This is a genomic window from Oceaniglobus sp. K40-3 (assembly GCF_055808395.1).
Genome location: NZ_CM147868.1, coordinates 1,514,800 through 1,629,334, shown reverse-complemented (window position 1 = coordinate 1,629,334; position 114,535 = coordinate 1,514,800). Strand labels below are relative to the sequence as shown.

Here is a 114,535-nt window from a genome sequence, read left to right as displayed (position 1 = left end):
GCCAGACCTTGGGTAGAGGCGTTGAGCATCACCAGATGTAGGTGTTGCAGCCGGGATTCACTGTAGCGCGGCGGCGATCTGGCGTCGGTGCGGGGCATCGCGGTGTTCAAACAGATAGATACCCTGCCAGCGGCCCAAAACCATGCGCCCGTTGCGCACCGGAATGCTCAGACTGACCGGCAAAAGCGCGGCCTTGATATGGGCCGGCATGTCATCGGGGCCTTCATAGGTATGGGTCAGATAGGCCATCGCGGGATCGGTGGTTGGTGGAACGAGGCGGGCGAAAAACGCCGCCAGATCGGTCTGCACCTCGGGGTCGGCGTTTTCCTGAATAAGCAGGGAACACGACGTATGGCGCACGAACAGGCTCAGAACACCATCGCCCGCCACCCAATCACGCAGTTGATCCGTTAGCTCATACAGGCCCTGCCCGCGCGTCGGAACCTCAAAATCCCCGTGACGGGTGGTCATTGGGTGGGGAACAACGCGGCGTCACACAGGCTGCGCGCGTGGGCGATCGAGATACCGCCTCCGGTGGCGCCGAACGTGGCAAGGCCGGTTCTGCGCGCGGCCGCGCTGGGTGAAAGTGAAAATGAAATACCCTGACCCGCGCGGCGCGGCGGTTCCGAACTGCGATAAAGAGTGGCCGCAGGCGATTGATTCAAAACCTTTTCGGCGTATTCCCCCGCCGCACACCAAAAGGCACGCGCACCGGATTTGCCGTGATAAGCCACGTTGAACCCCTGCCCCTGCGGTTCAACAATCAGATCGTTGGACGCCACAAAAGCAGCGGCAGGGCTGACGGCGAACCCGGCGCAGATAATGGCCGGGGCGACACAGGCGAGAAAACGCATGAAATTTCCTTTCGGTTGCCCATAGGATGGGGTGTCATCGCCCGCAATCAAGCACGCCCGGGGAAATATATCTCGCGATCCTGCTTAGCCGAAAATTTTGTCGCCCTGTTCGTCAATCAGCATTTTCGCTTTTGCAACAGAGGCTTCTGCGGCGGACTCGGCGCTTTCCAATGTATCGGCACGCACCATTTTGTGACTCTTGGTCACGCCTTCAATGTCCTTTTCAATCCGGGCCGCGATGCGCCAGCGCCCGCCCTCATTGATCGGTTCGGCGTGGATGGCAAAGCCGTCGTGAATTTCTGCGGGCGCGGCTGGGGCACTGCTGCTACCGCCACCCCCGAACAATCGTGACCAAAATGACACGGCTGACCTCCTATTGATCCAGGAATGAACGCAGTTTGCGTGACCGGCTGGGGTGTTTCAGTTTGCGCAACGCCTTGGCTTCGATCTGGCGGATGCGCTCGCGGGTCACGCTGAACTGCTGACCGACCTCTTCGAGCGTGTGATCGGTGTTCATGCCAATGCCAAAACGCATGCGCAACACGCGCTCTTCGCGCGGGGTGAGCGAGGCGAGAACCCGGGTCGTGGTTTCCTTCAGGTTTTCCTGAATGGCCGAATCCAGGGGCAGAACCGCGTTCTTGTCTTCGATGAAGTCGCCAAGCTGACTGTCTTCCTCATCCCCGATGGGGGTTTCCAGCGAAATCGGTTCCTTGGCGATTTTCATCACCTTGCGGACCTTTTCCAAAGGCATCTGAAGCTTTTCAGCCAGTTCCTCGGGCGTCGGTTCACGGCCGATTTCATGGAGCATCTGGCGCCCGGTGCGCACCAGTTTGTTGATCGTTTCGATCATATGCACCGGAATACGGATCGTGCGGGCCTGATCGGCAATGGACCGGGTGATCGCCTGACGAGATCCACCAAGTGGCGTAGGTGCTGAATTTATAGCCCCGCCGATATTCGAATTTGTCCACCGCCTTCATCAGGCCGATGTTACCTTCCTGAATAAGATCAAGGAATTGCAAGCCGCGGTTCGTGTACTTTTTCGCGATCGAAATCACCAGACGCAGGTTCGCCTCGACCATTTCCTTTTTGGCCTGACGCGCCTCTTTTTCGCCCTTCTGCACCTGCTGCACGATGCGGCGGAATTCGCTGATGTCGACGCCCACATATTGGCCGACCTGGGCCATTTCGCCGCGCAGTTCATCAACCTTCCCGGACGAACGTTCGATAAATGCCTGCCAGCCCCGGCCCGATTTCTCGGCCATCTTTTCCATCCAGGTCGGGTCGAGCTCGTATCCGCGATAGGCGTCGATGAATTCGCGGCGGTTGATGCGCGCCTGATCGGCCAGTTTCACAAGGCTGGAATCAATCGACATGATCTTGCGGTTGATGCCGTAAAGCTGATCAATCAGCGCCTCGATACGGTTGTTGTGCAGGTGAAGTTCATTCACCAACAACACGATTTCACTGCGTAATTTCTGATATTCGGCTTCGGCGCCTTCGGTGAAACTGTTGTCTTCGTTCAGGGTTGCGGACATCCGCAAATCCTGCATTTCCGACAGTTTGGCGTAATCGTGGGCAATGACCTCAAGCATTTCCAGAACGCGGGGTTTCAGCGCGCTTTCCATTGCCGCAAGCGACATATTGGCCTGTTCGTCGTCGTCGTCATCATCATCGGCCTGGGAAATCGGGTTTCCGTCGGCGTCCAGCTCGGGTTGGTTCGATTCGTCCTTGGCGGGGGCGGGTGTGGCGGTGGCAGTGGCGGCCACATTCAGGGCGCCGGGCACGACGGCCTCATCGTCGTCATCCTCGCCCATGGAGCGGCCAAAGGTGGTTTCAAGATCAATAACGTCGCGCAACAGAATGTCTTCGTTCAACAATTCGTCGCGCCAGATGGTAATCGCCTGAAATGTCAGCGGGCTTTCGCACAGGCCCGCAATCATCGTGTTGCGCCCGGCCTCGATCCGCTTGGCGATGGCGATTTCGCCCTCGCGCGACAACAGTTCGACCGACCCCATTTCGCGCAGATACATGCGCACCGGATCGTCGGTACGGTCCAGCTTTTCGGTTTCCGACGACGACAGAACCATATCGCGGGCCCCTGACGTTGTGGTCAGTTCGGTCGCGCCCTTGTTCTCTTCTTCTTCGGTTTCTTCGTCTTCGATGATGTTGATGCCCATTTCGGACAGCATCGACATCACATCTTCGATCTGTTCCGAAGACACCTGTTCCGGTGGCAGAACCTGATTCAGCTGGTCATAGGTAATATACCCCTTTTCCCGCGCTTCAGCGATCATCTTTTTGACAGCGGCCTGGCTCATGTCCAGACCTTCATTGTCCTGATCGACCTGCTTGTTCCGGTCGTCGGTGTCTTTGGCGGCCATTCGGCACTCCTTCCACGGCGAAAACGATCTCGCGGGTGATGGCGAATCATCCATTGCGAATCACTGATCTCGCAACCCCTGCTTACTCTGCCCTGTTTACCGTTCCCTCACCGAGAGTCACGGCCTTACCCGGTTGTATTGTCTTTGTTGATCTGCGCCAGCAGCGAATCAAAGGCCAGACGTTCGTCCCGGCTGATCTCGCGCGCCATTGGCGCCGATCTCGAATTCTGTCTTGTCTTCGTTTTGCGCCCGCTCGGCCCGGTTGCGCGCTTCGGCGGCCTGACCAAGACGCCAGGTCGTGCCCTCATCTCCGGTTGCCTCTGCGTCACGCACCGCTTCTTCGATCTCGCGGCGCGCCCCACGCCGGGCATGCAGTTTGCTCAGTTCCTCGGCCACGCAGATCGCCGCGACATCGTCGTCACCCGGGCTGCGCACTGCGGGGCAGAGCGTGACATGGCGTGACAGAAGCAGCTTTTCAAGGGGCCCACGGCCAATGGCTTCGCGCATTTTTTCCCCCAAATCGTCAGCATCCATGTGGCGCAACAGCCCGGCGGCAATGCGGGCGTGATCCGGGTCGAGAAACTCCAACCGCTCCAGCGCGTCCTCGAACTGGGCGATCACGGCGGGATGGATCAGCAACACGGCCAGAATGACCGCCTCACGCAGCATCTCATCCATGGTCGAATTGCCCTGCGCCAGTTGCGAGGCCCGGGTTGCGGGCACCGCAACTTCGGGCGTGCCTTTGGGGTGCCAGACCCGCCCGCCGGGCTTGCGCGGGTTGAACAGCGCCCAGCGTTTTTCTTTGATTGCAGCGCCATAGTGGGTGCGGATATGTGGATCGGCGATTTTTCCGATGGCCGCACGCAAGGATTTATCCAGAGCCGCACGCCGTTCGGGGCTGTCGAATGTGCCCCCTTCGGTTTCGCGCTGCCACAGCAGATCAACCATGGGGCGCGCCTGATCCAGCAGCTTTTGCATCGCGCCCGCGCCCCGGGATTTCAACAGATCATCCGGGTCCATCCCCTGAGGCATCAGGCAGAACCGCAGCCCCTTGCCCGCCTCCAGCAGCGGCAACGCCACATCAATCACCCGCATGGCGGCCCGCAGGCCCGCGGTGTCGCCGTCCAGCGCGATCACCGGTTCGTCCGCGATGCGCCACATGAGGCGCAGCTGATCTTCGGTCACGGCGGTGCCGAGGGGGGCGATGGCGGCGGGAAATCCGGCCTCGGACAGGGCAATCACATCCATGTACCCCTCGGCCACGATCAGCGGCTGACCCTTGCCTGCCGCCTCGCGTGCGGGGGCGAAATTGAACAGGCTGCGGCCCTTGTCGAACAGTGGGGTTTCCGGTGAATTCAGATACTTGGCCTTGTCATCCGGGTCCATCGCCCGCCCGCCAAAGGCAATGGCGCGGCCCTGCGCATCGCGAATCGGAAACATGATCCGGTTGCGAAAGGTGTCATAGGGTTTCTTGCCTTGGCGCGACGGTTTCGCCAACCCGCATTCAACGATGAGATCCTCGGAAATACCCTTTGAAATCAGGGCGTCCCACAGGGATTGCCAGCCGGGCGGGGCGAACCCGATCTGCCAACGCTCTTGTGCTGCCGGGTCCAGCCCCCGACCCACCAGATAATCCCGCGCGCCAGTCGCCTGCCCGGTTTTCATTTGCAGGGAATAAAACTGAACCGCTTTCTCCATGACTTCAATAAGTTGGGTGCGTTTATCAGCCTTCTGCTGCGCCTGGGGGTCGCGGGCGGGCATGGGCATTCCGGCTTCACGCGCCAGAATCTCGACCGCTTCCATAAAGCCGACATTTTCGGTGTCTTTCACAAAGGAAATCGCATCGCCCTTGGCGTGGCAGCCAAAGCAATAATAATATCCTTTGCGGTCATCCACATGGAAAGAGGCGCTTTTTTCCTGGTGAAAGGGGCATGGCGCCCACATGTCGCCCTTGCCCTGGTTGGATTTGCGCGCATCCCACATCACCTTGCGCCCGACCACTTGCGAAAGAGAGGTGCGGGTTCTGAGGTCGTCGAGGAATCCGGGGGCAGGCTCATGGGTCTGATATTGGGGCAAATGAGGGAAGTGTCGAGTCTCGAATTGGCGATGCGCCGGAGGTCTGACTTATGGGCACAGTTTGGCACATCTGCGCCCGTGATTTAACCGATTCTTAGGGTTTCTGGTGCTAGGGTTGCTTAACGCGCGGTTTGGAAACACTTATTTCACCCTATTTCGGAGGAACCCGATACTGCTGATTCTGCCAATTCTTCTGTGCCTCTCGGGGGCATTACGAATGTTCCTCTGCGGCGGTTGCCGCCAGGGCGCGATTATAGGCGCGCAGGGCATCGACGTGGAACAACGCGCCCAGAATCTCGGGCGCCTCACCCGCCGCGCCGGTTTTCACCACCGGCAGGAACGGCCAGGGGGTTTCCTCAAACATCGGCAAGGCGGTTTTCAGGGTCGCATTTGCCTCGATCATATGACCCGCCTCGATCGCCTCCCATATTCCGTCATCCGGGGCCGCCCGGGGATCGTCGGGTTTGCGCATGACATTGGCCACCCGGAACATGCCCAGCAAATACGCCTGCGGCCCCTTGGACAGCGCGATATTGTCCCGTTCCAGTTGCGTCATGAAAAACGACCGATCGACCAACCGCGATGCGACGGCGGTGGACGACGACACCGCCACCATAACCGCCAGCCCGGTCTGCCAATCGCCGGTCAATTCAAAAACGATCAGCGTGGTCGATATCGGCCCTCCCAGAACGGCCGCCGCCACAGCCCCCATTCCCGCCAGCGCATAGAGCGTTTCCGACCCGCTCACATGGGGGAAAAACGACGTGGCGATCATGCCATAGGCCAACCCGGTCAACGCCCCGGTCATGAGAGCGGGCGAAAATACGCCCCCCCCATGCGCCCGCCAAAAGTGACGGCCACCGCCACAACCTTGACCACCGCAAACAGGATCGCCTGATACAAAAGCAGATTGCCCGTCAGAGCCAGAGAGGTCGTTTCATACCCCACGCCAATGATGTGCGGAAAGAAAATGGCCAGCGCCCCCAACAGCCCGCCAGCCAACGCAGGCCGCAAGGCCCGATGCAACCCCATGGCAGCTTGCAACCGGTCACCTTGGGTTTCGGCCCAAAAAATCGACCGCATCAACAACACTGCAACAATGCCACAAACCAACCCGAGAATGAGAAAGGCAGGAAGCTCGACATAAAAGGCCAGAACATCATCGCCACCAAGGGTGAATTCGGTCACATCGCCAAAGGACAGCCGGTTGATCACGGTTCCGGCAACCGATGCTATGAAAATGGGCGCAATGGCGTGAAAGGCAAAATGCCGCAGAACCACCTCCAGCGCAAAGATCGCACCTGCGATCGGCGTGTTGAAACTGGCCGAGATGGCCGCCGCCACGGCACACCCCAACAAATCGCGCCCGGTGATCCCATCGGCCTTGATCACCGTGCTGATCCAGGCGGAAATCACCGAGGCAAGGTGCACCACCGGCCCTTCGCGCCCCGACGACCCGCCCGACGACAGGGTGATCAGTGCGGCGAATGCACTGGCCAGCCCGGCACGTTTTTCGACCCGGCCATCGTGCAGGGCGGCGCCCTCGATCACATCGGACACCGCCCGCGCCCGGCCATCATTCGTGAACCGATGGAGAACCAACCCGACAATCAATCCGCCGGCCACCGGGATCAATACAATCCAGTACCACGCAAGGGTCCGCGCAAAACTGTGCAGATGCGCGACATCCTCTGTCCCATAAAGGGTCGCCTGAATCACGTTGATACCGGTGCGAAACCCGAGCGATGCCAAGCCCGCGGCGATGCCTACCAGCAAGGCCAAGACCCAAAACCGCGCCTGCCCTGCCCCGCGATGGCGCACCATTTGCCAACCGCGCGACATACCAGCCGCGGCACGGCGCGCGTATTTGGCCCTCGCGGGTCTTGATGATTGCGCCGGGCGCTCCATGCGCTCCCCCGTTTTCTATGCAGGCGGTTGCTCCTTTCGGGGCACATGCCCGGGCCATGCGGACAGACGGAACACAGCACCGCCCTGACGATTTCAGCGCAGTAGTTAGGGGATCAGGCGCAGGTGGGAAAGTCCGATCTCGCGGTTTCAAACCAATCGGGGCGGTATTTTCAACGAGATCGGCCCGCCTGTGTCCGGGGTTGCGCAAAGGCGCAGCCCGGGGTAGTGCGGCGACCTTTTCGAGGGGATGCGCGATGAACACTCTTGGTATCGATTTCGGAACGTCGAATTCGGCCTGTGGCGTGTTGGTGAACGGACGCCCCCATCTGATTGAGATTGAGCCGGGGGAAAAGACGCTGCCCACCTCGGTGTTTTTCGATTTTGACAATCGCCGCACGCTGTTCGGATCCCAGGCAAACCGCGCATTGATCGACGGCGCCGAAGGGCGGTTCATGCGGGCGCTGAAAAGCGTTCTGGGCACGGCACTGATGCGGGAACGGCGACAAATCCTGAATGAACAGATTGATTTCATTGATATCATCGCCCGTTTTCTGGGGCGCCTCAAGGCCGGAGCAGAAGCAGCGTGCCACGTGGAATTCCCCCATGCCGTGTCCGGGCGACCGGTCCATTTCCACTCGGCCAACCCGGCGCGGGATGCGCAGGCGGAAACGGATTTGCGCGAATGTTACAAGCGGGCCGGATTTCAATCGGTCCGCTTCATGTATGAACCAGAGGCAGCGGCACTGGCCAATGGCGCGGCGGGTGGCGGCCTGGGGTTGATCGTGGACATCGGTGGCGGCACGTCGGATTTCACCCTGTTTCGCGCCGCAAAAACAGGGGTCGAGGTGATCGCCAGCCACGGTGTGCGCATCGGCGGTACCAATTTCGACCGCGCGCTCAGCCTTGATCATGTCATGCCGTTTCTGGGCCATAACGCCTTGATCCGAAACACGTTCGGCAATGGCGCCCTGCCCGCGCCCAATGCATTGTTTCATGATCTGGCGACCTGGGAAAAAATCCCCTTCGTTTACGGCGCCCAAACCCTGCGCGATGTTCGGGCCATGGCACGCCAGGCGGTTGACCCGGTGCCGTTTGCGCGGCTTTTATCGGTGCTGGAAATGGAAACCGGCCACGACATCGCCTTTGCCGTCGAACGGGGCAAGATCGCGGCAAATGCCGGTGACGGGCGAATTGATCTGCGGGTGATCGAGCGTGCTCTTTCAGTGCCGCTGAGCCACGCGAACCTGGCCAGCTCCCTCAACACTTTGGCCGAAGGTATCCGGGCCTGCGCCGCTGAAACCTGCGCCATGGCCGGGGTCACCCCCGCCGCGGTAGAACAGGTGGTGTTCGTCGGCGGGTCGAGCTTGATGGATGTGGTGATCGCGGCGATGACCGACCTGTTTCCCGGCGCCAGTCAAAACCGGTCCGATCCATTCACCGGCGTCGTTGACGGGCTGGCCATCGCTTCGGCGCAACAATCAGGTGCCCCAACTGGCGATTCGCCCTGAAATCGGCATTCTGCCCATTGTACTATCCTGGCGGCTTCGGGCAGCATTGACAGAACACCCCGGCATCCCATTGCCCACAAAACGAGGTCCGCCAGTGCCAGTGCTTTTTGGAAAAACAACAACCCGCCGCGAGATTGCCGCGTTAACCGGCGATCTCCGCGCCTTTGGCGGGGTCCGGCTTATGACGCTGGGCGACGGGGTTGAACGGGGGCAACGGATGCTGGAATTCCGCACCGGGTCGGGGCTGCGGTTTACGGTGATGGTCGACCGGGCCATGGACATTGCCGAGGTCGAACACAAGGGCCGCGCCATCGGCTGGCAAAGCCCCACCGGCTATCCTGCTGGCGGAGCGATCACCCCCGAGGGCGAAGACGGGCTTGGCCTCATGCGGGGGTTTTCCGGTTTTCTGGTGACCTGCGGGCTCGATCACATTCTGGGTGATGAAACGGTCGATGCCCTCAGCTATGATTACCCCCGCCGCGCGCGGGTGCGCCACGGGCTGCACGGGCGCATCTCGCTGCAACCCGCGCGACTGAACGGATATGGCGAAACATGGGAGGGTGACCGCTGTATTCTCTGGGCAGAGGGTGAAGTCCGGCAGGCGGCGAATTTCGCCGAAAACCTGCGCCTGATCCGCCGGATCGAGGCCGATCTGGGCGGTGACGAAATTCGCATCACCGATCGCGTGGTGAATGCCGGCTTTGCTGTCACCCCGCATATGTTCTTTTACCACGTGAACCTTGGCCATCCGGTGCTGGAGGATGGCGCACGGCTGATTGCCCCGATTGCCGATGTCCTTTGGGCCAGCCACGCCGCGCGATACGAGGCCCAGGGTGTCGGATATGACCGCGCCTGCGCGCCCCGCGCCCCGTTCAGCGAACAGGTGTGGGAACACGACATGGCCGCCGATGCCGACGGCGCCGTCGCTGTGGCGCTGGTCAATGACCGGATCGCGCTGGGGCTTCAGATCACCACCCGCAAGGCCGAATTCCCCTGTTGTTATCAATGGCAGAATTTCCACGCCGGGGCCTATGCATTGGGCATCGAACCCTCGACCCACCACGTGACCGGCAACACCGCCGCCCGCGAACGGGGCGAAATGATCTGGCTCGACCCGCAGGAGGAACGGCCCTATCACGCCAGTTTCCGCGTGCTGGATGGCGCCGGAGACATTACAGCGGCCGAGGCGCAGATCACCCGCACCGCAACGCAGCCCGCCGCCCCCTTTCCCCCGCCCTCGGGCCGGTTCCCGCCCCTTACCGGCAAGGGCCGCCGAAAGACGGCCTGATCGGCACCAGACCCCAATCCAAAGGAGAAAAAAATGGCCGAGTGGACAGAAGTTGGAAATTTCGACGACATTGACGAGGAAGACGTGATCCGCTTTGATCATGGCGCGCGAACCTTTGCCGTCTACCGCGATCTTGAGGGCGGCGTCTGGGCAACCGACGGGCTGTGCAGCCACGAACAGGTCCATCTGGCCGACGGCCTGGTGATGGACGAAACCATCGAATGCCCAATGCACAACGGTCGTTTCAATTACCGCACCGGCGCGGCCCTGAGGGCTCCGGCTTGCGTTGATCTTCACACCTATCCCGCCCGCGTCCGTGACGGAAAAATCGAAATCCAAATCTGACATGTCCTGCCGGTTCGCCTGCCGCAGGGCGGGGTGTGATCGGCCACCCGCCCGGCAAGGCGCCAAACTGCGCTCTGGTAAAAATCCGTGATCGGCCTAAACTTGCGGCGTCACTCGTATTTACCGGAGCACGTTTATGTTCAGAACGATTTCAAAGGCCGCCACACTGGCCGCAGGTATGGCCCTTGGTGCAGGTGCCGTGCAGGCCGCGCAATGTGGCAACAATGCAGGCGGGTTTGAACCCTGGAAAGCGGCCTTTGCCGCCGAGGCCCGCGCCCAGGGTGTGGGCCAGCGCGGGCTTCAGGCCTTGTCGGCCGCGCGCTATGCCACCAAGACAATTCACGCCGACCGCAATCAAAAAAGCTTTAAATACAGCCTTGAAAAATTCATGCAGGTGCGCGGCGCCAACACCATCATCGCTCAGGGGCGCAAGCGCAAGGCGCGCAACGCCAACCTGTTCAACGCCCTTGAACAGCGGTTCGGCGTCCCGGCCGGTGTTCTTTTGGCGATTCACGGAATGGAAACCGGTTTCGGCGGATTCATGGGCGACAGCAACGTGGTTTCCGCAATCACCACCCTGGCCTATGATTGCCGCCGCTCGGGGTTTTTCACCCCCCACGCCCTGGCGGCGCTGAAACTGGTGGATAACGGCTCCATGTCCGCCAATGCCATCGGCGCGCGCCACGGTGAACTGGGCCATACCCAGTTTCTGCCCGGCAATGCCCTGCGCTACGGTGTGGATGGCGATGGCAACGGTCGCGTCGATCTGACGAACGTGGTCGATGCCATGGCCTCAACCGCGAATTACCTGCGTCAGAAAGGCTGGCAACCCGGCGGCGGTTATCAGCAAGGCCAGACAAACTTTCGGGTCATTCAAGAGTGGAACGCGGCAGGCGTCTATCAAAAGGCAATCGCGATCATGGCGGCAAAGATCGACGGCTGAACCGGGCGCCAGCGGCCCCGCGTCCGGCGCAGCCGGGCGTGGGGTGATCATGTGGCGCCGGAAGGCGCCTCAATTTGGTCAAACCACTAGAAATCGGTCGGCGCGCCCCCCTCGGCTTTGCGCCGCGCCACGAAATCGGCCAGCTCGTCACGGATCGCTTCATCCATGGGGGGCGGTTCAAAACGCTCGATGATCCGTTTGTAAATATCGTTGGCCCGCTCGTGGGTCCAGACGCCGCCTGACATCTCCCAGGCTTCATAATTGCGCCAATCCGACAGAAACGGCTGATAAAACGCAGTGGTATAGCGATTCTGGGTGTGTTGCAGGCCAAAGAAATGCCCCTCGCCCCCCACATCGGCAATCGCGTCAACGGCGATGTCGTCGGGGGTTGTCGCCGTCAGCATCGGATCGAAATACCGCTGAAACTGCTGCAACATCTCGCAATCCATCACGAATTTTTCGGGGCTGGCAATCAGCCCCCCTTCCAGCCACCCCGCCGCGTGATACACCATATGGGTGCCCGATTGCACCGCCGCCCACAGGCTGTTTGATGTCTCCCACGTCGCCTGCGCGTCGGGCACGTTGGCCGCGCAAACCCCGGATGAACGCAGGGGAAGGCCGTAAAACCGCGCCATCTGCCCGGTCATCTGCGTGGCGCGGATATATTCCGGGGTGCCAAAGGCGGGCGCGCCCGATTTCATATCCACATTGCTGGTGAAGGTGCCAAAGGCACAGGGCGCACCCGGGCGGATATATTGCGCAAGCGCGATGGCGCACAGCCCTTCGGCAAGCGATTGCGCCACCGCCCCCGACAGGGTGACAGGCGCCATGGCCCCCGCCAGCGTGAATGGCGTCACCACCGTCGCCTGCCCCCGCCGCACACACCGCATATAGCCATCGAGCATGGGAAAATCATGCTTCAGGGGCGACGTGGAATTTATGTTGGTAAACATATGCGGGCGCGCCTCGAACTCTGCCTGGCTCAGCCCACCCGCGATGCGCACCATTTCCATCACATCCTCGACCCTCTCACGCCCAAGGGAATAGGCATGGGCCACCTTGTCGGTCAGGGTCAGCGTGTCGAACAGCACATCAAGGTGGCGGATGCTGGGGTGAATATCCACCGGTTCCACCGGATAACCGCCAATAAAATGGATGCAGTTGAAATATTGCGACAAACGCAGCAGATCGGCACAGGTCTGCCGGGTGCCGGGCCGTTTGCCCCCGTCCATATCCCAGAAACCGGGGGGCGACGACACGTTTCCAAACAGCATCTGCCGCCCGCCGATGGTAATCTGGCGATCCGGGTTGCGCGGTGTGATGGTGAATTGCGATGGTGCATGGCGCAGCATGTCCATAACGAAATCGCGGCCCATCCGCACATTGGTGCCACTGATCGTACAGCCCGCCTCGCGCAGGATCTCCACCGCCTCTTCGTTCAGGAATTCGATGCCGATCTCTTCCAGAATCCGCATGGCCCCATCGTGAATCGCCACAACCCCTTCGGGGCGCAGGGGGTCGACCGGGCGGTCGGTGTTGATCGGCGGCGCCCATGGCATCTGTTCAATAACAGAGGGGCCGCGCCGGTCGCTGTGGCCGGCGCGCCCGCCCGCGCGGCGTCTTTTCGGGGTTTGATCGCTCATCGCCAACTCCTCGGTTGGTTCAGTGAACGACAGCCCGGCAACCGCTGCGGTGCCAGTCACGACAGATTGCGTCGTTTTCCTACCCCCGGGCGTCGATCCAGGCCGGCAGTTCACCGATGTCGGTCAGCACGACATCGGCAAGACTGGTTAACGTGGCCAGGTCGCTGGCACAGCGGCTCACCCCGACACAGATCATGCCCGCCGCCCGCCCCGCGACCATATCATGGGCGCTGTCGCCCACCATGGCCACCGCGCCCGGGGGCAGGTGCACTGCCTCGGCAAAGGCCAACAGCGGGCCGGGCTGCGGCTTGCCGCCAAAGCCGCTATCGGCGCCTGAAACGAAATCGAACAACCCCAGAACCCCGGCCGCCGCCAGATGCGCCCGGGCCGGGGCCAGATAATCATTGGTCGCCACCCCCAACCTCAGCCCCCGGTCCCGCAACCCCGACAAAAGCGGCGCCAGCGAGACGATGGACACCTGCGGCACCTCGCCGGCAACCTTGTTGATATGGGTCAACAGCCGGGGGTGATCCCAATCATCAAGATGCGGCAACAGACAATCCGCGATCATTTCAGGGGTGTCGGCAATAACCGGGCTGTGGGGAAAGAACCGCCCTGTTTCAATGTGATAGCCGATAGACTCGGCCAGAGCTTCGGTCAAACCCTCCTGGCCTGCGGTCAGGTCGTGCAGAAACCGGCGGCACCATTCGCCCCACGTGGCATCGAAATCGAACAAGGTTCCGTCCTTGTCGAACAACACGCCCGCAATCGCGCCCACGTTCATGTCCAATGCACCTCTGCCCCGCCCGGCAGGGCCTGTCGCGCACGCAGGGGCGTTTCATAATCAAGGCCCGCATCGTCACAAAACCGCACGACCCAGGCATCGTCCATGGTCAGGAAATCCAGAACCGAGGCAAGGAAACCGGCGTTTGACACGCCGTTGCGCAGATCATCGACCCCGGCGCCGGTGGCCCCCATGAACACCCCCAAAAGATCATCCTGCCCGGCCAGCCAGCCAAGGGCCTGCACGGCAATGGTTTCGGCGGTTTCCTGCTGCATCGCGAATTCCTTAATCCTTTCGAAAGGGTTTCTTAATCATTCTCAGGGAAAGATGTCCAAGACCAGTACAATTCAACCCAAATTGCGGGGAAACATGCCAGGCAGGATTCTCATTGCCGACGATGTGGCAACCAACCGCATCGTTCTCAAGGTCAAACTGGCCGCCGCGCAATACCGGGTCAGCCAGTGTGACACCGCCGTCCGTGCCCGGGCCATGGCGCGGGCCGATGAAACCGACCTGATTATCCTGCCCCCGTCCCTGCCTGACATGGATGGGGCGGCCCTGTGCCGGTTGCTGAAATCCGATCCGGCCACCGCCGCCCTGCCCCTGTTGATGCTGATCGATGAAAATCAGAGCGCGCGCCGTCTGGCCGCGCTGTCGGCTGGCGCGGACGAGGTGCTGTCGATGCCGCTCAGCGAAACGCGCCTGCTGGCCCGGGTGCGCAGCCTGTTGCGCGCCTATGACACCGACCGTGAATTGCACCGCCGCCATCTGACGGCCCACGAAATGGGCTTTGCGGAACCGGCGCCAGTGCTGCATCGGCCCGGCCGCGTGGCGTTGATCGGCGCCACCCCCGAACAGGGGCTGAGCTGGAAAACCGGCTTGCGCGGGCTGACGCCTCATTCGCTCGTGCTGATGAACGGTCGCGAAGCGTTGCAGCTTTCGCACGCCCCGGACAGCCCCGATCTGTTTGTGCTGGCGGCCTGTCGCTCGGGTCATGACGACGGGGTGCGCCTGTTGTCAGAGTTGCGCAGCCGCCCGGCCACCCGGCACGCGGCGATCCTGATGGTTCATCCTGACGATGGCGATGACAGTAAGGCGAACGCCCTTGATATCGGTGCCAATGCCCTGCTGGAAGATGGGTTCGATCCCGCCGAACTGGCCCTGCGGATTGATCGCCACATCCGTCGCAAACGCGACACCGACAGCCTGCGTAATACGGTTGAATCCGGGTTGCGCATGGCCACCATCGACCCGCTGACAGGGCTGTTCAACCGCCGTTATGGCGACCACCACCTTGCCGGGCTGACCGAACAGGCCCAACACAATCAACGCAGCTTTGCCGTTCTGATGATTGATATCGACCGGTTCAAGGTGGTGAACGATACCCATGGCCATGCCACGGGCGATCTGGTGCTCAGGGCCGTGGCGCGCGCGATGCAGGACAATCTGCGCGCGGTCGATCTGATCGTGCGTCATGGGGGCGAAGAATTTGTCGTGGCCCTGCCTGATACCGTGCTGCCCGCCGCGCGCCACGCCGCCGAGCGTCTGTGCCGTCGGATTGCCGCGCTGCCCATTCCCCTTCCGGGTGGCGGGGTGCTGACGGTCACGATCAGTATTGGCCTGGCCATGGGGGGCGCCGATTCCGGGTTGGCCAGCACCCTTTTGGCCCAGGCCGATCAGGCAATGTACGAGGCCAAGGAAGCGGGGCGCAATCAGGTTCGGGTCGCCTCAACGGCGGCCCTGATGAATGTGCCCGCGCGCCCGGCTCAGGGTTTGGGCGGTGTTTTGCGCGGCCCCCTGCGCAGTGACCGGTCAAGCCGGTCGGCATAGGCCGCGCGTTCCTCCGCACTCATCTGTGACAGGCGGCTGATCAACACCTCTTCACCCAGTTTCTGGCGTTCGAACAGCGCCTCGCGCTGCTCGGCCAGCAGGGTGCGCAATGCTTCGGCGTCAAAATCACTGGCCCGCAAGACCGCCAGAACGGCCTCGAACCGGGCGCGCAGCCGGTCGCGATTGGCGCGAAACAACTTGCTGCGCCCGCCCATGGATTTCACAAGCTGGTCGCGGTCACTGCGCGTCAGCGCCATGATGAACGGCGCATTGCCGATGTCGCGCAACGCCTGATCCGGGCCGTCGCGCCGCGAACCGTCCCCGTGGGACCGGCCACCAGACACCATCGCGCCGATCACCGCCCCGGCAATCAGCACGTTCACCGCCAGCGACGCCACCAACAGGATGCGCCCGCCACGCCCCAAACCTTTGCCCGTCACCTGCATCATCGCCTATCCTTCATTGCCCAAGGCCTGAAACCCCGGCATCAAATCACCCAGATCGTATGCCGCGACCGTATCAGTGCCCGCCACGATGCCAAACTCTGACAAGGCCACCGGTTGCGCCACCCCGATCCAGACGCCCAGAACGGCCACGGTTGCCAGCCCCGCCATGGATGGCCAACCGCCCAGCATGGCCCCGAACGCGGCCAGCCAGTTGCGGTTTTCTGTCACCGGCACCGCAGGGTGCGCCGCTTGCGCATCCGCCATGATCCGCGCGAACAGATCATCCGGCAGCGGCGCCGCCCCGGCCCGGGCCTCGGCGAACAGCGCGTCAACGGCGCGGTCATCGGTCATTTGCTTAACCATATCCCAGCTCCTCGCGGCGGGGGGCCAGGTCGGCCGCCAGCGCCCGTTTGCCCCGGGCGGTCAGACTTTCGACCGCCTCGGTGCTGATGTCCATCACATCGGCGATTTCGGGGTTCGCCAACCCTTCGATGTGGCGCAGGACCACCGCCTGACGTTGCCGGTCAGGCAAACGGGCCAGCGCCGCCGTCAATGCCGCCTGCCGCTGCGCGGTTTCAAGGTCCGCCAATGCGCCGGGCCGCTCGTCCGCTGGTTCGCCCGCATCATCCAGCGCGACCGAGCGGCCGGTTTTACGCAGCCGGTCAAGACACAGGTTCGACGCAACACGAAACAGCCATGTCGAAACCTGCGCATCGCCCTGCTGCCAGTCCGGTGCCATTTTCCACAGCCGCAGCATCGCCTCCTGGGTGACATCCTCGGCATCGGCCCGGTCGCCCTTGAGCATCCGGGTGGCAAAGCCCAGAACCCGTGGCCCCAGACGCGCCGTCAGCGACCGCGCCGCCGACAGGTCGCCATTGCCAAAGGCCACCAAAAGGGCGGCGTCAGGATCATTCCGGGGCATCTGCATCGTCAAAAGGGGCTAACCTGCTTTGGCGGTTCGGGCAATCTCTGGTTCAGGGTGCCGGAGGGTTCCCCGGCACCCCCGCTGCATCAATCGTGGTGACGTTTACCGCCGTCGTGCTTGCGCTTGCCGCCACGTTTGTGGGGGCCCTGCTCGGCCATCTTTTTCAGCGCCGCGTTGTATTCCGCCTCGGACACCGCGCCGTCGCCGTCGGTGTCGGCCCGCTGCAACATCCGGCCGCCCATATCGCCACGGGCACCCGGCCCTTTGCCGCGCTTGTGCATTTCCTCCTGGCTCAGCGCGCCGTCACCATCTGCATCCAGCATGTTGATCATCCGCGTGGCCATCTTTTCGGCCCGCTTGGCGGCGCGCGCTTCGCCTTGCGCTTGCAGTTCGGCAGCGGACAGGGTGCCGTTGCCATCGGTATCGACAGCCGCAAAGCGGGCATCGGCCAGTGCCGTCAGATCGGCGCGGTTGATGCTGCCGTTGCCGTCTGCGTCAAGCTCGGCAAAGCTGGGCGGTGCCGGACGGTCGCCCTTGGCCGACGCCGTTGTCGCGGTGAATGCCGATGCACCAATGGCCAAAGCGGCCAAACCACCGATAAATTTTGCCTTGGGGATCATGGGTATCTCCTTTTTGATCGCACCCGAGGGCTGCGCCTGTGCTGCCCTTCTGACCCGGCAAACGGCCCGGTTCGGGTTTTCCGTCGCAGGGCAGATGATTTTTTTGCGACATCGCGACGCAACGACACGTCAACGCCTTTAAGATAACGTGATCATGCGTATATTTGCGCCACAGTTCAGCACCCCACCGAAAGGCGCACCGATGTATGATCAGGCCCATCAGGCGGCCCCGCTCAGTCATGAACCGATGGGCGACCAAGCGCGCCCGCTGCGCCCCGCCCTGCTGCGGGGCTGGCGGCGCCATTGCCCCGGCTGCGGGGCCGGGCCGATGCTCAAGGGGTATCTCAAGGTGCGCGATCACTGCCCCGTGTGTTCGGAATCCCTGCATCATCACCGGGCCGACGACGGGCCGGCCTATCTCACCATCCTGCTGGTGGGCCATATCATGGCACCGTTGATGATCGTCAGCTTCACCATGTTCCGCCCCGAACCGATGATTCTGGCCACCGCATTTACGGTGGGCTGTGTGGCGCTTTCGCTTTATCTTCTGCCCCGACTCAAGGGCGCGATGATCGCGTTCCAATGGGCGCGGCGGATGCACGGATTCTGACCACGCCCTTTCGCGGAAAGGGCCATTGGCCATGACACTGGACAAAACCGCCCTGCGCGATGCCGCCACGCTTATTCTGATACGCGATGCCGCCGGGCCAACGCCCCGGGTTCTGATGGGGCAACGGGGCGCCAAGGCGGCGTTCATGCCCAGTAAATTCGTCTTTCCCGGTGGTGCGGTCGATGCCACGGATGCGGCCATTCCCATGGCCCGGCCCCTGAACGGGTTGTGCCGTGCCCGTCTGGCCCAGGGGGCAGGCCGGGCAGAACCGGCAACCATTGTCGCCGCCGCCATCCGCGAATTATGGGAGGAAACCGGCCTGATTCTGGGGCGCCCGCATCGCTGGCCCGGCACCCCGCCGGAAAACTGGCGCGACTTTGCCGAGACCGGCCATCTGCCCGCCCCCGGTGGGCTGCGGTTCGTGTTTCGCGCGATCACCCCCGGGGCGGCCCCGCCGGTTTGATGCGCGGTTCTTTGTTGCCGATGCGGCGCGGGTTGTCGGCGATCTTGACGATTTCTCGCGCGCCTCGGATGAGCTTTCACATCTGCAATGGATTGCGCTGGACGAGGCGCGCCATCTGGACCTGCCCTTCATCACCGAGGTCGTGCTGGCCGAAGCGGCGGCGCGCCTGCCGTCGCTTGATGCCCCGCCCTCGGTGCCGTTCTTTCAGAACAGTGATGAAGAAAGCCTGTTTCGCCGGTTGGGCCGGGGATCATAACGCCAGAACAAGCACCAGAATCGACAGGCCAAGCAGGGCCATGCCCGCCCCTTCGCGAAACGACAGGCGTTCGCGAAACACCAGCACCGAAGCGGCCAGCGAAAACAGCAGTTCCACCTGCCCCAGCGCATTCACATAGGCGGCGTTTTGCAAGGTGAAGGCCGTGAACCAGCAGAACGACCCGACCATCGACGCCAGCCCGACCAGCCCGGCAATGCGCCACGCGCCCACCACTTTGCGCATCTGCCCCCCTTCGCGCAGGGACAGCCACAGGGCCATCGCCACCGTCTGACAGGCCGTCACTATGGCCAGCGTGAACCCGGCGCGCAAGATCACATCGCCACTGTCCAGCGCCAGCGACGCGCCGCGATACCCAACAGCCGAGAACGCAAAGAACACCCCCGACAACAGCCCCAGCCCCGCCGCCCGGTTGAACAAGCGCCGCCGCCACGGGCCGTTACCCCCGGGCGGGTCAGACAGCAACAGCACCCCAAGAAACCCGATGGCAATGGCCAGCGCGCCCCGGGGCGACACGCCCTCGTCCAGAACGAGGGTTGAAACGATGGCCGTCTGCACCACCTCGGTTTTCTTGAACGTGATGCCGACTGCGAAATTCCGGAGCGAAAACAGCGCGACAACGCACATGGTGGCCAGAATTTGCGCCGCGCCGCCCACCATGGCAAAGGCCCAGAACCGCGCAGAGGTGCCGGGCAACACCTGCCCGCTGGCCGCCGCATAGGCAAGGATCAGCACCGCCACGAGGGGGGCCGAAAACAGGAACCGCGCGAAAGTGGCACCGCCGGTGGACAGGCCGACCGTTTTCAACTGTTTTTGCGCCATGAACCGCAGGGTCTGGGCAAAGGCGGCGGTCAGGGTGATCGGTATCCAGGGGTCCATTGCGCCTTGTGGCACGGGGCCGCGCGCCCCGCTACTGCACTTCTCGCAATATCCGAAAAATGTGCAATCACCCAACGCGTTGAAATCTTGGGTTTCAGGCAGTGTTGGGTGAGTCAGGTTTTTGCGAAAGTGCCTTACGGAGCGGGTGGATAAAGCGGGTGCGCCACCGGATCTTTGCGCCGCCACAGATACCGCGCCGCCACATCGCCGTAGGAGCGATAGACATAGGCATCGTTGCAGGCCTGATACCGCTGCTTTCTGGCCCCGTAACGGGCAGGCAGATGATACCATGCCAGATTGGGGTGCATGTGGTGAACCATATGCAGGTTGTTGTTCAGGAACAGAAACGCCAGCGGCCCGCGGTCTTCGACAATCGCGGTGCGCGCCCGCGAAAGGCTGTGGGCGCGGTGCTCCAGAAAGGTGCGCAGTTTCAACAGCGCCATCCCCCCATAGATCGACAGCCCATAAGCCCACCAGGGCATCGCGCCCCAGCGCCCCAGAACCATGACAACCAGCAGCACCGCCGGAATGTGCCACAGCCACGCCCGCACCACCCTTTGGTCACCGCCCCGCGCCGCCGCCAGATCGGCACGGATGAACGCCACCATCCCCAAAGCCGGCCCAAGGGTCAGCCGCCCGGCCATGGTGTTGTTCACCGCCAAAACCCGCTGCCCCCAGCCGGGCAGGCGCGCCCAGACCGCCGGATCAAGGTAATTGCTTTCCGGGTCGTCATAGGGATCGGTCAACCGCGCATCGTGATGGTGCGCCAGATGGGTATCGCGGAACCGCCCATAAGGCACCAGCAGATCAAGCGCCGGAAATACCAGCGCCGCATTCAACCATGTGTTTCCCGTCGGATGACCGTGAATCGCCTCGTGCCGCAACGACGAATGCAGGGTGATCGACAGCGCCACCAACACCACAGCCAGACTGGGCGACCATGCCGCCACCGATGTAACCCCGAACCCCCATGCCCCATAGCAGAGGATCAATGTAAAAATCGTCGGCCACTCAATGCGTCGCGCCACCCGGCACCTCCTTTTATTATGCTGGCGCAGGCTAGATCAGTTGCGCGGTGCCGGGCAGGTGAAGCTTGGTTAACAAAATACCGCAATCCGTGATATAAATCACCACATGATAGGAATTTACGACAAACGTGACCGTGCCGCCCGGTTCCGCGACCGCCTGACACAGGCCATGGCAACCCGCAGCTTCAGCCAATCGGCATTGGCCCGGCGCACCGGGGTGGATCGTTCGACCATCTCACAGCTTTTGGCGAAGGGCGATCCGCGCCTGCCCAATGCCCAGCTTTTGGCGGAATGCGCGGCGGCGCTGGGGGTGTCGGCGGATTGGCTGTTGGGGCTTTCGGATCATCCCGAAACCGCCGCCGATCTTCTGGCCGCCTCAAGTGCCGTGACCGAGGCCGGGCGCGCCCCCATTGATGAACAGATCTTTGAATGGCACGTTGCGGCAGCGGGCTATAAGATCCGCCATGTGCCTGCCGCCCTGCCCGACATGCTGAAAACCGAAGGATTGATGGCCTGGGAATATGCCCCCCACCTTGGCCGCAGCACCGATCAGGCGATCAGCGCCAGCCGAAACAGGTTGAACTGGATGCGCGCGGCGGGGTCGGATTATGAAATTGCCATGCCCCTGCACGAACTGGCGGCGATGGCCCGGGGCGAAGGGTATTACCAAGACCTGCCCCCGGCCCTGCGACGTGAACAGATCGCCCATTTCGCCGATCTTCACACTCAGCTTTATCCCCGCCTGCGCGTCACCCTGTTTGACGCGCGGCAGGTGTTTTCAGCGCCCCTGACGGTGTTCGGGGCGCAACTGGCCGTGGTGTATCTGGGCCAGCAATATCTGGTGTACCGCGATGGCGCCCGGGTGAGCCGAGCTTTCGCACCATTTCGACAGGTTGGTGCGCGCGGCCCATGTGCAGGACCACGCCTTTCCCGATCATCTGGCCACCCTCGCGGTTTAATGTTCGGGGACATCCCCGATTTCGGCCATCTTGGCGTCCAGTTTTGCCAACAGCGCGGCCCTGACATGTGCATACGCCGGGTCATCGGCCAGGCTGAACAATTCAAGGGGGTCTTTTTCACAATCGAACAGCTCCCACTCGCGATCCTGGCCGCCCTGATTGGTGCCGGGCAGATCATAGCCTTCGTTGTACCAATAGATCAGTTTATAGCGCTGATCGCGGATGCCATAATGGGAATAGGCGTTGTGATCGGGGTCGCGGTGCATCCAATAGCGGTGATAGGCCGTCTGGGGCCAATCCTTGGGCGTCGCGCCCTCAAACAGCCCGCGCACGGATTTCCCTTGCATGTAATTGGGCGTGGTCAGCCCGGCGTAATCCAGAAACGTCGGGGCGAAATCGACGTTGCAAAACAGATCGTCGTTCACGCTGCCCGGCGCAATGGCATCGGGATAGCGCACAAGGAACGGCATCTGAAACGATTCCTCATACATGAACCGTTTGTCGAACCAGCCATGTTCGCCAAGGAAAAACCCCTGATCCGAGGTATAGATCACGATGGTATTATCGGCCTGCCCGGTTTCCTCCAACCAGTCGAGCAAGCGCCCGACGCTTTCATCCACGGACTGGATCGTGCGCAGATAACGCTTGAGATACCGTTGATATTTGAAGTGGGCCAATTCATCCTGGGATGCAAAGGTAAACACCTCGCCGCTGTCACGGTCGATCAGGCGCAGGTCTGACACGTCTTCCGGGTGGGGAATGCGGCGATGGGTTTCGCCCCGCTTTGTGCGCTCGCCCACTTCGCTGCCGCCTTCGGGCTGCACCAGCCCCAGGTCGATATATTTCATGTCGTTGCGAATGCGCATCTTTGCCTCGGCGGCGGCGCGGGCGCGGTTTTTATAATCGTCGTCAAAACTTTCGGGCACTGCAATATCATCGGTATAAAGCCCGCGATTCTTGGGGTGCGGTTCCCATTCCCGGTGCGGCGCCTTGTGGTGACACATGAGGAAAAACGGCTTGTCCCGGTCGGTGCCGTTCAGCCACTCAAGGCTTTTGTCGGTGATGACATCGGTGCAATATCCGGGCGCCTCGATTTCCTGCCCCATCTCGATCATGAAGGGATCGAAATATTCGCCCTGCCCCGGCAGCACCGACCAGAAATCAAACCCGGTGGGTTCATGGGCGCGCCCCTCGCCCAGATGCCATTTGCCGATCAGCGCCGTCTGATACCCGCCGCTGCGCAGGTGCTTGGCCACGTTGGGCAGGCGGTTGTCGATATGGGTGTCCAGCGTGGTAACGGAATTGACGTGGTTATAGGTGCCGGTCAAAATCGCCGCGCGGCTGGGGGTGCAGATCGAATTGGTGACATAGCAATGGTTGGCCCGCATGCCGCCCTGCGCGATCCGGTCAAGGTTGGGGGTGTGGTTGATGCCCGCGCCATAGCAACTGATCGCCTTGGCGGCGTGATCGTCGGCCATAATGAACAGGATATTGGGTTTTTTTGCCATCTGTCTGGTCCTGTCAGTGGGCGGCGCGGGGCAGTGCCGCACCGGTTTCGGGGTCAAAAGCATGCAGGCGGGCCGGATCGAACCGGATGCGCACCTTTGCCCCCGCCTGCGGAAAATCAGTGCCGCCAACACGGGCCAACAGGGGTTGGCCCTGCACGACAAGGTTCAGCAGGGCATCGGCGCCAAGCAGTTCATCCAGCTTTACAGTGCCGTCAAACACCCATGGGTCATCCGGGGCGTCGGGGGGCAGCACCTCGATATGTTCCGGGCGCAGGCCAAGATTGGCGGCCCCGGCCCCCGGCGCAAACCCGGCGGGTGCGGGCAGGGTCAGGTTGGTGTCGGTGATCTGCCATGTGTCCCCCACCCGTGTGGCGGGCATGAAATTCATCGCGGGGCTGCCGATGAACCCGGCAACAAATTCGGTGGCGGGGTTGTCATACACCTCGCGCGGGGTGCCGATTTGCGCGACCACGCCGCCGTTCAGAATGACGATCCGGTCGGCCAATGTCATCGCCTCGACCTGATCGTGGGTCACATAGATGCTGGTCACGCCGATCCTGTCGTGCAGTTCCTGCAATTCCATCCGCATTTTCACCCGCAGCTTGGCGTCAAGATTCGACAGGGGTTCGTCGAACAAAAACACCTCGGGCGTGCGCACGATGGCGCGGCCGATGGCCACACGCTGACGCTGACCACCGGACAGGGCGGCCGGTTTGCGGTGCAGATAATCGGTGAGGCCCAGCATATCGGCCACGTCGTTCACCCGCTTGTCGATCTCGGCCTTGGGCAGGCGCGCCAGTTTCAGCGCCATCGCCATATTGTCGAACACCGATTTATGCGGATACAGCGCATAGTTCTGAAACACCATCGCCACCCCGCGATCCTTTGGGTCGATGTCGTTCACCCGCTTGCCGCCGATCAAAAGATCGCCGGTGGTGATCCCCTCCAACCCTGCGATCATCCGCAGGGTGGTGGATTTGCCACAGCCCGACGGCCCCAGCAGCACCAGAAATTCACCGTCGGCAATTTCAAGGTCAAACTGCTGAACAGCCGTGACATTGCCATAGGATTTACCCAGTTGGTTGAGTGTTACGCTTGCCATATCGTGGCCCTCACTTGCCGGCGCCTGCGGTCAACCCGCCGACGATCTGTTTCTGAAAAATCGCGGTGATGATAAGCACCGGAATGATGGCCAGCACGGTTGCCGTGCTGATCGTTTCCCATGGGAACGCATATTCCCCGGGATAAAGCGAAATCCCCACCGGCGCCGTGCGCATGGCGTTCTGGGTCATCAACACCAGTGACAGCGGAAATTCGTTCCACGAAAAGATGAACACGATCAGACCAGTGGCGACAAAGCCGGGCCATGACAGGGGCAGAACGATGGTGAAAAAGATGCGCAGAAACCCCATGCCATCCATGCGCGCCGCCTCTTCTATCTCGACCGGGAGGGTGGCGAAATAGCTGGCCAGCATCCACACCGAAAACGGCAGGAACAACCCGGCATGGGCCAGGATCAGCCCGGTATAGGTGTTCAGCAGCCCAAGGTGCAGAAAGTTCTGAAACAGTGATGGCAACAGGGACACCGGCGGAAACATCGACACCGCCAGAATACCCACCATCAGCACCCCGGCGAATTTCAGCCCCAGACGCGACAGCGCATAGGCCGACAACCCGCCAAACATCAGCGTGATCACGGTACAGCCAACCCCGACGATGAAGCTGTTGAGGATATAGCGCAGCAATTCGGGCGATCCGGTGATGATCGCGCGGTAGTTTTCCAGCGTAAAGGGATCGGGCCAGTATTGCGGCGGCCAGGCATAGATTCCGGCGGTGTTCTTGAACGAGGTCAGGATCAGCCAGACGATGGGAAAGAACGAAATCACGACCGACAGGGCGACAAGGGCATAAAGCCCGAAACGGGGGCGTTTTTGCATGGGGTCAATCCTTGCTGCGCAGGGCGACGACATAGATCAGGCTCATCGCGAAAATCACGAGAAACTGAACCACGACAACGGCCGCGCCAAAGTTGAAATCAAGGAAATCAAAGATCACCTTATAGGCATAGAGTGACAGGCTTTCCGTGGCGTTTACCGGGCCACCATCGGTCAGGTTGAAGGGCAGTTCAAAGGTGCGCAGGGCATCCATCGACCGGATGATCAGCGCCACAAGGATCGGCCCCTTGAGCAGCGGCAGGGTGATCTGGGTGAATTCCTGCCACTTGCTCATCCCGTCCATGCGCCCTGCCTCGAACAGGTCACGGGGGATGGATTGCAGGCCCGCCAGAATGATCAACGCCATGAAACTGCTGGTTTTCCACACGGCCACCAACACCATTGATCCCATGGCCAGCCATTCATCACCAAGAAAATTGATCGGCCGCTCCGCCAGCCCGCTTTGCAGGGCAACGGCGTTGAACAGCCCGTAATCGGCGTTATACATCCAGCGCCAGATCAGCGTGTTCAGCGCCGTGGGCAATGCCCAGGGAAACAACACCGCAAGCCGCGCCAGCCCCTTGAATTTGAACGTTTCGTTCATCAACAGCGCCAACCCGATGCCAAGGCACAATTCCAGCGGGATCGACAGGGCGGTAAAGGTAAACGTCACCCCCAGCGCGTTCCAGAACCGGTCATCGCCCATCAAGGCGGCGTAATGTTTCAGCCCGACAAACTGATACGGCACAGAGCCGTCAATGCTCGATTGACCAAAGCTCAGAACCACCGATTGGATGATGGGGTAAATCAGGATCAGCGCAATGATCAGGATGGTCGGCGTGACGAATCCGATCCCGGTCAGCGCCGTGCGCTTTTCAAGTGTGATGGCGCGTGACATGCCCACCTCCGATGTTCAGGGAAACGAAATCCGCCCGGCGTCAGGCGCCGGGCGGGCGACCTTGGCGTTACTGCCCCAGGATCGATTTCAGCTCGGCAGCGGCATCGTTCATCGCCTCTTCTGCCGTCTTTTTCTGGTGCAGGGCGTTGGTGATTTCGGTCTGCATCACCTCGGACACCCGGGGGTAAAGATTGCCCGTGTCCGCCGAGGGGCGCACAACGCCAACGGCAAAATCGGCACCGAAATCACGGATCAACGCGGCATCGGCCATCTTTGGGTCATCATAAACATCGGTACGCCCCGGCGCGCGGTTTTCATCCAGCGCCGCTTTCAACTGATTGTCGTAGGATGTGAAATGCGCCACCAGTTTGGCCGCCTCTTCCTTATGCTCGGAATTGGCATTCACCGCCAGCAACCAGCCGCCCAAGGCGGTGGAATGGGCATCCTCGTGGCCCGCGAAATACGGGTTGCGGGTGAAATCGAACTTGCCTTTCACCGGGCTGTCATCGGCGGACAGGGGCGCATAGACGAAATCCTGCACCATCAGGAACACGGCGCGCCCCTGCTGAAACAACGTGCGCGCATCGTCGGGGCGCATGTTCAGGATCGAGATCCGGCGCAATGTGATCTTTGTGCAGCATGTCCACCATGGTCTGGGTTGCCGCAATCGCCTCGGGCGAATTCACCGCGACATTGCCATCACCGTCAAAGAACGTCGCGCCATTGCCATAGGTAAAGGACAGCCAGTTCATGAACAGGCCTTCGATCTTGGCCCACATGGACACAAACCCGTAAAGCTGCGGATTGCCCTCGCCCTCCATCACGGTTTTGGAGGCGGCGATCACCTCTTCCCATGTCTTGGGCACCGCAATGCCGTATTTTTCCAACAGGTCGCTGCGGTAAAACAAGTGGGTGCCGTCCAGATACAAAGGCGCGGCATAAACCTTGCCATCCACCGTCGCCGCCGACAGGAACGACGGGTTATAGGCGGCCATCGTTTCATCATCGATCAGCCCGTTGAGCGGCGCAAGCCAGCCACGCTGGGCAAATTCCCCGGCCCAGATCACATCAATGGCAAAGACATCGGGTGTCGGGCTTTTCGCAGTCAGACCCGTGACATACAGCTTGCGGCTGTCGCCCGGCACATCCGATACCTTGTTCCATTCCACCGATACACCGGGGTTGGCGGCCTCGAAACTTTCGATATTCGGCTCGACCATGCCGCCATATCCGCGCGATCCGATGGACAGCACCATATCCTGTGCCGTCGCGGCAATGGGCGCTGCCACCGCCATGGTTGCGGCCACGGCAACCGCGCCAAGGGTAAATCTCTTCATCATCGTTCCTCCCTATAAAATCCTGCGCGCCTATGCCTGTTGGCTCAGCGCGCCTTTGCCTGTGCCGCCGCTCTCGGCAACGGCCTTCGCCTCCAGAAGCACGGCGCGCACATTGGCGACATGCCCCTCGACATCGCGCAGGGGGTGGCGGCCTCGGCTGCCGTCAAAAGCCCTGCGAATTTTCCATCCGTTCCGTTGACCGCCACGCAATAGCGCCGCACGCCCTTGGCGTTGCCCATCAGATCGAACTGCATATCGGCGTGATCCACGGCGGCGATCCGGCTGCGCGCCTCGCTCCATGGCACCTTGCCGCCGGTGACGCCCACATCGTGAAACGCGCTCACATCCCAGCTCTGTTCGATCCGGTCCGTCGGCAAATGGGCCAATACCATCCGGGTCAGCGAATCCAGCTCATAGGTGCCGCGGATAAACCCGACCCCGGCCCGCAATCGGATTGATTGCTGAGGGTGGGCCTCGGCCACATGCCAGAACAGGTTTTCGCGGCGCAGTGCGATGAATTCCGATGCCACCCAAAGGCGCGCGCTGACGGTGCGGCAGGCATCCAGCATCCGCGCCAGATCGACCCCGCCAACCACGACCCCCTGTTCAAACAGGAACTGCGGCACCAAGCGCCGGTCGTCGTCTTTGCGCAGATATCCCAATCCCTCAAGATCGTGGGTCAGACGGTACACCGTCGAACTGGCCAGGCCCGTCTGCTCGACCAATTGCGCAACCGAAACCCCGGCACCGCGCGCGGCAGACAGATGTTCCAGCAGGGTCAGGATGCGGCTCAGGTTTTCACTCATGGCAACTCTCATTTTTGGGAAACTTATTCCCAACTATGAGATATCGTCAAGCCGAATCCAGATCACAGGTCATATTTCCTCTGCCCGCCCCATGGAAATGGCACGAAAAATCACGTATATATTTGATATTATTCAGATAAATTAAAGGACCGGATTATTTCCGCCCAACAGAACGGCCAATCCCCTCGGGCCGCTCCTGGCCCGCGTGGGCCGCCGCCACCGCCGCGATCCGCGCGGCCACGTCGCCCACAGGCACCACCGGGCGCCGCGATTCCAATGAAACATGCAACAGAAAATGCTCGCCCGTTGCCAACAGATCGCCAGCACGAAACAGCCGGTGAAACAGATGCAACTTGGCCCCCTCGCCGCGCAGACACAGGGTTTCCACCCTGATCCTGTCCCCCGCATGGGCCTCGTTCAGATGGCGGATATGGGTCTCGGCGGTGAAAAAGCTTTTCCCGTCCGCGATGTAATCACTGTCACAGCCGACGATCTCCAGAAACCGGTCGGTGGCATCGCAAAAGGCCTGAAGATAGCGCGCCTCATTCATGTGACCGTTGGGATCAATCCAGTCCAGCGGCACCGCCCGATCAGCCGTAACAAGGGGCGTGTCCAGGACCCCGGCGCCGGGCGATACCCGCCTGTCCCGGGCGTTCAACACGGCACCCGCCCCCCAATCCTGCACCTTCAGCGCGCGCAGCATCGCCACAAGGTTGGTATCGCGAATCCGCTCCAACGCGCGCAGGGGCAAATGGCCGGACTGGGCGTCTGATTGGCTGGCGATCCGTTCGATCAGCGCCTCTGTCAAATCCGGCACATCGGTCAGCTTGGTCCAGGGCAGATGCAGGCAGGGGCCGAATTGCGCAATGAAATGGCGCATCCCCGCCTCGCCCCCGGCAATGCGATAGGTCTCGAACAACCCCATCTGCGCCCACCGCAGGCCAAACCCCATGCGGATCGCCTCGTCGATCTCGGCTGTGGTGGCCACGCCGTCATGGATCAGCCACAGCGCCTCGCGCCATACCGCCTCCAACAGCCGGTCGGCGATATGGCCGTCAATCTCGTGACGCAGGCGCAGGGGCTGCATCCCCAGCGAAGAGAGAAGGGCGCAAGCCCGATCGATAAGCGGCCCCTCCCCCACCACCTCTACCAAAGGCAGCAAATAGACGGGATTAAACGGATGGGCGACGATAATTTCATCAGGCCGAAGGGCACCCTCGCGCAGGTGCGACGGGCGAAACCCGCTGGTGGACGACCCGATGATCGTGCCGGGCGCACAGGCCCCCTGCACCTCGGCCAAAACCCGATGTTTCAACGCCAACTGCTCGGGCACGCTTTCCTGCACCCAATCCGCCCCGGCCACCGCTTCGGCCAGCGAAGAACACAGCGTCACCCTGCCCTCGGGCGGCAGCGCGCCATCCGACAGCCCCGGCAAGGCACGCCGCGCCCCGGCCAGAACCTCATCCAGCTTGCGGCGCGCGTCCGGGTCCGGGTCGAACACCCGCACCTCCCACCCCATCAGCGCAAACCGTGCCGCCCAGCCACCACCAATCACCCCGCCGCCGATCACCGCCGCCACATTGCTCATTGCGCACCATTTCCGACCCGCGCCAGCCTGCTCAGATCATAACCGTTGAAATCCAGAATTTCGCGCGCCGCCGCCAACCTGTCAGGCGGGATCACCGGATCGCGGTTCAAAATCCACCCCGCGCGCCCCGACGGAACCCCCACGACAGCCGTGCGATACCCCTGATCGACCCAAAGCACCCAATAGGGCGCCGACAAAGCGGGCGCACCGTCAAGCCGCACATCAAACCGCCCCGGTCCGATCATCCGGCCCGTGCCCGTGATCCGCGACACCGATCCGCCACCCGCCCCGTGGCGGCAGGTATGCACCACCCCGAACGTGCCGTCAGCACGCAGATCATACTGCATCTGAACCGCGACACAGCCCGATTGCGCCGCAACCGGATACCCCGCCACCGCATACCACGTTCCGGCAAACCGGGCCGGATCGAACAGCACGATCGACGAAAACGGCGCGGCAGCGTTGCGATAGCTGTCAGAGGGGGTCAACGTGGCCGGCCCGGCGCATCCCGCCAGCAGGGCCAGCGCGGCCATCAATCCACGCATAAGGTCGCCGTCTGTCCGCGCCCCATCAGCACCGCATTGCAGCCCAACAAGGGCATCACCGGGGCGCAACTTTGTGATCGCGCCAGACACAGCCCCTCGCATTCAGTGCCCGACGAACAGGTTTTTCCGGCATCCTTTGTGTCCGTATAACACACCATCCGCCCGCCAATCCCGCCCGGCCCCCAGCGCCCGCCGTCCTTGACGCAAGCCGCCTGCGCATGTTCCGCCAACTGCGGATCATAGCCCGCAAGGCTGGTGTCGGCGGGCGCATACCCCGGCAGGTCGGCCGCCGCCGGTTCGGGCGCAGGCTGACAGGCACAAAGCCCCAGCATCAGGATGATGGCAAACCGGATCATGCCCCGCCCCCCGTGGTGGTTTTCCTGACCCGTTCACGCACCGCCTCGGCCACGGCGGCGCCCAGAATGGCATGGGAGTCGCCGCTCAGATGCACCCCGTCCAGCGGGTCCACCGCGACATGGGCCCCGGCATCCACAAACCCCACATTCAGCCGCCCGGCCTCCTGCATCATATGCACGAACAATCCCGCGCCCCGTGCCTCGGCGCCCTCGAACATCCCGGCCAGACAGCCCACTTCGCGCACCACCGGGGGGCAGACGATCAGCACGTCGCGCGCCACGCCGCTGGCCCGCACCGCCTCGGTCAGCCGCCCCACCGACAATGCGATGTCAATGGCCGGTACGTTGAACCGCAGTTTCAGATCGTTGGTCCCCAGCATCAGCACCACCATATCCAGCGGCGCGTGGCTGTGCAGGATCGCGGGCAGCACACTCATCCCATTGCGATAGGCACCCTCGACCGGATCGTCGTGAACCGTGGTGCGCCCCGGCAACCCCTCGACGATCACCTCCCAATTCTGCCCCAGCGCCGCCGCCATCACCTGTGGCCAACGCAGGGCGGCAGGCATCCGCGCGCCCAAACCCCGCTCGGCCATGGGCGGTGTACCGTGGGAATTACTGTCACCATAGACCAACAGGACAGGCATCACATACCCTCCGGGGCGCATTTGACAAGGTTGAACCGCGCGCGCACCTCGTCGGGGCCAATCACCCGCGCGCCCATGCGTTCGACGATGTCCACCGCCCGTTCAACCAACTGCCCGTTGGTGGCTAGAACGCCGCGATCCAGCATCAGGTTATCCTCCAGCCCCACACGCACATTGCCCCCGGCCAGAACGCTGGCCGCGACATAGGGCATCTGGTGACGCCCCAGCCCAAAGGCGGAAAAACTCCATCCATCCGATATGTTATTCACCATCGCCATGAACGTGTTCAGATCATCGGGCGCCCCCCAAGGCACCCCCATGCACAATTGCACCAGCGCCGGAGCGTCAAGAATACCGTCCTCCACCAGTTGTTTGGCATACCACAACTGGCCGCTGTCGAACGCCTCAATCTCGGGCTTTATCCCCAGATCGCGCATCGCACGGCCCATGGCGCGCAACATGCCCGGGGTATTGACCATGACATAATCGGCCTCGGCGAAATTCATCGTTCCGCAATCGAGCGTGCAGATTTCCGGGCGACAGGCCACCAGATGCGCCAGCCGTTCGCCAGCGCCCACCATATCTGTGCCATCCGCCAGCGGCAAAGGCGCCTCGGTCCCGCCGAACACGATGTCGCCGCCCATTCCCGCGGTCAGGTTCAGCACCACATCAACATCGGCGCTGCGAATGCGGTCGGTCACCTCGCGGTAAAGCGCCAGATCGCGCGAGGGCGCGCCCGTTTCGGGATCGCGCACATGACAATGAACAATCGCCGCCCCGGCGCGGACCGCCTCGATTGCGCTGGCCGCGATCTCGGCCGGCGAACGTGGCACATTGAGACTGCGGTCCTGGGTGCTGCCCGATCCGGTGACGGCGCAGGTGATGAACACCTCGCGATTCATCTGCAATGGCATCTCGTCCCCTTCGTTTTGCGCAGGGAACGGCATTTCCCGCGCCCATGCAAGGGCGCGGGCAGTTTTGCCCTGTTCAATAGGGCATCGGGTGGGCCTTGTGCGCCAGGGCAATATCCGTCAGCACCTCGTCAGACAGGGTCACGCCGACCGCATCAAGTGCCGTGTCAAGCTGCGCCAGCGACGTTGCCCCAAAGATCGGAATGGTGCGAAACGGGCGGCTGCGGGCAAAGGCCAGCGCCATATGGACCGGATCAATCCCGTGTTTGTGCGCCACCGCCAGATAGGCATCGACAGCCTCGAACACCCGCGCGGATTTCCGCCCGCCCAGATCAGCGTTCACATCCATGCGCGATCCGGCAGGAATGTTGTTATTTTGATATTTCCCGGTCAAAAGACCGACAGCAAGCGGCGAAAATGCCAGTAAAGTGACATTCTCGTGGTGGCTCATTTCGGCCAGATCACTGTCATATTGGCGGCACAGCAGGGAATATTCGTTCTGCATGGTCGCAATGCGCGGCCCGCCTGTGGCCTTGGCCGCCTCCAGCCATTTCATCGTGCCCCAGGTCGATTCATTGGACAGGCCAAAGGCGCGGATCTTGCCTTCCTTCACCAGCGCGGCAAGGGTTTCCATCACATCGGCCAAATTCGCCTCAACCGCGCCCGTGTCTTGCCCGCTGGGATCAAACCCCCAGATCTGGCGAAAATGAAACGATCCGCGGTTGGGCCAGTGCAGTTGATAAAGATCGACGCAATCGGTTTTCAACCGCCGCAACGACCCGTCAAGGGTGGCGCGCAGGCTGGCACCGCTCACCGGCTGGCCCTCGCGCACAAACCGTTCGTTGAAGCCGCTGCATTTGGTGGCGATCACCACATCATCGCGCCGCCCGCTTTTGGCGATCCAGTCACCGATGATCGTTTCGGTCCGCCCGACCGTTTCCTTTGCGACCGGATTGACCGGATACATCTCGGCGGTATCGATAAAATTGATTCCACGCTCCAGCGCGCGGTCGATCTGGGCGTGGCCATCTTGGGCGCTATTCTGGCTGCCCCAGGTCATCGAGCCGAGGCAGAATTCGGAAACTTTGATATTGGTGGCGCCCAGTGGCAGCATTTTCATATGGATTCTCCTGTGATTGCCAAAGGGATAGCCGCTGAAGCGGCAAAGGCAATATCACGGCGGCATTTTCTGCGCGCCTTCGCTCTATACATCGCGCGCCGTTCGGCGTATGCCCCATTGCTTGGCGCGCATCCGCGCCCCTCCCTGCCCCAACAGATGTGACCGCCGTGATCCAGACCCTTGCCGATGCCCTTGCCCAGCGTGGCTATGACACCCTGACCCAGGTGCAAAAAGCAGTGACCGAACCGGGGCTGGCTGACGCCGACCTTCTGGTCAGTGCCCAGACCGGATCGGGCAAAACCGTGGGTTTTGGCCTGGCCATCGCCCCGACGCTGCTGGACGACACGGGCCGGTTTGGCCCCGCCGCCACGCCGCTGGCCCTGTGCATCGCCCCAACGCGCGAGTTGGCCTTGCAGGTGAAACGCGAATTGCAGTGGCTTTATGCCAATACCGGCGCCGTTGTGGCGTCGTGCGTGGGTGGGATGGACATGCGCGACGAACGCCGCGCGCTGGATCGCGGGGCGCATATCGTGGTGGCCACGCCGGGGCGTCTGCGCGATCACATCATGCGCAATTCCCTGAAAATGGGCAGCATCCGCGCCGTGGTTCTGGATGAAGCCGACGAGATGCTTGATCTCGGGTTTCGCGAGGATCTGGAGTTCATTCTGGGCGAAGCCCCAGAGACGCGCCGCACCCTGATGTTCAGCGCAACGGTGCCACGCGCCATTGCCACACTTGCACAAAACTATCAAAAAGACGCGGTTCGCGTCAGCACAACGGCGGAAAAATCGCAACATTCCGACATTGACTATCGCGCGCTGAGCGTGGCCCAACACGACGCGGAAAACGCCATCGTCAATGTGCTGCGCTATTACGAGGCGCCCAATGCATTGGTGTTCTGCAACACCCGCGCCACGGTGAACCGGCTGACCACGCGGTTTTCCAACCGGGGATTTTCCGTTGTTGCCCTGTCGGGTGAGCTGACCCAGAACGAACGCACCCACGCGCTTCAGGCGATGCGCGACGGGCGCGCGCGGGTGTGCATTGCCACCGATGTGGCGGCGCGCGGGATCGACCTGCCCAATCTGGAGCTGGTGGTCCACGGCGAATTGCCCACCAATTCCGAAACCCTGCTGCACCGTTCGGGGCGCACCGGGCGCGCCGGGCGCAAGGGGGTCAGCGCGCTGATCGTGCCGCATAAACTGCGCAAAAAGGCCGAACGTTTGTTGCAGGGCGCCAAGGTGCGCGCCACATGGGACCAGCCGCCAACGGCGGACGAGGTGCGCGCACGCGATGAAGAACGCCTGCTGGAAGATGCGGTATGGGACGAAGACCCCACCGAGGACGAAGCCGCCTTTGCCAACCGCCTGCTTGACATGCACGGGCCTGAAAAAATCGCCGCGGCCTATCTGCGCCTGTTCGCCAGCCGCCAATCCGCCCCCGAGGATCTGTCCGATCCCGGCACGCCCCCGCCGCCCCGCGCGCCCTTTGGCCCGTCGGTCTGGTTTTCGTTGTCCGTGGGGCGGGCGCAGAACGCCGAGCCGCGCTGGCTGTTGCCGATGCTGTGCAAATCGGGCGGAATTTCGCGCGATGACATCGGCGCGATCCGTATTCAGCAGGGCGAAACCTTTGTGGAAATGCTCGCCAGTTCCGAGGCGGCGTTCCTCAAGGCGATCGGCCCCAACATGATGTTGGAAGGCGGCACCGCGATCAAACGTCTGGCCCAGGCCCCCGATCTGGCCCGTGGTCCCCGCCCCCCGCGAAGAGCGCCCCCGGGAAGACCGCGCACCGCGCCCCCCGCGAGGATCGCCCTGCGCGTGAACAGGCCGCAGCGGCCCCGCGCCCACCCAAAACCCGCTGGCAACCCGACACCCCCGATGCCCCGGCGCCGCGCCCAAAGGAAAAATATCGCGCCGCCGAAACGCCAGCCGCGCCCCCGCGCCGCGCGACAAACCAAAGGGCAAGCCCTTTGCAAAGCGGGCCGCTGAAAGCGTGGGTGCGTCCAAACCGGCCCGCGCCTGGGACAAACCGCGCGGCGACGAACGGCCCAAAGGCGGCAAACCCTTTGGCAAACCCAAGGGCAAACCGGCCCCCCGTGCCGAAGGCGCCCCCGCAGCCAAGCCCAAAGGCGACGCCCGCGATCCATCGAAACGGTTCACCCCGCCTGGCGCAAAACCGGGTGCCAAACCGTTCAAGCCCCGTGGCCCCAAAGGCCCGCGCGGCCCCAACGCCACCCCGCGCCGCAAACCCTGAAAAGATAAAAACCGACAGGATCGGTCGAATACAGCACAGACAACCGGTGCCACGCCGCCAACAGCTCGCCCGGTAACCCGAGGACGTCATGCGCCTGCTGATCTCGTTCGCCGCCCTGTTTCTGTCGGTTATCCTGCTTCAGTTCGGATCGGGCGGCATTGTGCCGCTCGATGCGATTTCGGGCCTCGATCTGGGGTTCAGCCGGGCCGAAGTCGGGGTGCTTGGCTCAGCGCATTTCCTTGGGTTTTTCATTGGCTGTTGGTGGGCGCCGCGCCTGATGGGCAGCATCGGCCATTCGCGGGCCTTTGCCGCCTTTTGCGCCACCGGCACCATCGGCATTCTGGCCCATATGATCGTGGTGCATCCCCTGGCCTGGGCCGGGTTCCGGGTGATGTCGGGGCTGTGTATCGCCGGGTGTTATACGGTGGTTGAAAGCTGGCTTCAGGCCAAGGTCACCAATGAAACCCGGGGCCGCGCCTTTGGCACCTATCGCATGGTCGATATGGGCGGATCGCTGGTGGCGCAGTTGTTCATCGGCGTGCTGGAGCCGGGCAGCTATGTGTCCTACAACCTTTTGGCGCTGCTGTGCTGTGCCGCGCTTTTGCCGCTCACGCTCAGCACCAATCCGCAGCCTGAAACCCCCAAAGCGCCCCGCCTGCGCCCCAAACTGGCCTGGCAGCGATCCCCGCTGGCGGCGGCGGGGGTGGTCGTGTCGGGGCTGACCTCGGCGGCGTTTCGGATGGTCGGGCCGGTTTACGGCGTCGAAGTGGGGCTGAGCACCGATCAGATCGCGCTGTTTCTGGCGGCCTTTGTGCTGGGGGGCGCCCTGTCGCAAATCCCCGCCGGGTGGCTGGCCGATAAATTTGACCGGCGCTGGGTTCTGGTCTTCTTTTCCGCTGCCGGGGTGCTGGCCTGTGGTGCCACCGTCGCCCTGTCCACCCAGGGCACCGGCGCTGTGATGCTGGGGGCGGCGCTGTTCGGGCTGACCACCTTTCCGGTGTATTCGGTATCCGCCGCCCATGCCCATGATTTCGCACAAAGCCACGAAAGGGTCGAACTGTCGGCGGCGTTGATGTTTCTTTATGCCGTGGGCGCCATCGCCTCGCCCTTTGTGGTGTCGGGGCTGATCGAGGGGTACGGGCCACCGGCGATGTTTATCTTTGTCAGCGTGGCCCATGTGCTGTTGATTCTGTTCGGGCTGTCGCGGATGCTGCACCGCCCGGCAGCACGGCGCACGCCCTATGTTTATGCCCCGCGCACCAGTTTTATCATCGGGCGTCTGCTTGGACGGGCCCGAGACCGCTAGCCCTTGGCGCAACCTTGCGCTAAACGGGCGCCCAGACCACCGAAAGGCGCCCCCATGGCACGCATCCTCATCACCTCGGCCATTCCCTATATCAACGGGATCAAACACCTCGGCAATCTGGTAGGCAGCCAACTGCCCGCCGATCTTTACGCCCGCTATATGCGCCAGCGCGGGCATGAGGTGCTGTTTCTGTGCGCCACCGACGAACACGGCACGCCCGCCGAACTGGCCGCCGCCAAGGCAGGCAAGCCGGTGGATGAATTTTGCGCCGAAATGCACGGGGTGCAATCGGACATCGCCGCCGGGTTCCGCCTGTCGTTTGACAAATTCGGCCGCTCGTCCAGCCCGCAAAACCATCGGTTGACCCAGCATTTCGCCGCCCGTCTTGACCAGGCCGGGTTGATTGAGGAACGCGGCGAAAAACAGGTCTATTCCAACGCCGATGGCCGGTTCCTGCCCGATCGTTATATCGAGGGCACCTGCCCCAACTGCGGCTATGACAAGGCGCGGGGCGATCAATGCGAAAACTGCACCAAGCAGTTGGACCCGACCGATCTGATTGATCCGCGCAGCGCGATTTCGGGCTCAACCGATCTTGAGGCGCGCGAAACAAAGCATCTTTACCTCAAACAATCGCAAATGCGCGGCAAGCTGAGCGACTGGATTGATTCCAAGGCCGACTGGCCGATCCTTACCACATCCATTGCCAAGAAATGGTTGAACGATGGTGACGGGTTGCAGGACCGGGGCATCACCCGCGATCTGGATTGGGGCGTGCCGGTGCAAAAGGGCGACGCCCCCTGGCCCGGGATGGAGGGCAAGGTGTTCTATGTCTGGTTCGACGCCCCCATCGAATATATCGCCTGCGCCGCCGAATGGGCCGAAGAACAGGGGCTGGACGACGCGGCATGGCAACGGTGGTGGCGCACCGATCTTGGGGCTGATGATGTGCGCTATGTGCAATTCATGGGCAAGGACAACGTGCCGTTCCACACCCTGTCGTTTCCGACCACGATCATGGGCGCCAATTCGGTTGGCGACGAGACATGGAAACTGGTCGATTACATCAAGGCGTTCAATTACCTGAATTATGACGGCGGGCAGTTTTCCACGTCACAGGGGCGCGGCATTTTCATGGATCAGGCGCTGTCGATCCTGCCTGCCGATTACTGGCGCTGGTGGCTGTTGTCCCATGCCCCCGAAAGTAGCGATGCGGAATTCACCTGGGAAAACTTCCAGTCCAGCATCAACAAGGATCTGGCCGATGTTCTGGGGAATTTCGTCTCGCGCGTCACCAAATTCTGCCGCTCAAAATTCTCCGAGGCAGTGCCCGCGGGCGGCACATATGGCCCTGATGAGGAAAAGCTGATCGCCGATCTGACCACCCGCATCCGCGCCTATGAAGGGTTCATGGAAACCATCGAAGTGCGCAAGGCCGCCGCCGAATTGCGGGCGATCTGGGTTCTGGGCAACGAATATCTGCAACTGACGGCCCCCTGGAGCGCGTTCAAAACCGACCCAGAGCGCGCCGCGGCGGTGATTCGCCTGTCCCTGAACCTGATCCGGGTCTATGCCGTGTTGTCGCGCCCCTTCATTCCCGATGCCGCCGCCGAACTGCTGGCCGCGATGCAGACCGATGACGATAGCTGGCCCAGTGACGTGGCGGGCGCGCTTGGCGCCCTGCCCGTCGGCCATGGGTTTACAGTGCCAGAGGTAACATTCGCCAAGATCACGGACGAGCAGCGCGACGATTGGCAGGTCCGTTTTGCCGGCAAACGAGACTGACGGCAGGCCGGCGAAAGGCCCCGCGCCTTTGATCCGGCTCAAAGCCCCCGGGGCAACAGCGCAACGGGGGCCGGTTCGTCGGGCGCGAAATCCAGCGGCGGACGATCCGAAACTGGCGTCTTGCGCTTGAATTCATAGACCATTTCACCGTCGGTCACCCCACTGGCCATAATCAGGCAGCGGCCCATATGGCGCGCCCCGTCATAAAGATCGACATGACCGCGCACATGGGGGGCATCGGCGGCATCCAGCGCGAATCCCTTGTCCCAATACCGCAGGATCGTTAAGGTTCGCCCCCCAACATCAATCCGCATCCGGCCCTTTTGGCGCGTGGATGTCCTGCGCGCCGCGTCCAGCCCGTCTTTGATGTCTTGTGGCAGATCTTCCAGCATCGGTGCCTCCGGTTCTTGCGACACAGCCCACAGGATGCCCGATCTCAGGCATCCGTCAAGTATTTGTGAGCATCGCCTGAAACTATGGCACCATTGCGTAACAGTTTCGTTAAACCCGGGTCTTTGGGCGCAAAACATGGGGCATTTCCGGGTCATACAGGGCCGAATCGCGAAAATCCTGCACCTCGCCCAGGGCCGGACCAACCAGAATCAGCGCGGTTCGGGTGATTTTTTCGTCCCGCACCTTGGCGCGGATGTCTGACAGGGTGCCGCGCAAAAACATCTCATCCGGCCAGCCAACGCGATAGGCCACAACCACCGGACAATCGGCCCCGTAATGTGGCACCAGCACGCGCTCGATCTCGCGCAGGTTGCGGACCCCAAGGTGGATGGCCAGTGTCGCGCCGGTGCGGGCGAAATTTTCAAGGGTTTCCCCACAGGCATCGAGGTGGATTTCATCGACACCCGGGTCAGCACGATGGATTGCGCCACCTCGGGAATGGTCAACTCCTGCCCCAGCGCGGCGGCAGCGGCGGCATAGGCGGGAACGCCCGGAATGATCTGATAGTCAATACCATCGGCGCGCAACCGGCGGATCTGTTCGGCAATCGCGCCATACAGCGACGGATCGCCGGAATGCACCCGGGCCACATCCTGCCCGCGCCCGTGGGCCGCCACGATTTCGGCGTGGGTATCGTCCAGCGTCATCACCGCCGTATCGCGGACCAGCGCCCCCTCGGGCGCCCCGGCAACAACCTGTTCGGGCACCAGTGACCCGGCATAAAGGCAGACCGGGCAGGCCGCGATCAACCGCTGTGCCTTGAGCGTCAGCAACTCGGGGTCGCCCGGCCCTGCGCCGATAAAATAGACCGTCATTTCCTGTCCTTCTCTATGGTTCGTTGCCCTTGACATGCCACCGTCCAAGGCGGGATTATGCGCCCATGGATACCCCGACAAAACCCGCCTGCTGCACGCCCCCCACCGGTGCGCGCCCCCCGAAACGCCCGATGACTTCACCCCCCGCGCCCGGATGGACCCGGCGCTGCGCGATTGCGTCCCGGTGCCCGGCGGCACGTCGCTGATCGGCACCAACCGGCCGATCATCCTCCCGGACGAGGAATCGCCCCTGCGCCACGCAAAGGTGAAACCGCTGTTCTGGGAACGGGGCACCACCACCAACGCCGCCTTTGCCCGTTTCGTCGCCGCCACCGGATATGTCTCCGAGGCCGAAAGGTTCGGCTGGTCCTTCGTGTTCTGGCTGCATGTGCCCGAAGTTCTGGAACTGACCCAGGGTGTTGACGGGCTGGAGTGGTGGCGCCGGGTGGATGGCGCCTGCTGGGCGCAGCCCACCGGCCCCGACGGCCCCGCCGCCGACCCCGATCACCCGGTCGTTCATATGTCCTGGGCCGATGCCCGCGCCTATGCCAAATGGGCCGGGGGCCGCCTGCCGCGCGAGGCCGAATGGGAACACGCCGCACGCGGGGGCCTTGGTGATGTGCGATACCCCTGGGGCGAGCAGGAACCGAACGACACCGATTTCCTGCCCTGCAACATCTGGCAGGGGGATTTTCCGCGCACCAACACCTGCGCCGATGGCTATGCCACCACCGCCCCCGCCATCAGCTTTGCGCCCAACGGATATGGGTTGCACAACATGGTCGGCAATGTGTGGGAATGGTCGGGCGATCCGTTCCGCCTGCGCAGCCTGAAAAAGACCGCGCGCAATGCCGCGCCCCATGGGCCGCAGAAAATGCTGAAAGGCGGATCGTTCCTGTGTCATGCGTCCTATTGCCATCGCTATCGGATTGCCGCGCGCACGGGCAACACCCCCGACAGCGCCACCACCCACATGGGGTTTCGCGTTGTCTATGACGCACCGCCCGCCTGAGACAGATCACCGTCGATCTTGCGCGCATACCCACGCGGCGTGAACATGCGCGGCCCTTCGCCAAGCTGCGCCAGCCGCGACTGGCTGGACCCCACAAGAACCACGGTCAGCATATCCACCTCATCCACCTGCAATTCATCCAGACGGCGATAACGGATATGTTCCTCGGGGCGGCCAAGGGAGCTGGCCAGCATCACCGGCGTATCGGCCGGGCGGTGTTGGAGCAAAATATCGCGCGCCTCGGCCAACAAGGTGCGGCGGCGCATGGACACCGGGTTATAGAACGCGATCACGAAATCGCCCGTCGCGGCGGCCCGCAACCGGCGCAGAATATCGTCGCGCGGGGTCAGCAAATCAGACAGGGAAATCGCGCAGAAATCATGGCCCAAAGGCGCCCCGGCCCGCGCCGCCGCGCCCTGCAACGCCGAAACCCCGGGTGAACAGACCACCTCAACCCGGCGCGCCGCATCGCTGACGCCGTGCTCCCTGCGATCCAGCAATTCAAACACCAGGGCGCCCATGGCATAAATCCCGGCATCACCCGAGCAAACCAGCGCCACATCGCGCCCCTCGCCTGCCCGCTCCAACGCGTAACGGCAGCGGTCCTCTTCGCCGCCCAGGGGGAAATCCGACCGCTGCTTTCCTGCCGCCAGCGGGCCCAGAAGATCAATATACAACCCATACCCGACCAGCTCGTCGGCCTCGGCCACAAGGCGTGACACCTCGGGCGTGCGCCACGCCGCCTGCCCCGGGCCAATGCCCACAACCGAAAGCCGCCCGCGCGCCCGACCGCGCAACTCGGTGATCGGTTCGGGGGCATTGGCCAGCGCGCAGGTGGCCATAGTGGATTTACGCTTGGGCATCCCCAGAATCGCCTCCGGCCCCGCACCGGCCAATGCCGCGCCCTCGCTCACACCGTGGCACCCCACCTCGGCGAACACGACATGGCTGGGGTGTTCCAGACGCGGCGTCATCTCCTCAAGCTCAGCCGCAGAAAACAGGCGCAAAGGCAGGTTCAGCCGCTTGGCCAATTGCAACACCGCGGGTTCATCGGCCTTCAGATCAAGGGTGCAGATCGCCTTGATCGCCCCCGCCGCCGTTTCAGACTCCTCCAGCATGGCGCGCACCAGTGTTTCCAACTCATCCGGCGGACAGTCGCGCGCGCAACCAACCCCCAGCACATTCAATTGCGGATGAAAGGTCAGCAGATCATCAACCGCGGGCATGGTGGTGACATCAATGGTCACAACATCCTCATCGCCCGGGCTGGCCAAAGGCAGCGCGTTCAGCCAGGTGGCACGGCGCGCCTCATCCCCATCCACATGGGCATGCGCGCCGCTCAGCAACCGTGCCATGGCATCCCTGGCCAGATCGGGATTGGCCAGCACCCAGCCTTCGGGCGGTTCGTCCAGCGCGATCCCCAGCGCCACATCTCCCGCCGTTGTCACCGCCGCCACACCGCCCAGCCCTTCGGCAATGTCACGCGCCAAACGGTTCGCGCCGCGATGCCCGCCGAGCAGGGGCACAACCACGGCGCCATCGTCGGACACCGACACCACTGGCGGCTCGGCCCGCTTGTCAGACAGCAAAGGCGCGACGCCCCGGATCAGAATGCCACTGGCACACACCCCGATAACCGGCACCCCGGCGGCAAACAGATCACGGGCATGGTCCAGCGCATTGTCGAAAAACGCATCCGCCCGTTCCACCCGGCCCTTGCGCCCGTGGACAGGGGCCGAAAGCAGCGCCGCGATGCGTTGCGCCACCGACTCCCCGGAACGGGACAGGCACAGAACGACAGGTTTCACAGCCATGGATCGGCCCCCTTGGTCAGTAGAATCATCGAAAAATAAGGTGCCGCCTCAGGCGCCTCGGACAGCGGGCAAACCACCTCATCGGCCATGGTCGCCCGGGCGACATAAACCGCGCGATCCTCCAACCCCAGATTGGCCAGAACCGCGCGGATCTTGCCCAGATGGCGGCCAACCTTCATGATCGCCACGCTTTCAGCGCCCGCAATCCGGGCACGCAACTCCGGTTCCGGCAAGGGGCCGGGCAGGATCGTCACCCGTTCGTTGCGCGCCGCCAGCGGCATCGCCGCCCGCGCCGCACAGGCAGTGACCGACGTAACCCCCGGCACAACCTCAACCTGAAAACGCGGGGAAAGCCGGGCGTGCAGATACATGAACGAGCCGTAAAAGAACGGATCACCCTCGCACAGACACACCACATCGCGCCCCTGTTCCAACACCGCTGCAATCCGCGCCGCGCCATCGTCATATGCGGCCTGCGCCGGTTCACGGGAAACGCTCATCGGAACGTCGATAATGATTTCCTCAACGCCCGGCACAATCAGATCAGCAGCGATGGAACGCGCAAGACTGTCGCCCCCCGCCAGCGCCGGATAGGCGATTACCGCCGCCCCGCCGATCAGCCGCGCCGCCTTGCGGGTTATCAGATCCGGGTCACCCGGCCCCACGCCGACACCGTACAGAACGCCACTCAAACCACACATTCCTGTGACTTTTTCTGATAAAAATACTCAAATTCCGCGCTATCCACCCAGATCATCGTTTGATCAGGCTCCACTGGGTCACGGGCATCGCCGGACGCCAGCCACGATAGGGACCAACCGGTTCGGCCCGGTGAATCTGCACCTTCACCAATTCGCCCCCGTGGGCCGCGTGCAGCGCCATCAACTGCGCCTCGGATTCCAGCGTCACCGCATTGGCCACCAGCCGCCCGAGGGGTTTCAGGGCCGCCCAGGCCGCGGCGAACACCTCTTCGGTAAACCCACCGCCGATAAAGATCGCATCGGGGGGCGCCAGCCCGGCCAATGCGCCGGGCGCTTCGCCCTCGATCAGTTCCAGGCGGGGCGCGCCAAGGGCCAGCGCGTTTGCGGCGGCCATGGCGCGCCGGTCGGCCCGGGGTTCGATGCCGATGGCGCGGGCGTAACGGGCCGCGCGCATCCATTCCACCGCGACCGAGCCACAGCCGGTGCCAATATCCCACAGCAACGCGCCGCGCATGGGCATCAGTTTGGCCACGGTAACCGCGCGCACCTCTTGCTTGGTCATGGTGCCGTCGTGCTGAAACAGGGCATCGGCCAGCCCCGGCACCCGGGGCAACAGCGCGGCATCGGGGGCCGCGACACATTCCACCGCAAGGGTGTTGAACGCCGGGACGACGTGATCCCAGCTTTCGGCAATACCATCAAAGCGCTGTTCGTTCTCGCCCCCCATGGCCGCCAGCACCGACATCGGGCTTTTGCCAAACCCCCGTTCCGTCAGGAACCGGGCAATTTGCCCGGGGGTTTCGGCCCCCGTGGTCAGGATCAGCAACCGCACATCCGGTTGGATAAAGGCGATCATCTGTTCCACCGGGCGGCCATGCACGGTGAGGGTTTCCACATCCGCCATGGACCAGCCCATCCGCGCCGAGGCGAGCTGAAACGCGCTGATCTGGGGGTGAAAGATGATTTCACTGGGCGCAATGGCCCGCCCGATCCGCGCCCCCACAGAGAACCACAAGGGATCACCGGTGGCCAGCACCACAACCCGGCGCCCGGCATATCCCTTCAACATGTCGATCAGCGCATCAAAGGGCGACGGCCATGAAACACGTTCAGCCGTGACAGAATCGGACAGGCGATGGTGGCGATCCCCGCCAACGATCACCTCGGCCGCCTCAAGGATGGCCTGGGTGGCCGGGGCAAGGCCCGCCATTCCGTCTTCGCCGATGCCGACGATATGCAGCCAGGGGTCTGTCATTGTGATCCTCCCAATGCGTTGACAGCCGCCGCCGCCATGGCCGACCCGCCCCGCCGCCCACGCAGGGTGACGAAATCGCAACCACGCGGATCGGCGGCCAGTTCGGCCTTGCTTTCGGCAGCCCCGACAAAGCCCACGGGAAAGCCGAGGATCAGCGCCGGTTTCGGCCAGCCCTGATCGAGCAGTTCAAGCAGGTGAAACAGCGCCGTCGGCGCATTGCCCACCGCCACCACGGCGCCTTCAATCCGGTCGCGCCAGTGTTCGACCGCCGCCGCCGAGCGGGTATTGGCGATGGATTTGGCACGCTGCGGCACGTCCACGCCGTTCAGCGTGCAGATCACGTCATTGTTCCGGGGCAGAAACCGGCGGATCACCCCCGAGGCGACCATTTCGCAATCGCACAGCACCGGCGCCCCCGCCGCCAGCGCCGCCTGCCCTGCCGCGAAGGCCCCGGGGGAAAAGGCGAGCCTGTCGGCAATTTCCACCATCCCACAGGCATGGATCAGGCGCACCGCCATGCTGTCGATTCCGGGTGGAAACCTGTCAAGCCGCGCCTCGGCCCGCACGGTGGCAAAGCTTTGGGCATAGATGGCAGATGGATCTTTTTCGTAGGGGCGCATGGGACTTTCGATGTTGTGCCGGTGGATGGGTCCGAGCCTCCGGCGGGAGTATTTTGATCAGTAAAAAGAGGCGGTCATGCCTTGGCTGTGCGGCGCGCCGATTCCGGACCGTGGGGATGATCGGCGTGGGGGTATGGGGCATGGTGATGGTGGTCATGATCATGGTGGTGATCGTGATCGCCGTGGTGGTGGTGGTGCTGTGCCTCAAGTCGGCAGAGACCGGTGCAGAAGGTATCGCAAAGCGCGCAATCCTCGACGTTGGAGCCGGGGGCGCTGGCGCCTTGCCCTTCAACGTGATGATGGTGGGATTCCTGCACGGCGCCGACCTCGGATTCGAATCCCAGCACTTCGGCGCGGTATTTGCACATGGCGCAGGTCGGTGGGGGAATATCGGAAAAGGCAGGATGGTTCTGGCGCCCCTCGATCAGGAATCGAAATTACGTCGGCCCCATCGGGCGCGAGGATCTGTGCGCGGTAGGGACAGGCGCCGCAATTGGGAGGCGGTGTCGCACTGGTTTGCTCGATAACCCGCTCTGCGAAGGTTTCCAGCACCTTGGGGTGATCGTTCAGATACCCCGCCTTGATGAACTGGATATCCGGGTGGCGCGCGGCGACTTCATCGGTAAAGCCATAGATCCGGTCGATCAGGATGCCCGCGAACAGGAAATACGGAAAGACGATGATCCGCTTGTAGCCGAGTTTTGCGGCGTGGCTCAGGCAGGGTTCGACCAATGGGAAGGTAACGCCGGAATAGCCCACCTCGACCCAGCCAAAGCCCATGCCTTCGTGCAGGATGCGCGCGATTTTGGCCACGTTGCCATTGGCGTCGGGGTCGGACGCGCCACGCCCTATCACCACAAGGCAGGTATCGTGCAGCGCCACATCGCCATGCTCGCTGTTGGCGCGGTCCAGCGCCTGTTGCACCCGGTCACCGGCGGCGGCGATCATTTTCGGATCCACCCCGAGTTCGCGGCCATATTGCACCGAAACCCCGTGTTTCGCGCCATAGGTGTTCAGCACCGTGGGAATGTCATTCTTGGCATGCATCGCGGCGAACAGCATGCCCGGCACTGCCAGAATCCGGTCACACCCCGCGTTGCGCAACCGGTCAAGCCCGTCGCGAATCACCGGGTTGGCAAATTCAAGATAGCCGTAATCGACCATCCAGTCGTCGGGCAGATAGGCGGGCAATTTTTGCGCCAGCACGGCGAATTCGTCTACCGCCGCCTGACTGCGCGACCCATGGCCGCAGATCATCACGCCGGTTTTCATGCTTCGGCCTCGGTTTCTTCGCTGTCCTCGGACGCGTCCTCGTCAGTCTTGCCCTTCAACCCCGCCCAGAGGCCCAGTGCGATAGCGATGCCAATGGCCGCGCCTGCCACCCAGTGATCATGCCCGGCATATTCGCCCAGATGGCCCACATGGGCCAGGGCCGTACCCGGAATGAGGATAAACAGAAGAATCAGTCGCATGTCGCATCCTTTCACAGCTTTGCGGGCGCGCCGGAAGGGTGCGTCGGGGCAGGCCCCGGCTGACGATGCCATCTGCGTACCCCCGGTTTGGGTCGATCCGCGCATGGCCACCTTTCCGGCCCCGTTTGGGGCGTCGTCCTGCAGGGGTATAGGACGGGCGACCTCTGGCCGCAATGCAGGATGCGGCAGGCGCGGAACACCTGGCGACCTGTGCGCGTTTGCCGAGGTGGCCGTGCCGTGGCGCCACTTTGACGAGGCGGCAGGGTGCGGTATGAAGTGTGAGACAGCAAAACAAGGGGTGCATTGATGGGGCAACTGGTTGACGGGCAGTGGCACGATACATGGTACGATACCAAATCCACCGGCGGCGCCTTCGAGCGGTCGACCGCCAGTTTTCGCAACTGGATCACCGCCGACGGCAGCGCCGGCCCCACGGGCGGGGCCGGGTTCAAGGCCGAAACGGGGCGCTATCACCTTTATGTTTCGCTGGCCTGTCCATGGGCCAACCGTGCGCTGTTTTTTCGCGCCCTGAAGGGGCTGGAGGATTTCATCGGGGTGTCGGTGGTGCATCCTGACATGCTCTGCGATGGGTGGACATTCGACGCGGAGTTTCCGGGGGCCACGGGGGACCGGCTTTATGGAGTGTCCTTTGCGCGCGACATCTATCTCAAGGCGCTGCCCGATACGTCGGGCCGCGTCACCGTTCCGATCCTGTGGGACACCCAGCGTGAAACCGTGGTCAGCAACGAAAGCAGCGAGATCATCCGCATGTTCAACACCGCCTTCGACCACCTGACGGGCAACACCGACGATTTCTGGCCCGAAGAATTGCGCGCGGCCATCGCACCGGTGAACGACCGTATCTATGACACAGTGAACAACGGCGTTTACAAATGCGGATTTGCCACGACCCAGGCGGCCTATGACGCGGCGGTGGTGCCGCTGTTTGACAGCCTCGATTGGCTTGAGGCCCGACTGGCGAACAACCGCTATCTGATGGGGGACCGCATCACCGAGGCCGATTGGCGGCTGTTTTCAACGCTGGTGCGGTTTGATCTGGTCTATCATCTGCACTTCAAATGCAATCGCGCCCGGATTGTGGATTATCCCAACCTCTGGGCCTATACGCGCGAATTGTATCAATGGCCGGGGATCGCCGACACGGTGAATTTCGATCATATCGTGCGGCACTATCATTACAGTCACGACACCATCAATCCGCATCGGATCATTCCGATCAACCCGGTGATCAATTGGCGGGCACCCCACGGGCGGGGCTGACAATCTTTCAATGGCACCCAAAACTCGGCGCCATGACGGACGGGAAAACGATAGGGTAGCGGTATGATGTGTGACCTGCCTGCCCCCGTCACGCTTTATGCCGCCCTGCGATCGCGCGACCCCGCCTATGAGGGGCGTGCCTGGGTGGGGGTGCGCACGACCGGCATCTTTTGCCGCCTCTCCTGCCCCGCGCGCGATCCGAAGTTCGAGAATTGCATCGGTCGCCTCTTGCCTCGAAGCCGGGTATCGCCCCTGCAAGCGATGCAGGCCGCTCACTGCAATTGCCGCCGCTGATCCCATGGTCACCGCGCTGCTGGATGCCTTGCGCGCCGCCCCCGCCCACCGCTGGAGCTCGCGATCTGGTGGCCTTTGGGCATGATCCGTCAGCCGTGCGCCGGGCCTTTCGCCGCCATTTCGGGGTTACGTTTCTTGACATGGCGCGCATGTCGCGAATGCGCGAGGCGTCGGCCAGCCTGGCAAAAGGCGCCCCAGAGGTCGAAGCGCAGTTGGAGGGCGGGGTTCAGTCGGCATCAGGGTTTCGCACTGTCTTTGCCCGGCTGATGGGCCACCCCCGAATGCAGTCACAGGGGACGCGTTTTTGCGCGCCGATTGGATCGCCCCCCCATCGGGCAAATGGTGGTGGTGGCAGACAAGAACGCCGTGCGCCTGTTGGAATTCACCAACCGCCGCGCCCTGCGCAGCGAATTGGCGGCGCTGCAAACGGGGCCGGGGGCCGGATCGGGTTGGGGCGTTTTGCGCCCAGTGACCGGATCACGGTAGAGTTGAGCGGATTTTTCGCCGGTAAGACGGTGGAGTTCACCCCCTCTTGCGCCCATTGGCACCCCGTTTCAGCGCCGGGTGTGGCAGGCGTTGCGCGCCATCCCGCCCGGGCAAACCCGCAGCTATGGCGAATTGGCCGGCGATCTGGGCCGGCCCACCGCCACCCGCGCCGTGGCCCGGGCGAACGGTGCCAACCCCATCGCACTGGTCACTCCCTGCCACCGGGTGATTGGGGCAGACGGGAGCCTGACCGGGTATGGCGGCGGGTTGTGGCGCAAGCAGTGGCCGATTGCCCATGAGGCGAGGTTGGCGTGCAATTCGTGAACGCGGCGGCTGGTGTAAGGTCGGATATGAGTATTTTCATCAGTAAAAAGCGACATCGTTTTGGCTTTTTACTGACCCAAATACTCTCGCCGAAGGCGTTCCGTCAGTCCGCCCATTCCCAGGGCCGGGTGAATTCGCCCAGAACCACCGCGACCTGCGCCCCTTCATCGCGGTTTTCAGTGGTCAGGCGGGCCACGAGGCCGCGTTTCTTATCCTCAATCACCTCTTGCACCCGGGTTGTCAGGCCCGCCTTTTCAAGCGCGCCGTCATAAATGCGGGTGATGGCGCGGCGGCGCAGATCCGGCTTGAACACCTTGCCCACGGCTGTTTTAGGCAATTCATCAAGGATTTCGATATATTTCGGGCAGGCCGCGCGTTCATGTACCGTTTTGCGGGCGTATTCCATCAGGGCCTCAACCGTGCAGTCGGCGCCCGCCACCAGTTCGACATAGGCGCAGGGCAATTCACCGGCAAAGGCGTCGGGTTGACCTATCGCGCCACACATGGCGACGGCATCGTGACCGGCCAGTGCCTCTTCGATCTCGGCGGGGTCGATGTTGTGCCCGCCCCGGATGATCAGATCCTTGGCGCGCCCGGTGATCCAGAGATAACCGTCACCGTCGATCCGACCCAGATCGCCGGTGCGCAGATAGATATCGTGGAAAAACAGATCACGGTTCTTGTCGGCCTCGGTATAGGTGGCACCGGCGAAAACCCCGGGGTTGGCCACGCAGATTTCGCCGACGGTGTCGGCCTCGCAATCCTGCACGCCATCGGGTGTTTTTTTCAGGATTTTCACGTCGCAATAGGGAAACGGAATTCCGACCGAGCCGACTTTCTTGAGCCCATCCACGGGGTTGATCGACACAAGGCATGTCGCCTCGGTCAGGCCATAGCCTTCGCAGACCTTCACGCCGGTCGCCTTTTCGAACCGTTTGAACAATTCGATCGGCAGTGGGGACGAGCCGGAGAATGCCGTCTTGATTGACGACACATCAGCATCGACCGGGCGTTGCATCAACGCCGAAATGGCGGTGGGAACGGTGATGACAAAGGTGATTTTCCAGCGTTCGATCAGCTTCCAGAAATTGTCGAACACGCCATCCCCGCGATAGCCTGCGGGCGTGGGAAACACCACATGCGCCCCTGATGAAATCATAGCCATCAGGATCACATGGCAGGCAAAGACGTGAAACAGGGGCAGCGGGCAGATCACATTGTCCTGCTCACTGAACAACAGCCGGTGCCCGAGCCAGCCGTTGTAAACCATCCCCGACACCTTGTGCTGGGCCACCTTGGGCATTCCGGTGGTGCCACCTGTGTGGAAATAGGCGGCGACGCGATCTTCCTCGGGGTCGTCAAAGGTGAGGTGATCGGCGGGATAGCGGGCCAGTTCGGCGTTGAAACTCAGCACCCGGGCCTGATGCACCGCCGGATTTTTCGGGCGGATAAACGGCACGATCCAGGATTTTGGCGGCGTAAGATAGCGGTTGAGATCAACCTCGAGCACGGTTTTCACGTTCGGGGCCAGCTTCAGCGCCGCGGCTGCCTTGTGCGGCACATCCGTCTTGGGAAACGCCCTGAGCGTGACCAACACCTTCGCCCCGGTTTCGCGCAGGATCGCGGCGATCTGTTCGGCGTCCAGCAGCGGGTTGATCGGGTTCGCGATGCCTGCGATGGTGCCGCCGATCAGGGTCACTGCCGCCTCAAGGCAGTTGGGCAACAGATAGGCCACCACATCGCCCTGCCCCACCCCGAGATCGCGAAACATGTTGGCCGCCTGGGTGGATTGGCGGTGAAAGTCGGTCCAGCTTAAGGTGTCGGCGCGGGCACCCGGGTCTGACAGCAGTTGAAACGTAACCGCGTTGCGCGGGCCGTGGCGGCGGGCCACATCGGCCATGAAACGGTGCATGGTTTTGGGAACGTCACGTTCCGCCCATCGCATTTCATTCTCGATCGCGTCGCGATCCGCATAGCCGGCGTATTGGCCCATGGTAGTGTCCTCCTCCCGGTGGCACGCTTGCTGCGCGCTTATCCTGGTTCGCCCCAAGATGCGGGCAAAGCCGACACAGGGCAAGCGCGGCGTCACAAGGGACGCCGCGTCAGATAGGGCTGTTACGAAGGGTTATTTCCCGATCATTCCGCCGCAATACCATCGGTGAACTGCAAACGTGCCAGCCGCGCGTAAAGCCCGTCTTCGGCAACCAGCGCATCATGGGTGCCGGTGGCGATGATCCGCCCGGCATCGAACACCACGATACGGTCGGCCTTTTTCACCGTGGCCAGGCGGTGCGCCACGATCAGCGTCGTGCGCCCCTGTGCCAGCTTTTCCACCGCCTGTTGCACCGCGCGTTCGCTTTCGGCGTCCAGCGCGCTTGTCGCTTCGTCCAGCAGCAGGACCGGCGCGTCGCGCAGGATGGCGCGCGCGATGGCGATGCGTTGTTTCTGCCCCCCCGACAGCATCACGCCCCGTTCCCCGACATAGGTGTCGTACCCTTCGGGAAGGGCGGTCAGGAAATCATGGGCGGCGGCGGCGCGGGCGGCCTGTTCGACCTCGGCGTCGCTGGCATCGGGGCGGCCAAAGCGAATGTTTTCCCGGGCCGATTCGGCAAAGATCACCGGGTCTTGCGGCACCAGCGCCACATGGGCGCGAAAGGCATCACGCGTCATTTCCCGCAGATCGATCCCATCCAGCCGGATCATGCCGCTGTCCGGGTCATAGAACCGCAAAAGCAACTGGATGATCGTGGTCTTGCCCGCCCCCGATGGCCCGACCAGCGCGATGGTTTCCCCCGGCTGCACGTCAAGCGACACGCCATCCAGCGCGGCGGCGGCGGGGCGGGCGGGATAATGGAACATCACATCGTCAAAGGTGATCGCCCCCTTCACCGGTTCTGACAACACCCTGGGCGCTTCGGGGTCGTTTACCGTGTCGACCGCGCTCAGCAGTTCGACAAGGCGTTCGGTGGCGCCTGCGGCGCGCTGCAATTCGCCCCAGATTTCCGACAATGCGGCCACGCCGCCCGCCACCAGCACGGCGTATATGACGAATTGCACCAGCTCGCCCACCGTCATCAGATCGGCGCGCACATCCCGCGCCCCCATCCACAGCACGCCGACCACGGCAAAGAACACCAGCGCAATCACGATCACCGTCATGATTGCCCGGGTGAAAATCCGCCGACGCGCGGCGTCAAAGCTTTTCTCGGTCACATCGGCAAAGGCCCGGCGGCTTTTGGGTTCGTGGGTAAACGCCTGAACGGTCTGCACCGAGGTCAGGATTTCACTGGCCGACCCCGAAGATTGCGCGATCCAGTCCTGATTTTCGCGGCTCAACACCCTGAGACGCCGCCCCAGCACGATGATCGGCACAATAACCAGCGGCACGATCAACAGCACCATCGCCGTCAGTTTGATCGACGTGATGAACAACAGGACAAGCCCGCCAATCAGGATCAACAGGTTGCGCAGGGCGATGGACACGGACGACCCGATCACCGACTGAATCAGCGTGGTGTCGGTGGTGATCCGGCTTAACACCTCGCCGGTCATGATTGTTTCATAGAACGAGGGCGACATGCCGATCACCCGGTCAAACACCGCCTTGCGAATATCGGCCACCACCCGTTCACCCAGCCGGGTGACAAAATAATACCGCAGGCCGGTGCCAACCGCCAAAAGGCCTGCAATGGCCAGTGCAGCCGCGAAATACCCGTCAAGCAAATCGGCGGCGCTGGTTTCAAACCCATCAACCACCCGGCGCACCGCAATGGGCAGAACCAGCGACACACAAGCCGTCAGCACCAGCGCCAGCAACGCCAGCACCACCAGCATGCGATAGGGGCGCATGAACGGCCAAAGCGCAGCCAATGCGCCAACCTTGCGGCTTTTCGCCCGATCCAACTCGCTTGATGTCTTTGCCATGGGTCACCCTTTTTCCACCGCCTGCGGCTTAGCCGTTTCGCGGGCGCGGAACAAGTTGCACGGGCCGCGTCACGTGGTCCGCCCTGATTGGTACCACATCAGGTTCGTCGCATGTGGAGGGTGATTGGAGCGGGCGGCGGGAATCGAACCCGCGTCATCAGCTTGGAAGGCTGAGGTCTTACCATTACACAACGCCCGCCCGCTCGGGGGTGTTTAACTTGCCAGATCGCGGGTGGCAAGACGGCGAACCACGAAACCGCAAAATGCCGGTCGGTCCCCGGGCAACCGGTTACAGCGGCAAAGCCTCGATCACCACAAAGGCCTGCGCCCAGGGTCGGTCATCGGTAAGAGTGACGTGAATCACCGCCCGGTGGCCCGGGGGGTCATGGCGACCAATCGTTCAGCGGCCCAGCCGGTGACGGCCATCACCGGTTGGCCGGTGGGCAGGTTGCTGACGGCCATGTCCTTCCACGAAATGCCCATGCGCAGCCCGGTTCCCAGCGCCTTGGAACAGGCCTCTTTCGCGGCCCAGCGTTTGGCATAGGTGGCGGCAATATCGGGGCGGCGGGTGGCCTTGCGTTGCTCCACCTCGGTGAATACGCGGTTGCGAAACCGGTCGCCGTGGCGATCAAGCACCCCGGCGATCCGGTCGATGTTGCACAGATCGGTGCCGATCCCGAGAATCACGCGATCCCCCCACAGCAACGCTGCCGGGCAATCGCCGAGCGTCGCAGCCCGCAGGCTGCGAGCGAGAAGAGCGCCTTGCGCCCGGTTCATCCCACCGTCCGGGCCGCATCCATCAGGCGGCGCATTTCGGCCATGGCAGCGGGCAGGCCGACAAAAATCGCCTCGCCCACCAGAAAATGCCCGATGTTCAATTCCACCACCTGCGGCAGGGCGGCGATGGGGGCGACGCAATCATAGGTCAGCCCGTGACCGGCGTGGACCTCAAGCCCCAGATCGGCGGCCAGCGCGGCCATCTCGCGCAGGCGGGCCAGTTCGGCATCGCGTTGCGCAAACTGCCCCTCGGCGTGGAAATCGCAATAGGCGCCGGTGTGCAGTTCCACCACCGCAGCGCCGATCCGCGCCGATGCCCGGATCTGCGTTTCGTCAGCCCCGACAAACAGCGACACCCGACAGCCCGCATCGCGCAGGGGGCTGATGAACCGCGCCAGTCGGGTATCATCGCCCGCCACCTCAAGCCCGCCTTCGGTTGTGCGTTCCTCGCGTTTTTCGGGAACGATGCACACGGCGTGGGGGCGGTGGCGCAGGGCGATGGCCTGCATTTCATCGGTGGCGGCCATTTCAAAATTCAGCGGAATGCTCAGGGCGTCCATCAGATGGTCGATGTCGCCATCCAGAATGTGGCGGCGATCTTCGCGCAGATGGGCGGTAATGCCATCTGCGCCGGCCTCTTGCGCCATCAACGCGGCACGCCGGGGATCGGGCACAGCGCCCCCCGGGCATTGCGGACGGTGGCGACGTGATCGATATTCACACCAAGGCGCAGGCGGTCAGGGGATTGGGGCATTGTCGGCTCCTGTGGGTCAGCCGGCATTTGACGGCGGGTTCGGTTTCAGTTTGGCCGCTTCCATGGCCGCGCGCCGTTTGGCAAAGTTCTTTTTCAACCGCTTGATCCGCGATTTCTGATAGGCGGTGATCAGCGGGCGCGATGCAAAATAGGCCGCCAGCGCCGCAATGATACCCGGGATGATACCCCCGACAAGGTACGGCAGGAACACCCTGTCGAAAAATTGGTTCAGATGGCTCCAGCGTACGGGTTCAGGCGTGAACACCGCCTTGAGGTTGTGCCAGATTTCAAGGGAGGCATAGGAAAACGCGGACACCACCGACGGGTGGTTCAGGTTGCCGCTGCTTTGGCCCAACATCCAACTGCCCAATTCGACCGATACCGTGGCGATGATCGGAAATGTCAGCGGATTGCCCGCAAAGGTGCCCAGAACCGACGCCAGCAGATTGCCGCGCATCACCCATGCGATGGCCATCGCCGCAACGAAATGGAACCCGAACAGCGGCGTAAAGCTGATGAACACCCCGGCCGCCAATCCACGGCTGATCTTGTGGGCGGGATCCGGCAAACGGCGCAGGCGATGCCCGACATATTGCACCGCACGCATCCAGCCACCACGGGGATAGAACAGCTCACCTATGGTCTGAAGATATGAACGTGGGGTGCGTCGTTTGAACACCACTGAATTTGCGTCCTTTATATCAGGGTTTGCGGCTCAGGTCGCGGTGACGGCGGATCGTGGCAACATCGCTGTCAGCCTCAAGCGCCAGACGAACAGCGTGCATGTGTTCGGCATCCCGCAAGTCAACATCTATAATAAGGCGATAAAAGTCCTGTTTTCTGTTGCTGAAGTGAAGATCCGAGATATTTGCCTTTTGTTCACCGATAAGCGTGCACAGCCGCCCCAGAACCCCGGCATCATTGCTGATCGTCATGTCGAACGACACCGTATGCACGGCGGCGTGGGGGCCGGAATGCCAGGTCAGATCGACCCAGCGGTCGGTTTCATCCTCAAAATCGCTCAGGACGGGGCAATCAATGGCGTGAATGCGCACCCCCTGCCCGCGATAGGTGATTCCCACGATCCGTTCCCCCGGCACCGGCTGACAGCAATCGGCGCGGTCAAAGGTCTGATTCGGGGACAGCCCGACAATGGCGCGGCTTTGCTCGATCGCTTCGCCGGGGGTCACGGTCAGTTCGGGATAAAGCACCTGCACCACCTGACGCGCAGGCAGTTCGGCAGACCCCAGCCGCGCCAGCAATTCATCGCTGCTGTTCAGGTTCAGGCGGCGGGCCGCCGTGGTCAGCGCGCGGTCGCTCATCCGTTTGCCAACGTGATCAAAGGCGACGCGGGCCAGCTCCAGCCCAAGTTTGATGAACCTTTCGCGATCCTCATCGCGCAAAGACCGGCGAATCGCCGTTTTCGCCCGCCCGGTGGCGACGATATCAACCCAGGTGGATTGCGGGCGCTGGCCCTCGGCGGTGATGATTTCAACGGATTGGCCGTTTTTCAGCCGGGTCCACAGGGGCACGCGAATGGCATCCACCTTGGCCCCCACGCAACTGTCGCCGATCCTTGTGTGAATCGCATAGGCAAAATCCAGCGGCGTCGCCCCGCGCGGCAATTTCACCACATCGCCCTTGGGGGTGAAACAGAACACCTGATCGGTGTACATTTCCAGTTTGACCGCTTCCAGAAAATCCTGGTGATCCTCGGCGGTATCCAACCGTTCGGTAAGCGAGGCGATCCATTTGACCGGATCAACGGCAAAGGGGTTTTCCACCCGCACGCCATCGCGGTACGACCAATGGGCGGCAACCCCGGTTTCCGCCACCTCGTGCATCAGACGGGTGCAGATCTGCACCTCGACGCGTTTGCCATCGCGCCCCGAAACGGTGGTGTGAATCGAACGATAGCCGTTGGACTTCGGCTGTGAGATGTAATCCTTGAACCGCCCCGGCACCGCACGCCAGCGTTGGTGGATCGCCCCGAGAACACCGTAACATTCCAATTCGGTGCCACAGATCACCCGAAACCCATAGATGTCGGACAGGCGCGAAAACGAAAGCTGCTTTTCCTCCATCTTGCGCCAGATCGAATAGGGTTTCTTGGCGCGGCCAAACACTTCGGCCTCGATGTGGGTCTTTTTCAGCTCGTGCTGGATGTCGCCGGTGATCTTGTGAATCACATCGCCGGTTTCACGCTGAAGCTTGATGAACCGGCGGATAATGCTGGTGCGCCCTTCGGGGTTCAGCACCTCGAACGCCAGATCCTCCAGCTCGTCACGCATCCACTGCATCCCCATGCGCCCGGCAAGGGCGGCATAGATATCCATGGTTTCGCGGGCCTTTTGCACCTGTTTTTCCGGGCGCATGGATTTGATCGTGCGCATATTGTGCAGCCGGTCGGCCAGTTTCACCAGGATCACCCGCAGATCCTTGGACATGGCCATGAACAGCTTGCGGAAATTCTCGGCCTGCTTGGTTTCGGTGCTGTTCAGTTGCAGGTTGGTCAGTTTGGTAACACCATCAACCAGTTCGGCCACGTTGGTGCCGAATTTCTGCGCCACCTCGCCATAGGTGGATTTGGTGTCTTCGATGGTATCGTGCAGCAGCGCCGTAACGATGGTGGCATCGTCAAGCTGCATGTCCGCCAGAATACAGGCGACGGCAACGGGGTGGGTGAAATAGGGTTCGCCGGAATGGCGAAACTGACCCTCGTGCATGGCCTGACCATAGGCATAGGCATCGGTCAGAAGCCGTGCATTGGTCTTTGGATTATAGGCGCGGACCAGGGCAATCAGGTCTTGGGCTGTCGTCATCCGGTCCGCCGCCTTGCACACTTTGGTGCGTGTTACTGTTGCCCCTGCGCTTCCATAAGGGCACGCAGAAGTTTCTCTTCGCTCATGTCGTCTTCGGCGGGCTTGTCGGGCGCGCCGCCCATGAGAAGGGCCATGGAATCTTCTTCCGGTTCGTCCACTTCGATCTGGGTCTGGTGGCTTTCGATCATCCGCTCGCGCAGATCATCGGCCTGTTGGGTTTCATCGGCGATTTCACGCAGGGAAACCACAGGGTTCTTGTCGTTGTCGCGATCCACCGTCAATGCACCGCCCGAGGCGATTTCGCGCGCCCGGTGGGCGGCCAGCATCACCAGTTCGAACCGGTTTGGTACTTTGTCTACGCAGTCTTCAACCGTTACGCGGGCCATTGGAAACTCCAGTCGGGAAAGAAAAGCCTGAACGGTGTATGTAGGCCTGTTGAAAATCCTTGACAACCACAAACAACCGCAAACGTCAGGTTTGCAACGCGATCACAGAGGATTTATCGCCCTCGGGCAGCGCATCGGCCATCTGACGCACGGTCAGGCCCGAAACCGGGTGGCGCCAGTCGGGCGCAACGTCGAGCAGGGGAATCAGCACGAACGCCCGGTCGGCCATCCGGGGGTGCGGCGCTATCAACTCTTCGGGAGCGCGCAGCCGCTGTTGCGCAACGGCAAGATCGCGCCAGTGACAGAAGGTTGCAAGATCAGGCAGAACCGCATCGCCGAACGCCAATAAATCAAGGTCCATCGTGCGGTTTCCCCAGCGTTGCACCCGCTGGCGCCCCATGTCGGATTCAATGCTGTGAAGGTGTGACAAAAGCTCCCGTGCGGTAAGCCTTGTTTCGCAGGCCGCAACAGCATTAATATAGTCAGGTCCGGCATCTGCCGGAAAGCAGGGCGTAGAGAATGAACGGCTGTGCTGCATCAACCGACAATCGGGAGTGTCGAGTTTATGCAGGGCGGTCGCTATGGCGCCTGCTAGCGTTTGACCCGTCAGGGTTGTATTCGCGCCCAGTGCGATCAGTACATTGGTACTGTTACAAGCTTGAAAGGATGGTTGCGTCACCATTTAAATTCCTTAAATATCAAAGAACCCCGGACCGCGCGCTATCACTTCTCGCTCACGGAAACCAGCAGCCCGGGCCATTAGAAGGACTCTATTTCATGTTTTACCGGGACGAACGGCTTGCGCTGTTCATTGATGGGTCCAACCTTTACGCTGCCGCAAAGGCGCTTGGGTTTGACATCGACTATAAACTACTGCGACAGGAATTCATGCGGCGTGGCAAACTGTTACGTGCGTTCTACTATACCGCCCTGCTTGAAAATGACGATTATTCCCCGATCCGGCCCCTGGTCGATTGGCTGCATTACAACGGGTTCACCATGGTCACAAAACCGGCCAAGGAATACACCGACAGTCAGGGTCGCCGGAAGGTGAAAGGCAATATGGATATCGAACTTGCCGTTGATGCCATGGAACTGGCGCCGCGGGTCGATCATATCGTGTTGTTTTCCGGGGATGGTGATTTTCGCCCTCTGGTAGAAAGCCTGCAACGATCAGGGGTTCGGGTTTCGGTGGTATCCACCATCCGCAGCCAGCCGCCGATGATCTCGGACGAGCTGCGCCGTCAGGCCGACAACTTTATCGAGTTGGACGAACTGAAAGAGGTGATTGGCCGCCCCCCGCGCGAACCCCGCGAAGAAGAGCGCCCATTGCGCGAGGTGGTGGGCGAATAACATCGCCCCCGCCCGGGCAGCGCCGGGATGAGCGGCCTTGCCCTTCTTTTTGTCGTCGCGTTCGGCGCGGCGACGCTGCTGCCCCTGCAATCCGAAATCGTCTTTGCCGCCCTGCAAGTGCGGGGCGAAATAGCGTTGCCGTGGCTGATCGTCGTGGCCAGCCTTGGCAATACCGCCGGGGCGCTGGTGAATTATGCCCTTGGATGGCAGGTCGACCGATTTGCCGACCGGCGTTGGTTTCCGGTCAAACCGGCACAGATGGCCCGCGCCCAGGTGTGGTTCGGCCGCTGGGGGGTTTGGGCGCTGCTGCTGTCATGGGCGCCTTTGGGTGATGCGATCACGCTGGTGGCGGGGGTCATGCGCACACCTTTGTGGCTGTTCCTGCTGCTGGTCGGTTTCGCCAAGACGGCGCGTTATGGCGTTCTGGCGGCGGTCACAGCGGGGCTGATCGGTTAGGGGGCGCTGGCGGCATTCATGGCGTTGTGGCGTTCGATAATCGCGGCGGGCCATGTGGATTTGATATAGGCCAGCGTCGCGGTGATGTCTGCATCGCTGAGCACGCCGTCATAGCCCGGCATATCGCTTTCATACCCCTGCCCGACCATCGCGGCGACGCCCTCTTTGGTGATCGCAAACAGGGCGGCATCGGGGTGATGCCAGGTGTGGCCCGATTGATCATGGGGAGGCGCGGGCATGCGGCCCTTGGCATTTTTCTGGCGCCAGTCTGGTTGTCCCTCCAGGGTGGGCCCATGGCAGGCGGCGCAGGTTTCGTCATAAATTTCCTTGCCCCGGGCCACCACGGCAGGATCGTCATAGGCAAACAACTGCCCCTTGCGCGGGGCGGCATCTGTGGCAATCCAGAAGGTTCCGGCCACGCCTGCCGCAAGGGTGACGATGGTGATGGATTTGGCTGTCATGGCGGCTCCTTCGGGTTGACGCCCGACATCGCAGGTTCCCGCAGGGGGAAGCCAATTCACATTTCCGCGAGGCCGCGGGGGCTGGACGCCCGACCCGTCAATCCTTACCTGTTCCCCAATATCCGATAGGAGTGCAGACATGGCCCAACCGCCCCTTTCCCTGTATCTGGCCGCGCCGCGCGGGTTTTGCGCGGGCGTGGACCGGGCGATCAAGATCGTTGAAATGGCGATCGAGAAATGGGGCGCGCCCGTCTATGTGCGCCACGAAATCGTGCACAACAAATTCGTCGTCGACGGGTTGCGCGCCAAGGGCGCCGTGTTTGTCGAGGAACTGGATGAATGCCCCATTGACCGGCCCGTGATCTTTTCCGCCCATGGGGTGCCAAAGGCGGTGCCCGCCGCCGCCGAGGCGCGGCAGATGGTTTTTGTCGATGCCACCTGCCCGCTGGTCAGCAAGGTGCATATCGAGGCAGCCCGCCATTCGGAAAACGGCTTGCAGATGGTGATGATCGGCCATGCCGGCCACCCCGAAACCCTTGGCACCATGGGACAATTGCCCGAAGGCGAGGTGTTGTTGGTGGAAACCGTCGCCGATGTGGCCCGGGTGGCCCCGCGCGACCCGGAACGGTTGGCGTTTATCACCCAGACCACCCTTTCGGTCGATGATACCGCCGGGATTGTTGCCGCGCTCAAGGCCCGGTTTCCCGCCATTGTCGGGCCGCACAAGGAAGACATCTGTTACGCCACCACCAACCGTCAGGAATCGGTCAAGGCGATGGCCCCCAATTGCGACGCCATTCTGGTGATTGGCGCGCCCAATTCGTCAAACTCGCGCCGGTTGGTCGAGGTGGGGCGCACGGCGGGCTGCGGTTATGCGCAATTGGTGCAACGGGCCACTGATATCGACTGGCGCGCGCTGGACGGGATCACCAGCATCGGCATCACCGCCGGGGCCAGCGCCCCCGAAATTCTGGTGAACGAGGTGATCGACGCCTTCCGCGCCCGCTATGACGTGACAATGGAACTGGTGGAAACGGCAGTGGAAAACGTGGAATTCAAGGTACCACGGGTGCTGCGGGAACCGCTGTAATGGCCACACCGTTCGACCCGGCTCTGGTGTTGGACCGGGCATTGATGGCCAATCTGGCCACGGTGGCGCCCGATGGCACGCCGCGCAACGCGCCGGTCTGGTATCAGTGGGAGGATGGCGCGCTTTGGATGCTGGGCGGCAAGGACAACGCCAGCACCCGCCGTCTGGCCACCAACCCCGCCTGCGCGGTCGAGATCGTGGATTTTGACCGTGACCTTGGCCTGCTGCGCCATCTAGGTCTGCGCGGGCGCGCCGAAATTCACCCCATGCGCCCCGATCTGTTTCGCCGCCTGCTGGCGCGCTATCTGGGCGCCCCGGAGGGGTGGAATCCGTGGTTCATCGACACCATCGCCCGCATCGACGACCCCGAAGGCCGCCTGATCCGCCTGTCCCCCGACAGCATATTCACCAACGACGTGTCTTATTTCCGCACCGGCCCGGACCGCGCCAGCCGCCCCTGAGGTCAGCTCATCCACTGCCCGCCATCAACGTTATAGGTTTGGGCCACGATGTAATCGGATTCACCTGAGGCAAGAAAAACCGCCATCCCCGCCAGATCGGCAGGCACCGCGAACCGCCCCGCCGGCACCCCGGCGGCGACTTCGGCCTTTTTCTGGCCCGGCGCCTTGCCTTCGAGTTTGGCAAACATCGCATCCACATGCGCCCAATGTTCGCCGTCCACCACCCCGGGCGCGATGGCATTGACGTTGATCCCGTGCCCGATCAGATTCAGGCCCGCCGATTGGGTCATCGAAATCACCGCCGCCTTGGTCGAACAATAAACCAGAACAAGGCTTTCCCCCGTCGCCCCGCCTGCGAAGCCATGTTGATGATCTTGCCCCCGTGGCCCTGCGCAATCATCTGTTTGGCGGCGGCCTGCATGGTGAACAGCGTACCGGCCACGTTGACGGCATAAAGGCGGTCATAACTTTCGCGGGTGATATCGACCGTTTCGGCGGCATCAAACAGCGCCGCATTGTTGATCAGGATATCAAGCTTGCCCGCCCGGCCCACAACCGATGCGATGGCGGCGTCGATACTGGCCTGATCGCTCACGTCGATCTGCACTGCAAAGGCCGCGTCACCCAGCGCCCGCGCCGTTGCCTCGGCGGCCTCAAGGTTGATATCGCCAATGGCCACGGTGGCGCCTTCGGCGACATAGGCCTCGGCAAAGCCACGCCCGATTCCACGGGCAGCCCCGGTGATCAGCGCCGATTTTCCGTCCAGTCGTTTCATATCCGTCAACGCCCCCGTGCATCATATGGTCTGCGGTTTCGGCTTTTCGGATCAGGCGGATCGTCGTGCCCCGAATGTGCCATCCCTTTACACTATACGCTTTGCGCACACCGTCCAGATGGGCAGGGCTGAATATGTCTGGCCAATGATCTGGCCCGGCACGTGCCGGGCCCTGTCAGATCGCCACCAGCGGCACCATGACCCTGCGCTTTTATCTGCCTCCTCCGGGAACCATCGCCTTGCATCCCCGTTAGGGAACAACCGGTCCGCGCCTGCGGCCACCGGACAAACGGAGACCCGATGGCGCGCGAACCCGACACAGCCGACACCCCGGAACTGCACACCCTGAACGCAATCCGGCGGGGCGTGACGATCCTTGTGGTGATTTCACTGTTTTCCACGGCCTATGTGGCGCGGGATCTGCTGTTGCCCATCCTTGGCGGGCTGCTCATCGCGCTGACCCTGCGCCCCATGGCCCGGGGGATGCAGCGTCTGGGCCTGCCCGCACCGGTGAGCGCCGTGATCCTGTGCCTTGGAATCGCAGTGATCTTTTTGGGCGGCGCGCTGCTTTCGGCGGGTGCGGTCAACACGCTGATGGCCGACGGCGCCCAGATGCAGGCGGATCTGCAACATCGCCTTGCACGGATCATGATTTCGGTGCGCGATGTGCAGGATGCCTCGAAAGAAGTCGAACAGATCACCAAGATGGGCGACAATGCCGCGCGTGAGGTGGTGGTGCAGCAACCCTCGCTTTTGAACAACGCGATGAGTTCGCTGGGCCAGATCGGCGCAACCTTTGCCGTGGCGCTGGTGCTGGCGACGTTCCTGCTGGCCTCGGGTGAATTGTTCCTGATCAAACTGGTGCAGGCCTTTCCACGGATGAGCGACAAGAAACGCGCCCTGAACACCGTTTACGATATTGAGCGCAACGTGTCGCGCTATCTGCTGACGATCACGATGATCAACTTCTGCCTTGGGCTGGCCGTGGCCGGGGCTTTGGCGGTGATCGGGCTGGAATATCCGTATATCTGGGGCATTCTGGCGTTTTGTCTGAATTTCCTGCCCTATATCGGCGGTCTGGCGGGGGCGGCCCTGGTTGGGGCCTTTGCCGTGGTGTCGTTTGAGTCGCTGGCCTATGCGGTGCTGGCCCCTGCCACCTATCTGTGCCTGACCGCCCTTGAGGGCCAATTCATCACCCCCTGGCTGGTCGGGCGGCGATTGGAAATGAACCCGGTCGCGGTGTTTCTGACCGTCGTGGTCTGGGGCTGGCTTTGGGGGATTCCCGGCGCGCTGGTCGCGGTGCCGCTTTTGGTGGTGTTCAAGGTGATCTGCGACAACGTCGAACGCCTGACCACCATCGGGCGTTTCCTGGGTGGCCCGGAACCCGACCGCGAAAAAACCTAGGGGCCGCATGTCTGGCCAGTTGGCAAAACAGCGGGTATGACCGCGCCACCTGAACCAGCGGAGCCTGCCCCATGCCCGAAATCCACGCCTATACCGATGGCGCCTGTAGCGGAAACCCCGGCCCCGGAGGCTGGGGCGCGCTGATGATCGCCCGCGCCGGTGGCAAAGTGGTGAAACAGCGCGAACTGAAAGGCGGCGAGGCCGACACCACAAACAACCGCATGGAGCTTTTGGCGGCGATCAGCGCGCTTGAATCCCTGTCGCGGCCCAGCACGATCACCATCGTCACCGACAGCGCCTATGTGAAAAACGGCGTGACAAGCTGGATTCACGGCTGGAAACGCAACGGCTGGCGCACCTCGCAAAAGAAACCCGTCAAGAACGAGGATCTGTGGCGCCGCATCGATGCAGCACAACAGCGCCATGATGTGACATGGACGTGGGTAAAGGGCCACGCCGGCCACCCGGAAAACGAACGCGCCGATGAATTGGCCCGGGCCGGAATGGCCCCCTTCAAGCCGGGCAAACCGTGACCCTGCTTGCCTCGCTCGATTACGCCGCCGTGGCGATTTTCGCCCTGACCGGCGCGCTGGTGGCCAGCCGCGCCCAGCTTGATATTGTCGGGTTCGTGGTGCTGGCCGGACTGACGGCAGTGGGGGGCGGCACCCTGCGCGATGTGCTGCTCAACCGCGATCCGGTGTTCTGGATCGCCCAGCCCGCCTATCTCTGGGTGATCGCGGCGGCGGGGGTTTTCGTGTTTTTCGCCGCCCATCTGGTGGAAAGCCGCTATCGCTGGCTGCTGTGGCTGGATGCCCTCGCGCTTGCCGTGGCCGTCCCGGCGGGAACGGGGGTGGCGCTGGCCATGGACCAACCGCCGCTGATCGTGATCGTCATGGGGGTGGCCACCGGCTGTTTTGGCGGGCTGATGCGTGATGTGGTGGCAAATGAGGTGCCCCTGCTGCTGAAGCAGGGCGAACTTTATGCCACCGCCGCCGTCGGGGGGCTGCTGCCGGGCTGGGGGCGCTGCATCTGGGCGCCACGCCCGATCTGGCGCTGGGGGCCAGCGCGGCGGCAACCCTGGCGCTCAGGGCCGGATCGCTGGCCTTTGGCTGGCGTTTGCCGGTCTATCGCGCCCGCCCGCCGCGCGCCTAGGCTCAGCCCAACCTCTCGGGCAGGGACAGGCCGCGCAGCACATCTTCGGCATCCATCGCCGCCCTGCCCGCCCGCTGGGCGCGCAGTACCTGCACGGCGTCCTTGCCACAGGCCACGGTGAATCCGCCCAAAACCTGCCCCGGCGCGCCGCCCCCGGCACGGCCTTTGCGCGCAAAACCTTCACCCGCTCGCCCGCCACATCGCACCACGCGCCGGGAAACGGCGACAGCCCGTTGATATGGCGCGCCACCTCAGAGGCCGGGCGTGCCCAATCCACCCGCGCCTCGGCCTTGTCGATCTTGCTGGCATAGGTGACGCCCGCCTCGGATTGCGGCACAGGCCTCAATCCCGCCAGATCGCCCAAGGCCCGGACAATCAGATCCGCCCCCATCCCCGACAGCCGATCATGCAGTTCCCCCGCGGTGTCGCCCGGTTCAATCGGCGTTACATCGCGCAACAGCACCGGCCCGGTGTCCAGCCCCGCTTCCATCTGCATGATGCAAACGCCGGTGTCCGCATCCCCCGCCATCACCGCCCGGTGAATCGGCGCCGCCCCGCGCCAGCGCGGCAACAATGACGCGTGAATGTTCAGGCACCCATGACGCGGCGCATCAAGCACCGCCTGGGGCAGGATCAACCCATAGGCCACCACCACGGCCACATCCGCCTCAAGCGCGGCAAAATCCTGCTGCTCAACCACGCCTTTCAACGACACTGGATGACGCACCGGCAGGCCCAGCGCCCCGGCGCGAACATGTACCGGCGACGGGCGGTCCTTTTTGCCCCGCCCCGCCGGGCGCGGCGGCTGGGAATAGACACAGGCCACATCATGCCCCGCCCCCACCAGCGCCTCCAGCACCGGCACAGAAAAATCAGGCGTCCCCATGAACACGATCCGCATGATGCCGCTCCCCCTCTTTTTACTGACCTCAAATACTCCCGCCGGAGGCATCCGACGCCGGACAAAAACGCGCCTATCGCAGCTTTGCCGCCTTCTTCAGCAGCATCGCCCGCTTGACCCGGCTGAGGCGGTCGAAATACATCTGCCCGTTCAGATGGTCGATCTGGTGCTGCACGCTTGTCGCCCACAACCCGACGAAATCGCGCTGCTCCGGTTCCCCCTTTGCATTCAGGAACCCCACCGTCACGGCGCGGGGCCGCTCGATCGGGGCGGACAAGCCTGGCAGGTTGGGCGAGGCTTCCTCGTGCCAGCGCGGCGCGACGCTGGAATGCAGCACTTCGGGGTTGGCCATGCGCACCGCCTGCCCCCGCTTGTCCGAGGCATCAACCACCGCAAGGCGCAGCATCACCCCAAGTTGCGGCGCGGCAAGGCCGACGCCGGGCATGGCATCCATGGCCGCGATCATCTCATTCCACAGGGCGCGGATGTCATCGGTGATCGCGTCCACCGGTGCTGCAACACTGCGCAGGCGCTTGTCGGGCCACATGACAAAGGCGCGGGGCGTCATGCCAGAAACCCCGCCTCAAGGCTGGCGCGCAGGTCGGGCGCGATATGGTCAAAAATCACGATACCGTTCAGATGGTCCAATTCATGCTGGGCGCAGGTCGCGGCAAACCCGTCCAGATCGGCGCGCTGTGCCTGCCCCGCCAGATCCTGCCAGCCAAGGGTGATGGCCGCCGGGCGCGTCACGGCCATGGGCGTGTCGGGGATCGACAAACAGCCTTCGTCGCCCGTGGCAGCCGCATCCGACGCCGCCAGAATTTCAGGGTTCACACAGATCATCGGTTCGGGGGGGCCATCCTTCCATGCCACATCCATGACGAACAGGCGCTGTTTCACCCCCACCTGCGGCGCGGCCAGGCCCCGCCCCGGCGCGGCGTACATGGTTTCCAGCATATCATCGGCCAGCCGGGTCAATGCCCCGTCAAACACCGTAACCGGCGCGCATGTCACCCGCAGCACCGGATCAGGCCAAAGGCGGATCGGCAGGATCACGCGCGCAGCCGCTCGCGTTTCAGCTTCACCATCTTGCGGGTGATCATCTGGCGGCGCAGGGGTTTGAGGTAATCAATGAACAGCTTGCCATCCAGATGGTCGATCTCGTGCTGCACGCAGGTCGCCCACAAACCGCTGAACCGCTCGGAATGTTCTGCCATGTCCAGATCGTGCCATGCCACCTCAACCTCGGCGGGGCGTTCGACCTCGCCGTATTGTTCAGGGATCGACAGGCAACCTTCGTCATAAACGGATTGCGCATCCGACGCCCAGGTCACTCTGGGATTCAGCATGGCAATGGGGCGCGGCGCGGCGCCGTCCTCCTTGACGCAATCCAGCACGATCAGCCGTTGCATCACCCCCACCTGTGGCGCAGCCAGGCCGATGCCCGGCGCGTCATACATGGTTTCCAGCATGTCCCCCGCCAGGGCGCGCAGGGCCGGCGTGACCTCGGCCACGGGAAGGGCGGTTTTTTTCAGACGCGGATCGGGGTGTATGAGTATATCAAGCAGGGCCATGGGCGGGATGTAAGCGGGCAAAGCCGGTTTGGCAATATCGCCACGGCGCCAATGGGGCAAATTGGGGCTGGACGTGGCCCTGCCCCGGCGTAGTGTGGCGCCGGATAACGGCAAAAGGATACCCCACCATGAATTTCGACGAAATCATTGATCGCCGCGGCACCCACAGCGCCAAATGGGACATGATGGAGCCGCTCTACGGCGTGTCGCGCGACGAAGGGTTGTCGATGTGGGTGGCCGACATGGATTTCCGCCCGCCCCAATGTGTGCAGAACGCAGTGCAGGCCATGGCCGATCATGGGGTCTATGGGTATTATGGGGATGATGCGGCTTACAAGGCCGCAGTCCAGTGGTGGATGAACAACCGGCATGATTGGCAGATAGAACCCGAGTGGATTTTCACCACCCATGGTTTGGTCAACGGCACCTCCATGTGCCTTGATGCCTTTACCGCGCCGGGCGATGGCATCGTGCTGTTCACCCCCGTTTATCACGCCTTTGCCAAGGTCATCAACGCATCGGACCGGCGGGTTGTGGAATGCGAAATGGCCCTGAACGACGGGCGGTATGAGTTGGATATCGCCCGCTGGGATACGCAGATGGACGGCAGCGAAACCATGCTGGTGCTGTGTTCGCCCCACAATCCCGGCGGCCGCGTCTGGACCCGTGATGAGTTGGAACAGGTAGCCGATTTCGCCCGCCGCCACGATCTGATTCTGGTCAGCGATGAAATTCATCACGATCTGATCTATCCCGGCCATCGCCATATCCCCATGGCCCATCTCGACGGCATCGCCGACCGGCTGGTGATGATGACGGCCACAACCAAGACATTCAACATCGCCGGATCGCATATCGGCAATGTGATTATCCCTGATGCGAAACTGCGCGCCCGGTTTGGGGCCCGGATGGCAGCCATGGGCCTGTCGCCCAATTCCTTCGGGCTGTTCATGGCCACCGCCGCTTATTCCGCCGATGGCGCGGCATGGGTGGATGAATTGATGATCTACCTTGATGGCAACCGCAGGCTGTTCGATGAAGGGATCAACGCCATTCCGGGCCTGTCGTCGGTGCCGCTTGAGGCGACTTACCTTAGCTGGGTGAATTTTGACGGCACAGGCATGGCCCCCACTGAATTTACCGAACGGGTGGCAAAATCAGCCAAAATCGCCGCCAACGCCGGGGCGACCTTTGGCAAGGGCGGCGAAACCTTTTTGCGGTTCAACATCGCCACGCCACGCGCACGCATCGAACAGGCCGTCGCCCGCCTGAAAGACGCCTTCGGCGATCTGCAATAAACGCACCTTACCCCGGCGGGGATCGGCCTTGGCCAACCCCGCCATCCATGCTTTTATCCCGGCAGGCAATGCTTCGGAGGCCCCATGTCCATTTTCGATTTCCTTTCCGGTCAGTTCATCGACGTCATCCACTGGACCGACGACACCCGCGACACCATGGTCTGGCGGTTTGAACGGCAGGGCCACGAGATCAAATACGGCGCCAAACTGACGGTGCGCGAAGGTCAGGCGGCGGTGTTCATCCATGAAGGGCAGATGGCGGATGTGTTCACGCCCGGGCTTTACATGCTTGAAACCAACAACATGCCGATCATGACCACCCTGCAACATTGGGATCACGGGTTTCAAAGCCCGTTCAAATCGGAAATCTATTTCGTCAACACCACCCGGTTTTCCGATCTGAAATGGGGCACCAAGAACCCGATCATCCTGCGCGATCCCGAATTCGGCCCGACCCGGGTGCGCGCTTATGGCACCTATACGGTCAAGGTGTCCGATCCGGCCCGGTTCATGACAGAAATCGTCGGCACCGACGGCGAATTCACCATGGACGAGATCAGCTTTCAGATCCGCAACATCATCGTACAGGAATTTTCCCGGGTTCTGGCCACCTCGGGCATTCCGGTGCTGGACATGGCGGCCAACACCGCCGATCTGGGCAAGATGGTGGCCGAGCAGATCAGCGCGACGATCACCGGCTATGGGCTGACCATCCCCGAACTTTACGTCGAAAACATATCGCTCCCCCTGCGGTTGAGGCGGTGATGGACAAACGCACCTCCATGGGCGTGGTGGGCGATCTGAACCGCTACACCCAGTTTCAGGCCGCCGAGGCATTGGGCAATGCCGAAAGTGCCGCAGGCAGCGCCATGGCAACGGGCATGGGGGCGGGCCTTGGCATGGCCATGGGCGGGCAGATGGCCGGCCCCTGGGGCGCACGCCCCGCCATGCCCCAGGCGGCCCCGCCGCCCCCACCGCCGCCGCCGGTCGAACATGTCTGGCACATTGCCGAGAATGGCGCGACCAAGGGGCCGTTTTCCAGGGCTTCCATGGGGCGCATGGTGACGGACGGTGCCCTGAGCCGCAAATCCATGGTCTGGACCCAGGGGCAGGATGGCTGGCTGCCCGCCGAAGACGTGGCAGAACTGGCGCAACTGTTCACCGTCATGCCCCCGCCGCCACCGCCCGGCGTCTGAGCGACGGAAATTTCCGACCCCTGCGTTTGCCTCAAAATCAGCGACAAACGGAGTTCGCCATGACCACGCCCCGCATCGGTTACAGCCTTGGGCAAATCGGCCTTCACTGGGCGATCGCCCTGCTTATTGTCGTCAACTGGTTCACCAGCGATGGAATGGGCCCGGCGCTGCGCAACCGTATCCAAAGCGGCGCCTCGGGGGTTGAGGGCAACACGTGGCACATCTGGATCGGGAGCCTTGTGTTTGTGCTTGTCCTGATCCGCATTGCGGTGCGTCTGATGCAGGGCGGTCCGGTACCTGAAACCGGCGGTCCGGGCTGGATGGAACCCGCCGCGCTTTGGGGGCATCGTCTGCTTTATCTGTTGATGGTGCTGGTGCCCCTGACTGGCGCGGCCACCTGGTATCTTGGGCTTACGGCTCTGGGCGATCCGCACGGGCTGATGTCAAATCTGTTGCTGATCGTCGCCGGGGGCCATGCGGCGGTGGCGCTGGTTCATCACTTTGTTCTGAAGGACGGCACCCTCAAACGGATGTGGCGGCCGCAATAACGCGCCCCGCCCGCCCTTTCATCCACTTTGAAGGGGCGCCACGAAACGCCTGTAAACGCGCGGAAATTTGACGGGTCTGTAAAAACGGCTGCCGAAGGTGTTGCGCCGCGGTTTTCAGCCGTTACGGTACTGCGCAGCGTTCCCCGTGAGAAAATCCGCGACATGAGCACCGACGACCACCGTTTCCCCTGCAACGCCTGCGGCTCGGACATGCGGTTCGACCCGGGGCAGAACAAGATGATCTGCGATCATTGCGGCAATGAAACCCTGCTGGGCAGTGCAGGCCCCGCCCTGCCCCCGATCCGCGAGCTGGATTTCAAAGACGCCGTTGAGGCGCGCCTGCCCGATGCCGAAATCGAAACAACCCGTGTCACCCAATGCCCCAACTGCGGCGCCGAGGTGGAACTGGGTGCCGATCTTCAGGCCACGGAATGCCCGTTCTGCGCCACCCCCGTTGTCACCGACACCGGCGATCACCGCCATATCAAACCCCGCGCGGTCATGCCCTTTGTTCTGGCGGAACAGCAGGCGCGCGAGGCGATGACCCAATGGTTGGGCCGGCTGTGGTTTGCCCCCGGTGGCCTGTCGGAATATGCCCGCAAGGGGCGCAGGATGCAGGGCATCTATGTGCCCTACTGGACGTTTGATGCCGACACCAAAAGCGCCTATCGCGGCGAACGCGGCACGGTGTATTACGAAAGCCAAACCGTGGTGCGCGATGGCAAACGCGAGACCATACAGGTGCAGAAAATCCGCTGGACAGCGCGCAGCGGGCGCGTGGCGCGGTTTTTCGATGATGTTCTGGTGCTTGCCTCGCGGCTCGCTTCCCAAGCGGTTTACCGACGCCCTGCAACCCTGGGATTTGTCGGCGCTGGTGCCTTATGCCCCCGAATATCTGGCCGGATTCCGCGCCGAGGGTTATCAGGTGCCGCTTGAGGAAGGCTATACCGAGGCGCGTGGGCTGATGGACCGGGTGATCGAACGGGATGTGCGGTTTGACATTGGCGGTGATCGCCAGCGCATTCACGGCATCGAAACCGCGATTTCCGATGTGACGTTCAAACATATCCTGCTGCCGGTCTGGCTGGCCGCCTATAAATACAACGGCAAGACCTTCCGCTTTGTGGTGAATGGCCAAAGCGGGCGGGTGCAGGGCGAACGGCCCTATTCCGCGATCAAGATTGCATTGGCGGTGATTGCCGGGGTCATTCTGGCCGCTGGTATCGGCTATATCTATGCCCAGAACGGGTGAATTCCGGTGGATAGGCGATGGATTTACGGCTCCGTTAGCGATAACAAGGCGCAAATTCAAAGGGAGATTCGGCTATGATCCTGTGTTGTGGCGAAGCGTTGATCGATATGTTGCCGCGCACGACGGCGGCGGACGAACCTGCATTCGCCCCCCACGCGGGGGGGCCGTGTTCAACACCGCCATCGCGTTGGGGCGGCTGGGCCGCCCGGTGGGGTTCTTTTCCGGGCTTTCCGATGATCTGTTCGGCGAAATCCTGATTGAAACCCTGTCCGCCTCGGGGGTGGACGCCACACCGGCGCACCGTTCATCGCGCCCCACAACCCTGGCCTTTGTCAAATTCGTCGATGGCCATGCCACCTATGCGTTTTACGATGAGAACACCGCCGGACGGATGTTGAGCGCCGAGGATCTGCCCGCCCTCGGGCCGCAAAAGGCGCTGTTTTTTGGCGGTATCAGTCTGGTGGTTGAACCCTGCGGCACCGCCTATGAAACCCTGGCCCAACGCGCCGCGCAGGATCGGGTGGTGATGATCGACCCCAACATCCGCCCTTCGTTCATTGCCGAGGAGGCCGCCTATCGCGCCCGGATCGACAGGATGCTGGCGGGGTCGGATATTGTGAAACTGTCCGATGACGATCTGCGCTGGCTGCAAGGCGCGGGCGATCTGGCCACGCTGGCAGGGCAGCTGTTGCAAAAGGGACCATCGCTGGTGTGCATCACCGAGGGCGCGAAGGGCGCAACGGGTTACACCGCCACGGGGGCCACATTTGTGCCATCGCAAAAGGTTGAGGTGGTCGATACCGTGGGCGCGGGCGATACGTTCAACGCCGGGGTTCTGGCCGCATTGGACGAGGCGGGCGCGCTGGACAAACGCACCCTGCGCGCCCTGCCCGACACATTGGTGCGCGACGCGCTAAGCCTTGGTGTGCGCTCCGCCGCGATCACCGTCAGCCGCGCCGGCGCCAACCCGCCCCGCCGGGATGAGTTGTGAAAGCGCTGATCCAACGGGTCAGCCGCGCCGATGTGCGGGTTGAGGGGGCCGTTCTGGGCGAGATCGGGCCGGGGCTTCTTATCCTGGTCTGCGCCATGCAGGGCGATACCCCGCAACAGGCCGAACGGCTGGCCGCGAAAATCGCCAAGTTGCGGATTTTCAAGGATGAAGCGGGCAAGATGAACCGATCCGTGCTGGATGTACGGGGGTCGGCGCTGATCGTGTCACAATTCACCCTGGCCGCCGATACCGCGCGCGGTGGCAACCGGCCCGGATTTTCCAGCGCCGCCGCCCCCGCCGAGGGAAAGGCGCTCTATGAACACTTTTCCGGGGCGGTGCAGGCATCGGGTATTCCCGTGGCCATGGGCCGGTTCGGCGCCGATATGCAGGTCAGCCTGACCAACGACGGGCCGGTCACGATCTGGATGGAAACCTGACACATCTGCCCCGAAAAATCTGCGGTGTGCTTAACCCGTTGTTTACCGCAATCCCCTAAGACATGCCTATCCGGTCAAACCGGGTTCGGTCCGCCCGGAACACGGGGCGGGCGCGGGCCAAACGGGGGAACCCCCGCAAGGAACGCCTGCACAGACCGCGCACCCCGCTGCTCGAATTGCGGGGGGTGCGTGACTGTTCACATGTTACAGGCCTTTTTTGGCAATCTGGCGTGCCAGTTCGGTAATCGCCTGCCCCTGTGCGGCGGCGATGGCATTGGCATTGCCCGCGGTATAGGGCATCGAAATATCGAACCGCCCCGCCACATCGCGCCGCGCGCCTGTCGGGAACGACACGAAATACTGCCCCGTCATGCGGTAATTGCCATTCACCCCGGCCAATGCCTCTGAAAACCGCACCTCAAGCCGCGCATCGGCAGAATCGCTGAGCGGCCAAGGTTCGGCTGCCGCCTTGGCGCGGGTCAGGGTGGACAGGGCATCGGCCAACCCCTGCGTGATTGCCCGGGTCGGATCATCGGCCCAAAGCAGGTTCTTGTCGGTCAGCAATTCACCGTTTGCCCCCTCAAGCGCGATGGTTTCCAGCGACGCGTAAAGCGGCAGATTGACCTCGCGCACCTCGACCGATCCGACATGTACGCCGATCTTGTCCGAGGCGGTGACCGAGGGCACGGCATAGCGCAGGGTTGGCGTGCTGGTGCAGGCGCCAAGGGCGATCAGGGCAAAAGCGGCGGCAGGCAGAAATTTCATATCAACGTCCAAATAACAGGGAATTCGGGCTGCGCTCGATCGCGCGGGCCAGGGAACTGACGGATTTGGCGGCATCGCGGATGTCGCGCAGGGCCGATTTCGCCTCGCTGCCCACCTGTCCGTTGGCATCATATCCGCCGACCACGGTTTCGGCCTGGGCCAACAGCCGGTTCATCCGGGACAGCAGCGCGGGCAGATCCTCGCTCGCCTTGGCAACGGCAGTTGCCGCGTCGGTGGTGGCGGCAAGGGTGGCATTGGCGTTGTCGATCAAGCCGCCGTTGCGCATATCGGCCAGCACGCCTTCGATCTGGGCCAAGGCATCGTTCAGGGCTGCGGGCACCGCCTGGGTGTCGGACGAGGCGATAAGGGTGTTGGCGCTGTCGATCAGCTTGCCCGCCTTGTCGGCCAGTTCCTCCAGCGGAATATCCCCGGCGGATTTGACCAGCTTTTCGATCTCGGCGGCGATGGTATCGGCGCGGGCCGTCAGGCGGGGCAGATCGGTGGCGGCAGCATCAAGGCTGGTCACCGCACTGCGGGCCGATTCCAGCACCGGCAGCAGCGCATCGGTGATCCGTTTCACGGCATCCGATGTCTGGCCCAGGGTTGCGCTGGCGTTGTCGATCACCCGACTGGCACGCAGATCGGCCATGGTATCGCGGGCGGTGTCGATCGCGGCGCCCACCTGTGCCGGCAGGGCGCGGGTGGCCGGATCATTCAGGATGGCATTGGCACTGACGATCACACCGTTGGCCTGTGTCACCAGTTCCTCAAGCGGCAGGGTCTTGGCGGAAATCAACAGCGCGTTGGCGTTGCCCGCCACGCCCTCCAGCTCGGAAATCAGGGCGGGCATACCATCAAGGGTGGTCGTGGCGCCATCCAGGGTTGCCTTGGCCGCATCAATCACCGGCAGCACGGCATCGGTCACCCGGTTCACCGCATTCTGGGCCGACGTCAGGGTGGTGCCCACCTGTTCAACCACACCGCTTGCACGCAGATCGGTGATGACGCCGCGCGCCTCGTCGACCGTGGCGCGCAGGCTTGCAGGCAGGGCCTGAGTGGCCGGATCGCGCAACAGGATATCGGCACTGGCCAAAATCGTGGTGGCCTGCGTCATCAGATCCTCCAACGGCAGGTTGTTGGCCTTGACCAGCAGGGCATTGGCATTTTGCGACACGGCCTTGAGATCGGCAATCAGGCCATCGGCATTGGCCACGGTTGCCGTCACCGCATCGGCGGCATCCTTGGCCGATTGCAGCGCGGCAACAAGGGAATCAACCGCGCCCGCATCACGCACCTGTTGCAACAGGGTTTCCATCGAGGTGACACTGTTTTGCAGCGTGACCAACATGTCGGACGCCTGCACCGGCAATCCCTGCACCTGCTCGGACCCTACAAGTTTGCGGATATCAGCGACCAGCCCCAGCACCTCGGCGGGGGTGGCGGTGGTGCCTTCGTCGTTCAACAGACGGTTGACGCTGTCCATCACATTGATCGCGGACCCGAGCAATTCTTCGATCGGCAATTCGTTGATCCGGTTGAACACCCCTTCGGCGGTGTCCGAAAAATCGGACAGATTGGCGGGAATCGACGGGATGATCGGATAGGGTTCGCCATCCCGGTCGATCCTGCCGGCCGGTTGCGGGCCGATGGTATTGGGGATCAACAGCGAAACCTTCAACCCGCCTGTCAGGATCGAGGCATTCTGCAATTGGGCGCGCATCCCCCGTGATACGGCATCGTCCAGAAAATCCAGCGCCTGTTCTTCGGTCGCATCGCTTGACAGGCCCATCTTGACCAGTTTGAGGGACAGCGTCGCCAGCAACCGGACCGACCGGTCACCGAACCGCGTTTCATCGACCAACCCGGTGATTGCGGTCACGGTGCCGATGTTGATGCCCTGAAATTCCACGGCAGCCCCGGCCGACAACCCGCTGACCGATCCCTCAAAGATCACGGCCATGTCCAGTGTCGGGCCTTCGTCGCCATCGGTGAAAACGCTGTTGCGGGCGGTTTCCTGATCGGTGAACAGTTGAAATGTCGTGCCCTGTTCAACCGCCGTGCCGCCCGAAACGATGGTGTCAAACGCCACGCCCCCCGATACCAGCGAGGCCAGCGACGACACATCAAGCTGCGCCCCCTGCGCGCCGAATGAGAACGTGAACCCCGAGGTATCCCAGAACCGGGTCGACGTGGTGATCAGCCGGTCCTCGGGGGCGCGGATAAATCCGTCGGCCACCACGGAAACGCCATCGTCTGACAGGCGCAGGTTGGCCACCTTGCCCACCTCGATGCCGCGATAAAGGATCGGTGTTCCCTCGCTCAGCCCCTCGACGTTGTTCGAGCGCAGGGTAATTGCCACGCCCTTTTGGCCTGCCCGCACCAGTGGCGCCCGGGCAAGCCCCTTGAAATAGGTGGTCGGTTCGTTGACCGTCCGATCCCAGCTTCCTTCGATATAGACGCCGGACAGAACGGTATCCAGCCCGGTCACCCCCTGCGCCGACACCTCTGGGCTGACCACCCAGAATTGCGCATCGGAATCAACATATTGCGCCACATCCTTGTGCAGGCGCACCTCGGCGATCACATCTTCCAGATTTGCGGAAAACCGAATGCCTTCGACGATGCCGACCGTCACGTCGCGATACCGCAGTTCGGTTTCATCCACCTTGATGCCTGAGGCATTTTCAAAGGCGATTTCAATCAGCGGGCCGCGCGCGGCATAGGAATGAAACACCACCCAAAGCGACACGACAAGCGCACCAAAAGGCACCAGCCAGACCAGCGAGAACCGCTCACGCAGGCTCTTTTTGGCGGGCACGGTATGTGGCGCTGGCGGGATGTCGTCAGAATGTGTCAAGAAGCGTCGCCCTCCGGGGCATCCCAAATCAAACGTGGGTCAAAGCTGAGCGCCGACAGCATCGTGAAGATGACCGACAGCGCAAAGGTGATGGCAGCAGGCCCCGGATTGATCGACGCCACCGAACTAAGCTGCACCAACGAACTCAGGATCGCCACCACAAACACGTCAATCATCGACCAACGGCCAATGAATTCGACGAATTCATACAGCTTGTGGCGCGCATGTGACGAAAGCCGCACCTGATGGTTCAGACTGAGCGCAAGATAGGCGATGGCCACGAATTTGCTGATCGGAATGATCACAGAGGCGGTAATGATGATCGCGGCAATGCCATAGCTGCCATGGTGGGCAATATCGATCGCGCCCCCCAGAATCGTGCTTTCCGTCGTGCTGAACAACGTGCGGGTCAGCAGCATCGGATAAAGATTGGCCGGTATGTAACAGATCATCCCCACGATCAGCCAGGCCCAGACCCGTTGCAGGCTGCGGGTGTGGCGCGATTTCAGGGCACTGCCGCAACGGCTGCACCGTTCCTGCCCCATGGGCCAGACCCGGGTGCAGCGCGTACAGGCGACAAGGCCGCGTTCGCGCGCGGTTTGCAGGTGATGGGCGACGCTCAACGCCGCGCCTCTTTGTCCAGCGCCTTCCAGATGGTCCAGCGGCACATATACCCGTCTTGAATCGTGATCACCACGACCAGCGCGGCAAACATCCAGAACGCCGGGCCATAATCCACCCGGGCCAGATCGGAAATCTTGACCAGGGCCACCGCCACACCGATCACGAAAATTTCGGCCATGGACCAGGGTTTCAACTGTTCCGACAGCCGGAACGCGACGGTCGCGCCATGCAGGGGCGAACGATCAAGCGCCAGTGGAATAAGCACATACAGCACCAGAGCCGCGCGAAACACCGGGATCAGCACGATCAGCGATACGACAGCAATCGACAGGGGCAACATCGGCCCATCGACAAAGGCCAGCGCCGCATCAAACACCGAACTGGAATGATGCAGCCCCGCAACCCGCACCTGAAGGAACGGAAAAAACGTGGCCCCCAGCATCAGGATCATCATCGTGATCGCCAGCGCGATCACCCGCAAAAATCCCCCACGGCGTGGCGCAATCAGCACGGTTTCGCAGCGTGTGCAGGCCGAACGCTCTCCAACGGCCGGCGGAACAGCCGAATAGAGCGCATCGCATTGCGGACATGCGATAAGCTCGGGCTCGGCCTTCGGGGAAGGTGCCGAATCAGTCATGTGACCACTGCAAACATCAACATGCTGGGTTTTAACAGGAACCGGGGCCAAGGTGCAGTGCCGATTTCCACGTGCAACCCTGCGGTTGACGTCAGGAAATGCAGCGAAACCACGCATCAGCCAACCGGCGGCGCACCTGCGGCCCCGATCACGGGCGGTGCAACCGCAGGGCCATATCGATCATCCGGTTGGAAAAGCCCCATTCATTGTCATACCAGCCAAACACCCGCGCCATCCCGTCGCCCTGAACAATCAGTTCCGGCCCCGCAAGGATCAGGATCTCGGCACGCGCGCGCAAATCGCTTGAAACCAACGGCCGGTCCGTCCAGCCAAGGACCGGGCCAGCGGCGGCGCGCAGGGCCGCCTCGACAGCCCCCTGATCGGGCGCGCCATTCAGGCGCACCACCAGATCGACCGCCGAAACACTGGCCACGGGCACGCGCACCGCCGCCCCCGTCACCCGCCCCGCCAGATGGGGCAGGACCACGCCAACAAGCTGCGTCGCGCTGGTGGTTGTCGGCACCATCGACAGCGCCCCCGCCCGGCTGCGCGCCGGATCGCCCCGGGGCGCATCGGTCATCGGCTGGCTGCTGGTGTAACAATGCACCGTGGTCATATGCCCCTGTATCACCCCAAAGGCGCGGTCCAGCACGGCCAGCAGCGGCGCCGTGGCATTGGTGGTGCAGGACGCGTTCGAAATGATGGCATGATCGCCCGCCATGGCCTCGTTCGCGCCCAGAACCACCGTGACATCCGCCGCCTTTGACGGCCCGGAAATCAGCACCCGTCGCGCCCCGCCCGCCAAACCGCGTTCCGCCACGGCGCGGCTGTCGGCCCGGCCCGTACACTCCAGCACAAGGTCGATGTCGCGCAGATCAAGCGCCGACAGATCCGCCGCCCGGTGCAGCGCAATCGCCTGCCCGTTCACCGTCAGCGTGCTGCCCTCCAGCGTGACAGACCCCGGGAAAGGGCCAAACACGCTGTCATATTCAAACAGATAGGCGCAAAGATCGGGCGCGGCGATGTCGTTGATGCAAACCACCTCGATCCCGGTATTGATGCGAGTGGTGGAGAGGGCGCGCAGAATGCTGCGCCCGATACGCCCGAATCCATTGATCGCAATACGCATAGCCCAGCCCCGGTTGTTACGGCGCCATCAAAGACTTTGCACAGGCCGTGTCAAATCAGTTTCCGTGACATGCCCCATCAACACCGAACAACCTGCCCGGTGTCCGCACCATTTGCCACGGGCGCCCACAAAATATGGCGTGGGGCCGCAAGGCCCCTCCTTTTGGTCAAACTACGCTATGATCTCGAATTTGGTCACATCCACCATGCCGCGGTCGGTGATTTTCAGCATCGGAATGACCGGCAGCGCCAGAAACGCAAGTTGCAGAAACGGCTCTTCCAACACCACGCCCAAAGAAACCGCCGCCGCGCGCAGTTTCTCCAGCCGTGCGCGCACATGCTCGAAACTCTCAAGGCTCATCAAGCCCGCCATAGGCAGGGCCAGTTCCGCCAGAACCACACCATCGCGCACGACCACAAAGCCGCCCTCGATCTCGCCCAGCCTTTGCGCCGCCAGGGCCATGTCGTCGTAATCCGCGCCCACCACCGCGATATTGTGGTGATCGTGACAGACGGTCGAGCCGATAGCCCCGCCCTGCAACCCGAAACCGCGCACGAACCCGTTGGCGACATTGCCGTTTTTGCCGTGGCGTTCGATCACCGTGATCCGGGCCAGATCGCGGGCCACATCCACCGGTTTGTCGCCATCCACCACGGGAATATCAATGTGCAGATGTTCGGTGATGATCTTGCCCGGCAGAATGCCGATCACATCCGTTTCGGCCCGGTTCGATGCGGTGCGGAACGCCGCCCGATCAACCACCGGCGCCTGCACCGAATGGCGCCCGATGGGCGGCACGATCCGGCGCGCATCAAACGCCGCCGGCTCCATCGCCACCCCGCCACACAGCACCAGTTGCGCATCACAGGCGGCAAGGGATTTTACCGCCACGATATCCGCCCGCTTGCCCGGCGCGATCTGGCCGCGATCCTTCAAACCAAACGCCTCGGCCGCCGAAAGCGATGCGGCGCGATAGGCTGACAGAGGCGTGACACCCCGGGCAATCGCGGTGCGGATCATGTAATCCAGATGGCCGTGTTCGCCGATATCCAATGGGTTGCGATCATCGGTGCAGAAACAGCAATAGGCGCTGGTCGCCTCATTCAGGATCGGCAAAAGCGCCTCCAGATCCTTGGAAACCGATCCTTCGCGGATCAATATCCGCATCCCCTTGCGCAGCTTTTCCAACGCCTCGTCCGCCGTTGTCGCCTCGTGCTCCGTGCGGATGCCCGCCGCCACATAGGCATTCAGATCGCGCCCCGACAGCATCGGCGCATGGCCGTCGATGTGATGGCCCGCAAAGGCCTCCAGCTTTTCCATACAGCCGGGATCACGGTGAATCACCCCCGGGTAATTCATGAATTCCGCCAGCCCAAGGGCGCTTGGATGCTCCAGCAAGGGCAGCAGATCGGCGGCAGAAATCGCCGCCCCCGCCGTTTCCATATCGGTTGACGGCACGCAGGACGAAAGCTGCACCTTGATATCCATGAGCGTTTCCAATGCGGAATCAAGGAAATACTGTATCCCCGGCACCCCCAGAACATTGGCAATTTCATGGGGGTCACAAATCGCCGTCGTCACCCCGCGCGGCCCGACGCAGCGGTCAAACTCAAACGGCGTGACAAGACTGCTTTCGATATGCAGATGGGTGTCGATGAACCCCGGCACCAAAATCAGATCGCGCACATCGCGGATTTCCGCGCCGTCATAGCTGTCACCGATCCCGACGATCTTATCGCCGGTGATCGCCACATCCCCCGCAATCATCGCCCCGGTAACAACATCAAACACCCGCCCCCCCGCAGCACCAAATCACAGGGGATGGCACCGCGGGCGGTGTCGATCAGGCGGGCGAGTGTTGGTTTGGGCATCGTTTGCCTCCTTATTGGGCGAATGTGTGACAGATTGGCACCAATTTCGCCAAAAGGTCCACTCCACACGCGAAGCTTTGCCCATAGCAGGCCCTGCGCCTTTGTTCTGCCCGATTTTATCGCTATATTAAAATCAACACGCCGCCACATGCGACGCCGCGATAGGGCCGGAATTATACCCGCACGTCGCAATCGACACGACAATATCTGATTTTGCCGCTGGCCCTGGTGCCCGGTGGCGCAAAGTTCCTCCCTGACTGGACAGGTCGCGGCTTGCCGCGACCTTTTTTTGCCCGTCACCGCAGGTTTTTGCCTGTCACCGCAGGGTTTCAACCTATCCCTCGTCATCGGTTTTCTGAAAAAGCAGCGACAACAGCCCGAGGACGGCGGACCCCACGATCAACAGCAACGACACGGCGTTCAAGACCGGCGTTGACCCCTGCTTGAGCTTGTCGAACATGGTGATCGTCAACGGCGAATCCGAACCGACCAGCATCAGGGTGGTGTTGAAATTTTCAAAGCTCATCAGCACCGCAACAACCCCAGCGCCGATGATGGCGGGCGCCAGAAACGGCAGCGTGATCTGGCGCACCGCCCCCCATTTCGTTGCGCCAAGGTTCAGCGCCGCTTCCTCAAGGCTTTGGTCGAATTTCTGCAAACGGGCGGAAATCACCAGGGTGGCGAATGTCGTGATGAAGGAAAACTGCCCCAGAATCACAAGGATCAGACCGGGCCGCAGCCCGTCAAACCACAGGCCTGTGGCATCCTCCAGCCGGTTGGCGACCGAGCTGGCAAAGACAAGGATCGAAATCCCGAGGATCACCCCGGGAATGATCAGAGGCAACAGCATCAGGATATACAGCAGCTCCTTGCCGCGAAAATCATGGCGCACGAACAGGAAGGCATTGCAGGTGCCAACCACCACCGAAAGCCCGGCAACCCAGACCGCAACAAAGGCCGATGTGCCGATCGAACGCAGGATCGAACGTTCGTGAAACACCCCGATGAACGGCGATTCAGTGCCGAAAAACCATTTCAGGGTAAAGCCTTCCCATGGCAGCGACGGAAAGACAGAATTGTTGAAGGCAAAGGCGCAGACCACCGACAATGGCAGGGCAAGATAGACAAAGAACAATGTGACATAGGCCCGGTAAGACCATTTCAACACGCCGGATTGGGGAACTGTCGGGATCATCTCAGCGCCCCATCGTTTCAGTCAGGGATTGGCGCGACAGTTTCAGCCCCAGATACACAACCGTCGAGGACAGCCCCAGCAGCAGGAACCCGAAGGCCGAGCCAAGCTCCCAGTTAAAGCGGGTAATGAATTGGGTATAGATCAGCCCGGTGAACCACAGGCTGTCCTTGCCGCCCAACAGGATCGGGGTCAGGTAATTGCCCAGCGACAGCATGAACACCACGATACACCCCGACACGATGCCGGGCATGGCGTGGGGAATGACGATTTCACGCAGGATCGAAAATCCGTTGCCACCCAGATCATACCCCGCCTCGATCAGGCTGTCGTCAAGGCTGTCCAGCGTTGTCACCAAGGGCACGATCATGAACAGGATCGACGTGTAAACAAGGCCGATCATGATCGCGGCGTCGTTATAGAGAAATTCGACAGGGCCGGATATGACGCCCAGATATTGCAGCACATTCGACACCACCCCGGTTTCGCGCAATAGGATCATCCAGCCAAAGGTGCGCACCAGTTCGGACACCCAGAACGGGATCAGACACATCAGAAACAGCGTGGTCTTGCTGCGCCCCCGGGTCAGTTTCGCGATGTAATAGGCGATGGGAAACCCAAGCAGCAGCGTCAGCAATGTCGCCAGAACCGACATGAACGCCGTGCGCGCAAAGGTGCGCCAATAGAGCGGTTCGTTAAAGAAAACGGCATAATTTCCAAAGCCGGTTTCATATTGCCGCACACCCACCTTTTCGCTGATCGACACCACGAACAGCCCGATATGGGGCAGAATGATAAGCGTCACCAGCCACAGCAAAAGCGGCGAAAGCAAAAGGTAAAACCCAAGTTTTGAGCGATCCGAAACCATTCTATGCCCCCTCTGCCGGAAAACACCGCGCCTGCGCCGGATCCCAGCTTGCGTAAACCGTCGCCCCCTTGCCAAGGCCCAGAAACGCGCCGGTCTGGGGCAAGGCGGCCTTGATCGTTTCGCCTGATTTTGCATCGCGCAGAATGGCAAGGCTGTTCGCGCCGTTGAACAACACGCTGTCCACGATCCGTTCGCTTGCGTTGGTGTTGCCTGTCTCGGGTGGTGCGCTCAGCGACAATTGAATCGCCTCGGGCCGGACATAGATTTGCGCCCGTTGCCCTGTGGCGGGTTGGGCCGCCATGGCCTGGGCGCGCAATGTAACGCCACCATCTGTCACGATTGAAACCATCTGGCCGTCTGTCGCCGTGATCTTGCCCTCATACCGGTTTGCATCCCCGACAAACCCGGCCACAAAGGCGCTTGTGGGTTCGAAATATAGCTCTTTCGCCGTGCCGATCTGATCGAACCGGCCCTTGTTCATCACCGCGATCTTGTCGCTCATCACCAGGGCCTCGGATTGGTCGTGGGTGATATAGACAAAGGTGGTGTTGAATTCCGCCTGAAGGGTTTTCAGCTCGATCTTCATATGTTCGCGCAACTTCAGATCCAGCGCACCCAGCGGTTCATCCAGCAACAAAACGTCAGGTTCCAGCACCATGCAGCGCGCAATCGCCACGCGCTGTTTCTGCCCGCCGGACAATTGATCAACCCGCCGCCCTTCGATGCCGGGCAGGCCGACACGCTCCAACACCTGCGCGACCCGGGTGGTGATTTCGGATTTGCCAACCCCGCGCTGGCGCAATCCAAACCCCACATTCTGACCGATGTTCATCATCGGAAACAGGGCAAGATGTTGAAACACCATGGAAACCGGGCGCTTGTTCGGCCCGACGCCGATCATGGATTTCCCCTTGATCGACAAATCCCCGCTGGTGGGAAACTGAAACCCGGCAATCATCCGCAACAGCGTGGTCTTGCCACAGCCCGACGGCCCGAGGATGGAAAAGAACGACCCCTGCGGCACATCGAAACTGACCCGATCCACCGCGCGGAAATCCTTGAAATTCTTGGTAAGATCGCGGCACACGAGATCAGCGGTTGCAGCCATTTGTCTTTCGCCTTTCATGATAGAAAAGAGGGCGCGTTTTGGCGCCCTCTTTGGTATTGGTCAAGCGATGCTCAGTTCGCGGCGTTGACACGATCCAGCGTGGCGCCTTCCATGGTTTCCAGACCGGCAGGCACCGGCGGATACCATTTGATGTTGTCGATGGCCGCCTGATCAAAGCTGGCCTGATAGCGCGCCTTGAGATCGGCGTTGACGCCTTCATCGCCCCCGACAGCCGCGGTGAAATTGCCGGCTGAATTGGTGATCATCGATGCAATATCGGGCCGCATCACAAAGTTGATCCAGTCATAGGCCGCATCATCCGCCCGCCCACGGGCCGGAAAGGCGAACGTATCGATCCAGCCAAGCGCGCCGGATTTGGGCGCGACAAAGGTGATATCGGGGTTGTCGGCGTTCAACTGCCAACCGCCGGTATCCCACGCCATCGACGCAACAACCTCGCCCGAGCGCAGCAGGTTCTTGATCTCGTCGCCGCCATCCCAATAGGTTTTCACGTTGGGTTTGCACTCGATCAGCTTGGCCTCGACCTTATCGAGAATCCCCTGATAGGCGTCGGAATCGGCATAAGCCGCAAACGGATCAAGCCCCATGGAAAAGGCAAACCCGATCAGGGTCGGGCGTTTCAGACGATACGAAACCTTGCCCGCCACCGAAGGATCACACAGATCGGTGTAATCGGCCACATTCCCCGCTTCGGCCGTGTTGATCACCAGCCCGCTTGTCCCCCAGATGTGGGGCAGGCCGTAAACCTCGCCGTCAAAGGTCGTGTTCTTGGCGGTCGCGCTCAGCATCGAGGGAATGACCTGCGCGCTGTCCACGCGGGACATATCGATCGGTTTATAGATGCCGAATTCTTCCTGGGCGCTGGTGATTCTGTCCTGGCTTGGCTGGGCAAGGTCGAACCCGCCGCCGTTGGTTGCGCGCAGTTTGGCGATCATCTCTTCGTTGTTGGTGGTCGTGACTTCAACCGTGTGGCCGGTTTCAGCCTCGAATTTCGCGATAACCTCTTCAGGTGCGTATCCGCCCCAGGTCAAAAGACGCAATGTCTCGGCGGATGCCGCCGTCGTGGACATGGCCGCGATGACCATTGTTGTTGAGATCAGTCCGATTTTCATACCCTGTTCCATCCGTAAAAGTTGAGACGCCGCCATTAACACAAGCCCGCCCGCGAAAGTCCAGTGTCGGGTGAAAAGCCAGTTCCAAACAACCACATTTACCACCGCCCCCCTGCCCCCCGGTTTATGGAACGGCCCGCCATCCGCGCCGGCACCCCCGGCCGATAGCGGGTGGATCATCTGCCTTGCCCATGGTCAGCAATAGGGCCAGAATGGGCCATCCATAGGTCCAGCCACATGCCCATTGCGCCTGAAACTTTCTTTCTCGATCCCCGCGCCGAAGGCACCCTGCAATCGCAGATCCAAACCATGGTGGCCGGGGGCATCCTGTCGGGGCGGTTTCGCCCGGGTGAACGGCTCCCGTCATCGCGGCAACTGGCCCGCCACCTGGGCGTCAGCCGAATCACGGTGACCCTCGCCTTTACCGAACTGCTGGCCGATGATTATGTCACGGCCCGGGGCCGGTCTGGCTATTACGTTTCCAAAACCGCGCCCCATCCGCCCATTTTCACGCCCCCCGAAACAATCGATCGGGTGGATTGGACCCGCGCCATTGGGCAGCGATTCACCGGGGGCGCGGGGGTGATCAAACCCGCCGATTGGCAGGGCTATCGCTATCCTTTCATCTATGGCCAGACCGACCCGGCCCTGTTCGATCACGCCAATTGGCGGTTTTGTGCGCTGCGGGCTTTGGGGCAAAAGGATTTCGCCGCCCTCACCTCGGATTATTACGAATCCGATGATCCACAGTTGATTGAATTCATCGCCCGCCATTCGCTCCCCCGGCGCGGCATCGCCGCTGAACCCGATGAAATCCTGATCACCATGGGCGCGCAAAACGCCCTGTGGTTGGCCGCGCAGGTGCTGTTGAACCAACGCCGCCGCGCCGCTGTCGAAGATCCCTGTTATCCCGCCCTGCGCGATATCCTGCTGCAAAGCCGGTGCAAGCTGGTGCCGGTGCCCGTTGATCGGCACGGGCTGATGCCCGACCTTGTGCCCGACGACACCGATGTCGTGTTCACCACGCCCAGCCACCAATGCCCCACCACCGTCACCATGCCCCTTGCCCGCCGCCGGGCCTTGCTCGACCGCGCGGCGGCCCATGACATGCTGATCGTCGAGGATGACTACGAATTCGAAATGTCCTTTCTCACCGCCCCCTCCCCGGCGCTGAAATCGCTCGATACCGATGGGCGGGTGATCTATGTGGGCAGCTTCTCCAAATCCCTGTTCCCGGGCTTGCGGCTCGGCTATCTCGTCGGGGCAGCGCCGTTCATCCGCGAGGCGCGCGCCCTGCGGTCCACCGTGCTGCGCCATCCGCCAGGGCATATTCAGCGAACCACCGCCTATTTCCTGTCCCTTGGCCACTACGATGCCCTGATCCGCCGCATGGCCCGCGCCTATCACGACCGGCGCCGCGTGATGGAAAGCGCCATCACCGATCTGGGCCTGAGCATCGCCGGGCAAGGCAGCTTTGGCGGCTCCTCGCTCTGGATGCAGGCGCCACAGGGCACCGACATGGCAGTGGCCGCCAAAGACCTGCGCGCCAGATCGGTGCTGATCGAACCCGGCCGCCCGTTCTTTGCCGCCCCTGACGCCCCGCGCAATTATTACCGTCTGGCCTATTCCTCGATCGCGTCATCGCGCATCCGCGATGGCCTGGGCCACATCGCCGCACGTTTGGCAAAATGATGCCGCCGCCCCGGCGGCAACGCGCAATATCACCGCCCCCGTCCCCGCCTCACCGCAAACACCAGCGATGAGAGACGCAAGGATCGAAGAGCGGCGACAGCCCTGAACCAACCCGGCGAAAAAAATTCCCCATGCCATATTGCTAAGCTATTACCGGAACTTATACTTCTTTTGCCTTATTCCCCGCACCGGACTCGCACTTGGGCGATCCAGGGTCTAATGTGCCCCCGAACCAGCCGGAAATCCTACCATGCCCCACAGCCAGCCGCAGATTGATACCTCCCCCCGCGTCAGCGACGAGGTACGCAAAACGACCTGCTATATGTGCGCCTGCCGGTGTGGCATCAACGTTCACCTCAAAGACGGCAAGGTCGCCTATATCGAAGGCAACCGCGATCATCCGGTGAACAAGGGCGTCCTGTGCGGCAAAGGTTCGGCAGGCATCATGCAGCACCTGTCCCCCGCCCGCCTGCGCGCCCCGATGAAACGCACGGGCGAACGGGGCAGCGGCAGGTTCGAAGAAATCTCATGGGACGAGGCCTATGATATCGCGGTCAAATGGCTCAAACCGATCCGCGAAACGGCCCCGGAAAAGCTCGCCTTTTTCACCGGGCGCGATCAAAGCCAAAGTTTCACATCATGGTGGGCACAGGCCTTCGGCACCCCCAATTATGCCGCCCACGGCGGGTTTTGCAGCGTCAATATGGCCGCCGCCGGGATATATACCATGGGCGGCGCATTCTGGGAATTCGGCCAACCCGACTGGGACAATACCAAATTGTTCATGCTGTTCGGCGTGGCCGAGGATCACGACTCAAACCCGATCAAGATGGGTCTGGGCAAACTGAAGAAACGCGGCGCCAAGGTGATCGGCGTAAATCCGATCCGCTCGGGGTATAACGCCATTGCCGATGAATGGGTCGGTATCACCCCAGGCACCGACGGGCTGTTCATCCTCTCGCTGATCCACTGTCTGCTCAAGGCCGGCAAGATTGACCTGTCCTATCTGGCGCAATTCACCAACGCCCCGGTTCTGGTAAACGACGATCCCAAATCGCCCGAATACGGCCTGTTGCTGAAAACCGAGGACGGCCGCGATCTGGTGATGGATCGTGCCACCGGCAAACCCGCGCCTTTTGATGACCCGGGCGTGCGGCCCGATCTGTCTGGGTCGCTCAGACGCGCCGGGATCAGCCACCGCAGTGTTTTTCAGCACATCGCGGAAAAATACCTGACCGATGAATACGCCCCCGAAACCATCGCCCCGAAAATCGGCCTCAGCGCAAACCGGATCAACCGCATCGCCGCCGAACTGGCCCGTGTCGCCTTTGACGAAGCCATCGAAATCGACCAGCCCTGGACCGATTTCCGCGGCACCCGCCACGACAAGATGATCGGCCGCCCGGTCAGTTTTCACGCCATGCGCGGAATTTCGGCCCATTCCAACGGGTTTCAGACCTGCCGCGCCCTGCACCTGCTCCAGATCCTGCTCGGAAGCGTCGAAACCCCCGGTGGAATGCGCTTCAAACCACCCTATCCGAAACCGGCCACCGCCCACCCCAAACCCCATTGCAAGGTTACGCCAGGCCAGCCGCTCGATGGTCCGCACCTCGGCTTTACCCAAGGCCCCGCTGACCTTTGCCTGACAGCGGATGGCGCCCCGGCCCGCATCGACAAAGCCTTTACCTGGGAAAACCCCATGAGTGCCCATGGCATGATGCACATGGTGATCTCAAACGCCCATGCGGGCGATCCTTATAAAATCGACACGCTGTTCATGTATATGGCAAACATGGCCTGGAATTCCTCCATGAACACCCAGGGCGTGATGAACATGCTCGGCGACAAGGATGAAAACGGCGAATACGTCATCCCCCATATCATCTATTCCGATGCCTATTCGTCGGAAATGGTCGCCTATGCCGATCTGATCCTGCCCGACACCACCTATCTTGAACGCCACGATTGTATCTCACTGCTCGACCGCCCCATAAGCGAGGCCGACGCCGTGGCCGATGCCATCCGCTGGCCCGTGGTCGAACCGGATCGCAACGTCAAAGGGTTTCAATCCGCCCTCATCGACCTTGGCGCGCGGCTGAACCTGCCGGGGTTCGTGAATGACGACGGCAGCCAGACCTTTGCCGATTACGCCGATTACATCACCAACCACGAACGCCGCCCGGGCATCGGGCCTCTGGCGGGTTGGCGGGTGGGCGATGGCGAAGCCGAGTCCACCATCCAACACGGACGGGGCCACCCCAATGGCGCGCAGATTGATGAATACATCAAGAACGGCGGCTTCTGGGCCGGGCACATCCCCGATGAGGCGCTCTATTACAAACCCTGGAACAGGGCCTATCAGGATTGGGCCGTAAAAATCGGCCTGTTCGACAAACCCGCCCCCTATATCTTTTCCCTCTGGAGCGAACCCCTGCGCCGGTTCCAGCTGGCCGCCGAAGGCCACGGCACCCGCCAGCCCCCCGACCATCTGCGCGAACGGATCAAGGCCACGCTCACCCCCCTGCCGATCTGGTATGGCGCCCTTGAGGATGGCCACGCCGACCCGGTGGAATATCCCATCCACGCCCTCACCCAACGGCCCATGGCAATGTATCATTCCTGGGGCGGCCAGAACGCCTGGCTGCGCCAGATCCATGGTCACAATCCGCTCTATGTCCCCACGAAAATCTGGGAGGCGAATGGCTTTGCCGATGGCGACTGGGCACGGGTCAGTTCGATCCATGGCGAAATCACCGTGCCGGTCGCCTTGATGGCCGCACTGAACGAAAACACCGTCTGGACCTGGAATGCCATCGGCAAACGCAAGGGCGCCTGGGCGCTGAAGGATGACGCCCCCGAGGCGAAAAAAGGCTTCCTTCTCAACCACCTGATCCACGAACTGCTGCCCCCCAAGGGCGACGGGCTGCGCTGGTCCAACTCTGATCCGGTCACCGGACAGGCCGCGTGGTTCGACCTGCGGGTCAAAATCGAAAAGGTTCGCGCCCCGGCGCGCAGTTACCCGGACATTCCCGGACAGGTTTCGCCCGTGGGGCAAGGACCGGCCAATGTGACCCAAAAAGTGGGGTCGTAAGAGATGGATGGTTCGGAATTGAGTATTTTTATCAGTAAAAAGACAGGAGAAGCGTGAATGACCGAGCTTCCCGAATCCACCCAGCGCAAACTGGGGCTGGTGATTGATCTGGACACCTGTGTCGGCTGTCACGCCTGCGTCACTGCCTGCAAGGGCTGGAACACTGAAAACTATGGCGCGCCCCTGGCCGACAAGAACGCCTATGGCGCCGATCCGGTGGGCAGTTTTCTGAACCGCGTTCATTCCTTCGAGGTACAGCCCGAAACCGGCCCGGCGCAGACCGTGCATTTTCCGAAATCCTGCCTGCATTGCGACGATGCGCCCTGCGTCACCGTCTGCCCCACCGGGGCCAGTTACAAACGGGTGGAGGACGGTATCGTTCTGGTGAACGAAAGCGATTGCATCGGCTGCGGGTTGTGCGCCTGGGCCTGCCCATATGGCGCGCGGGAAATGGACCCGGTGGAACAGGTGATGAAGAAATGTACCCTTTGTGTCGACCGGATTTACAACGAAAACCTGCCCGAGGAAGACCGCCAGCCCGCCTGCGTGCGTACCTGCCCTGCGGGCGCGCGCCACTTTGGCGATTTTGCGGATCCCGACAGCAACGTCAGCCAGTTGGTGGCGGAACGGGGCGGGTTTGATCTGTTGCCGGAACAGGGCACAAAGCCGGTCAACAAATACCTGCCCCCCGCCCGCGCGATGAAGAGATCGACGTGCTGGCGCCCTTTCTGCAACCCGTGGCCGAAACGCCGACAGGCTTTCTTGGCTGGCTTGACCGCGCGCTGGAGAAACTCTGATGCATCCCGCCGCCTCTATCATCGCTTTCACCACGCTGTCGGGTCTTGGGTTTGGCCTGTTGGCGTTTCTTGGCCTTGGGTTTCCGCCGGTTGCGGGCGGCGGCGCCTTTGCCTTTTTCACCATTGCATTCGGGCTGGCCGTGGGCGGGCTGATTTTTTCGACCTTCCACCTTGGCCACCCTGAGCGGGCGCTCAAGGCGTTTACCCAATGGCGCACATCATGGTTGTCGCGCGAGGGCTGGGCCTCGGTGGCAACGCTGGTGGTGATGGGCCTGTTTGCGCTGCCGCTGATTTTTGCCGATCTGCGCGTGGCGCCCCTTGGCTGGCTTGGCGCCCTGGCTGCGATGGGCACGGTTTATATCACGTCGATGATCTATGCCTCGATCCGTTCGGTGCCGCGCTGGCATCACTGGTCGACCAGTGCCATGTTCATCGCCTATGCCCTGAGCGGCGGCGCGCTGTTGTCGGGGCAGGTCATGGCCGCCATCCTGTTTCTGGCGCTGACCGGGATCGGCCAGTTCGCGACCTGGAAGGCTGGCGACGCCCGGTTTGCCGCATCGGGCAGCACCCGAGAAACCGCCACCGGCCTTGGCCACATCGGCAAGGTGCGCCTGTTTGAGGCACCCCATTCCGAGGGCAATTACCTGACCAGCGAAATGGTGTTTGTCATCGCCCGCAAACACGCCACCAAGCTGCGTTCGATCGCGCTTGTCCTTGCCTTTGTGGTGCCTGTCGCGCTGTTGTTGCTGCCGTTCCACCATATTCTGGCCGCGCTGGCGGTGCTGTCACATCTTTGCGGCGTGCTGGTTTCACGCTGGTTGTTCTTTGCCGAGGCGGAACACATTGTTTCGCTTTATTATCAGCAGTGACCCTGGGCGCGCGCCTAGCGGATGCGCGCCTCGGATTTTGTATCAAACAGCATGGCGCGGGCCGGATCAAAGGTAATGCCCACCTTGTCGCCCGCGCGGGAGCGGGTGTCGCCGCGTTCTTCCACGATCATGCGTTCGCCGTTTTTCCCCGCGAGATAGGCGTAAGAGACCCCGCCCAGCGCCTCGGTCAGTTCCACGGTGTGGGTGTCACCGGGCGCAAGTTCGATATGTTCGGGGCGGATACCGACGGTCACGGCAGTGCCTTCAGACGGCACCTGCACGGGCAGGGTCAGGGAATTCTGCAAGGATGCCACGGCAATCTGCCCCCCTGCCTGCACCGTGCCGTCAAGGAAATTCATCGCCGGGCTGCCGATGAAACCGGCCACAAAGCGATTGTCAGGGTCGCGGTACAGATCCAGCGGCGCGCCCACCTGTTCGATATTGCCCGCACGCAGCACCACAATCTTGTCGGCCAGGGTCATCGCCTCGACCTGGTCGTGGGTGACATAGATCATCGTTGCGCCGATTTCCTTGTGCAGCCGGGCGATTTCCACCCGCATTTCCACCCGCAGTTCGGCATCGAGGTTGGACAGGGGTTCGTCGAACAAGAACACTTCGGGGCCGCGCACAATGGCCCGCCCGATGGCAACCCTCTGGCGCTGCCCCCCTGACAGGGCGGCGGGTTTGCGTTTGAGATAATCGTCAAGTTTGAGGATCCGCGATGCCTCGGCCACCTTGCTGTCGATTTCGGCCTTGGGGTGGCGGTTCATTTTCAGCCCGAACCCCATGTTCTGGGCCACGGTCATATGCGGATAAAGGGCATAGGTCTGAAACACCATGGCCACGCCCCGTTCTGCCGGGTCTTCGCGGGTTACATCGCGGCTGCCGATGGCGATCTTGCCGCCCGTGGTTTCCTCAAGCCCCGCAACCATGCGCAGCAGGGTGGATTTGCCACAGCCCGATGGCCCGACGAAAACGCAGAATTCGCCGTCGGCAATTTCCAGATCGACCCCATGGATCACCTGCACATCACCATAGCGTTTGATGACTTGGGATAGCGTTACACCTGACATGGGTTCATCCTGTTGTTGCAAGGGGTTGAGCGGCGCGGTCGGGAAAGCGCCAGGTCGCGGCATCGGCTGCGATCCTGAGTGCTGCGGCGCGCAGGGTTGGCGCCAGGCTCTCCAGTTGTTGCAGGGACCGGTGCGGCCGGGTCGAGGTGACCGACAAGCCGCCCAGAACATGCCCCGCCCCGGTCAGAACCGGAACGGCAATGCAGATGATCCCCGGTTCATGTTCCTCGCGATCAAGGGCAAAGCCACAGGCGCGGATTTCGGCCAGATCCCGGCGCAGGCTTGCCCCATCCCCCAGCGTGTGTTCGGTAAAGCGGTGAAAGGATTGCTGCGCGATGGCGTTGTCCAGTTCGCCCTCGGGCAGGAACGCCAGCATCGCCTTGCCCACACCGGTGCAATAGGCCGGGCCGACCTTGCCCGCCTGTGAATACATGTCCACCGGCACCGCTGCGTTGCGTTTGTCAACATACAGAACCTGCGCATGGTCAAGCTGCGCCAGATGCACGGTTTCGCCCAGATCTGCCGACAGGGCGTCAATATGGGGGCGTGCCACAGGGGCCAGTGACGTGGTTTGCCAGGCGGCATGGGCCAGCCCGACCAGCCGCACGCCAAGGGTATAGGTGCCCATATCCGGGTCCAGCCGCAGCATTCCCCGCGATGTCAGCGTCTGAACCAAGCGATACAGTGTCGCCTTGGGAAACCGGCTGTCGCGTTGCAGCTCGACGAACCGCACAGGGCGGCCATGGGCGGCAACCTGGTCCAGCACATCAAGCGCCTTGCCAACGGTTCCGTCGCCCTGTGTCTTGCCCGCTGACGGGCCGTTTGGCCGGTCCGGCATTGCCGATGTCCTCCCTTTGCGTTCCTGCTTTTGTTGATGGGCCCCGGTGCGGCACGATGGCCCGACCGGTGCTGTGGGGCAGGAAACTGTTGACATCCATAACCGCAATACTGTTATCATTTCAATATCTAAAACCAAGTTCCACATAATGGAACCAGTATGGGAGGAACACATGGTGTTCAAACTGACAGCCTCGGCCGCGGCGCTTGGCGTTTCGGCGGTCATGGCGACAGGCGCATTTGCGCAGGATCTGTCCGGCGATCTGATCATCTTTTCCGACATGTCCAACCCGGCGCCCCGCGCCGTGATGGAAGGCATGGTCGAACGATTCGGCGCCCTGAACCCCGATCTTAACATCGAACTGACGGTGATTGATCGCGAAGCCTACAAAACCCAGATCCGCAACTTTCTGACGGCCAATTCGCCAGACGTGGCAAACTGGTATGCGGGCAACCGCATGGCCCCCTATGTGGATGCCGGCCTGTTCGAAGACATCTCGGACGTCTGGGACGACACCCTGTCAACCGAACTGGCCTCCACCAAAGGCGCCCTGACCCTGGACGGGAAACAATGGGGCGTCCCCTATACCTACTACAACTGGGGCGTTTATTACCGCAAGGATATCTACGACCAATACGGCCTGTCCGAACCCCAGGATTGGGACACGTTCAAATCCAACTGCCAGACCCTGCTGGACAACGGCGTCAAGTGTTTCACCATCGGAACCAAGTTCCTGTGGACGGCCGCGGGTTGGTTTGACTATCTCAACATGCGCACGAACGGTTTCGACTATCACATGAAACTGACGGCAGGCGAAATCCCCTGGACAGACGATGGCGTCAAGGCAACCTTCGCCAACTGGCGCGAACTGATCGACATGGGCGCCTTCATCGACAATCACACCGCCTATAGCTGGCAAGAGGCCCTGCCCTTCATGACCGGCGACGATGCCGATGCTGCGGCCTATCTGATGGGCAACTTCGCTGTGGCCCCCCTGCGCGAGGCAGGCCTGAGCGACGATCAACTGGACTACTTCCAGTTCCCGGCGATCAACGCGGACGTGAAACTGGGCGAAGACGCCCCAACCGATACGTTCCACATCCCCAGCGGTGCCGCGAACAAGGAAAACGCCAAGGCCTTCCTGAAATGGGTCGTCTCGGCCGACAACCAGACCCTGATCAACGCCGGCGATGCCCTGGGCCAACTGCCGGTCAACGCAAACTCCAAGGTCGGTGACGACAAGTTCCTCAAAGAAGGCTTTGACGTGCTGTCCAACAAGGCACCGGGCGGCATCGCCCAGTTCTTTGACCGTGACGCGCCTGCCGAAATGGCCAAGGTCGCCATGGAAGGCTTTCAGGAATTCATGGTCCGCCCCGACAATCTCGACAAGATCCTCGACCGGCTGGAACGGGCGCGCGGGCGCATCTACTGATCGCGATCACCGGCGGCTCTGGCTGCCCTGACAAAACGGTTGCGGGCGGCGCGTATTTTCGCACCGCCCCACCCTTCACCGCACCGGCCCCCTCACAGGACCGGCACCCCAGATCAGGTGATCCCATGACCCAGGCAACTCTCCCCGACACCCACCCCACCGGCGACAAGCGCAGTTGGTGGCGGCGCAATCAGATCGCGGTGTCCCCCTGGCTGTTTCTGGCGCCGGGCCTGATCTTCTTTGCCCTCTACGTGATTTTCCCGATCTTTCAGTCGTTTTACATCTCATTCCTGCGCTGGGATGGTCTGGGCGCCCCCGAATACATCGGCCTGCAAAACTACGAGGAACTGTATTACGACGACGCCTTCTACACCTCGCTCTGGAACAACCTGCTGTGGCTGATCCTCTATCTTCTCGCGATCCCCGCAGGCCTGTTCATTGCGCTGTTCCTCAATCAGACGGTGCGCGGCATACGGCTCTATAAATCCCTGTTCTTCTTTCCCTTCGTGATCTCCCAGGTCGTCGTCGGCCTGGTGTTCACCTGGTTCTACGATCCCACCTTCGGGCTGCTGAACATCATGTTGGGCTGGGTCGGGTTGGGTCCGATCAACGTGCTGGGCGATCCGACCTATGTGACCTACGGCATCATCGCCGCCGGTCTTTGGCCGCAAACGGCCTATTGCATGATCCTCTATCTGACCGGCCTGAACGGCGTGAACCCCGAACAGATCGAGGCCGGACGCCTCGACAACGCCAAGGGCTGGAAAATGCTCTGGTACATCATCATCCCACAGTTGAAACCCGCCACCTTCATCGCCTTCGTCGTCACCATCATCGGCGCCCTGCGCAGTTTCGATCTGATCTCGATCATGACCAACGGCGGCCCCTTCGGCTCCTCGCGCGTGCTGTCGTTCTACATGTTCGAGGTCGCCCTCTCGGAATACGGGTTCCGCATGGGATATGGCGCCGCCATCGCCGTGGTGCTGTTCCTGATCATGCTGTGTTTCATCGCCTATTTCCTCTGGTCCATGTATCGCGAGGACAAGGCAAGATGACCGCGCCCATGCTTTTTACTGATCAAAATACTCGCGCCGCAGGCATGGCCCCCAAGGCCATTCAGCGAAAGGACGCCTGAGAATGTTCCCCACCCCCGTTGAAAAAACGCCCCGGTCCTGGCAACTCACCTATCAATCCCTGTTGCCCGTCGCGCTTATCCTCTGGCTGTTGCCGCTGATCTCGATCATGGTGTTTTCAATCAAACCCGACAGCGATTTCACCACCGGCAATTACTGGGGCTGGCCCGGCAGTTTCGAGGGCATCACCAACTATGGCAAGGTGTTCTTCGAATCCGACATGCCCCGCTATCTGCTGAATTCGGTGCTGATCACGGTGCCGACGGTGATTGGCTGCATCATCCTCAGTTCAATGACGGGCTTTGCCCTCGGCATTTATAAATTCAAATCGAACCTCTGGGTGTTCTTCATGTTCGTCGCGGGCAATTTCGTGCCATTCCAGATCCTGATGGTGCCGGTGCGCGATCTTACGCTGGGCATGGGGCTTTACAACACGAAAACCGGCCTTGTGCTGTTTCACATCGCGTTTCAGACCGGGTTCTGCACCCTGTTCATGCGCAATTTCATCCGCGCCCTGCCCTATGAGCTGATCGAGGCGGCCCGGGTCGAAGGCGTCGCGGAATGGCGCATCTTCTGGTATGTCGTCCTGCCTCTGATGAAACCGGCGCTGGCGGCCATGGCGGTGCTGGTCTTTACCTTCATCTGGAACGATTATTTCTGGGCGGTGGTCCTGACCCAAGGTGTTGAATCCCAACCTGTCACCGCCGGGATCACCAGTTTCAACGCGCAATACCGCGCCGCATACCACCTGATGAGCGCGGGCAGCATCGTTGCCGCCCTGCCACCGGTGGCGATGTTCTTTCTGATGCAAAAACACTTCATCGCGGGCCTGACCCTTGGCGCCGTGAAGTAAGGACAGACATGACCGAAGATAAGATCCGCACATGGCGGATGGACGATGGCGGCCAGACACTTGTTCTGGCCGCCCGCAATTCCACCCTGCCCGAATGTGTTTACTGGGGCGCCCCCCTTGCCGATGGCGAAGACCTCGAAACACTGGCACAGGCCCATACTCTGGATGTGACCGGCGGAATGCTCGACGAAAACCCTGCCCTGTCCCTTGCCCCCGAAGCTGCGCGCAGCTTTCCGGGCCAACCGGGAATGGTACTAAGCGACGACACCGGCGTACCCATCCTGCCAAAGTTTCACTACGCCTCTGAACACCGGGTCACGCCGGGCGCGGCGCTGACACTTGTCTTCACCGACAACGCCAACGCCCTCACCTATACCGCCACCTTTACCACCGCCCCCGAAACCGGGGTCATCACCGCACAGGCCGCCCTCACCTCTGCGCGGCCGATCTATCTGCATTGGCTCGCCGCGCCGGTGTTGCCCGCACCGCAGCTTGCCGATGAAATGATCGACATATCGGGCCGCTGGATTGGCGAATTCCAGTTGAACCGCACCCCCTGGTCCCCCGGCGTGCGCCTGCGCGAAAGCCGCACAGGGCGCAGCGGGCATGAACATTTCCCCGGCCTGATCCTGCCCTGTCGTGGGGCGACGAACACCCAGGGGCAGGCTTTCGGCCTGCACTATGGCTGGAGCGGCGGGCACCGCATGGTGGCCGAAGAATTGCCCGATGGCCGCCGTCAGGTGCAATTCGGCCATGCCGCCCACACCGAACACGCCCCCGGCACCCGGTTTGAAACCGCGCCGCTTTACGTCACCTGTTCGCAATCGGGCCTCAACGGTATCGCGGTGGCGTTTCAGCGCCATCTGCGCGACCGCATCATCCCGCCACGCCCAACCCGCCCAACCCACCCCCGCCCCGTGCATTACAATTGTTGGGAGGCGGTCTATTTCAACCACAACCTTGATGAGTTGAAAGACATCGCAACCCGCACCGCCGCCCTTGGGGCCGAGCGGTTCGTGCTGGATGATGGCTGGTTCGGGCGGCGCGATGATGACACTACATCCCTGGGCGATTGGGTGATCGACGGGCGCAAATACCCCCACGGCCTGACACCGCTGATCAATCATGTCCACGCTGAAAACATGACGTTCGGCCTTTGGTTTGAACCGGAAATGGTGAACCGCGACAGCGATCTTGCCCGCACGCACCCCGACTGGATTCTCGGGCCTGCCGATCAAATTCCGGGGCGTCAGCAGATGGTGCTGAACATGGCCCTGCCCGAGGTGCGCGATTATCTTTACGATCACATCGCGGCGATCCTTGCCAACAACGCCATTGATTATGTCAAATGGGATCATAACCGCGTTTTGCCCGCCCCCGATGCCGCGCAGGCCCGGGGCACCTATGCCCTGTTCGACCGTCTGTGCGCCGATTTCCCCGAGGTCGAGCTGGAAAGCTGTGCCAGCGGCGGCGGGCGGATTGATTTCGGCATTCTGAAGCGCACCGGGCGGGTCTGGCTGTCCGACAGCAACGATGCGCTGGAACGCCTGCGCATTCAACACAACGCCGCCCTGTTCCTGCCCCTGACCGTCACCGGCAGTCACGTTGGCCCGCGCCATTGCCACACCTCGGGGCGCATCCTCGATATCCGGTTTCGCGCCTGGGTCGCGGCCCAGCGGCATATGGGGTTTGAAATGGACCCCCGCGAGTTGACCGGGGACGAGGCCGAGGTGCTGACCCGCGTAACCGCGTGGTGGAAGGCCAACCGCGACTGGATGTGCCAGGGCGATATCCTGCGGCTGGACAGCGCCGATCCGGCGGTGATTGCCGAACAACAGATGGCCCGGGACGGCAGCCGTTTTGTGGTGTTTGCGGGCAAGGCCGAAACCTCGGCCCAGATCGTACCCCGCCCTTTGCGGCTGACCGGGCTTGACCCTGCGGCACGATACCGTATTCACCTGACCAACCGCGACGATGCCGGGCGGCTGTCGCGCGGCACTCCGGTGCTGAAATCCGAAGACATCACCCTGTCTGGCCAATACCTGATGCAACAGGGCCTGACCCTGCCCTGGTCCTTTCCGCAAACGATCTGGGTCATCGAAGGAACCTTGCTGTGACCCCGACTTTCCCCGATCTCAACGGCAAATCCGTGTTCATCACCGGCGGTGGTTCAGGTATCGGCGCGGCCCTGACCGACGGGTTCATGGCGCAGGGGGCCAAGGTTGCCTTTGTTCAGCGCAGCGATGCCAGCGCGTTTCAGGATGTGATGGAGCATAAACACGGCCAGCGCCCGTGGTTTCAACCCTGCGACGTAAGCGATATTGCCGCCCTGCAAGGCGCAATCAAAGCCGCAGCAACCGCCAATGGCCCGATCACCGTGCTGATCAACAACGCCGCCAATGACCGGCGCCACACCACGATGGATCTCACCCCCGAGGATTGGGACAATCTGATTGCCATCAACCTGCGCCCGTTCCTTTTTGCGCTTCAGGCCGTGGTGCCGGGCATGCGCGCGGCGGGGGGCGGGGCGGTTATCAACCTGTCGTCGATTTCCTATATGATGGGCATGTCCGGAATGCCGGTTTACACCACCGCGAAATCCGGGATCAACGCCATGACCCGCAGTCACGCCCGCGAATTCGGGCCGGACGGGATCAGGGTCAACACCCTGACGCCCGGCATGGTTCTGACCGAACGCCAGCTTGCCGAAGTGGTGGACGAAGATGACATCGCCGCCCATGTGGCGCGTCAGGCAATACCAAAACGGATCGGCCCCCAAGATATGGTTGGCCCCGCCCTCTTTCTGGCGTCTGACGCGTCGCGTATGGTGACGGGTCAGGCGCTGATTGTTGATGGCGGCTATGTGGTGACAGGATGAACATGAACACCGATATCACGCCCGAATGGATTGCCGTCGATTGGGGCACGACCCATTGCCGCGCCTGGGCCATGGCAGGCGATGGCAGCATCCTGGCCGAGGCGCGTTCAGCCGCCGGAATGGGCACGCTGGACCGCGACGGATATGAACCTGCCCTGCTTCATATGATCGGCGGTTGGTTGGCCGGGCGCGGGGCGCAAAACCCGATGCCCGTCATTTGCTGCGGCATGGTCGGCGCGCGGCAAGGCTGGGCCGAGGCGGCCTATTGCGCCGTGCCCTGTGCGCCCCTGTCGCCCGATCTGACCCGCGCCCCCACCGATGATCCGCGCCTTGCGGTGCAAATCGTGCCGGGGCTGAAACAGATGCAGCCCGCCGATGTGATGCGCGGTGAGGAAACCCAGATTGCCGGGTTCATCGCCCTGAACCCCGGCTTTGATGGTGTGTTATGCCAGCCCGGCACCCACACCAAATGGGTGCATATCAGCGCCGGTGAGGTGGTGAGTTTCCAGACCGTGATGACCGGCGATATGTTTGCCGCATTGGCCGATCATTCGGTGCTGCGCCATTCTGTCTCTGGCGGCGGCTGGGATGATGCCGCCTTTGCCACCGCCCTGTCCGACACCCTGTCCAAGCCTGAAACCCTGGCCGCGCGCCTGTTTGCCCTGCGCGCCGAAGGGTTGCTGCACGGGCTGACCAACCCATCGGCCCGCGCCCGTCTGTCGGGCCTGTTGATCGGGGCCGAACTGGCCGCGACCCGGCCCTATTGGCTGGGTCAGCAGGTGGCGCTGATCGGGGCCGAAGGCCTGTGCGCCCATTATGCCACCGCCCTTGCCGCGCAGGGCATCACCGCCGGGCGCACCGATGGTGACGCCCTGACACGCGCGGGCCTGATCGCCGCCCATTCCCTTGCAAAGGAGCCAACGCCATGAGCCGCCCCCTGATCGCCATCCTGCGTGGCATCGACCCAACCGAAGCCGTCCCGGTGGCCGCCGCCCTGATCAAGGCCGGAATCACCCGGATCGAAGTGCCGCTGAATTCGCCCTCGCCGTTTGACAGCATCGAAGCGATGGTCAAGGCCCACGGCAACGATGCCCTGATCGGGGCGGGCACCGTGCTGACGCCTGAACAGGCCGCCCATGTCTATCGTGTGGGGGGACGGTTGATCGTATCGCCCAACTGCGACGAAGACGTGATCCGCGCCACCAAGGATCTGGGAATGCAAAGCTTTCCGGGGGTTCTGACGCCTTCGGAATGTTTCGCCGCGCTGAAATATGGGGCCGATGGCATCAAGGTGTTTCCCGCGTTCCAGATGGGGCTGGACGGGCTAAAGGCCCTGCGCGCGGTGCTTCCGGTGGAAACCAAGGTGTTCATGGTTGGCGGTGTCGGGCCGGACAATTTCCGCGATTGGCTGGGCGCAGGGGCCGAAGGGTTTGGCATCGGCACGGCCCTGTATCGCCCCGGCGACAGCGTGTCTGACGTGGCCAGCCGCGCGCAAGCGATGGTCAAAGCATATGATGAGGCAGCAGCATGAACATTTCCGTTCTCGACCCCACCCCTTGCATGCTGGGCGAAGGCCCCCTGTGGCACCCCGGCCTGAACTGTCTGTTCTGGTTTGATATCCTGGGCAAAAAGATGTTTCAGCATCGCGATGGCGACACCCGGACCTGGCAGTTCGATGAACATGTGTCGGCTGCCGGGTGGGTCGATGACAGCACCCTTCTGATTGCCTCGGCCACGCGGCTGTTCCGGTTCGACATCGAAACCGGCACCGAAGAAACCATCTGCGCGCTGGAGGCCGACAATCCCGACACCCGCTCCAACGACGGGCGCGCCGATCCGTTCGGCGGGTTCTGGATTGGCACGATGCGGCTGGACGCGGGCAAGGACGGCGGCGCGATCTATCGCTATTACAAGGGTGAGCTGCGCAAGCTTTTTGCGCCGATTACAATCACCAATGCGATCAGTTTCGCCCCCGATGGCAAACACGCCTGTTTCACCGACACCCCGACCCAGATCGTGCAGCGCGTGGCGCTGGATGAAAACGGCTGGCCCAAGGGCGAACCGTCGCCCTATCTTGACCTGCGCGGCACCAACCAGCGCCCCGATGGCGCCGTGTTCGACGCGGCGGGCGATCTGTGGGTCGCATTTTTCGGCGCGGGGCAAGTGGGCTGTTTCGGCCCCGATGGCGCGCAAAAGGCGCTGTTCGACCTGCCCGCCCAGCAAGCCACCTGTCCGGCGTTTGGCGGCCCGGGCTTGCGCACGCTGTTTTGCACCTCGGCGGCGCGCAACGATGACGGCCCCGCCGCCGGTCAGACCTTTGCGATCGAAACCGATGTGCAGGGGCAACCCGAACATCAGGTCAAACTCTGACACGTCAATTCACGGATTACCCATGACCAACCGCACCACCGGCGTTTGCTATTACCCCGAACACTGGCCCGAAGACCAATGGGCGCAGGATGCTGCGCGCATGGTCGCGGCGGGTCTGACATGGGTGCGGATCGGTGAATTCGCCTGGGGCAGGATCGAACCCCGCGAAGGCCGGTTCGATTTCGACTGGCTGGACCGGGCGATTCAGGTTTTGGGCGATGCCAGGTTGAAGGTGGTGCTGGGCACGCCCACCGCCACCCCACCCCATTGGGTGCTGGACAAACACCCCGGCATGCTGGCCGTTGACGCACAGGGCGGCCCCGCCGGTTTGGATCGCGGCGCCACTATTGTTTTTCGCATCAGGGGTATCGTGACGAATGTTATCGCATCGTTTCGCTTCTGGGCGAACGCTATGGCAAGAACCCCCATATTCACGCTTGGCAGATCGACAATGAATATGGCTGCCACGACACGACGCTCAGCTATTCCAGTGCCGCGCGCGATGCCTTTCACGACTGGTGCGCCCAGAGGTATCAATCGGCCGAGGCGCTGAACCGGGCTTGGGGCAATGTGTTCTGGTCGATGGAATATGACAGCATCGACGATATCGACCTGCCCAACCTCACCGTGACCGAACCGAACCCGGCCCATGTGATGGCATTTCGCCGGTTCAGTTCCGATCAGGTGGTCAGTTTCAACAAGTTGCAAGCCGATGTTCTGCGCAAACACACCAATGCGCCGCTGATTCACAATTACATGGGCCGTGAATTGGCGTTTGATCATTTCGCGGTGGGCGGTGATCTGGATATCGCCAGTTGGGATTCCTATCCCATCGGGTTTCTGTCTGACCGGATCGAGGCAAGCGAGGATCACAAGGCCTATTTCCTGCGCCAGGGCGATCCTGACATGCAGGCGTTTCACCACGACATCTATCGCGCTGTGGGAAAAGGCCGGTGGTGGGTGATGGAGCAACAGCCCGGCCCGGTGAACTGGGCGCCCTATAACCCCGCCCCCTGCCCGGCATGGCCCGCCTCTGGGCGCACGAGGCATTTGCCCACGGCGCCGAGGCGGTCTGTTATTTCCGCTGGCGACAGGCGCCTTTCGCGCAGGAACAACAGCACGCGGGCCTGTTGCGCCCCGACAGCAACGACGCCCCCGCCCTTGGCGAAGCGGCACAGGTGGCGCGCGAGCTGGCCGATTTCCCCGAGGCGGGAACGGTGACAGCGCGGGTTGCGCTGGTGTTTGATTACGCCTCTGCCTGGGCATGGGAAACCCAACCCCAAGGCGCCGATTTCGATTACTTCCGCCTGACCTTTGCCAGTTACCGCGCGTTGCGCCGCGCCGGGCTGTCAGTGGACATCGTGAATGCGACAGGCGATATTTCACCCTATGATCTGATCCTTGCGCCGGGCATCGCCACCCTGCCCCAAAGCCTGCTGGATCAGTTGGCAGGCTTCAAAGGCACCGCCCTGATCGGACCGCGCAGCAATGCCAAGACGCCGGAACTGGCCATTCCCGTGCCCCTGCCCCCCAACCTGCCCGGGCTGGAGGCAACAGTCGCCCTGGTCGAAAGCCTGCCCCCCGGCACCACGGTGCCCCTGACCGAAGGCGGGGCTTTCGCCCATTGGTTCGAACATCTGGAAACCGAAACCGCCAGCGAAACCACCGCCGACGGCAGGCCCGCCATCGCAACGGCGGGCAAATTGCATTACCTTGCCGGTTGGCCCGATGACGCGGCGTTTGACCGGATCATCGCCCGCGCCTGCACCGCCGAGGGGATCGAAACCATCCCCCTGCCCGAAGGCCTGCGCATCCGCGACACCACAACCCACCGGTTCTGGTTCAATTATGCACCCGAAAACATCACGTTTCAGGGCCAAACCCATTCAGCAGCGGGCGTCACATGGCAGACACGGTAAAACCTTTCGGCACCCGGCGCGATGGCGCCCCGGTGCAGACGATCACGCTGGACAATGGCATTCTGCGCGCCACCATCCTGACCCACGGCGCGGTGCTGCAATCGCTTTACCTCGACGGGGTGCCCCACAGCCTGACCCTCGGGTTTCCCGATCTTGCCGCCTATGACGGGCCGTTTCCGTATTTCGGATCCATCATCGCCCCGGTGGTCAACCGCATCGGCGGCGCACAGGCTGAAATCGCGGGGCAGATTCACCATTTCGACCATGACATGGGCGATATCACCCTGCACAGCGGCAAAGACGGCACCCACGCCGCAAACTGGACATTGACCGACCACGGCACCGATTTTGCCACCCTCGCCCTTGCCATGCCTGATGGCCTTGGCGGTTTCCCCGGCAACCGGCAGATCACCGCCACCTATCGCCTGAACGGCGATACGCTGGCGCTGGATATTCACGCCACAACCGACCGGCAAACCCTGATGAACATCGCCCATCACGGGTTCTGGAACCTTGATGGCAGCAAAACATGGGCAGGCCACAGCCTGTGCATCCACGCCGATCATATCCTTGCCACCGATGCGCGCACCCTGCCGACAGGCGAAATCACCCCTCTTGACGGCAGCCCCTATGACCTGCGCCAGCCGCGCACCGTTACCCCCGAAACCATGCCGCGCCTCGATCACAACTTCTGTCTGGCCAATGCCCGGCGCGCCCTGACCCCGGCCCTGTCCCTGACCGGCGCTTCGGGGGTGAGAATGGACATCGCGACCACCGAACCGGGGGTGCAGATCTTTGGCGCGGCCACCATCGACACGGGCGACACCCCCACGATCCACGGTCACGCCTATGGGCCGCACAACAGTTTCGCCATCGAACCGCAATGCTGGCCAGATGCGCCAAACCACCCCGATTTCCCGCAAATCGGCCTGGCCCCCGGCGAAACCTATCATCAAAGCACAACCTTCCGGTTCACCCGAGGCTAAGCCCCTGCCAAAGGATTGCCCCGGTGCGCCGGGGTGGGTGGGCGGGCGGCGTGCCGGGGCAATCCGACACTCACCCCCTTGCGCGACCTAAGGGTCAGTGCGCCTCGGCCCAACTCGCGCCTTGCCCGGCGTCCACGCTCAGCGCAACATCCAGATGCGCCGCCGGGGCCGCCGCGTTTTCCATCACATCCCGGGCCGCCGCGATCAGATCATCCACCGCGCCCTCTTCCACCTCGAACACCAGTTCATCGTGAACCTGCAACAGCATCTTGGCCGGCAGACCCGCAATCGCACCCGGCATCCGTATCATCGCCCGTCGGATCACATCCGCAGCACTGCCCTGAATCGGCGCGTTGATCGCCGCGCGCTTGGCAAACCCGGCCCCATGGCCACGGGCATTGATTTCAGGGGTATTTATCCTGCGGCCAAACAGCGTTTGCACATATCCATGCTCTTTGGCAAAGGCCACCGTTTCATCCATGTAATCGCGGATACCCGGAAACCGCTCAAAATACCGGTCGATAAACCCCTGCGCCTCACTGCGCGGAATCCGCAGATTCCGGGCAAGTCCAAAGCCGGAAATCCCATAGATCACCCCGAAATTGATCGCCTTGGCCTGGCGGCGCACCATCGGGTCCATCCCCTCAAGCGGAACGCCAAACATTTCCGCTGCCGTCATGGCATGAATATCCTGCCCCTCGGCAAAGGCCTGTTTCAACGCGTCGATCCCGGCCACATGGGCCAGAATACGCAGCTCGATCTGGGAATAATCCAGCGACACCAGACGTTTTCCCGCAGGCGCAACAAAGGCCTCGCGAATGCGCCGCCCTTCTTCACTGCGCACCGGGATATTCTGCAGGTTCGGATCAGTCGAGGCCAGCCGCCCGGTGTTCGCCCCGGCAATGGAATAGGATGTATGCACCCGCCCCGTTTCGGGGTTGATATGTTCCTGAAGCGCATCGGTATAGGTTGATTTCAGCTTGCTCAGCTGGCGCCAGTCCAGAACCCGCCCCGGCAGTTCATGCTCGGTCGCCAGATCCTCCAACACATCGGCACCGGTCGCATAGGCGCCTGTCTTGCCCTTCTTGCCGCCCTCGATGCCCATTTCATCAAACAGGATTTCGCCCAATTGCTTGGGTGATCCCACGTTGAACGACCGCCCGGCCAATTCATGTATCTCGGCCTCCAGCCCGGCCATTTTCTGGGCAAAGGCGTTGGACATGCGCGACAGGGTTTCACGGTTCACCTCGATTCCGTGCATCTCCATCTCGGCCAGAACCGGAATCAGCGGGCGTTCAAGGGTTTCGTAAACCGTTGTCACTTTGGCGCGGTGCAGGCGCGGCTTGAAGGTTTGCCACAGGCGCAGGGTGATATCGGCATCCTCGGCGCCGTATTTCACCGCATCCGCAACCGGCACCCGGTCAAACGTCTTGGCCGATTTTCCAGTGCCAAGCAGCGGTTTGATCGGAATCGGCGTGTGGTTCAGATAGCGATCCGACAGCGCGTCCATCCCGTGATTGTGCAACCCGGCATGCATCGCATAGGACATCAGCATCGTGTCGTCGATCGGCGCCACATTGATGCCCCGGCGGGCAAAAATCTTGGCGTCATATTTCATGTTCTGACCGATTTTCAGAACCGAGGCATCCTCCAGCAACGGTTTCAACATTGCCAACGCCGCGTCCAGATCCATCTGCCCTTCGGCCAGATCGTCACGGCCGAACAGATCGTCCTGCGCCGCCGCACGGTGGGTCAGCGGAATATAACAGGCCTGCCCCGCCTCAACACAAAGGGAAACCCCCACCAGATCGGCGCGCATTTCATCCAGACCCGTGGTTTCGGTATCAACCGCCACCCAACCCCGGGCATGGGCGCGATCAATCCAGACCTGCAATGCAGCGGCATCCTTCACATGCTCATAGGCATCGGTATCAAAGGGGGCGTCCTCGGGCGCTGCCGCTTCCTCGTCCGGGGCGGCCGGCGTGTCGTCGATCGCCGGGGCCTCGGTGCCCAGGGCATCGGCCACCCGCTTGGTGACCGTGCGAAACTCCATCTGCGCGAGAAACCCCAAAAGATCATCCGCGACGGGCGGCTTTACCTCAAGGGTTTCAAGACTGTAATCCAGCGCCATATCGCAATCCAGTTGCACCAGTTTGCGTGACAGGCGGATCTGGTCGGCATTGTCGATCAGGGTCTGGCGGCGCTTGGGTTGCTTTATTTCACCCGCCCGTTCCAGCAAGGCATCCAGATCGCCGTATTCGTTGATCAGCAACGCCGCCGTCTTGATTCCGATGCCCGGCGCGCCCGGCACATTATCCACCGAGATCCCCGGCCAGCGCCTGCACATCCACCACCCGTTCAGGGCCGACGCCGAATTTGGCGCGCACCCCTTCAACGTCGATACGGGCGTTTTTCATGGCGTCGAACATTTCAACGCCGCCCCCCACCAGTTGCATCAGATCCTTGTCGGAACTGATGATCGTCACCCGCCCCCCGGCCTCGCGCGCCCGACAGGCAAGTGTCGCGATGATGTCATCAGCCTCAAACCCCTCCTGCTCCAGACAGGCAATGTTGAACGCGCGGGTTGCGTCGCGGGTCAGAGGCATTTGCGGGCGCAGATCCTGCGGCATTTCTTCGCGGTTGGCCTTATACAGATCGTACATATCGTTGCGAAAGGTGTGGCTGCCCTTGTCGAACACCACGGCGGCATGGGTGGGGGCATCGGGGCCGCGATTGTCCTCGATCATCTTCCACAGCATGTTGACGAAACCGCTGACCGCGCCCACGGGCAACCCGTCGGATTTGCGCGTCAGCGGCGGCAGCGCGTGATAGGCGCGAAAGATAAAGGCCGAACCGTCCACCAGGCTCAGATGATGCCCCTTGCCGAATGTGTCGCCCATACCGCCCCTTTCTGCCCCGTCACCGGCCTTGGTAAACCGATCTCAGTGATCGTCGCCGTCGCCTTCCAGCACATACCGTTTGTCGCAATATCCGCATTCCACCCAACCCGGCTCTTGCGGAATTTGCAGCCACACGCGCGGATGACCCAGCGCGCCCTCTCCGCCATCACAGGCAATCCGGCGGCTATGAACGATCTCGGTTTCAGGCGCTTCGCTATTCATCTGGTTTCTTTCTGCATCTCGGTCTGGTCCGCCCTATGTTATCAGGCCCCCCGACACCGGCAAGGCCACAACGGCGCAACCACTGCACCCTTTGCCCCCGGCGCGCAGCCATGGCAACGGGCGCCCCCAAAAAATGTCGTGGCGCGCTTGCGCGCCTCTGTTGGATCAGCCCTTGGTCAGCATCCGCCCCAAAGGGCGGCCCGCCAGAATATGCAGGTGGTAATGGGGCACATCCTGCACACCGTCCACTCCGGTATTGCTGATCGTGCGATACCCGGCGCCGTTATCCCCCGGTGCCACGCCCAGATCGCGACAGATTTGCCCGGTTGCGCGCATGAAATCCACCAGCTCCGCCTCACTTGCCGCATTGGCAAAATGATCGTGGCACACATAGGCGCCTTTGGGAATCACCAGAACATGTTCGGGCGCCTGGGGTTCGATATCGCGAAACGCCAGTGTGTGTTCGGTTTCCAGCACCGTTGTGTTGGGAATTTCGCCGCGCAGAATCCTGGCGAAAATGTTCTGGTCGTCATAGGCATAGGCCATAGTCAAAGCTCCGTTATCGGCTTGGGTCAGTCATGGAACAGACCTTCGGTTTGGGCAATATCTTTGGCCAGCTCCAGCGGAATCGACAGGAACGCGGCCAGAGCGGCGGCATTTTCCGCTGCGGGGGCCATTTCATCCAGTCGGGAAAACCCCTCAAACCCTGCATCGCGCAAGATATCGCTTTCATATTCCACATCCGCGCGGATCGTCGGCAAAAGCGTATCGAGGGTTTCTTGCGGGGTGCGCTCTCCGGCCAGCCCTACCCGTTTTGCGTGCCCCAGAAGATAGGCGTTACTGAAGGCGCAGCGCACCTCCAGCATCCGGGTGGTTGAACGATCCGTCTGGAAATCACGCAGCAGATCCATGTTGTCGGGATCAAGACAGATGATCAGGCGGTCGGACTGATAGTAATCAAACAGCATCCGCATCAGCGCCCGCCTGTGGCGGGTCCGTTTTTCCAGGGTTTTCTGGATACCGCCCAGATCAGGCAGCCGGGCATTTTCCTCATCGAACAGAAAATCGACAGCGGGCATTTCTGTAACATGGGCGATCCGATCCAGCAGGCGTTTGGCCACATGCCATTTCTTGCAGATCACGATCATCAATTCGCGTTCGCGCCCCAAGGTCGATTCAGTTTCCCAGAACCGGGGTGCGAACCGCCGCCCTCGCGCCCGCGCCCGGTAAGAAAGGTGAACAACCTGCGCCCTTCGGCACTGATTTTGAAGGTCGCGCCCTTGTCGGCATAAAGATCGCCCAATTTGGCCTTCAGCCCGGTTGCCTCGGGGCTGATCTTGCGGGCGAACAGGTAATCCTGCGCCAGCAACAGATCATAGTGATCATTGTAAAAAACCGTTGGCATCCCGTAATCGGAAAAAATCAGAAAGGTGAGCGTGCGTGGCCGGATTTCACGTTCGGCCACCAGATGGCGCACGATGGTCTGGAAAAATGTCTCGTCCGGGATCCAGGTCGTGCGGAAAAACCGCATCACATCAGGGCGCGCGGTGCAAAACCCCAGCACCGCCTCGATCGTGCGCCGCCGCAGACACCACCATTGCGACCCGATCATCATCTGAAGATCGCCTGGAACCTCGCGTTCCAGCCCCAGCCGCTTTTGCAGTTCATAAGAGCGATAGAACAGCCATTTATGGGTACGTTCGTTAAAGAAGTGGCGGTAAATCAGCCGTTCGTCCTTGAACCCGGTCTTGATCCAGTCACTTTCGAAATAATCCTCGCTTTCGATGAAATCAACGTCGTCCTGATCCAGATACCGATGCGCATATTCGGCCGATTTGATCGCCATGCAGTCGCCGGACAGCATATAAAAATGGGTCGCGCGCGGAAAGGCGCCCACGGCCGCCCGTACGGCCAGCAGCGTCGCGTCAACAAGGCTCCAGCCGCCCCAACCGCATTTGATCCGTTTGCGCGCAAAGGTAACGCGGGGGTTGTCGCGCAGGGCCGTGCGAATCCGTTCAAAATCTGCGTGGGGGGCGCGGGCATCAAAATGGATCGCCATGAAATCGCCCACAGCGGTCAGGCGGCGCGCCTGTTGAATAATGGCGTCCGGGTCTTTGTGGCACAGCAGGATAAAGGCGATTCTTGCCATTTCAGAAGCGATACAGCCATTGTTGTTAAGAGCCTTCTAACGGTTTGGGCGTAAAAGTCAGCCGGAGCCGAAAGATTTCAGGAATTTTTCTGTGCATTCGCGTGGGTTTGTCACATAAACATGTCGACCAAGAAGAAAGATTTACCATGCGGTTTCCCGGAACATGGATGACAGAAAGCGAAAGTGTCGTCTATCGCGTCGTTCCCAAATGTGCCTGTTCGACCATCGGACAGATCATGTATTATTCTGATCACGGCGTGTTCTTTGATGGTGACATCCATGATGCCACTTCGGGCCTGCACAAATGGGGCAATGACGACAGCCAGGCCCTGATCGCCCGCACGGTGCAACAGCACAGCACCTATACCTTCAGTTGTGTGCGCAACCCCTATACGCGGATCCTGTCGTCATTCTTTGACAAGATCTGCGGCATTCAGCGCAACGGCAAACGGTATCGCGGCAATCTGGTGCCCTTGCTGATTCAGAAATACGGGGTCGATATCGGCGGCGTCGAGGGGCACGAGGATTTCGATCAGATCCAGTCGTTCCGCCGCTTTTTGCTGTTCGCGCGTGATACCATCCGCTGGCGCAAACCGATGGACCCTGACATTCACTGGTCGGCCATGTCAGGCCATGTTTCAACCTTTGTTGTCAACGGCGGGCGCTATGACAGCATCTTCTGGACAGAGCGGTTCAACGACGGCATGCAATCGGTGCTGGACCGGATCGAAACGCAGCATCCGGTGGTTTTGTCCGATATTCCCCGGTTCAACGAATCCGAAGGCCACGGCCCGAAACGCGCCCACCCGGTCGAGGATTACTTTGACGATCTGTCGATGCATCTGGTTTATGAAATCTACAAGGCGGATTTTGACCTGTTCCGCTATGATTTCGAAAACCCGGGCAACAAGATGCCGATCGGCGAAATCGACCTGGACGAGGTACACGCCAAGCTGGGCGATTGATATCATCAGCGCGCTTTATTGCGCCCGATGATGCAGCACGCCATCGTCCTGATTGCGCATGGTGTTCGCGTCGATTCTGTCGAACCACAGGGTCATCTCGTATTTCGGATCAACATCGGCCTTTTCCGCGGTGTTGTCATGGGTGCTGCTTTTGCCGGTAAAGATCACGACGAACGCATCATCATCGGCACGCTGCGCCTTGTAGGTGCCTTCGTAAAGAATGGTGCGCGATCCGGGCCTCATATTGTCAAGCCCGCGCCACATGTCGATGCCACTGAACGACCCATCCTTGTTCAACACCATGTTTTCAGTGACAAGCGCCGGCCCATACCCTTTCAGTGTCTTGCGCGACTGCTCGGAGTTCCACGCGCCCAGCAAAAACGCCAACGCCACGCCGTCACGGAATTTATAAACCTCATCCAGCACCGGTTTCAGCGCCTTGACCTCTTTCAGGGGCGTCCATTCTGTCAGGCCCTCGTACCAGACGGCGGTTCCGGGCAGAACCTTGCCCGCCTCGATCAACGCAATGATGGCCGCCCGTCCAAGCGGTCCGCGCGCCTTGCCGTCAATCACCAGATAGAGCGGGGCAATCCTGGCCCGGTCGTCCTGCGCAGGCCCTTTGGTGCCGGGGGCGGCGCCGGCCCGACGGTTGACCCTCCGTCAGCCGCCACAGGCCCGCCAACTGCCCCAAGGCAGGCGCACAGCGCGACCGCCAGGGCAATCCGCGCTGTGCGCCCCCGGGCATCGTCCTAGTTCGACATCCGGCGTGATCGCACGCCATCGTCGTTTGTCACGGTGTTCTGATCCACCACCGTAACCAGAAACGGAGTGTTGTTCTGCGCCACCGACGGGGCCTGCCCCGCCATACTATAGGTGACCTGCCCATTCGGCGTGATCAAAATCTTGCCCGGTCCCTGTTCCTTGGCGGTGTATGACCCGTCGCTGGTGATCGTCTGGCGCGCCGGATAGCCCTGGATCATCACATCCACTGTTCCCACATAGGAATATGACCCGTCCCTGGAATAGGTGGTGCGGCCATTCACCGTGGCGGGGCCGACGTTGGGAATCTGGGTTTGTTGCGGGTCGGCCACCCAGACGCCAGCGATAAACGCCATGGCATCAAATTGCGGCTTGGGCGGAACATTCGCCAGAATCCCGACCAGATCGGGCACTTTGGCCGCTTCCTCCCAGTTTTGCATCCCTGCGGTCCAGACCAGCGACGTGCGCACCAATTCGCCGCTGGCAACCTTGGCTTTCAACTGCGCTTCGTTGAACGGGCCGGCCTGCTGGCCGTTGATGACAACGTAATACGAAATCTGTTTGGCCGGTTCCGGTACGGGCAACGGCGGCGGCACAGGTGGCGGTGTCGGGCCGGGGGGGCGGTGGCACTGCCGGGCCGGGGGCCGGGGCGGGTGCAGGCGCAGGTGTTGGCGCGGGGGCGGGTGCAGGGGCAGGCGCGTCAGCGCCACCGCCCACCGCACCGATGCCGACACCATCAGCAGGGCGGGCCAGATCGGCCAGCCCCGGCGACGCGCCCAGTGCAACCGCCAGACAAAGAACCGCGACTCGTTTAGGTAATTGCGAAAATATCATGACACCCTCCAATCCCAACAGACAACGGGATCAGAGTAACGCCGGATTTCCACCGCGCAACGAAAACCACATGACAAATACTGTCGGGAAGGTGGCTCAGGTCAGCCCGTGTTGGGCGAACAGCGCGCGCAGATCGGTTTCGGCCCGGGCGCCAATGTGGCTGATCACCTCGCCCGCGGCGATGCACCCGGCGCGTCCACATTCCTCGGGGGAATGGCCCGCGGTCAGCGCCCAAAGAAACGCCCCGGCAAACAGATCGCCCGCGCCGGTTGCATCCACCACAGTCACCCTGGTGGCCGGGACATGCCAATATTTCCCGCCAGTCAACACATGGGCGCCCTGCGCGCTGTCGGTGCAGGCGACCATATCGACCTCGGATGCCGCCTGTGCCAGTGCCGCGTCGAAATCGTCGGTTTCATACATCGACAACATTTCGGCCCGGTTGCAGAACAACAGGTCAGCATGATCGCGGATCAGATCGCGAAACGCATCCCGGTGACGGCCCACACAGAACGGATCGGACAGGGTCAGCGAAACCTTGCCCCCCGCCCCCTTGCAGGCCGTGATCGCCTTGGCAAAGGCGGCGTGGCTGTCAGGCCCGTCAAAGCGATAGCCCTCAAGGTAGATCCACTCGGCCTCGGCCATTTGCGCCGGGTCGATGTCAGAGGGCGCCAGAAATTCGGTCACGCCCAGATAGGTATTCATCGAGCGTTCGCCATCGGGCGTCACCAGAACGATGCAGCGCCCGGTTTCGCCCGTCGCCTCTGGCCCCGCCATGGCCGTGTTGTAACTCACCCCCTGCGCGCGCAGATCATGGGCAAAGATCGCGCCCAGTTGATCGTCTTTCACCTTGCCCACATAGGCGGCCCGTCCGCCCAGATGGGCGATGCCGGCGATGGTATTAGCCGCCGATCCGCCGCTGATTTCCTTGGCCGGTCCGATCTTGCCATAGAGTTCAACGCCGCGCGCCATGTCGGTCAGTTGCATGATGCCTTTTTCGACATTGTTTTCGGTCAGGAACGCATCTTCGCAGGCGGCCAGAACATCCACCATGGCATTGCCGATCCCGACAACCTGAAACTTTTTCATAGGTTCTTTTCCTCATAGGCGCACAGATCGCGGATCAGGCAGGCGGCGCATTTGGGTTTGCGCGCCAGACACACATAACGTCCGTGCAATATCATCCAATGGTGGGCATGCAGTTGAAATTCTGCGGGAATCTGATCTTCAACGGCGCGTTCCACCACATCCACATTGCGCCCCGGTGCCACGCCGCTGCGGTTGCCAAAGC

97 protein-coding genes, 1 tRNA gene and 19 pseudogenes (1 of these 117 cut by a window edge) are annotated in these 114,535 nt (G+C 62.1%); 45 read left to right on the top strand and 72 right to left on the bottom strand.

Annotated features, from left to right (window positions below; all coding sequences use genetic code 11):
* Positions 1 to 57: 57 nt before the first annotated feature.
* From AC0L7P_RS08430 to AC0L7P_RS08405, 6 genes and pseudogenes are all read right to left on the bottom strand, one after another.
* Complete coding sequence (locus tag AC0L7P_RS08430) at positions 58 to 471, bottom strand: secondary thiamine-phosphate synthase enzyme YjbQ (protein WP_473435293.1); 414 nt, start codon at positions 469 to 471, stop codon at positions 58 to 60.
* A complete protein-coding gene (locus AC0L7P_RS08425; protein WP_473435292.1) occupies positions 468 to 854 on the bottom strand; it encodes a hypothetical protein in 387 nt (128 codons plus the stop codon). Before AC0L7P_RS08425 ends, AC0L7P_RS08430 begins: the two co-directional genes overlap by 4 nt.
* 84 nt (positions 855 to 938) lie before the next feature.
* Positions 939 to 1,217, bottom strand: coding sequence for an HlyU family transcriptional regulator (locus tag AC0L7P_RS08420; RefSeq protein WP_473435291.1), 279 nt, complete (start codon positions 1,215 to 1,217; stop codon positions 939 to 941).
* 10 nt (positions 1,218 to 1,227) lie between these two features.
* Positions 1,228 to 3,238, bottom strand: a pseudogene (rpoD, locus tag AC0L7P_RS08415) (RNA polymerase sigma factor RpoD).
* 168 nt (positions 3,239 to 3,406) lie between these two features.
* Entirely contained in the window at positions 3,407 to 5,221 is a 1,815-nt protein-coding gene (gene dnaG, locus AC0L7P_RS08410; RefSeq protein WP_473435290.1) for a DNA primase, read from the bottom strand.
* Between the two features lie 304 nt (positions 5,222 to 5,525).
* A pseudogene (locus AC0L7P_RS08405) lies at positions 5,526 to 7,156 on the bottom strand (chloride channel protein).
* 320 nt (positions 7,157 to 7,476) lie between these two features.
* On the opposite strand from AC0L7P_RS08405, the gene AC0L7P_RS08400 reads away from it, so the two are divergent.
* The 4 genes from AC0L7P_RS08400 (at position 7,477) to AC0L7P_RS08385 (ending at position 11,306) form a co-directional block, all read left to right on the top strand.
* The gene (locus tag AC0L7P_RS08400) at positions 7,477 to 8,730 is read left to right on the top strand and encodes an Hsp70 family protein (RefSeq protein WP_473435289.1); all 1,254 of its coding nucleotides are present in this window, start codon (positions 7,477 to 7,479) and stop codon (positions 8,728 to 8,730) included.
* Between the two features lie 94 nt (positions 8,731 to 8,824).
* Entirely contained in the window at positions 8,825 to 10,018 is a 1,194-nt protein-coding gene (locus AC0L7P_RS08395; RefSeq protein ID WP_473435288.1) for an aldose 1-epimerase family protein, read from the top strand.
* A 33-nt stretch (positions 10,019 to 10,051) separates the two neighbouring features.
* The gene (locus AC0L7P_RS08390) at positions 10,052 to 10,363 is read left to right on the top strand and encodes a MocE family 2Fe-2S type ferredoxin (protein ID WP_473435287.1); all 312 of its coding nucleotides are present in this window, start codon (positions 10,052 to 10,054) and stop codon (positions 10,361 to 10,363) included.
* A 178-nt stretch (positions 10,364 to 10,541) separates the two neighbouring features.
* Complete coding sequence (locus tag AC0L7P_RS08385; protein WP_473435423.1) at positions 10,542 to 11,306, top strand: lytic murein transglycosylase; 765 nt, start codon at positions 10,542 to 10,544, stop codon at positions 11,304 to 11,306.
* A gap of 86 nt (positions 11,307 to 11,392) precedes the next feature.
* On the opposite strand, the gene AC0L7P_RS08380 is transcribed toward AC0L7P_RS08385, so the two are convergent.
* The 3 genes from AC0L7P_RS08380 to AC0L7P_RS08370 all read right to left on the bottom strand — a co-directional run bounded on the left by AC0L7P_RS08380 (position 11,393) and on the right by AC0L7P_RS08370 (position 14,008).
* Positions 11,393 to 12,949 (bottom strand): trimethylamine methyltransferase family protein, encoded by a 1,557-nt coding sequence (locus tag AC0L7P_RS08380; RefSeq protein WP_473435422.1) that lies wholly within the window; start codon positions 12,947 to 12,949, stop codon positions 11,393 to 11,395.
* 79 nt (positions 12,950 to 13,028) lie between these two features.
* Positions 13,029 to 13,733, bottom strand: coding sequence for an HAD family hydrolase (locus AC0L7P_RS08375; protein ID WP_473435286.1), 705 nt, complete (start codon positions 13,731 to 13,733; stop codon positions 13,029 to 13,031).
* Entirely contained in the window at positions 13,730 to 14,008 is a 279-nt protein-coding gene (locus AC0L7P_RS08370; RefSeq protein ID WP_473435285.1) for a DUF3572 domain-containing protein, read from the bottom strand. Before AC0L7P_RS08370 ends, AC0L7P_RS08375 begins: the two co-directional genes overlap by 4 nt.
* Positions 14,009 to 14,102: 94 nt before the next feature.
* Between AC0L7P_RS08370 and AC0L7P_RS08365 the strand changes: the two genes are divergently transcribed.
* Positions 14,103 to 15,563 (top strand): diguanylate cyclase, encoded by a 1,461-nt coding sequence (locus AC0L7P_RS08365; RefSeq protein ID WP_473435284.1) that lies wholly within the window; start codon positions 14,103 to 14,105, stop codon positions 15,561 to 15,563.
* Here AC0L7P_RS08365 and AC0L7P_RS08360 read toward each other — a convergent pair.
* From AC0L7P_RS08360 to AC0L7P_RS08345, 4 genes are all read right to left on the bottom strand, one after another.
* Complete coding sequence (locus AC0L7P_RS08360; protein ID WP_473435283.1) at positions 15,500 to 16,012, bottom strand: periplasmic heavy metal sensor; 513 nt, start codon at positions 16,010 to 16,012, stop codon at positions 15,500 to 15,502. The genes AC0L7P_RS08365 and AC0L7P_RS08360 overlap by 64 nt on opposite strands.
* Before the next feature lie 3 nt (positions 16,013 to 16,015).
* Positions 16,016 to 16,372 (bottom strand): hypothetical protein, encoded by a 357-nt coding sequence (locus tag AC0L7P_RS08355; RefSeq protein ID WP_473435282.1) that lies wholly within the window; start codon positions 16,370 to 16,372, stop codon positions 16,016 to 16,018.
* Positions 16,365 to 16,931 carry an RNA polymerase sigma factor gene (locus AC0L7P_RS08350; RefSeq protein WP_473435281.1) on the bottom strand — a complete coding sequence of 189 codons (567 nt, stop codon included), beginning with the start codon at positions 16,929 to 16,931 and terminating at the stop codon, positions 16,365 to 16,367. The genes AC0L7P_RS08355 and AC0L7P_RS08350 overlap by 8 nt, the downstream gene beginning before the upstream one ends.
* Positions 16,932 to 17,020: 89 nt before the next feature.
* On the bottom strand, positions 17,021 to 17,554 hold the full coding sequence (locus AC0L7P_RS08345) for an EF-hand domain-containing protein (protein ID WP_473435280.1): 534 nt from the start codon (positions 17,552 to 17,554) through the stop codon (positions 17,021 to 17,023).
* A gap of 202 nt (positions 17,555 to 17,756) precedes the next feature.
* Between AC0L7P_RS08345 and AC0L7P_RS08340 the strand changes: the two genes are divergently transcribed.
* On the top strand, positions 17,757 to 18,164 hold the full coding sequence (locus tag AC0L7P_RS08340; RefSeq protein ID WP_473435279.1) for a DUF983 domain-containing protein: 408 nt from the start codon (positions 17,757 to 17,759) through the stop codon (positions 18,162 to 18,164).
* A gap of 31 nt (positions 18,165 to 18,195) precedes the next feature.
* Positions 18,196 to 18,883: pseudogene (locus tag AC0L7P_RS08335) on the top strand (NUDIX hydrolase).
* On the opposite strand, the gene AC0L7P_RS08330 reads toward AC0L7P_RS08335, so the two are convergent.
* Complete coding sequence (locus AC0L7P_RS08330; protein WP_473435278.1) at positions 18,878 to 19,780, bottom strand: DMT family transporter; 903 nt, start codon at positions 19,778 to 19,780, stop codon at positions 18,878 to 18,880. The pseudogene AC0L7P_RS08335 and the gene AC0L7P_RS08330 overlap by 6 nt on opposite strands.
* Before the next feature lie 134 nt (positions 19,781 to 19,914).
* Positions 19,915 to 20,808, bottom strand: a complete 894-nt coding sequence (locus AC0L7P_RS08325; protein ID WP_473435277.1) for a fatty acid desaturase — start codon at positions 20,806 to 20,808, stop codon at positions 19,915 to 19,917.
* A 106-nt stretch (positions 20,809 to 20,914) separates the two neighbouring features.
* On the opposite strand from AC0L7P_RS08325, the pseudogene AC0L7P_RS08320 reads away from it, so the two are divergent.
* Positions 20,915 to 21,076: pseudogene (locus tag AC0L7P_RS08320) on the top strand (helix-turn-helix domain-containing protein); the annotation flags it as partial.
* A gap of 108 nt (positions 21,077 to 21,184) precedes the next feature.
* Here the strand turns inward: AC0L7P_RS08320 and AC0L7P_RS08315 are convergent.
* The 14 genes from AC0L7P_RS08315 to AC0L7P_RS08250 all read right to left on the bottom strand — a co-directional run bounded on the left by AC0L7P_RS08315 (position 21,185) and on the right by AC0L7P_RS08250 (position 33,417).
* Complete coding sequence (locus tag AC0L7P_RS08315) at positions 21,185 to 21,517, bottom strand: hypothetical protein (RefSeq protein WP_473435276.1); 333 nt, start codon at positions 21,515 to 21,517, stop codon at positions 21,185 to 21,187.
* A 246-nt stretch (positions 21,518 to 21,763) separates the two neighbouring features.
* Complete coding sequence (locus tag AC0L7P_RS08310; RefSeq protein ID WP_473435275.1) at positions 21,764 to 23,275, bottom strand: sulfatase family protein; 1,512 nt, start codon at positions 23,273 to 23,275, stop codon at positions 21,764 to 21,766.
* A 13-nt stretch (positions 23,276 to 23,288) separates the two neighbouring features.
* On the bottom strand, positions 23,289 to 24,377 hold the full coding sequence (locus AC0L7P_RS08305; protein ID WP_473435274.1) for an ABC transporter ATP-binding protein: 1,089 nt from the start codon (positions 24,375 to 24,377) through the stop codon (positions 23,289 to 23,291).
* A gap of 10 nt (positions 24,378 to 24,387) precedes the next feature.
* A complete protein-coding gene (locus AC0L7P_RS08300) occupies positions 24,388 to 25,212 on the bottom strand; it encodes a carbohydrate ABC transporter permease (protein WP_473435273.1) in 825 nt (274 codons plus the stop codon).
* 4 nt (positions 25,213 to 25,216) lie between these two features.
* Complete coding sequence (locus AC0L7P_RS08295; RefSeq protein ID WP_473435272.1) at positions 25,217 to 26,107, bottom strand: carbohydrate ABC transporter permease; 891 nt, start codon at positions 26,105 to 26,107, stop codon at positions 25,217 to 25,219.
* Positions 26,108 to 26,174: 67 nt separating this feature from the next.
* Positions 26,175 to 26,651: an extracellular solute-binding protein gene (locus AC0L7P_RS08290; protein WP_473435421.1), complete on the bottom strand. Its 477-nt coding sequence runs from the start codon at positions 26,649 to 26,651 to the stop codon at positions 26,175 to 26,177.
* Entirely contained in the window at positions 26,611 to 27,447 is an 837-nt protein-coding gene (locus AC0L7P_RS08285) for an extracellular solute-binding protein (protein WP_473435271.1), read from the bottom strand. Before AC0L7P_RS08285 ends, AC0L7P_RS08290 begins: the two co-directional genes overlap by 41 nt.
* 41 nt (positions 27,448 to 27,488) lie before the next feature.
* Positions 27,489 to 28,250, bottom strand: a complete 762-nt coding sequence (locus AC0L7P_RS08280; RefSeq protein WP_473435270.1) for a helix-turn-helix domain-containing protein — start codon at positions 28,248 to 28,250, stop codon at positions 27,489 to 27,491.
* Positions 28,251 to 28,404: 154 nt separating this feature from the next.
* On the bottom strand, positions 28,405 to 29,838 hold the full coding sequence (locus AC0L7P_RS08275) for a carnitine 3-dehydrogenase (protein WP_473435269.1): 1,434 nt from the start codon (positions 29,836 to 29,838) through the stop codon (positions 28,405 to 28,407).
* Positions 29,835 to 30,383 (bottom strand): lipocalin family protein, encoded by a 549-nt coding sequence (locus AC0L7P_RS08270; protein ID WP_473435268.1) that lies wholly within the window; start codon positions 30,381 to 30,383, stop codon positions 29,835 to 29,837. Before AC0L7P_RS08270 ends, AC0L7P_RS08275 begins: the two co-directional genes overlap by 4 nt.
* Entirely contained in the window at positions 30,371 to 30,739 is a 369-nt protein-coding gene (locus AC0L7P_RS08265; RefSeq protein ID WP_473435267.1) for a hypothetical protein, read from the bottom strand. Before AC0L7P_RS08265 ends, AC0L7P_RS08270 begins: the two co-directional genes overlap by 13 nt.
* Positions 30,736 to 31,386 (bottom strand): SGNH/GDSL hydrolase family protein, encoded by a 651-nt coding sequence (locus AC0L7P_RS08260; RefSeq protein ID WP_473435266.1) that lies wholly within the window; start codon positions 31,384 to 31,386, stop codon positions 30,736 to 30,738. Before AC0L7P_RS08260 ends, AC0L7P_RS08265 begins: the two co-directional genes overlap by 4 nt.
* On the bottom strand, positions 31,386 to 32,300 hold the full coding sequence (locus tag AC0L7P_RS08255) for a beta-keto acid cleavage family enzyme (protein WP_473435265.1): 915 nt from the start codon (positions 32,298 to 32,300) through the stop codon (positions 31,386 to 31,388). The genes AC0L7P_RS08260 and AC0L7P_RS08255 overlap by 1 nt, the downstream gene beginning before the upstream one ends.
* Before the next feature lie 73 nt (positions 32,301 to 32,373).
* Positions 32,374 to 33,417 (bottom strand): aldo/keto reductase, encoded by a 1,044-nt coding sequence (locus AC0L7P_RS08250; protein ID WP_473435264.1) that lies wholly within the window; start codon positions 33,415 to 33,417, stop codon positions 32,374 to 32,376.
* A gap of 167 nt (positions 33,418 to 33,584) precedes the next feature.
* Here AC0L7P_RS08250 and AC0L7P_RS08245 point away from each other — a divergent pair, with 167 nt between their 5' ends.
* The 4 genes from AC0L7P_RS08245 to metG all read left to right on the top strand — a co-directional run bounded on the left by AC0L7P_RS08245 (position 33,585) and on the right by metG (position 38,761).
* Positions 33,585 to 35,405 carry a DEAD/DEAH box helicase gene (locus tag AC0L7P_RS08245; protein WP_473435263.1) on the top strand — a complete coding sequence of 607 codons (1,821 nt, stop codon included), beginning with the start codon at positions 33,585 to 33,587 and terminating at the stop codon, positions 35,403 to 35,405.
* Between the two features lie 4 nt (positions 35,406 to 35,409).
* Positions 35,410 to 35,670, top strand: a complete 261-nt coding sequence (locus AC0L7P_RS08240; protein ID WP_473435262.1) for a hypothetical protein — start codon at positions 35,410 to 35,412, stop codon at positions 35,668 to 35,670.
* Between the two features lie 88 nt (positions 35,671 to 35,758).
* Complete coding sequence (locus tag AC0L7P_RS08235) at positions 35,759 to 36,976, top strand: MFS transporter (protein WP_473435261.1); 1,218 nt, start codon at positions 35,759 to 35,761, stop codon at positions 36,974 to 36,976.
* 54 nt (positions 36,977 to 37,030) lie between these two features.
* On the top strand, positions 37,031 to 38,761 hold the full coding sequence (gene metG, locus AC0L7P_RS08230) for a methionine--tRNA ligase (RefSeq protein ID WP_473435260.1): 1,731 nt from the start codon (positions 37,031 to 37,033) through the stop codon (positions 38,759 to 38,761).
* Between the two features lie 38 nt (positions 38,762 to 38,799).
* Here the strand turns inward: metG and AC0L7P_RS08225 are convergent, their stop codons facing one another.
* On the bottom strand, positions 38,800 to 39,153 hold the full coding sequence (locus AC0L7P_RS08225) for a hypothetical protein (protein ID WP_473435259.1): 354 nt from the start codon (positions 39,151 to 39,153) through the stop codon (positions 38,800 to 38,802).
* A gap of 109 nt (positions 39,154 to 39,262) precedes the next feature.
* A pseudogene (gene cobM, locus AC0L7P_RS08220) lies at positions 39,263 to 40,029 on the bottom strand (precorrin-4 C(11)-methyltransferase).
* Positions 40,030 to 40,063: 34 nt separating this feature from the next.
* Here cobM and AC0L7P_RS08215 point away from each other — a divergent pair.
* Positions 40,064 to 41,041: a formylglycine-generating enzyme family protein gene (locus AC0L7P_RS08215; RefSeq protein ID WP_473435258.1), complete on the top strand. Its 978-nt coding sequence runs from the start codon at positions 40,064 to 40,066 to the stop codon at positions 41,039 to 41,041.
* On the opposite strand, the gene cobJ is transcribed toward AC0L7P_RS08215, so the two are convergent.
* The 6 genes and pseudogenes from cobJ to AC0L7P_RS08185 form a co-directional block, all read right to left on the bottom strand.
* A complete protein-coding gene (gene cobJ / locus AC0L7P_RS08210) occupies positions 41,020 to 42,855 on the bottom strand; it encodes a precorrin-3B C(17)-methyltransferase (RefSeq protein ID WP_473435257.1) in 1,836 nt (611 codons plus the stop codon). The two genes, AC0L7P_RS08215 and cobJ, sit on opposite strands and share 22 nt — an antisense overlap.
* Positions 42,846 to 43,547, bottom strand: coding sequence for a precorrin-2 C(20)-methyltransferase (gene cobI, locus AC0L7P_RS08205; protein WP_473435256.1), 702 nt, complete (start codon positions 43,545 to 43,547; stop codon positions 42,846 to 42,848). The genes cobJ and cobI overlap by 10 nt, the downstream gene beginning before the upstream one ends.
* Positions 43,548 to 43,608: 61 nt before the next feature.
* Positions 43,609 to 44,811, bottom strand: a complete 1,203-nt coding sequence (gene cbiE, locus AC0L7P_RS08200) for a precorrin-6y C5,15-methyltransferase (decarboxylating) subunit CbiE (RefSeq protein WP_473435255.1) — start codon at positions 44,809 to 44,811, stop codon at positions 43,609 to 43,611.
* Entirely contained in the window at positions 44,808 to 45,431 is a 624-nt protein-coding gene (locus AC0L7P_RS08195) for a precorrin-8X methylmutase (RefSeq protein ID WP_473435254.1), read from the bottom strand. The genes cbiE and AC0L7P_RS08195 overlap by 4 nt, the downstream gene beginning before the upstream one ends.
* A 74-nt stretch (positions 45,432 to 45,505) precedes the next feature.
* Positions 45,506 to 46,703, bottom strand: a pseudogene (locus tag AC0L7P_RS08190) (sirohydrochlorin chelatase).
* Positions 46,700 to 46,903, bottom strand: coding sequence for a DUF6732 family protein (locus AC0L7P_RS08185; RefSeq protein ID WP_473435253.1), 204 nt, complete (start codon positions 46,901 to 46,903; stop codon positions 46,700 to 46,702). The pseudogene AC0L7P_RS08190 and the gene AC0L7P_RS08185 overlap by 4 nt, the downstream one beginning before the upstream one ends.
* 306 nt (positions 46,904 to 47,209) lie before the next feature.
* On the opposite strand from AC0L7P_RS08185, the gene AC0L7P_RS08180 reads away from it, so the two are divergent.
* From AC0L7P_RS08180 to AC0L7P_RS08165, 4 genes are all read left to right on the top strand, one after another.
* Positions 47,210 to 48,184 (top strand): glutathione S-transferase family protein, encoded by a 975-nt coding sequence (locus AC0L7P_RS08180; protein ID WP_473435252.1) that lies wholly within the window; start codon positions 47,210 to 47,212, stop codon positions 48,182 to 48,184.
* 63 nt (positions 48,185 to 48,247) lie between these two features.
* Positions 48,248 to 48,478: an Ada metal-binding domain-containing protein gene (locus tag AC0L7P_RS08175; protein ID WP_473435251.1), complete on the top strand. Its 231-nt coding sequence runs from the start codon at positions 48,248 to 48,250 to the stop codon at positions 48,476 to 48,478.
* Between the two features lie 315 nt (positions 48,479 to 48,793).
* Positions 48,794 to 48,964: a hypothetical protein gene (locus AC0L7P_RS08170; protein WP_473435250.1), complete on the top strand. Its 171-nt coding sequence runs from the start codon at positions 48,794 to 48,796 to the stop codon at positions 48,962 to 48,964.
* 90 nt (positions 48,965 to 49,054) lie between these two features.
* On the top strand, positions 49,055 to 49,288 hold the full coding sequence (locus AC0L7P_RS08165; RefSeq protein ID WP_473435249.1) for a methylated-DNA--[protein]-cysteine S-methyltransferase: 234 nt from the start codon (positions 49,055 to 49,057) through the stop codon (positions 49,286 to 49,288).
* A gap of 103 nt (positions 49,289 to 49,391) precedes the next feature.
* On the opposite strand, the gene AC0L7P_RS08160 is transcribed toward AC0L7P_RS08165, so the two are convergent.
* From AC0L7P_RS08160 to folK, 9 genes and pseudogenes are all read right to left on the bottom strand, one after another.
* Positions 49,392 to 51,281: an acyl-CoA synthetase gene (locus AC0L7P_RS08160; RefSeq protein WP_473435248.1), complete on the bottom strand. Its 1,890-nt coding sequence runs from the start codon at positions 51,279 to 51,281 to the stop codon at positions 49,392 to 49,394.
* 143 nt (positions 51,282 to 51,424) lie between these two features.
* Positions 51,425 to 53,212: an ABC transporter transmembrane domain-containing protein gene (locus AC0L7P_RS08155; RefSeq protein WP_473435247.1), complete on the bottom strand. Its 1,788-nt coding sequence runs from the start codon at positions 53,210 to 53,212 to the stop codon at positions 51,425 to 51,427.
* A 125-nt stretch (positions 53,213 to 53,337) separates the two neighbouring features.
* Positions 53,338 to 53,411, bottom strand: a tRNA-Gly gene (locus AC0L7P_RS08150).
* 90 nt (positions 53,412 to 53,501) lie between these two features.
* Positions 53,502 to 53,899: pseudogene (acpS, locus tag AC0L7P_RS08145) on the bottom strand (holo-ACP synthase).
* A gap of 86 nt (positions 53,900 to 53,985) precedes the next feature.
* Positions 53,986 to 54,743, bottom strand: a pseudogene (locus AC0L7P_RS08140) (pyridoxine 5'-phosphate synthase).
* 16 nt (positions 54,744 to 54,759) lie between these two features.
* A complete protein-coding gene (locus AC0L7P_RS08135; protein WP_473435246.1) occupies positions 54,760 to 55,425 on the bottom strand; it encodes a DUF2062 domain-containing protein in 666 nt (221 codons plus the stop codon).
* A 19-nt stretch (positions 55,426 to 55,444) separates the two neighbouring features.
* Positions 55,445 to 57,565 (bottom strand): RelA/SpoT family protein, encoded by a 2,121-nt coding sequence (locus AC0L7P_RS08130; RefSeq protein WP_473435245.1) that lies wholly within the window; start codon positions 57,563 to 57,565, stop codon positions 55,445 to 55,447.
* A 32-nt stretch (positions 57,566 to 57,597) separates the two neighbouring features.
* Complete coding sequence (gene rpoZ / locus AC0L7P_RS08125) at positions 57,598 to 57,951, bottom strand: DNA-directed RNA polymerase subunit omega (protein WP_473435244.1); 354 nt, start codon at positions 57,949 to 57,951, stop codon at positions 57,598 to 57,600.
* Positions 57,952 to 58,036: 85 nt separating this feature from the next.
* Positions 58,037 to 58,633, bottom strand: coding sequence for a 2-amino-4-hydroxy-6-hydroxymethyldihydropteridine diphosphokinase (gene folK / locus AC0L7P_RS08120; protein WP_473435243.1), 597 nt, complete (start codon positions 58,631 to 58,633; stop codon positions 58,037 to 58,039).
* A 95-nt stretch (positions 58,634 to 58,728) separates the two neighbouring features.
* On the opposite strand from folK, the gene AC0L7P_RS08115 reads away from it, so the two are divergent.
* Both AC0L7P_RS08115 and AC0L7P_RS08110 read left to right on the top strand, forming a co-directional pair.
* Positions 58,729 to 59,304 (top strand): LabA-like NYN domain-containing protein, encoded by a 576-nt coding sequence (locus AC0L7P_RS08115; protein ID WP_473435242.1) that lies wholly within the window; start codon positions 58,729 to 58,731, stop codon positions 59,302 to 59,304.
* A gap of 27 nt (positions 59,305 to 59,331) precedes the next feature.
* Positions 59,332 to 59,760 (top strand): YqaA family protein, encoded by a 429-nt coding sequence (locus AC0L7P_RS08110; protein WP_473435241.1) that lies wholly within the window; start codon positions 59,332 to 59,334, stop codon positions 59,758 to 59,760.
* Here the strand turns inward: AC0L7P_RS08110 and AC0L7P_RS08105 are convergent.
* The gene (locus tag AC0L7P_RS08105; protein ID WP_473435240.1) at positions 59,757 to 60,221 is read right to left on the bottom strand and encodes a c-type cytochrome; all 465 of its coding nucleotides are present in this window, start codon (positions 60,219 to 60,221) and stop codon (positions 59,757 to 59,759) included. The genes AC0L7P_RS08110 and AC0L7P_RS08105 overlap by 4 nt on opposite strands.
* Positions 60,222 to 60,360: 139 nt before the next feature.
* On the opposite strand from AC0L7P_RS08105, the gene ispH reads away from it, so the two are divergent.
* Both ispH and AC0L7P_RS08095 read left to right on the top strand, forming a co-directional pair.
* Positions 60,361 to 61,311 (top strand): 4-hydroxy-3-methylbut-2-enyl diphosphate reductase, encoded by a 951-nt coding sequence (gene ispH / locus AC0L7P_RS08100; protein WP_473435239.1) that lies wholly within the window; start codon positions 60,361 to 60,363, stop codon positions 61,309 to 61,311.
* Complete coding sequence (locus tag AC0L7P_RS08095; RefSeq protein ID WP_473435238.1) at positions 61,311 to 61,772, top strand: pyridoxamine 5'-phosphate oxidase family protein; 462 nt, start codon at positions 61,311 to 61,313, stop codon at positions 61,770 to 61,772. Before ispH ends, AC0L7P_RS08095 begins: the two co-directional genes overlap by 1 nt.
* Positions 61,773 to 61,774: 2 nt before the next feature.
* Here AC0L7P_RS08095 and AC0L7P_RS08090 read toward each other — a convergent pair.
* A pseudogene (locus AC0L7P_RS08090) lies at positions 61,775 to 62,547 on the bottom strand (L-iditol 2-dehydrogenase).
* A gap of 300 nt (positions 62,548 to 62,847) precedes the next feature.
* Between AC0L7P_RS08090 and AC0L7P_RS08085 the strand changes: the two are divergent.
* From AC0L7P_RS08085 to AC0L7P_RS08075, 3 genes and pseudogenes are all read left to right on the top strand, one after another.
* On the top strand, positions 62,848 to 63,951 hold the full coding sequence (locus AC0L7P_RS08085) for an AI-2E family transporter (protein ID WP_473435237.1): 1,104 nt from the start codon (positions 62,848 to 62,850) through the stop codon (positions 63,949 to 63,951).
* A gap of 71 nt (positions 63,952 to 64,022) precedes the next feature.
* A complete protein-coding gene (rnhA, locus tag AC0L7P_RS08080; RefSeq protein ID WP_473435236.1) occupies positions 64,023 to 64,484 on the top strand; it encodes a ribonuclease HI in 462 nt (153 codons plus the stop codon).
* Positions 64,481 to 65,103 (top strand): annotated as a pseudogene (locus AC0L7P_RS08075) (trimeric intracellular cation channel family protein). Before rnhA ends, AC0L7P_RS08075 begins: the two are co-directional and overlap by 4 nt.
* A 2-nt stretch (positions 65,104 to 65,105) precedes the next feature.
* Here the strand turns inward: AC0L7P_RS08075 and fmt are convergent.
* The 4 genes and pseudogenes from fmt to def (AC0L7P_RS08055) all read right to left on the bottom strand — a co-directional run bounded on the left by fmt (position 65,106) and on the right by def (AC0L7P_RS08055) (position 67,578).
* Positions 65,106 to 66,004: pseudogene (gene fmt, locus AC0L7P_RS08070) on the bottom strand (methionyl-tRNA formyltransferase).
* Between the two features lie 73 nt (positions 66,005 to 66,077).
* Positions 66,078 to 66,572 carry a peptide deformylase gene (gene def, locus AC0L7P_RS08065; RefSeq protein WP_473435235.1) on the bottom strand — a complete coding sequence of 165 codons (495 nt, stop codon included), beginning with the start codon at positions 66,570 to 66,572 and terminating at the stop codon, positions 66,078 to 66,080.
* Positions 66,569 to 67,060 carry a peptide deformylase gene (gene def / locus AC0L7P_RS08060; protein ID WP_473435234.1) on the bottom strand — a complete coding sequence of 164 codons (492 nt, stop codon included), beginning with the start codon at positions 67,058 to 67,060 and terminating at the stop codon, positions 66,569 to 66,571. Before def (AC0L7P_RS08060) ends, def (AC0L7P_RS08065) begins: the two co-directional genes overlap by 4 nt.
* Positions 67,057 to 67,578 (bottom strand): peptide deformylase, encoded by a 522-nt coding sequence (def, locus tag AC0L7P_RS08055; RefSeq protein WP_473435420.1) that lies wholly within the window; start codon positions 67,576 to 67,578, stop codon positions 67,057 to 67,059. The genes def (AC0L7P_RS08060) and def (AC0L7P_RS08055) overlap by 4 nt, the downstream gene beginning before the upstream one ends.
* Before the next feature lie 128 nt (positions 67,579 to 67,706).
* Between def (AC0L7P_RS08055) and AC0L7P_RS08050 the strand changes: the two genes are divergently transcribed.
* From AC0L7P_RS08050 to dtd, 6 genes and pseudogenes are all read left to right on the top strand, one after another.
* Complete coding sequence (locus tag AC0L7P_RS08050; RefSeq protein WP_473435233.1) at positions 67,707 to 68,876, top strand: MalY/PatB family protein; 1,170 nt, start codon at positions 67,707 to 67,709, stop codon at positions 68,874 to 68,876.
* A gap of 84 nt (positions 68,877 to 68,960) precedes the next feature.
* Positions 68,961 to 70,072: pseudogene (locus AC0L7P_RS08045) on the top strand (SPFH domain-containing protein).
* Between the two features lie 59 nt (positions 70,073 to 70,131).
* The gene (locus AC0L7P_RS08040; protein WP_473435232.1) at positions 70,132 to 70,620 is read left to right on the top strand and encodes a cytochrome b; all 489 of its coding nucleotides are present in this window, start codon (positions 70,132 to 70,134) and stop codon (positions 70,618 to 70,620) included.
* 162 nt (positions 70,621 to 70,782) lie between these two features.
* Positions 70,783 to 71,872, top strand: a pseudogene (locus AC0L7P_RS08035) (TFIIB-type zinc ribbon-containing protein).
* Positions 71,873 to 71,946: 74 nt separating this feature from the next.
* Positions 71,947 to 72,863: pseudogene (locus AC0L7P_RS08030) on the top strand (carbohydrate kinase family protein).
* On the top strand, positions 72,860 to 73,300 hold the full coding sequence (dtd, locus tag AC0L7P_RS08025; RefSeq protein ID WP_473435231.1) for a D-aminoacyl-tRNA deacylase: 441 nt from the start codon (positions 72,860 to 72,862) through the stop codon (positions 73,298 to 73,300). The pseudogene AC0L7P_RS08030 and the gene dtd overlap by 4 nt, the downstream one beginning before the upstream one ends.
* 204 nt (positions 73,301 to 73,504) lie before the next feature.
* Here the strand turns inward: dtd and AC0L7P_RS08020 are convergent, their stop codons facing one another.
* From AC0L7P_RS08020 to AC0L7P_RS07975, 10 genes and pseudogenes are all read right to left on the bottom strand, one after another.
* The gene (locus AC0L7P_RS08020; protein ID WP_473435230.1) at positions 73,505 to 74,065 is read right to left on the bottom strand and encodes a PqiC family protein; all 561 of its coding nucleotides are present in this window, start codon (positions 74,063 to 74,065) and stop codon (positions 73,505 to 73,507) included.
* Between the two features lies 1 nt (position 74,066).
* On the bottom strand, positions 74,067 to 76,922 hold the full coding sequence (locus AC0L7P_RS08015; protein ID WP_473435229.1) for a PqiB family protein: 2,856 nt from the start codon (positions 76,920 to 76,922) through the stop codon (positions 74,067 to 74,069).
* Positions 76,919 to 77,467: a paraquat-inducible protein A gene (locus AC0L7P_RS08010; protein WP_473435419.1), complete on the bottom strand. Its 549-nt coding sequence runs from the start codon at positions 77,465 to 77,467 to the stop codon at positions 76,919 to 76,921. Before AC0L7P_RS08010 ends, AC0L7P_RS08015 begins: the two co-directional genes overlap by 4 nt.
* 74 nt (positions 77,468 to 77,541) lie before the next feature.
* Positions 77,542 to 78,183, bottom strand: coding sequence for a paraquat-inducible protein A (locus AC0L7P_RS08005; protein ID WP_473435228.1), 642 nt, complete (start codon positions 78,181 to 78,183; stop codon positions 77,542 to 77,544).
* 148 nt (positions 78,184 to 78,331) lie between these two features.
* Positions 78,332 to 79,312, bottom strand: coding sequence for a type I glyceraldehyde-3-phosphate dehydrogenase (locus AC0L7P_RS08000; RefSeq protein WP_473435227.1), 981 nt, complete (start codon positions 79,310 to 79,312; stop codon positions 78,332 to 78,334).
* Positions 79,313 to 79,483: 171 nt separating this feature from the next.
* A pseudogene (gene ade / locus AC0L7P_RS07995) lies at positions 79,484 to 81,183 on the bottom strand (adenine deaminase).
* A gap of 334 nt (positions 81,184 to 81,517) precedes the next feature.
* The gene (locus AC0L7P_RS07990; RefSeq protein ID WP_473435226.1) at positions 81,518 to 82,378 is read right to left on the bottom strand and encodes an ABC transporter permease; all 861 of its coding nucleotides are present in this window, start codon (positions 82,376 to 82,378) and stop codon (positions 81,518 to 81,520) included.
* A 1-nt stretch (position 82,379) separates the two neighbouring features.
* Positions 82,380 to 83,243, bottom strand: a complete 864-nt coding sequence (locus AC0L7P_RS07985) for an ABC transporter permease (protein WP_473435225.1) — start codon at positions 83,241 to 83,243, stop codon at positions 82,380 to 82,382.
* Between the two features lies 1 nt (position 83,244).
* Positions 83,245 to 84,351 carry an ABC transporter ATP-binding protein gene (locus AC0L7P_RS07980; RefSeq protein WP_473435224.1) on the bottom strand — a complete coding sequence of 369 codons (1,107 nt, stop codon included), beginning with the start codon at positions 84,349 to 84,351 and terminating at the stop codon, positions 83,245 to 83,247.
* A 71-nt stretch (positions 84,352 to 84,422) separates the two neighbouring features.
* Entirely contained in the window at positions 84,423 to 85,484 is a 1,062-nt protein-coding gene (locus tag AC0L7P_RS07975) for an extracellular solute-binding protein (RefSeq protein WP_473435223.1), read from the bottom strand.
* 237 nt (positions 85,485 to 85,721) lie between these two features.
* Between AC0L7P_RS07975 and pdxR the strand changes: the two genes are divergently transcribed.
* The 4 genes and pseudogenes from pdxR (at position 85,722) to AC0L7P_RS07955 (ending at position 91,933) form a co-directional block, all read left to right on the top strand.
* Positions 85,722 to 87,176: a MocR-like pyridoxine biosynthesis transcription factor PdxR gene (gene pdxR, locus AC0L7P_RS07970; protein ID WP_473435222.1), complete on the top strand. Its 1,455-nt coding sequence runs from the start codon at positions 85,722 to 85,724 to the stop codon at positions 87,174 to 87,176.
* 250 nt (positions 87,177 to 87,426) lie between these two features.
* A complete protein-coding gene (locus tag AC0L7P_RS07965) occupies positions 87,427 to 90,267 on the top strand; it encodes a molybdopterin oxidoreductase family protein (RefSeq protein ID WP_473435221.1) in 2,841 nt (946 codons plus the stop codon).
* A 57-nt stretch (positions 90,268 to 90,324) separates the two neighbouring features.
* Positions 90,325 to 91,064: pseudogene (locus AC0L7P_RS07960) on the top strand (4Fe-4S dicluster domain-containing protein).
* Positions 91,064 to 91,933 carry a dimethyl sulfoxide reductase anchor subunit family protein gene (locus AC0L7P_RS07955; RefSeq protein ID WP_473435220.1) on the top strand — a complete coding sequence of 290 codons (870 nt, stop codon included), beginning with the start codon at positions 91,064 to 91,066 and terminating at the stop codon, positions 91,931 to 91,933. The pseudogene AC0L7P_RS07960 and the gene AC0L7P_RS07955 overlap by 1 nt, the downstream one beginning before the upstream one ends.
* A 14-nt stretch (positions 91,934 to 91,947) precedes the next feature.
* Here AC0L7P_RS07955 and AC0L7P_RS07950 read toward each other — a convergent pair whose 3' ends face one another.
* The gene (locus AC0L7P_RS07950) at positions 91,948 to 93,006 is read right to left on the bottom strand and encodes an ABC transporter ATP-binding protein (protein WP_473435219.1); all 1,059 of its coding nucleotides are present in this window, start codon (positions 93,004 to 93,006) and stop codon (positions 91,948 to 91,950) included.
* Positions 93,007 to 93,010: 4 nt separating this feature from the next.
* Complete coding sequence (locus AC0L7P_RS07945; protein ID WP_473435218.1) at positions 93,011 to 93,844, bottom strand: IclR family transcriptional regulator; 834 nt, start codon at positions 93,842 to 93,844, stop codon at positions 93,011 to 93,013.
* A 172-nt stretch (positions 93,845 to 94,016) separates the two neighbouring features.
* Between AC0L7P_RS07945 and AC0L7P_RS07940 the strand changes: the two genes are divergently transcribed.
* From AC0L7P_RS07940 to AC0L7P_RS07895, 10 genes and pseudogenes are all read left to right on the top strand, one after another.
* Positions 94,017 to 95,276, top strand: a complete 1,260-nt coding sequence (locus tag AC0L7P_RS07940; RefSeq protein WP_473435217.1) for an ABC transporter substrate-binding protein — start codon at positions 94,017 to 94,019, stop codon at positions 95,274 to 95,276.
* Between the two features lie 125 nt (positions 95,277 to 95,401).
* Complete coding sequence (locus AC0L7P_RS07935; RefSeq protein WP_473435216.1) at positions 95,402 to 96,331, top strand: carbohydrate ABC transporter permease; 930 nt, start codon at positions 95,402 to 95,404, stop codon at positions 96,329 to 96,331.
* Positions 96,332 to 96,413: 82 nt separating this feature from the next.
* Positions 96,414 to 97,262 carry a carbohydrate ABC transporter permease gene (locus AC0L7P_RS07930; RefSeq protein ID WP_473435215.1) on the top strand — a complete coding sequence of 283 codons (849 nt, stop codon included), beginning with the start codon at positions 96,414 to 96,416 and terminating at the stop codon, positions 97,260 to 97,262.
* An 8-nt stretch (positions 97,263 to 97,270) separates the two neighbouring features.
* Positions 97,271 to 99,379: an alpha-galactosidase gene (locus AC0L7P_RS07925; protein WP_473435214.1), complete on the top strand. Its 2,109-nt coding sequence runs from the start codon at positions 97,271 to 97,273 to the stop codon at positions 99,377 to 99,379.
* The gene (locus tag AC0L7P_RS07920) at positions 99,376 to 100,140 is read left to right on the top strand and encodes an SDR family NAD(P)-dependent oxidoreductase (RefSeq protein WP_473435213.1); all 765 of its coding nucleotides are present in this window, start codon (positions 99,376 to 99,378) and stop codon (positions 100,138 to 100,140) included. The genes AC0L7P_RS07925 and AC0L7P_RS07920 overlap by 4 nt, the downstream gene beginning before the upstream one ends.
* Positions 100,141 to 100,142: 2 nt before the next feature.
* Positions 100,143 to 101,069 (top strand): 2-dehydro-3-deoxygalactonokinase, encoded by a 927-nt coding sequence (locus AC0L7P_RS07915; RefSeq protein ID WP_473435212.1) that lies wholly within the window; start codon positions 100,143 to 100,145, stop codon positions 101,067 to 101,069.
* Positions 101,066 to 101,671: a 2-dehydro-3-deoxy-6-phosphogalactonate aldolase gene (locus AC0L7P_RS07910; RefSeq protein WP_473435211.1), complete on the top strand. Its 606-nt coding sequence runs from the start codon at positions 101,066 to 101,068 to the stop codon at positions 101,669 to 101,671. Before AC0L7P_RS07915 ends, AC0L7P_RS07910 begins: the two co-directional genes overlap by 4 nt.
* Positions 101,668 to 102,510, top strand: a complete 843-nt coding sequence (locus AC0L7P_RS07905) for an SMP-30/gluconolactonase/LRE family protein (protein ID WP_473435210.1) — start codon at positions 101,668 to 101,670, stop codon at positions 102,508 to 102,510. The genes AC0L7P_RS07910 and AC0L7P_RS07905 overlap by 4 nt, the downstream gene beginning before the upstream one ends.
* A gap of 22 nt (positions 102,511 to 102,532) precedes the next feature.
* Positions 102,533 to 104,429 (top strand): annotated as a pseudogene (locus AC0L7P_RS07900) (beta-galactosidase).
* On the top strand, positions 104,414 to 105,415 hold the full coding sequence (locus AC0L7P_RS07895; protein WP_473435209.1) for an aldose epimerase family protein: 1,002 nt from the start codon (positions 104,414 to 104,416) through the stop codon (positions 105,413 to 105,415). The pseudogene AC0L7P_RS07900 and the gene AC0L7P_RS07895 overlap by 16 nt, the downstream one beginning before the upstream one ends.
* A 94-nt stretch (positions 105,416 to 105,509) precedes the next feature.
* Here AC0L7P_RS07895 and polA read toward each other — a convergent pair.
* From polA to AC0L7P_RS07875, 4 genes and pseudogenes are all read right to left on the bottom strand, one after another.
* Positions 105,510 to 108,315, bottom strand: a pseudogene (polA, locus tag AC0L7P_RS07890) (DNA polymerase I).
* Between the two features lie 42 nt (positions 108,316 to 108,357).
* Positions 108,358 to 108,537, bottom strand: coding sequence for a zinc-finger domain-containing protein (locus AC0L7P_RS07885; protein WP_473435208.1), 180 nt, complete (start codon positions 108,535 to 108,537; stop codon positions 108,358 to 108,360).
* A 165-nt stretch (positions 108,538 to 108,702) separates the two neighbouring features.
* A complete protein-coding gene (locus AC0L7P_RS07880; RefSeq protein WP_473435207.1) occupies positions 108,703 to 109,083 on the bottom strand; it encodes an HIT domain-containing protein in 381 nt (126 codons plus the stop codon).
* A 26-nt stretch (positions 109,084 to 109,109) separates the two neighbouring features.
* A pseudogene (locus AC0L7P_RS07875) lies at positions 109,110 to 110,686 on the bottom strand (DUF5928 domain-containing protein).
* A gap of 146 nt (positions 110,687 to 110,832) precedes the next feature.
* On the opposite strand from AC0L7P_RS07875, the gene AC0L7P_RS07870 reads away from it, so the two are divergent.
* Entirely contained in the window at positions 110,833 to 111,651 is an 819-nt protein-coding gene (locus AC0L7P_RS07870; RefSeq protein WP_473435206.1) for a sulfotransferase family protein, read from the top strand.
* A 15-nt stretch (positions 111,652 to 111,666) separates the two neighbouring features.
* Here AC0L7P_RS07870 and AC0L7P_RS07865 read toward each other — a convergent pair whose 3' ends face one another.
* From AC0L7P_RS07865 to nth, 4 genes are all read right to left on the bottom strand, one after another.
* On the bottom strand, positions 111,667 to 112,224 hold the full coding sequence (locus AC0L7P_RS07865; protein WP_473435205.1) for a DUF4339 domain-containing protein: 558 nt from the start codon (positions 112,222 to 112,224) through the stop codon (positions 111,667 to 111,669).
* 176 nt (positions 112,225 to 112,400) lie between these two features.
* On the bottom strand, positions 112,401 to 113,195 hold the full coding sequence (locus AC0L7P_RS07860) for a DUF4339 domain-containing protein (RefSeq protein WP_473435204.1): 795 nt from the start codon (positions 113,193 to 113,195) through the stop codon (positions 112,401 to 112,403).
* 145 nt (positions 113,196 to 113,340) lie between these two features.
* Positions 113,341 to 114,333, bottom strand: coding sequence for an adenosine kinase (locus AC0L7P_RS07855; RefSeq protein ID WP_473435203.1), 993 nt, complete (start codon positions 114,331 to 114,333; stop codon positions 113,341 to 113,343).
* Positions 114,330 to 114,535, bottom strand: the 3' end of a protein-coding gene (gene nth, locus AC0L7P_RS07850) for an endonuclease III (RefSeq protein WP_473435202.1). Its footprint extends 439 nt past the window's final position; 206 of the gene's 645 nt are visible here — the last part of the coding sequence; its start codon lies off the right edge, out of view — the gene reads right to left on this strand; the stop codon is at positions 114,330 to 114,332. Before nth ends, AC0L7P_RS07855 begins: the two co-directional genes overlap by 4 nt.

Excerpts from the sequence above, each read along its gene's own strand:
- AC0L7P_RS08430 (WP_473435293.1), bottom strand. The coding sequence starts at position 471 with ATGACCACCCGTCACGGGGATTTTGAGGTTCCGACGCGCGGGCAGGGC.
- AC0L7P_RS08425 (WP_473435292.1), bottom strand. The coding sequence starts at position 854 with ATGCGTTTTCTCGCCTGTGTCGCCCCGGCCATTATCTGCGCCGGGTTC.
- dnaG (WP_473435290.1), bottom strand. The coding sequence starts at position 5,221 with ATGTGGGATGCGCGCAAATCCAACCAGGGCAAGGGCGACATGTGGGCG.
- AC0L7P_RS08400 (WP_473435289.1), top strand. The coding sequence starts at position 7,477 with ATGAACACTCTTGGTATCGATTTCGGAACGTCGAATTCGGCCTGTGGC.
- AC0L7P_RS08390 (WP_473435287.1), top strand. The coding sequence starts at position 10,052 with ATGGCCGAGTGGACAGAAGTTGGAAATTTCGACGACATTGACGAGGAA.
- AC0L7P_RS08385 (WP_473435423.1), top strand. The coding sequence starts at position 10,542 with ATGGCCCTTGGTGCAGGTGCCGTGCAGGCCGCGCAATGTGGCAACAAT.
- AC0L7P_RS08380 (WP_473435422.1), bottom strand. The coding sequence starts at position 12,949 with ATGAGCGATCAAACCCCGAAAAGACGCCGCGCGGGCGGGCGCGCCGGC.
- AC0L7P_RS08375 (WP_473435286.1), bottom strand. The coding sequence starts at position 13,733 with ATGAACGTGGGCGCGATTGCGGGCGTGTTGTTCGACAAGGACGGAACC.
- AC0L7P_RS08370 (WP_473435285.1), bottom strand. The coding sequence starts at position 14,008 with ATGCAGCAGGAAACCGCCGAAACCATTGCCGTGCAGGCCCTTGGCTGG.
- AC0L7P_RS08365 (WP_473435284.1), top strand. The coding sequence starts at position 14,103 with ATGCCAGGCAGGATTCTCATTGCCGACGATGTGGCAACCAACCGCATC.
- AC0L7P_RS08360 (WP_473435283.1), bottom strand. The coding sequence starts at position 16,012 with ATGATGCAGGTGACGGGCAAAGGTTTGGGGCGTGGCGGGCGCATCCTG.
- AC0L7P_RS08355 (WP_473435282.1), bottom strand. The coding sequence starts at position 16,372 with ATGGTTAAGCAAATGACCGATGACCGCGCCGTTGACGCGCTGTTCGCC.
- AC0L7P_RS08350 (WP_473435281.1), bottom strand. The coding sequence starts at position 16,931 with ATGCCCCGGAATGATCCTGACGCCGCCCTTTTGGTGGCCTTTGGCAAT.
- AC0L7P_RS08345 (WP_473435280.1), bottom strand. The coding sequence starts at position 17,554 with ATGATCCCCAAGGCAAAATTTATCGGTGGTTTGGCCGCTTTGGCCATT.
- AC0L7P_RS08340 (WP_473435279.1), top strand. The coding sequence starts at position 17,757 with ATGTATGATCAGGCCCATCAGGCGGCCCCGCTCAGTCATGAACCGATG.
- AC0L7P_RS08330 (WP_473435278.1), bottom strand. The coding sequence starts at position 19,780 with ATGGACCCCTGGATACCGATCACCCTGACCGCCGCCTTTGCCCAGACC.
- AC0L7P_RS08315 (WP_473435276.1), bottom strand. The coding sequence starts at position 21,517 with ATGGGCGATCTGTTCACGTCGCAGGGCCGGGGGCAGGTCTTGGTAATA.
- AC0L7P_RS08310 (WP_473435275.1), bottom strand. The coding sequence starts at position 23,275 with ATGGCAAAAAAACCCAATATCCTGTTCATTATGGCCGACGATCACGCC.
- AC0L7P_RS08305 (WP_473435274.1), bottom strand. The coding sequence starts at position 24,377 with ATGGCAAGCGTAACACTCAACCAACTGGGTAAATCCTATGGCAATGTC.
- AC0L7P_RS08300 (WP_473435273.1), bottom strand. The coding sequence starts at position 25,212 with ATGCAAAAACGCCCCCGTTTCGGGCTTTATGCCCTTGTCGCCCTGTCG.
- AC0L7P_RS08295 (WP_473435272.1), bottom strand. The coding sequence starts at position 26,107 with ATGTCACGCGCCATCACACTTGAAAAGCGCACGGCGCTGACCGGGATC.
- AC0L7P_RS08290 (WP_473435421.1), bottom strand. The coding sequence starts at position 26,651 with ATGGTGCAGGATTTCGTCTATGCGCCCCTGTCCGCCGATGACAGCCCG.
- AC0L7P_RS08285 (WP_473435271.1), bottom strand. The coding sequence starts at position 27,447 with ATGATGAAGAGATTTACCCTTGGCGCGGTTGCCGTGGCCGCAACCATG.
- AC0L7P_RS08280 (WP_473435270.1), bottom strand. The coding sequence starts at position 28,250 with ATGAGTGAAAACCTGAGCCGCATCCTGACCCTGCTGGAACATCTGTCT.
- AC0L7P_RS08275 (WP_473435269.1), bottom strand. The coding sequence starts at position 29,838 with ATGAGCAATGTGGCGGCGGTGATCGGCGGCGGGGTGATTGGTGGTGGC.
- AC0L7P_RS08270 (WP_473435268.1), bottom strand. The coding sequence starts at position 30,383 with ATGCGTGGATTGATGGCCGCGCTGGCCCTGCTGGCGGGATGCGCCGGG.
- AC0L7P_RS08265 (WP_473435267.1), bottom strand. The coding sequence starts at position 30,739 with ATGATCCGGTTTGCCATCATCCTGATGCTGGGGCTTTGTGCCTGTCAG.
- AC0L7P_RS08260 (WP_473435266.1), bottom strand. The coding sequence starts at position 31,386 with ATGCCTGTCCTGTTGGTCTATGGTGACAGTAATTCCCACGGTACACCG.
- AC0L7P_RS08255 (WP_473435265.1), bottom strand. The coding sequence starts at position 32,300 with ATGCCATTGCAGATGAATCGCGAGGTGTTCATCACCTGCGCCGTCACC.
- AC0L7P_RS08250 (WP_473435264.1), bottom strand. The coding sequence starts at position 33,417 with ATGAAAATGCTGCCACTGGGCGCCACCAATATCAAAGTTTCCGAATTC.
- AC0L7P_RS08235 (WP_473435261.1), top strand. The coding sequence starts at position 35,759 with ATGCGCCTGCTGATCTCGTTCGCCGCCCTGTTTCTGTCGGTTATCCTG.
- metG (WP_473435260.1), top strand. The coding sequence starts at position 37,031 with ATGGCACGCATCCTCATCACCTCGGCCATTCCCTATATCAACGGGATC.
- AC0L7P_RS08225 (WP_473435259.1), bottom strand. The coding sequence starts at position 39,153 with ATGCTGGAAGATCTGCCACAAGACATCAAAGACGGGCTGGACGCGGCG.
- AC0L7P_RS08215 (WP_473435258.1), top strand. The coding sequence starts at position 40,064 with ATGCCACCGTCCAAGGCGGGATTATGCGCCCATGGATACCCCGACAAA.
- cobJ (WP_473435257.1), bottom strand. The coding sequence starts at position 42,855 with ATGGCTGTGAAACCTGTCGTTCTGTGCCTGTCCCGTTCCGGGGAGTCG.
- cbiE (WP_473435255.1), bottom strand. The coding sequence starts at position 44,811 with ATGACAGACCCCTGGCTGCATATCGTCGGCATCGGCGAAGACGGAATG.
- AC0L7P_RS08195 (WP_473435254.1), bottom strand. The coding sequence starts at position 45,431 with ATGCGCCCCTACGAAAAAGATCCATCTGCCATCTATGCCCAAAGCTTT.
- AC0L7P_RS08185 (WP_473435253.1), bottom strand. The coding sequence starts at position 46,903 with ATGCGACTGATTCTTCTGTTTATCCTCATTCCGGGTACGGCCCTGGCC.
- AC0L7P_RS08180 (WP_473435252.1), top strand. The coding sequence starts at position 47,210 with ATGGGGCAACTGGTTGACGGGCAGTGGCACGATACATGGTACGATACC.
- AC0L7P_RS08175 (WP_473435251.1), top strand. The coding sequence starts at position 48,248 with ATGATGTGTGACCTGCCTGCCCCCGTCACGCTTTATGCCGCCCTGCGA.
- AC0L7P_RS08160 (WP_473435248.1), bottom strand. The coding sequence starts at position 51,281 with ATGGGCCAATACGCCGGCTATGCGGATCGCGACGCGATCGAGAATGAA.
- AC0L7P_RS08155 (WP_473435247.1), bottom strand. The coding sequence starts at position 53,212 with ATGGCAAAGACATCAAGCGAGTTGGATCGGGCGAAAAGCCGCAAGGTT.
- AC0L7P_RS08130 (WP_473435245.1), bottom strand. The coding sequence starts at position 57,565 with ATGACGACAGCCCAAGACCTGATTGCCCTGGTCCGCGCCTATAATCCA.
- rpoZ (WP_473435244.1), bottom strand. The coding sequence starts at position 57,951 with ATGGCCCGCGTAACGGTTGAAGACTGCGTAGACAAAGTACCAAACCGG.
- folK (WP_473435243.1), bottom strand. The coding sequence starts at position 58,633 with ATGGTGACGCAACCATCCTTTCAAGCTTGTAACAGTACCAATGTACTG.
- AC0L7P_RS08115 (WP_473435242.1), top strand. The coding sequence starts at position 58,729 with ATGTTTTACCGGGACGAACGGCTTGCGCTGTTCATTGATGGGTCCAAC.
- AC0L7P_RS08110 (WP_473435241.1), top strand. The coding sequence starts at position 59,332 with ATGAGCGGCCTTGCCCTTCTTTTTGTCGTCGCGTTCGGCGCGGCGACG.
- AC0L7P_RS08105 (WP_473435240.1), bottom strand. The coding sequence starts at position 60,221 with ATGACAGCCAAATCCATCACCATCGTCACCCTTGCGGCAGGCGTGGCC.
- ispH (WP_473435239.1), top strand. The coding sequence starts at position 60,361 with ATGGCCCAACCGCCCCTTTCCCTGTATCTGGCCGCGCCGCGCGGGTTT.
- AC0L7P_RS08095 (WP_473435238.1), top strand. The coding sequence starts at position 61,311 with ATGGCCACACCGTTCGACCCGGCTCTGGTGTTGGACCGGGCATTGATG.
- AC0L7P_RS08085 (WP_473435237.1), top strand. The coding sequence starts at position 62,848 with ATGGCGCGCGAACCCGACACAGCCGACACCCCGGAACTGCACACCCTG.
- rnhA (WP_473435236.1), top strand. The coding sequence starts at position 64,023 with ATGCCCGAAATCCACGCCTATACCGATGGCGCCTGTAGCGGAAACCCC.
- def (WP_473435235.1), bottom strand. The coding sequence starts at position 66,572 with ATGACGCCCCGCGCCTTTGTCATGTGGCCCGACAAGCGCCTGCGCAGT.
- def (WP_473435420.1), bottom strand. The coding sequence starts at position 67,578 with ATGGCCCTGCTTGATATACTCATACACCCCGATCCGCGTCTGAAAAAA.
- AC0L7P_RS08050 (WP_473435233.1), top strand. The coding sequence starts at position 67,707 with ATGAATTTCGACGAAATCATTGATCGCCGCGGCACCCACAGCGCCAAA.
- AC0L7P_RS08040 (WP_473435232.1), top strand. The coding sequence starts at position 70,132 with ATGACCACGCCCCGCATCGGTTACAGCCTTGGGCAAATCGGCCTTCAC.
- AC0L7P_RS08020 (WP_473435230.1), bottom strand. The coding sequence starts at position 74,065 with ATGAAATTTCTGCCTGCCGCCGCTTTTGCCCTGATCGCCCTTGGCGCC.
- AC0L7P_RS08010 (WP_473435419.1), bottom strand. The coding sequence starts at position 77,467 with ATGGGGCAGGAACGGTGCAGCCGTTGCGGCAGTGCCCTGAAATCGCGC.
- AC0L7P_RS08005 (WP_473435228.1), bottom strand. The coding sequence starts at position 78,183 with ATGACTGATTCGGCACCTTCCCCGAAGGCCGAGCCCGAGCTTATCGCA.
- AC0L7P_RS08000 (WP_473435227.1), bottom strand. The coding sequence starts at position 79,312 with ATGCGTATTGCGATCAATGGATTCGGGCGTATCGGGCGCAGCATTCTG.
- AC0L7P_RS07990 (WP_473435226.1), bottom strand. The coding sequence starts at position 82,378 with ATGATCCCGACAGTTCCCCAATCCGGCGTGTTGAAATGGTCTTACCGG.
- AC0L7P_RS07985 (WP_473435225.1), bottom strand. The coding sequence starts at position 83,243 with ATGGTTTCGGATCGCTCAAAACTTGGGTTTTACCTTTTGCTTTCGCCG.
- AC0L7P_RS07980 (WP_473435224.1), bottom strand. The coding sequence starts at position 84,351 with ATGGCTGCAACCGCTGATCTCGTGTGCCGCGATCTTACCAAGAATTTC.
- AC0L7P_RS07975 (WP_473435223.1), bottom strand. The coding sequence starts at position 85,484 with ATGAAAATCGGACTGATCTCAACAACAATGGTCATCGCGGCCATGTCC.
- pdxR (WP_473435222.1), top strand. The coding sequence starts at position 85,722 with ATGCCCATTGCGCCTGAAACTTTCTTTCTCGATCCCCGCGCCGAAGGC.
- AC0L7P_RS07965 (WP_473435221.1), top strand. The coding sequence starts at position 87,427 with ATGCCCCACAGCCAGCCGCAGATTGATACCTCCCCCCGCGTCAGCGAC.
- AC0L7P_RS07955 (WP_473435220.1), top strand. The coding sequence starts at position 91,064 with ATGCATCCCGCCGCCTCTATCATCGCTTTCACCACGCTGTCGGGTCTT.
- AC0L7P_RS07950 (WP_473435219.1), bottom strand. The coding sequence starts at position 93,006 with ATGTCAGGTGTAACGCTATCCCAAGTCATCAAACGCTATGGTGATGTG.
- AC0L7P_RS07945 (WP_473435218.1), bottom strand. The coding sequence starts at position 93,844 with ATGCCGGACCGGCCAAACGGCCCGTCAGCGGGCAAGACACAGGGCGAC.
- AC0L7P_RS07940 (WP_473435217.1), top strand. The coding sequence starts at position 94,017 with ATGGTGTTCAAACTGACAGCCTCGGCCGCGGCGCTTGGCGTTTCGGCG.
- AC0L7P_RS07935 (WP_473435216.1), top strand. The coding sequence starts at position 95,402 with ATGACCCAGGCAACTCTCCCCGACACCCACCCCACCGGCGACAAGCGC.
- AC0L7P_RS07930 (WP_473435215.1), top strand. The coding sequence starts at position 96,414 with ATGTTCCCCACCCCCGTTGAAAAAACGCCCCGGTCCTGGCAACTCACC.
- AC0L7P_RS07925 (WP_473435214.1), top strand. The coding sequence starts at position 97,271 with ATGACCGAAGATAAGATCCGCACATGGCGGATGGACGATGGCGGCCAG.
- AC0L7P_RS07915 (WP_473435212.1), top strand. The coding sequence starts at position 100,143 with ATGAACACCGATATCACGCCCGAATGGATTGCCGTCGATTGGGGCACG.
- AC0L7P_RS07910 (WP_473435211.1), top strand. The coding sequence starts at position 101,066 with ATGAGCCGCCCCCTGATCGCCATCCTGCGTGGCATCGACCCAACCGAA.
- AC0L7P_RS07905 (WP_473435210.1), top strand. The coding sequence starts at position 101,668 with ATGAACATTTCCGTTCTCGACCCCACCCCTTGCATGCTGGGCGAAGGC.
- AC0L7P_RS07895 (WP_473435209.1), top strand. The coding sequence starts at position 104,414 with ATGGCAGACACGGTAAAACCTTTCGGCACCCGGCGCGATGGCGCCCCG.
- AC0L7P_RS07885 (WP_473435208.1), bottom strand. The coding sequence starts at position 108,537 with ATGAATAGCGAAGCGCCTGAAACCGAGATCGTTCATAGCCGCCGGATT.
- AC0L7P_RS07880 (WP_473435207.1), bottom strand. The coding sequence starts at position 109,083 with ATGGCCTATGCCTATGACGACCAGAACATTTTCGCCAGGATTCTGCGC.
- AC0L7P_RS07870 (WP_473435206.1), top strand. The coding sequence starts at position 110,833 with ATGCGGTTTCCCGGAACATGGATGACAGAAAGCGAAAGTGTCGTCTAT.
- AC0L7P_RS07855 (WP_473435203.1), bottom strand. The coding sequence starts at position 114,333 with ATGAAAAAGTTTCAGGTTGTCGGGATCGGCAATGCCATGGTGGATGTT.